69 protein-coding genes and 2 pseudogenes (1 of these 71 running past the window's edge) are annotated in these 90,471 nt (G+C 39.4%); 36 read left to right on the plus strand and 35 right to left on the minus strand.

All coding sequences use genetic code 11. The annotated features are described in order from the left end of the window. The 6 genes from hemW to MTCD1_RS04980 all read left to right on the plus strand — a co-directional run. Nucleotides 1-187, plus strand: partial view of a radical SAM family heme chaperone HemW gene (gene hemW / locus MTCD1_RS04955; protein ID WP_231733060.1) — the end only. 986 nt of this gene lie to the left of the window's left edge; the window shows 187 of its 1,173 coding nt (coding positions 987-1,173); its start codon lies beyond the left edge, outside the window; it ends in the stop codon at nt 185-187. Next, entirely contained in the window at nt 184-729 is a 546-nt protein-coding gene (tadA, locus tag MTCD1_RS04960) for a tRNA adenosine(34) deaminase TadA (RefSeq protein ID WP_057181642.1), read from the plus strand. Before hemW ends, tadA begins: the two co-directional genes overlap by 4 nt. Before the next feature lie 135 nt (nt 730-864). Then, nucleotides 865-6,138, plus strand: coding sequence for a response regulator (locus MTCD1_RS04965; protein ID WP_057181643.1), 5,274 nt, complete (start codon nt 865-867; stop codon nt 6,136-6,138). A gap of 169 nt (nt 6,139-6,307) precedes the next feature. Further along, on the plus strand, nt 6,308-8,563 hold the full coding sequence (locus MTCD1_RS04970; RefSeq protein WP_082606547.1) for a serine/threonine-protein kinase: 2,256 nt from the start codon (nt 6,308-6,310) through the stop codon (nt 8,561-8,563). A 74-nt stretch (nt 8,564-8,637) separates the two neighbouring features. Further along, entirely contained in the window at nt 8,638-9,387 is a 750-nt protein-coding gene (locus MTCD1_RS04975; RefSeq protein ID WP_057181645.1) for a PP2C family protein-serine/threonine phosphatase, read from the plus strand. 37 nt (nt 9,388-9,424) lie between these two features. Next, nucleotides 9,425-9,772 (plus strand): FHA domain-containing protein, encoded by a 348-nt coding sequence (locus MTCD1_RS04980; RefSeq protein WP_057181646.1) that lies wholly within the window; start codon nt 9,425-9,427, stop codon nt 9,770-9,772. Nucleotides 9,773-10,674: 902 nt separating this feature from the next. Here MTCD1_RS04980 and mltF read toward each other — a convergent pair. Continuing rightward, nucleotides 10,675-12,219, minus strand: a complete 1,545-nt coding sequence (mltF, locus tag MTCD1_RS04985) for a membrane-bound lytic murein transglycosylase MltF (RefSeq protein WP_231733061.1) — start codon at nt 12,217-12,219, stop codon at nt 10,675-10,677. Between the two features lie 208 nt (nt 12,220-12,427). Here mltF and purL point away from each other — a divergent pair, with 208 nt between their 5' ends. Beyond that, nucleotides 12,428-16,420: a phosphoribosylformylglycinamidine synthase gene (gene purL, locus MTCD1_RS04990; protein WP_057181723.1), complete on the plus strand. Its 3,993-nt coding sequence runs from the start codon at nt 12,428-12,430 to the stop codon at nt 16,418-16,420. Between the two features lie 446 nt (nt 16,421-16,866). Continuing rightward, nucleotides 16,867-17,451, plus strand: coding sequence for a hypothetical protein (locus MTCD1_RS04995; RefSeq protein ID WP_057181647.1), 585 nt, complete (start codon nt 16,867-16,869; stop codon nt 17,449-17,451). A 96-nt stretch (nt 17,452-17,547) separates the two neighbouring features. On the opposite strand, the gene MTCD1_RS05000 is transcribed toward MTCD1_RS04995, so the two are convergent. Further along, the gene (locus tag MTCD1_RS05000) at nt 17,548-17,763 is read right to left on the minus strand and encodes a hypothetical protein (RefSeq protein WP_057181648.1); all 216 of its coding nucleotides are present in this window, start codon (nt 17,761-17,763) and stop codon (nt 17,548-17,550) included. A gap of 485 nt (nt 17,764-18,248) precedes the next feature. On the opposite strand from MTCD1_RS05000, the gene MTCD1_RS05005 reads away from it, so the two are divergent. After that, entirely contained in the window at nt 18,249-19,229 is a 981-nt protein-coding gene (locus tag MTCD1_RS05005) for an RluA family pseudouridine synthase (RefSeq protein WP_057181649.1), read from the plus strand. Between the two features lie 95 nt (nt 19,230-19,324). On the opposite strand, the gene dapA is transcribed toward MTCD1_RS05005, so the two are convergent. Next, nucleotides 19,325-20,245: a 4-hydroxy-tetrahydrodipicolinate synthase gene (gene dapA, locus MTCD1_RS05010; RefSeq protein WP_057181650.1), complete on the minus strand. Its 921-nt coding sequence runs from the start codon at nt 20,243-20,245 to the stop codon at nt 19,325-19,327. 63 nt (nt 20,246-20,308) lie between these two features. Then, nucleotides 20,309-20,698: a hypothetical protein gene (locus MTCD1_RS05015; protein ID WP_057181651.1), complete on the minus strand. Its 390-nt coding sequence runs from the start codon at nt 20,696-20,698 to the stop codon at nt 20,309-20,311. A 679-nt stretch (nt 20,699-21,377) separates the two neighbouring features. Here MTCD1_RS05015 and MTCD1_RS05020 point away from each other — a divergent pair. The 4 genes from MTCD1_RS05020 (at nt 21,378) to MTCD1_RS05035 (ending at nt 25,782) form a co-directional block, all read left to right on the plus strand. Further along, complete coding sequence (locus MTCD1_RS05020) at nt 21,378-22,676, plus strand: CinA family nicotinamide mononucleotide deamidase-related protein (protein WP_057181652.1); 1,299 nt, start codon at nt 21,378-21,380, stop codon at nt 22,674-22,676. 157 nt (nt 22,677-22,833) lie between these two features. Further along, the gene (locus MTCD1_RS05025; protein WP_057181653.1) at nt 22,834-23,160 is read left to right on the plus strand and encodes a hypothetical protein; all 327 of its coding nucleotides are present in this window, start codon (nt 22,834-22,836) and stop codon (nt 23,158-23,160) included. Nucleotides 23,161-23,275: 115 nt separating this feature from the next. After that, complete coding sequence (locus MTCD1_RS05030) at nt 23,276-24,964, plus strand: flagellar assembly protein A (protein WP_057181654.1); 1,689 nt, start codon at nt 23,276-23,278, stop codon at nt 24,962-24,964. Between the two features lie 5 nt (nt 24,965-24,969). After that, nucleotides 24,970-25,782: a DUF2884 family protein gene (locus tag MTCD1_RS05035; protein WP_057181724.1), complete on the plus strand. Its 813-nt coding sequence runs from the start codon at nt 24,970-24,972 to the stop codon at nt 25,780-25,782. A 222-nt stretch (nt 25,783-26,004) separates the two neighbouring features. Here MTCD1_RS05035 and MTCD1_RS05040 read toward each other — a convergent pair whose 3' ends face one another. Next, entirely contained in the window at nt 26,005-27,666 is a 1,662-nt protein-coding gene (locus MTCD1_RS05040) for an electron transfer flavoprotein-ubiquinone oxidoreductase (protein ID WP_057181655.1), read from the minus strand. 245 nt (nt 27,667-27,911) lie between these two features. Here MTCD1_RS05040 and MTCD1_RS05045 point away from each other — a divergent pair, with 245 nt between their 5' ends. The 3 genes from MTCD1_RS05045 to MTCD1_RS05055 all read left to right on the plus strand — a co-directional run bounded on the left by MTCD1_RS05045 (nt 27,912) and on the right by MTCD1_RS05055 (nt 30,327). Further along, nucleotides 27,912-28,664 carry an electron transfer flavoprotein subunit beta/FixA family protein gene (locus tag MTCD1_RS05045; protein ID WP_057181656.1) on the plus strand — a complete coding sequence of 251 codons (753 nt, stop codon included), beginning with the start codon at nt 27,912-27,914 and terminating at the stop codon, nt 28,662-28,664. Further along, nucleotides 28,661-29,587, plus strand: a complete 927-nt coding sequence (locus MTCD1_RS05050) for an electron transfer flavoprotein subunit alpha/FixB family protein (RefSeq protein ID WP_057181657.1) — start codon at nt 28,661-28,663, stop codon at nt 29,585-29,587. The genes MTCD1_RS05045 and MTCD1_RS05050 overlap by 4 nt, the downstream gene beginning before the upstream one ends. 341 nt (nt 29,588-29,928) lie before the next feature. Beyond that, nucleotides 29,929-30,327 (plus strand): SUI1 family translation initiation factor, encoded by a 399-nt coding sequence (locus tag MTCD1_RS05055; protein ID WP_438819275.1) that lies wholly within the window; start codon nt 29,929-29,931, stop codon nt 30,325-30,327. A gap of 34 nt (nt 30,328-30,361) precedes the next feature. Here the strand turns inward: MTCD1_RS05055 and recR are convergent, their stop codons facing one another. Next, nucleotides 30,362-30,967, minus strand: coding sequence for a recombination mediator RecR (gene recR / locus MTCD1_RS05060; RefSeq protein WP_057181658.1), 606 nt, complete (start codon nt 30,965-30,967; stop codon nt 30,362-30,364). 163 nt (nt 30,968-31,130) lie between these two features. Further along, nucleotides 31,131-31,289 (minus strand): helix-turn-helix domain-containing protein, encoded by a 159-nt coding sequence (locus tag MTCD1_RS05065; protein ID WP_082606558.1) that lies wholly within the window; start codon nt 31,287-31,289, stop codon nt 31,131-31,133. Between the two features lie 219 nt (nt 31,290-31,508). Here MTCD1_RS05065 and MTCD1_RS20630 point away from each other — a divergent pair. The 8 genes and pseudogenes from MTCD1_RS20630 to MTCD1_RS05090 all read left to right on the plus strand — a co-directional run. Further along, nucleotides 31,509-31,625 (plus strand): annotated as a pseudogene (locus MTCD1_RS20630) (sugar phosphate isomerase/epimerase family protein); the annotation flags it as partial. 108 nt (nt 31,626-31,733) lie between these two features. Further along, nucleotides 31,734-32,891 carry a helix-turn-helix domain-containing protein gene (locus tag MTCD1_RS05070; RefSeq protein WP_057181659.1) on the plus strand — a complete coding sequence of 386 codons (1,158 nt, stop codon included), beginning with the start codon at nt 31,734-31,736 and terminating at the stop codon, nt 32,889-32,891. Further along, nucleotides 32,892-34,085: a helix-turn-helix domain-containing protein gene (locus MTCD1_RS05075; protein ID WP_057181660.1), complete on the plus strand. Its 1,194-nt coding sequence runs from the start codon at nt 32,892-32,894 to the stop codon at nt 34,083-34,085. A gap of 141 nt (nt 34,086-34,226) precedes the next feature. Then, the gene (locus MTCD1_RS22110; protein ID WP_257721027.1) at nt 34,227-34,349 is read left to right on the plus strand and encodes a hypothetical protein; all 123 of its coding nucleotides are present in this window, start codon (nt 34,227-34,229) and stop codon (nt 34,347-34,349) included. Beyond that, entirely contained in the window at nt 34,315-34,395 is an 81-nt protein-coding gene (locus MTCD1_RS22670; protein WP_143760090.1) for a cellulose-binding domain-containing protein, read from the plus strand. Before MTCD1_RS22110 ends, MTCD1_RS22670 begins: the two co-directional genes overlap by 35 nt. 570 nt (nt 34,396-34,965) lie before the next feature. Next, the gene (locus MTCD1_RS05080) at nt 34,966-36,576 is read left to right on the plus strand and encodes a cellulase family glycosylhydrolase (RefSeq protein WP_082606548.1); all 1,611 of its coding nucleotides are present in this window, start codon (nt 34,966-34,968) and stop codon (nt 36,574-36,576) included. 215 nt (nt 36,577-36,791) lie between these two features. After that, nucleotides 36,792-38,381, plus strand: coding sequence for an MGH1-like glycoside hydrolase domain-containing protein (locus MTCD1_RS05085; RefSeq protein ID WP_057181661.1), 1,590 nt, complete (start codon nt 36,792-36,794; stop codon nt 38,379-38,381). Between the two features lie 112 nt (nt 38,382-38,493). Further along, nucleotides 38,494-38,904, plus strand: a complete 411-nt coding sequence (locus MTCD1_RS05090) for a hypothetical protein (RefSeq protein WP_057181662.1) — start codon at nt 38,494-38,496, stop codon at nt 38,902-38,904. 123 nt (nt 38,905-39,027) lie between these two features. Here the strand turns inward: MTCD1_RS05090 and MTCD1_RS05095 are convergent, their stop codons facing one another. The 10 genes from MTCD1_RS05095 to MTCD1_RS05140 form a co-directional block, all read right to left on the minus strand. Beyond that, on the minus strand, nt 39,028-39,774 hold the full coding sequence (locus MTCD1_RS05095) for an endonuclease/exonuclease/phosphatase family protein (protein ID WP_159459899.1): 747 nt from the start codon (nt 39,772-39,774) through the stop codon (nt 39,028-39,030). A 28-nt stretch (nt 39,775-39,802) separates the two neighbouring features. Then, entirely contained in the window at nt 39,803-40,759 is a 957-nt protein-coding gene (locus MTCD1_RS05100) for a carboxylesterase family protein (protein ID WP_057181664.1), read from the minus strand. A gap of 68 nt (nt 40,760-40,827) precedes the next feature. Further along, nucleotides 40,828-42,210 (minus strand): ADP-ribosylglycohydrolase family protein, encoded by a 1,383-nt coding sequence (locus tag MTCD1_RS05105; RefSeq protein WP_057181665.1) that lies wholly within the window; start codon nt 42,208-42,210, stop codon nt 40,828-40,830. Between the two features lie 467 nt (nt 42,211-42,677). Continuing rightward, nucleotides 42,678-45,344, minus strand: a complete 2,667-nt coding sequence (locus tag MTCD1_RS05110) for a glycoside hydrolase family 3 C-terminal domain-containing protein (RefSeq protein WP_057181666.1) — start codon at nt 45,342-45,344, stop codon at nt 42,678-42,680. 143 nt (nt 45,345-45,487) lie between these two features. Next, the gene (locus tag MTCD1_RS05115) at nt 45,488-47,014 is read right to left on the minus strand and encodes a tryptophan halogenase family protein (protein WP_057181667.1); all 1,527 of its coding nucleotides are present in this window, start codon (nt 47,012-47,014) and stop codon (nt 45,488-45,490) included. 169 nt (nt 47,015-47,183) lie between these two features. Next, nucleotides 47,184-50,192 carry a TonB-dependent receptor gene (locus tag MTCD1_RS05120; protein ID WP_082606551.1) on the minus strand — a complete coding sequence of 1,003 codons (3,009 nt, stop codon included), beginning with the start codon at nt 50,190-50,192 and terminating at the stop codon, nt 47,184-47,186. Between the two features lie 291 nt (nt 50,193-50,483). Further along, nucleotides 50,484-51,263: a sugar-binding protein gene (locus MTCD1_RS05125; RefSeq protein ID WP_057181668.1), complete on the minus strand. Its 780-nt coding sequence runs from the start codon at nt 51,261-51,263 to the stop codon at nt 50,484-50,486. Next, nucleotides 51,256-51,807, minus strand: coding sequence for a gluconokinase (locus tag MTCD1_RS05130; protein WP_057181669.1), 552 nt, complete (start codon nt 51,805-51,807; stop codon nt 51,256-51,258). The genes MTCD1_RS05125 and MTCD1_RS05130 overlap by 8 nt, the downstream gene beginning before the upstream one ends. Next, nucleotides 51,800-54,280, minus strand: a complete 2,481-nt coding sequence (locus tag MTCD1_RS05135; protein ID WP_082606552.1) for a GH36-type glycosyl hydrolase domain-containing protein — start codon at nt 54,278-54,280, stop codon at nt 51,800-51,802. Before MTCD1_RS05135 ends, MTCD1_RS05130 begins: the two co-directional genes overlap by 8 nt. Then, on the minus strand, nt 54,273-55,706 hold the full coding sequence (locus MTCD1_RS05140) for an MFS transporter (protein WP_057181670.1): 1,434 nt from the start codon (nt 55,704-55,706) through the stop codon (nt 54,273-54,275). The genes MTCD1_RS05135 and MTCD1_RS05140 overlap by 8 nt, the downstream gene beginning before the upstream one ends. A gap of 436 nt (nt 55,707-56,142) precedes the next feature. On the opposite strand from MTCD1_RS05140, the gene MTCD1_RS05145 reads away from it, so the two are divergent. From MTCD1_RS05145 to MTCD1_RS05155, 3 genes are all read left to right on the plus strand, one after another. After that, nucleotides 56,143-59,172: a TonB-dependent receptor gene (locus MTCD1_RS05145; protein WP_057181671.1), complete on the plus strand. Its 3,030-nt coding sequence runs from the start codon at nt 56,143-56,145 to the stop codon at nt 59,170-59,172. Nucleotides 59,173-59,506: 334 nt separating this feature from the next. Continuing rightward, entirely contained in the window at nt 59,507-60,223 is a 717-nt protein-coding gene (locus MTCD1_RS05150; protein ID WP_057181672.1) for a SapC family protein, read from the plus strand. Nucleotides 60,224-60,261: 38 nt separating this feature from the next. After that, nucleotides 60,262-61,746, plus strand: coding sequence for a tryptophan halogenase family protein (locus MTCD1_RS05155; protein WP_057181673.1), 1,485 nt, complete (start codon nt 60,262-60,264; stop codon nt 61,744-61,746). Between the two features lie 122 nt (nt 61,747-61,868). Here the strand turns inward: MTCD1_RS05155 and MTCD1_RS05160 are convergent, their stop codons facing one another. After that, on the minus strand, nt 61,869-63,428 hold the full coding sequence (locus MTCD1_RS05160; protein WP_057181674.1) for a tryptophan halogenase family protein: 1,560 nt from the start codon (nt 63,426-63,428) through the stop codon (nt 61,869-61,871). Between the two features lie 599 nt (nt 63,429-64,027). On the opposite strand from MTCD1_RS05160, the gene MTCD1_RS05165 reads away from it, so the two are divergent. Beyond that, a complete protein-coding gene (locus MTCD1_RS05165) occupies nt 64,028-65,227 on the plus strand; it encodes a sensor histidine kinase (protein WP_057181675.1) in 1,200 nt (399 codons plus the stop codon). Between the two features lie 317 nt (nt 65,228-65,544). Here MTCD1_RS05165 and MTCD1_RS05170 read toward each other — a convergent pair whose 3' ends face one another. Both MTCD1_RS05170 and MTCD1_RS05175 read right to left on the minus strand, forming a co-directional pair. After that, nucleotides 65,545-68,190, minus strand: coding sequence for a glycoside hydrolase family 3 protein (locus MTCD1_RS05170; RefSeq protein ID WP_082606553.1), 2,646 nt, complete (start codon nt 68,188-68,190; stop codon nt 65,545-65,547). A gap of 51 nt (nt 68,191-68,241) precedes the next feature. Further along, nucleotides 68,242-69,507 (minus strand): sugar MFS transporter, encoded by a 1,266-nt coding sequence (locus MTCD1_RS05175; protein ID WP_088568906.1) that lies wholly within the window; start codon nt 69,505-69,507, stop codon nt 68,242-68,244. A gap of 290 nt (nt 69,508-69,797) precedes the next feature. On the opposite strand from MTCD1_RS05175, the gene MTCD1_RS05180 reads away from it, so the two are divergent. The 5 genes and pseudogenes from MTCD1_RS05180 to MTCD1_RS05200 all read left to right on the plus strand — a co-directional run bounded on the left by MTCD1_RS05180 (nt 69,798) and on the right by MTCD1_RS05200 (nt 75,500). After that, complete coding sequence (locus MTCD1_RS05180) at nt 69,798-71,129, plus strand: GH1 family beta-glucosidase (protein ID WP_057181677.1); 1,332 nt, start codon at nt 69,798-69,800, stop codon at nt 71,127-71,129. Nucleotides 71,130-71,189: 60 nt separating this feature from the next. Continuing rightward, entirely contained in the window at nt 71,190-72,725 is a 1,536-nt protein-coding gene (locus MTCD1_RS05185; protein ID WP_057181678.1) for an MFS transporter, read from the plus strand. Between the two features lie 76 nt (nt 72,726-72,801). Next, nucleotides 72,802-73,373, plus strand: a pseudogene (locus tag MTCD1_RS05190) (MFS transporter). Between the two features lie 77 nt (nt 73,374-73,450). After that, the gene (locus MTCD1_RS05195) at nt 73,451-74,452 is read left to right on the plus strand and encodes a LacI family DNA-binding transcriptional regulator (protein WP_057181680.1); all 1,002 of its coding nucleotides are present in this window, start codon (nt 73,451-73,453) and stop codon (nt 74,450-74,452) included. Nucleotides 74,453-74,510: 58 nt separating this feature from the next. After that, a complete protein-coding gene (locus MTCD1_RS05200; RefSeq protein ID WP_057181730.1) occupies nt 74,511-75,500 on the plus strand; it encodes a glucokinase in 990 nt (329 codons plus the stop codon). A gap of 113 nt (nt 75,501-75,613) precedes the next feature. On the opposite strand, the gene MTCD1_RS05205 is transcribed toward MTCD1_RS05200, so the two are convergent. The 14 genes from MTCD1_RS05205 to MTCD1_RS05270 all read right to left on the minus strand — a co-directional run bounded on the left by MTCD1_RS05205 (nt 75,614) and on the right by MTCD1_RS05270 (nt 87,782). Beyond that, nucleotides 75,614-75,943 (minus strand): YbaB/EbfC family nucleoid-associated protein, encoded by a 330-nt coding sequence (locus MTCD1_RS05205; protein ID WP_088568907.1) that lies wholly within the window; start codon nt 75,941-75,943, stop codon nt 75,614-75,616. A gap of 133 nt (nt 75,944-76,076) precedes the next feature. After that, nucleotides 76,077-78,479, minus strand: a complete 2,403-nt coding sequence (dnaX, locus tag MTCD1_RS05210; protein WP_088568908.1) for a DNA polymerase III subunit gamma/tau — start codon at nt 78,477-78,479, stop codon at nt 76,077-76,079. Nucleotides 78,480-78,508: 29 nt separating this feature from the next. Beyond that, complete coding sequence (gene apt / locus MTCD1_RS05215) at nt 78,509-79,054, minus strand: adenine phosphoribosyltransferase (RefSeq protein ID WP_057181683.1); 546 nt, start codon at nt 79,052-79,054, stop codon at nt 78,509-78,511. Nucleotides 79,055-79,168: 114 nt separating this feature from the next. Continuing rightward, nucleotides 79,169-79,564, minus strand: coding sequence for a response regulator (locus MTCD1_RS05220; protein WP_057181684.1), 396 nt, complete (start codon nt 79,562-79,564; stop codon nt 79,169-79,171). A 154-nt stretch (nt 79,565-79,718) separates the two neighbouring features. Then, nucleotides 79,719-80,378, minus strand: coding sequence for a YehS family protein (locus MTCD1_RS05225; protein WP_057181685.1), 660 nt, complete (start codon nt 80,376-80,378; stop codon nt 79,719-79,721). A gap of 66 nt (nt 80,379-80,444) precedes the next feature. Continuing rightward, the gene (locus tag MTCD1_RS05230; RefSeq protein WP_057181686.1) at nt 80,445-80,924 is read right to left on the minus strand and encodes an aminoacyl-tRNA deacylase; all 480 of its coding nucleotides are present in this window, start codon (nt 80,922-80,924) and stop codon (nt 80,445-80,447) included. Nucleotides 80,925-81,076: 152 nt separating this feature from the next. Continuing rightward, on the minus strand, nt 81,077-81,481 hold the full coding sequence (locus MTCD1_RS05235; protein ID WP_057181687.1) for an HvfA family oxazolone/thioamide-modified RiPP metallophore: 405 nt from the start codon (nt 81,479-81,481) through the stop codon (nt 81,077-81,079). A 213-nt stretch (nt 81,482-81,694) separates the two neighbouring features. After that, nucleotides 81,695-82,987: a tetratricopeptide repeat protein gene (locus MTCD1_RS05240; protein ID WP_057181688.1), complete on the minus strand. Its 1,293-nt coding sequence runs from the start codon at nt 82,985-82,987 to the stop codon at nt 81,695-81,697. Nucleotides 82,988-82,989: 2 nt separating this feature from the next. After that, entirely contained in the window at nt 82,990-83,604 is a 615-nt protein-coding gene (locus MTCD1_RS05245) for an energy transducer TonB (RefSeq protein ID WP_057181689.1), read from the minus strand. Nucleotides 83,605-83,608: 4 nt separating this feature from the next. Continuing rightward, the gene (locus tag MTCD1_RS05250) at nt 83,609-84,010 is read right to left on the minus strand and encodes an ExbD/TolR family protein (RefSeq protein ID WP_057181690.1); all 402 of its coding nucleotides are present in this window, start codon (nt 84,008-84,010) and stop codon (nt 83,609-83,611) included. Nucleotides 84,011-84,022: 12 nt separating this feature from the next. After that, entirely contained in the window at nt 84,023-84,547 is a 525-nt protein-coding gene (locus MTCD1_RS05255; RefSeq protein WP_057181691.1) for a MotA/TolQ/ExbB proton channel family protein, read from the minus strand. Next, the gene (locus tag MTCD1_RS05260) at nt 84,547-85,896 is read right to left on the minus strand and encodes a MotA/TolQ/ExbB proton channel family protein (RefSeq protein WP_057181692.1); all 1,350 of its coding nucleotides are present in this window, start codon (nt 85,894-85,896) and stop codon (nt 84,547-84,549) included. The genes MTCD1_RS05255 and MTCD1_RS05260 overlap by 1 nt, the downstream gene beginning before the upstream one ends. Beyond that, complete coding sequence (locus MTCD1_RS05265) at nt 85,896-86,675, minus strand: DUF3450 domain-containing protein (RefSeq protein WP_057181693.1); 780 nt, start codon at nt 86,673-86,675, stop codon at nt 85,896-85,898. The genes MTCD1_RS05260 and MTCD1_RS05265 overlap by 1 nt, the downstream gene beginning before the upstream one ends. Nucleotides 86,676-87,518: 843 nt before the next feature. Further along, nucleotides 87,519-87,782: a hypothetical protein gene (locus MTCD1_RS05270; protein ID WP_057181694.1), complete on the minus strand. Its 264-nt coding sequence runs from the start codon at nt 87,780-87,782 to the stop codon at nt 87,519-87,521. 56 nt (nt 87,783-87,838) lie between these two features. Here MTCD1_RS05270 and tnpA point away from each other — a divergent pair, with 56 nt between their 5' ends. The 3 genes from tnpA (at nt 87,839) to tnpC (ending at nt 90,082) form a co-directional block, all read left to right on the plus strand. Then, the gene (gene tnpA / locus MTCD1_RS21695; protein WP_231733062.1) at nt 87,839-88,024 is read left to right on the plus strand and encodes an IS66 family insertion sequence element accessory protein TnpA; all 186 of its coding nucleotides are present in this window, start codon (nt 87,839-87,841) and stop codon (nt 88,022-88,024) included. 110 nt (nt 88,025-88,134) lie between these two features. Beyond that, complete coding sequence (gene tnpB, locus MTCD1_RS05280; protein WP_057181695.1) at nt 88,135-88,482, plus strand: IS66 family insertion sequence element accessory protein TnpB; 348 nt, start codon at nt 88,135-88,137, stop codon at nt 88,480-88,482. 97 nt (nt 88,483-88,579) lie between these two features. Next, nucleotides 88,580-90,082, plus strand: coding sequence for an IS66 family transposase (gene tnpC / locus MTCD1_RS05285; protein ID WP_369007702.1), 1,503 nt, complete (start codon nt 88,580-88,582; stop codon nt 90,080-90,082). On the opposite strand, the gene MTCD1_RS05290 is transcribed toward tnpC, so the two are convergent. Then, on the minus strand, nt 90,010-90,471 hold a 462-nt coding region (locus MTCD1_RS05290; protein WP_143760088.1), incomplete at its 5' end, for a transposase. The genes tnpC and MTCD1_RS05290 overlap by 73 nt on opposite strands.

Consider the following 90,471-nt stretch of genomic DNA (forward strand, 5'->3'; position numbering starts at 1 on the left):
TCGTACTTTTAGTGTTGCGCATTTTCAAACAAGCACAGGCCTGGCCATCAGTTCAGTACTACCGCAACTAAAAGAAGCTCAACAAAAAAAACTTATGGCTTATGAAGTCATAGACAATGAAGAATATTGGCGAGTCACTAACCATGGACAAAGATATTTAAATGATTTGTTGGAGATTTTCTTATGACGCTAGCACCATCATCAAGCGCTCAGTTAAATCAAGCTGAGCAGCAACGCCAGCTTGATTTAAGCTTTATGCAAAGGGCCTTTGAGCTAGCGCAGCAAGCGGAGCAACACGATGAAATACCAGTCGGTGCCGTGGTAGTGTATCAAGGCAAGATTATAGCAGAAGGCTTTAATCAATCTATTATGCTTAACGATCCGTCTAGCCATGCAGAAATGAATGCCATTAGACAAGCGGGGACGTTTCTCAATAATTATCGACTGCTAGACTGTACTTTATATGTAACCCTTGAGCCCTGCCCTATGTGTGCCGGTTTATTAGTACATAGCCGAATAAAGCGCTTAGTCTATGGTTGCAGTGACCTTAAGACAGGAGCCGCAGGTAGTGCTTTTAACCTAGTCAATAACCCGCAACTAAATCACCAGTTGGAATTAAGCACAGAGATAATGCAAGAGCAGTGTAGCCAATTGCTATCTGCTTTTTTTAAACGACGCAGAAAAGAAAAAAAACAAGCCAAACAAGCTACTGATAAAGCCTCTCTTTAACGATAAATATAGTCGATAAGCTGTCAAATAGAATGAGCCGAAAATTGAGCACAAAAATTAATGGCGAATATTGAACCCTGTGCTAACTTATAAGTATTCCTCTTAACGCTGTACTTAGCTCATGGATAGGCTCCTATGTCGGCTTATTTTACTAATAATTCAAATGTCCCCCCTGGTCCACAATTAACGGATCCTAACGCTAGCCCGATATTTTTTGATCGTAATAAAAAAGCATTTTTAGTGCTAGTGCTGGTGTTGTGTTTGTTACCTAGCTTACTCAATGTACTTGGCATCGATTTCTCTTCAAATATCACGGCACTCAATTTCAAGCAAACTATCGAAGCTAATCATTTGTTTTATGCCCTTGCCGGAGCACTTCACCACACGTTATTAGAATGGTCCGCTGTAGTTTTAGCTTTACTTACTTTTATTTTGGCACTGGTGCATTATCGAATTCATCGGGATGTTGCCATCCCGATAATGGGTATGGCTATTTTTTGTGCTGGCTCAGTCGATGCTTTTCATACCTTGGCAGCCACCCGTATTATTTCAGCACAAGCAGAAAATACCGATTTTATTCCTTTTACTTGGGCTTTATCACGGATATTTAATGCTTGTATCATGATAACCGGCACCTTGATATCTTTTATGCTTTACGCCAGAGAGCACCAAGCTGACAAGGCTGACAAGGCTGACAAGGGTATCGAACATAGTAAGGAATATGAAAAAAATAAGCGTAAATCAGATTATCGGACCATACTCATTATTGGCCTTTGTTTTATTACACTGGCTTATGTCTTAGTTCATGTTGCCGCTAATAGTACCAGCTTACCGCAAACCATGTTTAAACAAGCTCTGATCACTCGCCCTTATGATGTCTTACCTTTAGGTCTATTTATCTTTGCCGGTAGCTTATTTATCAACCTATATCGGCAATTTCCCACCATAGCCAAATATGGTTTATTGCTCAGTGTCATCCCCGAAGTGACCACACAAATTCATATGGCCTTTGGTTCAACGGCATTGTTTGATAACCACTTTAATATTGCCCATGGTTTGAAAATACTGGCTTACGGTTGTGCATTTTTAGGCTTACTCTTTGATCTAAAAACCAGCTCAATAAGTCAATTGAGCACGGGCACAGGAGAAAAATTTTCGCCAATAAGTCCACTGACAAATAAAAATGATGATGTTCTCTTGCAAAGTCAACTATTAGACGTTGGCCACGCTCGGCATTCTATTAGCATGCAAATACCTATTGCCGCTTTTGTTTTGGTATTAAGTGTTGCTACTTTGGTGAGCTTTTTATTTTATTTTGAAACTGAACGCTTGTTAATTCAACAAACAAGCAATGAAGTGGCGATTGAAAGTAAACTTGTTGAACCTATGATCAAACAACTTTACCGCCAAGCCAATACTGACATCTTATTTTTGAGTCGTATGCCAGGTGTACTAGGGATGCTTAACTCTTTTAACGACATTGATGAGCACAACTATCGATTATGGAAAAGCCGAATGGAGCAAACATTCAGTGAGTTTCTTATTAATAAAGAATTTTATTATCAGATCCGCTATATAGGCATAGCCAATAACGGCCAAGAATTAGTTAACGTGCGCAATGATAGCCAGAGTATCGTTATACCCAGCTCTCGTCTACAACAAAAGGCTGCTCGTCCCTATTTTAAAGCCACTATAGATAAAGATCCCGGCCAAGTATATTTCTCAAAAATAGAACTTGCTAAAAATTACGGTGAAGTTGAAAAACCTCATAATCCGGTTTTACGAGTAGCGACACCAATATACCATCCAACCACAGGTGATATCTTTGGCCTTATCGTTATTAATATAAATTTCGGTAACTTTATCGCCCAACTTAAAAGCAGAGAATTGAGTCAATTATCTTTTTATTTAACCAATGAAGAGGGGGATTTTGTTTCCCACCCAGATAATAGTAAAACCTTTGGCTTCAATCTAGGACATCGATATTTAATACAAGATGAATTTCCTCAGTTAAAATCGGTTATTAGTGAACAATTAACAGAATATAAAATAGCGGCAGTCACTATTGATGAGCACAACTATCTTGGTCATTACCAACAAGTCAATTTAAATCGCTTTGATAACATTCATCAACTTAACTTATTGCTATTAAAAGACAGCACTGATATGGAGCAAACGCTAGCGGCCTTTAGAATGCGGAGCTTATTACTTGGTAGTGCCTTGGCCTTAGTCGCATTAGCCATAGCAACCATTGCGGCTAGGCGTATTGCCACGCCATTGCAACAAATAACAGACAGCATAGAAAATTATGATAAATATAATACCTTAAGCGCCCTACCCACCAAGAGTAATACCGAAATTGGCGTACTGGCTCGCAGCTTTAGCAACTTATTTACCCAAATGCAATTTGCCCTGCGAGAGCAAGAGCACTCGGCACTACTGGCAAAACAAAGCTCTGAACAAATACAAGCCATTTTCTCAAGTGCTGCGGAGGGTTTCATCACCATCAATGAGCAAGGCAGTATTATTGCTTTTAACCAAGCAGCGCAAGAAATGTTTGGCTATAGCGAAGCTGAGGCGCTTGAGCAAAATGTTCGTACTTTAATGCCAATGCAGCAAAGTACCAAACACGATGGCTACCTTAATCAATATAAAGCCACGGGCATAGCCCATATAATGGGTATAGGCAGAAAGTTACGTGCCCAGAAAAAGTCAGGGGAAATATTTCCCATTCACTTATCAATATCTAAAGTCACCAGTGAACAAGGCATAGTTTTTACCGGTATTATCAGAGACATTTCAAAAGAAGAACTACTCGAATTAGAACAAGAACAACATCAACACGCTTTAATGGCAGTAAACGAAAGGGTAAGCCTAGCAACAGACGCGGCCGGCATAGGCATTTGGCAATACGATATAGCAAATGACAAGCTTTCGTGGGATAAATGGATGCATAAAATATATGCAACAGTGCCACAAGAATTTTCAGGGAATTTAGCGCATTGGCAAAAGTCGGTTCATCCTGGAGATATTGCCTCAGCTAATCAAGCGGTATTAGAAGCCATTGCCCAGAAGACTAAATTAGATGATGAGTTTAGGATAATTACCCCAAGCGGTACGATAAAACACATTAAAGCAATGGCTTTAATCAAACTCGATAGTCAGGGCGAAGCGGTACAAATGATAGGTGTTAACTTTGATATTACCGAGCGTAAGGTTGTTGAGCAAGAACACATTGCCGCCAAAGAATTAGCAGAAGATACGGCTCGTCATAAAGCCGAATTTCTTGCCAGTATGAGCCATGAAATTCGTACCCCGATGAATGGCATTATCGGCATGCTTGGTTTACTACAGAGAAATGAATTAAGCGAAGAACAGAGGCATAGAGTAGATCTGGCTAATTCAAGTGCAGAATCGCTACTGACTTTGATTAACGATATTCTTGATTTTTCTAAAATAGAGGCAGGTAAGCTTGATTTAGAAGTGATAGATTTTGACTTAAGAAATCTTTTTGGTGAATTTAGTGAGTCACTGGCGTTAAAAAGCCAAGAAAAAAATATTGAGATCATTCTAGATAATAGAGGCATTCAACAAAGTCATGTGAAAGGTGATCCTGGCCGCCTTAGACAAATCCTTAACAACCTAACAGACAATGCTATTAAATTTACCAACCAAGGTGAAATAGTCATTACGGCAAAATTAACCGAAGCACAAGCAATGAATAGTGGCGAAGAAAATCAACTAACCTTGCATTGTAGTATTAGTGATACCGGCATAGGAATTCCATCCGATCAGATAGCTAAATTATTCCAATCCTTTACTCAAGTTGATGCCTCAACCACGAGAAAATACGGTGGTACTGGCTTAGGGCTCGCCATTTGTAAACAGCTATGTCAATTAATGCAAGGGGATATAAAGGTATCCAGCACGGTAGGACAGGGCTCTAACTTTTCATTTACGGTAAGTTTAGCTAAAAGTAAACAAGCTAGGATTGTGCTACCTGATGTTGATATAAATAATGTACCTATGTTAATCGTTGATGATAATGCAACGAACCGATTGGTACTAAAGGCTCAGTTAGAGCATTGGGGAGCAATAGTTTATGAAGCTGATGGTGGTTTATCCGCGTTGGCTTTACTTGAAAATAATGCCCTTAACCAAGAACAAAGCAATATAAAAATGGCTTTCTTGGATATGTATATGCCACAGATGGATGGGGCAACATTGGCTAAAAAGGTAAAAGAGCTGCCAAATTTAGCTGAGCTAAAGCTGGTGATGATGACATCGATGGCAAGCCGTGGTGATGCAAGCTATTTTAGAGGGCTTGGCTTTTCGGCTTACTTCCCAAAACCAGCCATTACTGAGGATTTATTTAAAACCTTAAGTTTGTGTTTATCACAGAGCACAACATCATCAGCACAATTACCTCTTATTACTCATCACTATTTAAATGAACTAGGCTCTGCTGAGGACGTTAATAACAATAATGACTTAAGCCAGTGTCGATTATTATTGGTCGAAGACAATCGCATAAACCAAGAAGTAGCACGTCATATTTTAGCTGAATTTGGCATAGTGCCGGACATTGCGGTTAATGGCTTAGAGGCATTAACGTTACTTAACGCAACCAAAGGTCAATCAACAAAGGGACAAGCAACTCCAGATGAAGCGCCATACGATATTATTTTAATGGACTGCCAAATGCCTGAAATGGATGGTTATCAAGCTACCGCAGCCATTCGTCAAGGAGAGGCAGGAGAAAAAAATAAGGCTATAACAATTATTGCTATGACCGCCAATGCCATGAAAGGAGATAGGGAAAAGTGCCTTGCCGCAGGTATGACTGATTATCTAAGCAAACCTATTGAGCCAGTAAAGCTGAAAGAAAAACTTAGACAGTACCTTAATTTAGTCATTAAAACTGAAACGATTAGCCCTGCAATCCCAAGTAAACTTGCGCAAGAGCTAGTAACTAAAACCGCCGATAAAACAGCGGCTACCAATAGTGATATTCATTTTGCTGAAGAACAAGACCAAGACCAAGAACAACTGATGGTATGGCACAGAGGTAACTTTAGTAAACGCTTAAATAACAATGAAGAATTTCAATACAAGCTCATAGCGCTGTTTATTGAAGAAACGCCAAAACAATTTAACGCCTTAGCACAAAGTATTCACCAGCAAGATAACAAACTACAACATGAAATTAGTCATAAAATTCAAGGAATGTCGGCAAATTTAAGTGCTGAATCTTTACTCAAACACACCAAGAATTTCAATCAATATGTAAAAACGTCTAGCCCGGATAATACGCAAATAGATGAACTATTCCAAGCGATGCAATTAGCTTATCAAGCACTTGAACAAGAACTAAAACGAGTATTAAATGAGAAACTCATTGAGAGCTGAGACTAAGAAGAAAAATAATGCCTTTAGCTAACTAACGCCGGTTAGTTTGTGTAATTTTAGCGTTATTAAATCTGCTTAAATTTGATATGCCAAGCACATTAAGGTATTAATAGGGGCGTAACGACAGCAAACAATAATACTAAAAAATAGCTAAAGGTTATCACTACACATGATTAAACGTATTCTGCCCATTTATCATACGGGTTGGTTTTATCTGCTTCTATTATTCTGGGGTTTTAGTTTTTGGTATGTATCCATTGGCGGTCTAAACCAGGTAAACCAATTAAATATCAATGCCCTCGCTCAGCTAACATCTACACCAACATTACCCAAAAATAAGCCAACGTCTGAGGCAACTGAAATTTTAACCTTGTATTCCTCCTTCGACGAACACGAGATAGACTCAATATCGACAATATTGTCATCGCACCCTCAAAGTCAAATCACCTTACTGGGGACACCTTCAAGAAAATTTATGACAAGGCTGGAAAGCTATTTAGCTACCAGTCCGAGAAAAAATAAAATTGTCATCGCTGCCAACAATAGTTGGTCAAAACAAAAACTAAATACACCATCATCAACACTCTATACCAGCACGTTGGCTTGGTTTCGTTACTCTGCCCATAACCTAAAACAAACCCGCTCAGAACACTTTATTTACAGTCCGTTTTTAATCAATAAACGACAAAGCTTCCCGATATTATGGCAACAGCAAGAGGAAGTCTACTTAAGTTTAGTGGGTGAAATTCTACGGCAATTAAGTGTAAATACCGAGCTTAGCCTGAATCAAAGTTGGCAGCTTAGTTTAACTAACACAGACAACGAGCAAGTGACTAAAAAATTGTCCTTAGGCTTTTTTGGGGAGATTTTTACCTCAGGGGCAGCTTACTCTATTCAGCAAACAGCTCAAGATAAACAAGGAAATAAGGGCATAGCCGCTCAGGAACTTACTAGCGTTAAGGCATTTGTTGCTCAGGGAATCAGTAAAGCGGTTAGTGCTGTGCCTACACCGCTATATAAAGTTATAATCATCACTGACCATAAGCAATTCCAGCACAAAATGGTGCTGGGGGTACTTAAAGAATTACTGCAACAGGATTATTTATCTCAAAAGTTAAGCACTATTTTATTGTGCTGGGCTTTGTTCGTAATCGCTTTAAGTTTAGCTTGGTTTATACGTTGTATGCCCATGAAGCAACAACTACTAAGTATAGTGAGCTACTGCTTAGTGTTATTTATCATACAATTTTTCATGTTCAAGCAACATCAGTGGCTTGAGGTGTTGCCCGTGGTGTTTTTTCTGGCGGGCTCATGGCTATTACTTTTCGCTTATCAAAAAGAGTGCCAGTTGTTTTTATCGGCCCTAAAGGGACAAACAGCGCAGTTAAATAGTACCGCACGTGCCACAGCAATAGTCGACAAAGGGCAATCATTGAGCAATCAACAAGTAAAAATAGCAACAACGGGAAACATGCAAGTGCCTTTGTCAGTGGACACTACCCCTATGCTCGAAGAAGAATTGCAACAAACCTTAGTGATACTTGATAAGCCAAGACAAACTAGCACTAAACATCACTTAACGGTTGCGAGTTTCGGCCGCTATCAAGTGGAAGGTATATTAGGCAAAGGTGCCATGGGCATTGTTTACCAAGGTGTTGACCCTAAAATAAACCGTCACGTGGCCATTAAAACCCTGCAATTAAGTGATGATATCGACTCAGCTGGGTTTATTGAAGCTAAGGAAAGATTTTTTAGGGAAGCACAAACGGCTGGTGGCCTAAGTCATGCAAATATAGTCACTATTTATGACGTTGGTGAAGAACAAAACCTCGGCTATATCGCCATGGATTTACTTACCGGCGCGCCATTATCACTTTTTACTCAGCCAGGGCAAACACTACCAACGCCATTGGTTTATCAGCTATTAATACAAATAGCCGATGCCTTAGACTATGCCCATAAGCAAAATGTGGTTCATAGAGATATCAAGCCAGCCAACATTATTTATGATGATGACTTGCTCAAAGTTACGGTAACAGACTTTGGCATAGCCTACGTCAGTGATAACAGTAAAACCCGTACGGGTATCATTATGGGCAGCCCTTATTACATGTCACCCGAGCAAATACTCGGCTTAAAAGTAGATGGACGTAGTGATATTTTTAGTTTAGGGGTAACATTTTACCAACTACTTTGTGGCTATTTACCTTTTGAGGGAGAGTCCATCGCTACCGTTGCCTATCAAATTACCAAAGCAAAAGCCATTGCTGTTAATCAACGAAATACTGCTCTACCGACAAGTGCTCTACGTATATGTAGTAAAGCCATGCATAAAGATATAACTAAGCGTTATCAAACAATGGCTGAATTTAAGTTAGCCTTGGCAAATGCGCTGAAAAGAGACTTTAAGATCAGCGCTAACTAATAAAGTAACCTATGAACTGCGCCACTAAATAGCCACTTTTCATCATAAGATAAAGGAAGTAACCGTTAACTCCTATGAATTATCACATTAAGTCCCTATGTCATCAGGGCGCGATACGAGACAATAATGAAGATGCGATAAGTTATGGCATCAATGAAGAGTTAGGCATTATTTGGATGCTAGTCGCAGACGGCATGGGTGGCCATAATGCTGGCGAAGTTGCTAGCGCTATGTTAGTTGACCATATCAAGAAAGCCTGGGATAAAATTTCCGTTAGTCCATACCCCCATTGGGATAGCTGGATTACCAAGCAGCTTAATGGCGCAAACATGGCTATTTTACAGCAAGCAAAAAACCAGCAAACACAACAAGGCATGGGCACTACTGGCGTATTGATGGTAATAGACCAGTATAACTGCCATATTGGCTGGGTTGGCGACTCGCGCGCTTACTCTTTTAAAAGTGAGCAATTACAACAAGAGACTGTCGACCACACCATGGTGCAAGAATTAGTCAATAAAGGCGTAATAAGCGCGGCAACAGCAAAAAAATCCAATACAAAAAATATGCTTTCACAAGCGATTGGTGTGCGAGAAAAAATAACCATTGATACAGTAACCATAGTAATAAGTAATGGCGATACCATAATGTTATCAACCGACGGCTTACATGATTATTTAACTGAACAAGAAATCAGTCACTATTTATCTCAATTTTCTGTTAATAAAAATGTCTGTCATGACATGATAAAGCAAGCAATAGCCAAAAACAGTCGAGATAACCTGACGGTAGGTTTAATCAATTTACCCCATAAACCAGCATAGTTATAACTAAAGAGTAATAACAAAATTAGGAGTTTATATGGCTTATTTAGCCTTAAGTGTTGAAGATGTAATTATTAATAAATGGCAGTTAGTCGAGGGGGTTTTACTCATAGGTCGAGCAAGTAGTAATGACATTCAAATTAATGACGCCGCTGTTAGTTCAACACATGCACGATTAATTACCGAGCCAGACCCCTATATTGATGGCCAACTGATTACTTATATTGAAGATCTTGCCAGTACTAATGGTACCGAATTAAATGGTAACAAGATCTCTCGTGAAAAATTAAATCATGATGACATGGTCACCATAGGTTTCAACCAGTTTCAGTTAATTGATAAACAATCAAATACCCTCGATGAAACCGCCATTATTATTAGCTAGTACAAAAATCAGACAGTTATCACATACGCTTAGGATTAAAACCACGCCAATTGATTGATAAGCAATAAAACTCATGTAATGAAACTCGATGAAACCGCCATTATTATTAGCTAGTACAAAAATCAGACAGTTATCACATACGCTTAGAATTTAAACCACGCCAATTGATTGATAAGCAATAAAACTCATGTAATGAAACTCGATGAAGCCGCCATTATTAGCTAGTACAAAGATCAGACAGTTATCACATACGCTTAGAATTTAAACCACGCCAATTGATTGATAAGCAATAAAACTCATGTAATGAAACTCGATGAAGCCGCCATTATTAGCTAGTACAAAGATCAGACAGTTATCACATACGCTTAGAATTTAAACCACGCCAATTGATTGATAAGCAATAAAACTCATGTAATGAAACTCGATAAAAACGCCATTATTATTGGCGAGTTAAGGGGGATCACTTGCTAAGCAAATTTTTGCCTTGCGATTCAATGAATTCATTCATTACTAGGTTAAAATAAGACTGTCGGCGCGAGGTCATATTATCATGCTGGCGACTTAGCTGTTTTCTACGTTGATTACTTTTAAATGGTCTTTTCATTTTATCATTCTCAATAAGAGCAGCGTTAGAATTGTGTCTACTATAGCCTACTAAAATGTCACTTTTATGACAGTATAATCACAAGGATGTCATGTCTTTAGCAAGCGAATTCTTGCCACTTTTACATAAATGATGGCGACAAGAAAAGCTCTTTTTTATTAAGGCATGCGGCAATAAGGCATTTGAAACCAGGTGAAGAGTAGAACTAAGAAGAAAGTGATTAATTCACCGCTCTCTGCTGTTGAAGATGATTATAGTGCAGGCTTTAGCTAAGGTAGCGAAGTTGCAGCAGTGACTTTTATTGTAGCGTCTCTTTTTCGGCTTCTTTAACCTTAGTGGCTAACGGTATTGGCAAAGCTTCACCGTCAGCAAGCGGGTTTTCTCCTGATAAGTATTCTTCTTGCTGTTGCTCTAAAGCTAAAGCTTGCTCCTTAGCTTTATTATCTAACCAGCTTAAGGTGTCATAATAGCGACGAATATTGTCAACGTAATGCACTGGCTCTTCACCACGCGCATAACCATGTTTAGTATTTTTGTAATATTTTTTCTGCTGTAATAATGGTAAACGAGTTTTCACCTCTACCCAGCGATCTGGATCGCCACCTTGGCGCTGGGTAATAATTCTAGCATCGTTTAAATGACCAAAACCAATATTATAAGAAGCAAGGGCAAACCAAATACGATCTGGACTCGGTATTCTATCAGGCATCATAGCTATCATACGCTTAAAGTATTTTGCCCCACCCCGAATACTTTGTTCGGTATCTAAACGACTTTTTATACCCATTTGTTTCGCGGTTGCTAACGTCAACATCATCATGCCGCGAACCCCAGTATATGAACGTGCGGTTGGATTCCAGTGTGATTCTTGGTAACTAATGGCCGCCAATAAACGCCAATCAAGCTCTTGCGCATACTTCTCAAATAGCCGTTGATATTTAGGTAACGTACTTGCTACCGCTTTAATAAAGGTTCGAGTTTCAACATAGTTAAACTGTTCAATATGGCCATAATACTTGTCATCTAGCGCCAGTAAAGTACCGTCGTGATGCACCTTACCAAAAAACTCAACCAAGCTTGCTAAAATATCATCATGACTATTCTCACTGACCATCCAAGCTAAAGGCTCTGGTTGTTTAATACTAAAGCCAATACTTATCTCAGGGTAATAACTGCGGTTAATGGCTAAATTATTACTGTCAATAACGGTATAATCTATTTCACCACTGAGTACTTTCGCCAGTAACTCTTCGCTATCAAAATCTATGGTCTCTTGCCAAGTGAGCTCACTGTGTGTTTTTTTTAACTTTTCCAAATTTTCCACATAGCTTGACCCAGTCGTAACCATCAACTTACCCGTTAAGTCGGCCACTTCTCTCGGTCTTACATTACCTTGCTTGAACACTAACTTCTGGCTGATGGTTTCATAACTTGGCGCAAATCGAAAACGTTGCCGGCGTTTTTCAGTTATCGATAGACTTGCAGCCAACAAATCAACTTCACCGGTATTTAACTTAATAAAAAGCTCATCCAAGCTATAACTTGGAATGATGCGCAATTCAACATTAAGCGATTGTGCATACTTTTTTGCTAATTCATATTCAAAACCGGCAAAACCATTGGCTGTGGTGTAATAGTTTGTCGGACCAAAAAAAGTGCCGACATTAATATAACCTCGGTGCAAAATACGCGATAAACTGGCACTGTCATTTTTTTTATCACAGGCACTTAAGAAGCTAGTGGCAAAAATAACCAAGAGTAAAGAGGCAAACTTAGTTACTAACTTACTCTCTAACCGAGTAATGAGCTTAGCTTTTATTGAAACAGTTAAATATTTAGTCATAAGCTCAATTGTGTCGTGTATTGTGCTATTAGCCAAGTACTTTTTACTTGACACTAGTGTTAAGTTTTTACTTGACTTTTTCCATTAACAAAAGCGTTAATTTCAACTATAATACGCGCGAAATTTTCGGTTTGCTTTCACTGTATAAATTTAACAAGTAAAAGCCGATCAAAGCCCTACATAAAACTTGGTGACTTACCTTATGACGATGCCTAAGACGACGTTAATTAAAAACCTTCGTGGCGCTCCAGCACTTTCTGAATTCAGAGTTAAAAAACTGTTAGCTCAATGTGAACAGTTACAACTGCCTGTAAATGATATTTATGCTGAATTTGCCCATTTCGCCCAACTTAATCAAGAATTAAGTGCCAGTGAAGAGAATGTTTTACAGCAATTACTTAACTACGGCCCAAAAATTGAGGAACATCAACCAACAGGCTTATTTTTATTAGTGACACCTCGTCCAGGCACTATTTCTCCTTGGTCATCAAAATCTACCGACATAGCTCACAACTGTGGCTTGAATAAAGTTGTTCGCTTAGAACGCGGCATTGCTTATTACGTCTCATTAAAAAATGATGTGCCATTAACTACAGAGCAAGAAGTGCAATTAAACGCTTTACTGCACGACCGCATGATGGAAAGTGTTTTTAATGATTTCGCCGAGGCAAGCACGTTATTTTCGAGCAGTGAACCGGGTGAATTAACCGTCATTGATATTGAAAACGGCGGTAAAAATGCATTAGTTCAAGCGAATATAGAGTTAGGCTTGGCCTTAGCCCCTGATGAAGTGAATTACTTATTTGAAAATTTCACTAAGTTAGGCCGTAACCCACACGACATTGAGCTTTATATGTTTGCTCAAGCAAACTCTGAGCATTGTCGTCATAAAATTTTTAACGCTGACTGGACCATAGACGGCGTTAAACAAGAAAAATCCTTATTTAAAATGATCCGTAATACCCATGAGATCAACCCTGATTATGTACTGAGTGCTTATAAAGATAATGCCGCGGTAATGGTCGGTAATAAAGGCGGTCGTTTCTTCCCTAACCCTGAAACAAATATTTATGCTTACCACCATGAAGATATTCAGATATTAATGAAAGTTGAAACGCATAACCACCCTACGGCAATTTCACCCTACCCTGGTGCTGCTACAGGCTCAGGCGGTGAAATTCGCGATGAGGGCGCAACGGGTATTGGCTCAAAGCCAAAAGCGGGTTTAGTGGGTTTCTCGGTATCTAACTTGCGTATTCCTGACTTTGTGCAACCGTGGGAAACTGATTTTGGCAAGCCAAGTCGCATTGTTACTGCTTTCGACATCATGATGGAAGGCCCATTAGGTGGCGCGGCATTTAATAATGAATTTGGTCGCCCAGCTATTTTAGGATATTTTCGTACTTATGAAGAAGAAGTTAACTCCTTTAATGGTTTAGAAGTACGTGGTTACCACAAGCCAATTATGCTTGCCGGTGGTTTAGGTAATATTCGTGATGAACATGTACAAAAACGTGAAATAATTGTTGGCGCTAACTTAATCGCTTTAGGTGGCCCAGCAATGAACATTGGTTTAGGCGGTGGTGCTGCTTCATCAATGGCTTCAGGTCAGTCAGCTGAGAGTTTAGACTTTGCTTCAGTACAAAGAGAAAATCCAGAAATGGAACGTCGCTGCCAAGAAGTTATCGATAAGTGTTGGCAATTAGGTGAAGAAAATCCTATCGCCTTTATTCATGATGTTGGTGCTGGTGGTTTATCAAATGCTTTCCCTGAGCTTGTCTCTGATGGCGGTCGTGGTGGTGTTTTTGAACTTCGTAACGTACCAAACGATGAACGTAGCATGGCACCGCACGAAATCTGGTGTAACGAATCTCAAGAACGTTATGTTATTGCCGTATCAGACAAGAACTTAGCGGTTTTTGAACAAATATGTCAACGTGAACGTGCGCCATATGCTGTGGTTGGTCGCGCCACTGAAGAATTGCAATTAACCGTTACTGATGCTCATTTTAGCGATAACGAAAAACTTAATACCCCGATTGATTTACCGCTTGAGCTATTATTAGGTAAAACACCTAAAATATTTAAAGACGTTAAAACGGCAACCGCTGCTGGTGATTCATTAGAGTTAAGCAATGTCACCTTAACTGATGCTGCTGACCGTATTTTAAGTTTACCAACGGTTGCTGAAAAAACCTTCCTTATTACCATAGGCGATCGAAGCGTAACAGGCATGGTTAACCGTGACCAAATGGTTGGCCCTTGGCAAGTACCAGTAGCCGATTGTGGTGTTACCGCTTCTGCCCTTGATTCATACCATGGTGAAGCCATGGCTCTTGGTGAGCGTACACCTGTTGCCTTATTAAACTTTGGCGCTTCTGCTCGTTTAGCCGTAGCTGAATCTCTAACGAATATCGCTGGTACTGATATTGGCGATTTAAACCGTATCAAGCTTTCAGCTAACTGGATGTCGCCTGCAGGTCACCCTGGTGAAGATGCTGGTCTTTATGAAGCGGTGAAAGCCATTGGTGAAGAACTTTGTCCAGCTCTTGGTTTAACCATTCCGGTCGGTAAAGACTCAATGTCGATGCGTACCCAGTGGACTGAAGAAAAAACAGATGAAAAGGGTCAAACTTCTCATGTAGAAAAATCTGTCACTTCACCTATGTCATTAATCATCACCGCTTTTGGTGTTGTTGAAGATATTCGTAAAACAGTAACGCCTGAACTTCGCAGCGACAAAGGTGAGACACGTTTAGTCGCTATCGACTTATCTAAAGGTAAAAAACGCCTTGGTGGTTCATGTTTAGCGCAAGTTTACAAACAGCTAGGTAATGAAACCCCTGATGTTGATAGCCCAGCAGTATTAAAAGGTTTCTTTAATGCCATGCAAGCCCTGGTACGTGCTGAACTGCTAGTTGCTTACCATGATATTTCCGATGGTGGTTTATTCACTACTGTTACTGAAATGGCGTTTGCTGGTCATACTGGTGTTGATATTGATATCAGTAAGTTATCAAACGGCGCAAGTGATGATTTAGCGACCTTGTTTAATGAAGAGCTTGGCGCAGTTATGCAAATACGGATAAGTGATGTTGAAGCTATTGACGTAATTTTAGCTGAACATGGCATTCTCGATTATTGTACTGACATTGGTCATTTGAACAACGAAGATACTATTCGCTTTAGCCGTGATGGGGAAGTTGTCCTAGAAAACTCTCGTACTTATTACCGCACTGTTTGGGCACAAACGACTTATAGAATGCAGTCACTGCGTGATAACCCTGAATGTGCACAACAAGAGCATGATGTTAAATTTGATACTGAAGATCCAGGTTTAAATACTGAGCTTACTTTTGATATCAACGAAGACATTGTTAGCGACTTAATTATCAAAGATGCACAAAGCAGTACTGATGGTATAGCCAATCCACGTATTGCTATTTTACGTGAGCAAGGTGTTAACTCTCATGTAGAAATGGCGGCGGCTTTTGATAGAGCTGGTTTTGTTGCCGTTGATGTACATATGTCGGATATCTTATCAGGTCGTACTGATTTAGCGGATTTTAACGGCTTAGTTGCTTGTGGTGGTTTCTCTTACGGTGATGTTTTAGGCGCTGGTGAAGGTTGGGCAAAATCAATCTTATTTAACGCTGATGCACGCACTATGTTTAAAACATTTTTTGAACGTAAAGATACTTTCACCTTAGGTGTGTGTAACGGCTGTCAAATGTTGTCAAACTTAAAAGACATCATCCCAGGCTCTGAGCACTGGCCTCACTTTGTACAAAACAAATCAGAGCGTTTTGAAGCACGCTTCTCATTAGTTGAAATTCAAGAGAGTCCGTCAGTATTATTTAAAGGCATGGCAGGTTCACGTATGCCAATCGCTGTGTCGCACGGTGAAGGTTATGCTGAATTTAGCTCTGATACTGCTATTGATGCTGCCAACAACTCAGGCACAGTATCAATGCGTTTCGTTAATAACTACGGTGACGTTACTGAAACATACCCTGCCAACCCGAACGGCTCAGTTGATGGTATCACTGCGTTAACGACGACCGATGGTCGTGTCACCATCATGATGCCACATCCTGAACGGGTATTTAGAACAGTAGCTAACTCATGGCATCCAGATAGCTGGGGTGAAGATTCACCTTGGGTACGCATGTTCCGTAACGCTCGTGCCTTTATTGGCTAACCTTTTTGCTATTAAAGCTAATTTAATTGTCAAAAGTACTCACTGACATGCGTCAGCTCCGTGCTTTTTCCGCTAACTTAGCTTAACTAGCTTCAAGGACTCTGATTAATTTTAAGCAGACTTAAATGCAAGAAACTAAAAACCGACAATTCCCCATAAAGGATTTGTCGGTTTTTTATTGCCTGTTATCCTAAGCGCCAAAGTTACTGACCTTTGTCAGCTCCGTGCTTTCTTCGTGAACTTGACTCAATCAGCTTCAAGGTACTCTAATTAAATTTGAACAACACTTAATTAGAGAAACTAAAAACCGACAATCCCCTAAAAGGAATAGTCAGTTTTTTATTGCATAATTCAATAACTTAAACGAGAATAGCACCAATTAAAGTAACCACTCAATAATAAACACTCGCTTTTTTGAGCGATTGTATCTGTGCGGAAATGGAATTATGCATTACTTAGTTAAATTATATTTGTTAACGGCTTTATTCGCTTTTTCTACTATATCTCAAGCAAGCCAAGATGAGCCTACTTTCTCTATTGGTGCGTTCAATGAACCTCAAGGAGATCGTGCTGGTGCCGAAATATCGGTATCTGCAAAAGGAGATATGTTTGGCGGCAGACTAAGTGGCACCTTGTATAATGGTGGTAATAACGTTAAAACAGCTGAAATAACGAGTTACTTTTCTGCTGATGGTCATTTTTACCCTGAAGGTAATACAACTACAACCGAGTTTGAAAGTAATGAGCTTTACCTTGGCTTTTCAGGATTTGCCTTTGTACATTTAGATCAATTAATAAATCCATATCTCGGTTTAGGTTTTTTTATTGGAAAAACACAACACTGTACCAGTCACGAAGAGGAATTTGAGAACTGTACAGATGATCCAGTACTTGCTGTTTATCCTGAATTTGGCATTGAACTTAACATTGAAAGTATCCAAATCACACCTTATATTCGACGCTATTACGATACCAGTGACTCACACAAGTCTGGCAATGTTTATGGCATTAACTTTGGCATAAGATTTTAAACTTTACTTAATGTGATCCCTCAAGCAGACAAATCAACATTTGCTGCACATACATTGATTGAAGTTAATTTTTATCAGGTAATTGCCATCAATAAACTAGGCAAAGTCTAATGAGATATCGGTGCAGCCTTTTACACAGCGTACGCCTGTTGGTCCAGCTTGCTCAGGGGTATGGAGTTTTAACGGTTGTTTACAGACTTTACATAATACGGTTTTACCTAACATCACCTGTTTAAGCAGTTTCTTTTGTTCAAAAAAGGATGATTGGCTTGCTTTTTGTAAGGCGGAAAATTGTTTTATATCTATGTTCATATACGTCCTAAACTCGCTTAATTTGTAGAGAATAATACCATTTTATAGCGAGTAATAGCCCAGTTAGTCAACATTACCACAAAATAAACGCTATCAAACTGTCCCTTTAACGGCGTGGCACTTGAGAAAAACAGCGGCTGATAGTGGCTGGTTTTTACTTTGCTGGGCAAGCTGTTAAAGAAAATTTTTGCTTGTTTGCTAGTAATAACCGACCGAAGTTAGGCACAACTCTTGACCAGAAAATAGTACTGAGCAGTCGATTTACCCTCACTTATTAGCTCATCCGGCTTTTATTGCATCTGCCAAACGTTATTGCCGCTTTGCTCTTCTGGACAACATGTTAGCTCACGGCTCATATTCATAGTCATAGTCATAGTCATTTTCTGCAATATTTGCCGATTATTATTATCAATGCGCTATTTTAGCTTTGCACCGACAATAAATCGAGTAAAATAACGGCAAAGCCCTAACAACTTCTTGCCAATATGCCTATAGATAATAGCTGTTCAGAAAATCAGGACGACGCCGCCACTAAAAACCAACAAATGTTTGAGTGGCATATCAAAGTCGATGGGCACGTTAACGGCACTGCCATTTCAATATTAGAAAGTTATCGTGATGGCCAAAGTAATTCACCACAAACGTCGTTATCAACAGCAGCGTTAAAGCAGGCCATTAGTAAAGGTGCCTTATGGTTAACGCCGGCAAAAAATAAAAAACAAACACAAAGATTACGCCGAGTAAAAAAACAATTACTCCCTGGTGATGAACTGCATTTTTATTACAATAGTACAGTGCTGTCAACACCGGTGCCACCAGCAATACTCATTGAAGATTTAGTTGATTACAGCGTCTGGTATAAACCCTACGGTATGTTATCGCAGGGCTCTAAATGGAGTGATCATTGCACCATTGCCCGCTTTGCTCAGCAAAACTTGCCTAACGAGCGCCCAGCTTTTATTGTCCATCGATTAGATAGAGCGGCGACTGGCTTGATATTAATAGCACACAGTAAAAAAGCGGCACGGGCGCTGTCAGCAATGTTTGAGCAACACCAGTTAGAGAAAAATTATCATATTATTGTTCATGGTGATCACAGTAAAAGACCACAACCAGAAGTTATTACCGCTGACATTGATGGCAAGAGTGCCCGCAGTACCTTTACTTGCTTGGCCTATGATAGCTATGCCGATCGCTCATTAATAAAAGTCAAAATAGACAGTGGTAGAAAGCATCAAATCAGACTACATGCGGCAAGTATTGGCCTGCCTGTGGTCGGTGATAGATTACATGGCATAGCCGATGAAAGTGAGCCATGTGATTTACAGCTATGTGCGGTTAGCTTACGCTTCTCTTGCCCGCTCACCCCTAAGATAACATCAGTAAGTGCTGGAACAGCCACTAAAAAAGAGCGATATTTTGAGTTGCCAGAAACATTAAAGCCTCAGTTATCACCGAGGCTTTAATGTTATATCGCTATCAATCAGCCGGATAAAGTAGCTAGGCTAATTGGTTATAGCGAAAATACTCTAGCTAAAATAATATTGCTAGCATAGTGCCGCTAAATACAATAGTTAAAGTCAGCATCTTCAAGTAGAGATAAGCTATTACCAACCAACTCTTTACTGGCAATCGCAGTTAAAATCTTTAAACCTTGCTGACGTTGTTCTAGTGTCAGTGCTTGATAAGGTAAACGAATGTTTTTAGGCACCGCATCTGTCATCATTAACGCAGTATTAATGGCAATAGGGTTAGGCTCACAAAATAGCCAGGCCATTAAATCGGCTACTTGTTCATTAAGTTGTGTGGTTTGTGTTAAATTTTCTTTATCCATTAACTGGCGCATAATGCCGGGGATAATATTTGAAGTAACTGAAATCACGCCATGTGAGCCATATTCATGACGGCCAGCATAACTTTCATCATCATTACCGGACCAACAAGCAATACCTTGTTTTTCATAATAGGCAATGCGTTCGTTACCGGCACATTCTTTCACACCAATAAAGTTTTTATGCGAGGCTAAAGGCTCAATGAATTCTGGGGTTAAGTCTTGTCCCGTTCTACCTGGAACGTTATAAATAAAAGCAGGACCTATATCGAGTACTATTTTTAAGTGCTCAATTACCCCTTTAAGCGAAGTACGACCATAGTATGGGTTTATCTGTAGTGCGGCATCCATACCTATAGCAAAACCATATTCGGTGGCTTTTATTGCTTCACGGGTATTATTACTACCGGTATTACCCACAATAATTAATTTATCGCCAAAGTTATGCACACAATGAGCAATTAGCATTAAGTGCTCTTCCCAGCTAAGTAAGTGCCCTTCCCCGGTAGTACCACCGACCACAATACCATCAACACCGGCCGCGATTTGCTGCTGTATTAAGAAATCGTAACTTTTTAAACAAACTTCCCCTTTTTCAGTGTAGGGCGTTTTTATTGCGGTAATTAAACTTGCTGCTTTTAATCGCTTCATTAACTATCTCTAATTTTTTATTTGATTCTAATTAAGGTAAATCAGTAAATTCTTACCATTAGTCTAACAATGACCGGTGTTATCAACAACCCGTGTCATGATATATTCTTCATTGGTTAATCTATGTTGATAATGAAATTTTTTATGATCCAAGGATAACACCTTATACACTTGATAATTATCATCATTATTTAAATCTGCGGCATAGATTTTATCATTAATCAGTTCGTTTTTTGTTACGGTAAAGTGAATATCAGCCACTAAGCCCCAATCACCAAGCTCGGTAACTTGCTCAATAATTACGCCATTAACATCCAGAGTAATAAAGGTAAATTCAAAACTGCCATCACTACTAAGCTCAGCATACTCAACGGTTTCATGGCCTTGCTCATCAATATCACTTCGATACCAGCGACCAAAGAGTAACGCTCTTGCATAGGTTTTTTTACTCACTAGGTATTGCCCTTAAATTTTGCTATGTGGAATTATAATTTTAAATTATTAGTTATACCAATCCGTATAAGAAAGTGATCGCTTAGCTATATTTTAAAGACGTTAGCAGCAAGCTATTGATGAATAGAATGGTTATTCAGCAGAATAGCTCCGGCATTCTCTAATAAGCTAGCTCCATGTAGCTTCCTTGTCAAAATCAATAACGCTGTTTACTAAGCGGTTAACACTGCCTTTCGGGATCGTATGCTCACCATGATAACGGTACAATTTTTTTTTAATATAGACAAACTATTATTTTTAGTTGTTAAAGCAAAAGCGCTGTCAATACTGCCAGGCAAAGTATCAGTGCTAATATTGGCCACTACTTTAATGATACGTCATTACCAACGGTTGATTGTCACTGTGCCATTAGGGTTATGTAAGCTAAATACTTTACCTTGTTACCGAGAAGGACGAGGGTAATTTCAGCCCTGATTTTTACTGACCATGACAACTAGGCTGACAAGACAAATTAAGCACGGTGAAAAGCACTAAGCTCTTTAGCCAGTTTTAAATTACATCACTCATTGCTTATGCCCTATATTTTATATTTTTTAACTTCATAAAAAAATTATGATGTAACTTTAGAGAAAAAGGTTTAAATTTATCGACAAATAAATACCTTAAGGATAGATGAACCATGTCAGCCCCGAATGTACAGTTATTATTAACCGGTAATGAGTTGATGACCGGAGATATTGTTGACAGTAACTCCGCCATGATGGCACAAATACTAAAAGAACTTGGACTTAAAGTTAACCGTAAGGTAACCGTTGCTGATGATTTGGCACTACTGGTCAGTGAAATCACCTACATGGCAAGCACTAGTGACCTATTAATAATTAATGGCGGTTTAGGGCCAACGGTGGATGATTTAACGGCGCAAGCTTTAGCGCTTGCTCTAGGGGTAGAGTTAAGTCAACACCCACAAGCGCTGAGTCATTTAACCCACTGGTGCCTGCAACGCGGGACAGAATTAAATGCCCCTAACCTCAAACAAGCCATATTACCTAAAGGCTGCCAAATAATAGCCAACAGCCGTGGCAGTGCCGTTGGTTTTTACGTGCGTTATAAAGATTGTGACATTTACTGTACCCCCGGAGTTCCCCATGAGCTAAAAGCCATGTTAATAGAGCAAATAGTGCCGCTTATCGCTAAAAAAATACCGAGTGATTTAATCACTGAGGTCACTCGTTTGCAGGTTTTTGGTCTAGGTGAGTCAAGTTTGCAAAAAGCAATTGATGAGCAACTGCCCAATTGGCCGACAGAAATAGAACTGGGCTTTCGTGCGGGTATGCCCTTACTTGAAATAAAGCTAACTACAAATACCAAGCAAGGTTTGGCATTAAAATCACTCTGGCAAAAGAAATTAGTCAAGGTGCTTGGCGACCATTTAATCGCTGAGGTGCAAGGTAAGCCAAAATCACTGGCGGAACACCTGCTGAATCAATTACAACAGCACAATATAAAAGTCACCACGGCCGAGTCATGTACTGGCGGTCTCATTGCCAGTAAATTAACCGAGATCAGTGGCTCATCGAGCAGCTTTGAGGCCGGCTTTGTCACGTATAGCAACGAAATGAAAACAGCTATGTTAGATGTTCCCGCAAGTGTTTTAGCGCAAGAAGGTGCGGTAAGTGAGGCTGTGGTGATCGCCATGGCGCAAGGTGCATTATTAAAATCTAAGGCGGATATTGCCATCGCGGTATCCGGAATTGCCGGACCCAATGGCGGCAGTAAAGATAAACCTGTGGGTACCGTTTGGTTTGCTTGGGGTCGCCTGGGAGATATCAAAACTCAATGTTTACAATTACCTTATAAAAGACGTCAATTTCAACAATTTGTCGCGGCAATAGGGCTAGACTTACTCCGTAGATACCAACAAAATTTAACGACTATACCAAACTATATTGCCGAAAGAGCTTTTCCTCCTCAGTAAAGGGCAATAATGATAGACAAAACCCTAACAAGATATAAACTAGAATCAATATAACCCTGCGGATAAGTCATCGCTTAATCATTGCTTAGTGTATTAAAAATTTATATATTAAGACAAAGTATAAAAAGAAATAACACATGAATATCAGGAGCCTATTGTGATAGAGAAAAATTTTATAACCAGTGGCCGAAATACCATTATTCACAAGATAAAGAAGTTCGACTTACTTATTATGAATGGTGAGAAGTTGGTTGTCATTGTTAGCCATCGTGGCATTGGTATTTATAAGGGTGAAGTACCTGCGAAACGATCTATTGCTAAAAAAGCGTATCAAGACATTATTAATATTGCATCTACCGAAATTTTTGGTGAAGAGAAAACACTCTTATTCATCCAAGCGCTTGATGGTGTAGAGTATAAAATTGACTATTCTAAAGAAGGTACCACTAGCTTTATTAAAATTCATCAAAGCCATTATATATAGGTTAAGTATATCTCAAGCCAGCTTGCGAGCAGAGAAAACATAATAATTATAAAATAACAACAGCATCTATCCGTTATTTGGCTCAGCAGTACTTAACGGTTAGAGGAGCCCAGTAATGACCAAAGCCAGTTTAATTTGCAATGATAAAAATAATATCGATTTAGTGTTAGAGCCGATTAAAGGGGGAGACACTATTTCCACCTTAACTATCAATGAGCTAATAGAGGCATCAGAGTATAAAAAGCTTCGCATCAACAATGGTAATGTCAAAAATGCTGTTGCTGAGTTACATGATGTGCTCAAACCATTGCAAGATAAAAATACTGGTAGAACCATACGCTATCAAGTGCTTGAGCGCGTTGACGCGAAAATCAATATAACCATAGAAGCGGATGAAATGGGTGCTAGTGCAGAAATCACCAGCGCTCAAGGCGGTAAACACCTAACGGCAAAAGCCATATTAACTGCGGCACAAGCCGCTGGGGTAAAAAAAGGTTTTAGTAAAGAGCATTTAATCCAACTGGCACAACTTGCCGCCAAAGAAGCGCCTAACAATCAAGTTGAGTTGCAAATTGCCACAGGAAAAATAGCAATTAATGGTAAAGATGCCATTATAAAACCCTTGGTTGAAAGTGCACAAACACGCATTCTCAAACCTAAAAAACGCGAAGATGGTAGCGTAGACATGCGAGACCTTGGCGATATTATCTGTGTAAATGTTGGTGATCCTCTGGCCAAAAAAGTCCCCTTAACCAAGGGTGTGCAAGGTTACACGGTAACGGACACGCCTTTAGCCGCAGAGCCAGGTAATGATATCGAACTCGTTGCTGGGCAAGGTACCAATATAAGTTCACAAAATACTAACATTTTAGTTTCAGAGAAAGTTGGTCTGCCTAAACTCATTAACAACGGCATGGAAGTTGATGAGGTATATAAGATTAAAAATGTCACCGTGTCTACCGGTAATATTAATTTTACTGGTAGTGTTATTATTGATGGCGATGTTACCGAAGGCATGAAAGTTACCGCTTCTGGCGATATTACCGTGGGTGGTTTTGTTGAGTCGGCAACCCTAGAAGCCGGTGGCGATATTACCATTACTGGTGGTATTATTGGCCGAAAACATGATACTGACAAAACCCAGATTAGCAATATGACTATGAGTGTAAATATTCATGCTAAAGGCAGTGTTTATGCCAAGTATGGTCAATATGCACAAATCACTTGTGCTCAAGACGTACGTATTGAAAACCAGTTACTACACAGTATTTTAGATATTAATGGTCGCTTATGGGTAGGTAAAGATGGTAAAGCTGATGGTAAACTCATCGGTGGCTATACCAAAGTAGGCTCTTCAGTTAATGCCGGCATGATTGGTGCTACTGCGGGTAGTAATACCGTAGTTAATTTTGAACATAAAATCCTAAAATTTAAAAATGATATTCGTCAAATAGATGAGTTACTCAAAATAGAGTCGGATAAAACCAATGAATTAAAAGCGGCGATAAATAAATTAAAGAAACTACCTAAAGATAAAGCAAAACCCGAGTTAATAGCCAAAATAGTGCCAACCTACCAATATCATGCCAATAAAACGGGTGAAATACTCAATGAAAAAAGCAGCCTTGAAGACAACCTACAAGAGTACATGGCGAGTGTTTATCTTGAAGCCACAGAAAAGCTTTATCATGGCGTTGAGCTAATTGTCGGTGATTTTAATGAGAAAACACGCCGAGAATATGGTCCAAGTAAAATGATTTATCATGAGAGAAAGATACTTATTGACCCTATAGTGAATACCTAACAGTGATGGTAAACACCTCAACGCTAAAATATTGTTCTCTGCTCTTTTTCACCTTACCCTTAAGCCAGCAAGCCTATGCTCAGCAATGCTCCATTCATCTTAATTATGGGGTTATTATTGCCCCTAAACATATCCGCATCGTCGATCAAGGTATAACCCAAGTACAAATTAACAATAGCGAGCAACTTTTTATTAAAGGTAGGGAAATTTCCTTATCTATAGAGCAGCAACAACTGTTAAGAAGCTTCAGTAGCGGGATCCGCCAACAAGTCCCAGAAATAATCGCTATGGCGATTGAAGGAGTAGATATTGCGTTAAAAGCAATCAATAAAATGATTGCTGGCTTAACGGGGGAAAACAGCGCTGCACAACAAAAAGTACAAGCCAAATTTGATGAGATAAAATGGCGGATACGTGCACGTTTTAATCAAAGTGCCAATAACTATTATATAGCGCCACAAGACTTAAATGATTTTGATGAAATGTTAACCGGTGAATTTGAACAAGAGATAGAAGCGATGATTTCAATCTCTATCGGTTCAATATTAGCCGCTGTTGGTCAGTCGGTATTAGTTGACCGTAATAGCAGCGAATACGGTAGCGAAACACGAATAACCACCTTTGATAAGCGATTAACAAGCCTTAGCGCAGGCTTGGATCTCGGTGTGACTATACGTGCTCAAGCACTTGATAAAAAAGTGGCTATTTTTTGTCAAAAACTGAGTCAATTAGATGAAATTGAAACTCAGCTTCACCAGGCCATACCCGCATTAAAAGCATATAACCTTATCGAAATATCTACTAAGCTAAACTCTTGATAGTGGGCGGCTTATATTTACGTAAAATCAACGAGTTATATTCAAGAGAAATCCAACAAGTAAGTAAAATTATTATATTGCCCGCCCCTCAAAAAAGAAGAAAAAAGCCCAAGACACTCCTTAGAGTATATTGGGCCTTGCAACACTAAAATAACCTAATAGCTGTATATAATAGCAATTTAACTCTGTTGCTGAGTCGCAACAAACTTAATAGCTATGGTATTACATATTCGGGTAGTTTGGCCCACCAGTGCCTTCCGGCGTTACCCAAGTAATATTCTGACTGGGGTCTTTAATATCACACGTTTTACAGTGAATACAATTTTGCGCATTAATAATAAACTTATCACCTTGCTCAGTTTTTTCAACTTCATAGACTCCGGCAGGACAATATAGCTGTGCGGGTTCATTATATTTCAATAAATTAACACTAATAGGAATGTCAGCATCTTTGAGTTTTAAATGACAAGGCTGTTCTTCTTCATGATTGGTATTAGATAAAAATACCGAAGACAGTTTATCAAAACTTAATTTATTATCTGGTTTTGCATACTTAATCACTGGAACATCAGCCGCAAGCTTCAGTTGGGCATGATCTAGGCTATCATCTTTAAAATTAAACGGTAATTTACCGGAGAAAAAATTCTGATCTAAAGTGTTATAAGCGCCACCTAATAAAGTACCAAACTTGTGCATCGCCGGACCAAAATTACGGGTACTGTATAGTTCTTCATATAACCAAGAGTCTTTATAGAGTTGGCTGAAGTGCGTTAAATCCTGCTTACCTTCTTCGGCAATACCTTCATCATTAATCAATACTTGGGCAATGGCTTCAGCCGCTAACATGCCTGATTTCATTGCGGTATGATTACCTTTAATTTTAGCAAAATTAATGGTACCGGCGTCACAGCCCACCAATAACCCACCCGGCATGGTCATTTTAGGTAATGAATTAAAACCACCTTTCGCCATAGCTCGGGCACCATAGGAAACTCGTTTACCACCTTCAAGGTATTGACTAATTTTAGGGTGATGTTTATAACGCTGAAACTCATCAAAAGGGCTTAGATGTGGGTTGCTGTAATTTAAATCAACAATTAAACCAACAAACACCTGATTATTTTCTGCATGATAAAGGTAACCACCACCGGTAGTTCCTTTATCTAACGGCCAACCAGCAGTGTGTACCACTAGACCTTCTTGATGTTTTTCTGGCGCTATGTCCCAAATTTCTTTAAAACCTAAACCGTAATGTTGCGGCGAGCTGTTTTCATCAAGATTAAATTTTTCAATTAACTCTTTACCTAAGTGACCGCGACAACCCTCAGCAAAAACCGTGTACTTAGCACGTAACTCCATACCTGGCATAAAGGAGTCTTTTTCTTTGCCCTCGGCATCTAACCCCATATCACCGGTGATAACACCACCAACACTACCATCATCATTATATATGATACTTTGCGCAGGGAAACCGGGGAAAATTTCAACACCTAATTGCTCTGCTTGCTCAGCTAACCAGCGACAAACATTACCCATGCTAACAATATAGTTGCCGTCATTATGCATAGTTTTGGGTACGGAAAAGTTAGGTAATTTGATACCTGATTTTTCACTCGTTAATAGGTAAATATCATCAGCAGTTACTTTGGTAGTTAATGGTGCATTTCTTTGTTGCCAATCAGGAAATAATTCATTTAAAGATCTGGGTTCAAAAACAGCGCCGGAAAGAATATGCGCGCCCACTTCTGAGCCTTTTTCAACTACACAAACCATTAACTCTTGCTGCTTATCTTGTGCTATTTGCATTAAGCGACAAGCAGTTGATAAACCGGCAGGGCCAGCACCAACAATGACTACGTCAAATTCCATCGATTCGCGTTCCATAAGATCTCCCAGTATTATTATATTTAGACTGTTAAGTTTTCAGTAAAATTCAAACATGTGTTTGATATTCAAACAGGTGTTTGATAGTATCTTATAACAGATGCCCAAGCAAGGCACTGTTACAAGCACTTATCTAGATTGTATCTTAGTTTAAAAGTTTTCACCAAGATTACGTTGACGTTGACGTAAACCAGGGGTATCTTTTAACTATTATTGTAAATTAACAAACCTTTTCAGAGGCTGCGATGAAAGTATTAGTTCCGATAAAACGTGTTATTGACTATAACGTCAAAGTTCGAGTAAAACCCGATCATTCCAATGTAGATCTTGCCAATACAAAAATGGCGATCAACCCTTTTTGTGAAATTGCCATTGAAGAAGCGGTACGTTTAAAAGAAGCGGGTATCGCAACAGAGGTAATTGCAATTTCTATCGGTGATAAGTCTTGCCAAGAACAATTGCGTACTGCATTAGCCTTAGGTGCCGATCGCGCTATTCAAATTGAAACGGATGAAAACCTAGATGCATTGAACATTGCTAAATTATTGCAAAAAGTGGTTGAAGAAGAGCAACCGCAACTTGTTATTTTAGGTAAACAGTCCATTGATAGTGACAATAATCAAACTGGCCAGATGCTAGCGGCACTTACAGGCATGCCACAAGGTACCTTCGCCTCAGAAGTGAAGTTTATTGACGATAAAGTCAATGTTACCCGTGAAGTTGATGGCGGTTTACAAACTGTTGCGCTTAGCTTGCCCGCTATTGTAACCACAGATTTACGCTTAAACGAACCTCGCTACGCTACATTACCTAATATTATGAAAGCTAAGCGTAAGCCATTAGTAGTGAGACCAGCGGCAGATTTTGGCATTGATTTAAGCCCACGTACTAAATTATTAAAAGTTACGCCGCCAGCAGAGCGCAAAGCTGGTGTTATGGTAAAAAGTATTGATGAATTAATTGATAAATTAAGAAATGAAGCCAAGGTGATCTCATGAGTATTTTAGTAATTGTTGAACACGACAACAGCTCGTTAAAAGCTGAGACCCTAAAAACAGTAGGCGCAGCGCAAAAAATTGGTGGTGATATAACACTACTGGTGGCAGGTTTTAATTGTCAAGATGTTGTTGATGCGGCAGTAAAAGTCAATGGCGTCAACAAAGTAATAGTCTGTGATAATGCCGTTTATGAGCATCACCTTGCTGAAAATCTTAGTTTATTAGTCACTGAATTAGCCAGCGATTATGAACACATTCTGGCAACAGCGCTTACTACCGGCAAAAACTTTATGCCTAGAGTTGCCGCGTTATTAGATGTTGCGCAAATTTCTGATATTATTGACGTTGAAAGTAGTGATACTTTTATTCGCCCTATTTATGCCGGCAACGCTATTGCCACAGTACAAAGTTTAGATAACAAAAAGGTTATCACTGTACGTACTACTGGCTTTGATGCGGTAGCAACCGATGGCAATGCTGAAGTGGTTAAATTAGATACGGTTACTGATGCCGGTATATCAAGCCATGTAAGTGACGAACTCACTGTCTCTGAGCGACCTGATCTAGGTGCGGCAAGAGTAGTGATTTCTGGTGGTCGCGGCATGCAAAATGGCGATAACTTTAAATTACTTGACGGTATTGCCGACAAACTTGGCGCAGCAATTGGCGCATCACGCGCAGCTGTTGATGCTGGCTTTGTGCCAAACGACATGCAAGTAGGTCAAACAGGTAAAATTGTTGCTCCTGACTTATACATTGCCGTCGGTATCAGTGGTGCTATCCAGCATTTAGCGGGTATGAAAGACTCAAAAGTCATTGTCGCTATCAATAAAGATCCCGAAGCGCCAATCTTCCAAGTTGCAGATTACGGTATTGTTGCTGACTTATTTGATGCTTTACCTGAGTTAGAAAGCAAGCTTTAAAATATTCAGGCAATAATATACCCGTTACCATTCAAGATGCATGTTTCAAAGTGCTTGAGCAATTTAAATTCAAGGCGCTGTGATGAAATAATGGTTGTTCAGGAGAATGTGCTCAGGATAATTGCTCCTGCATTATCCGTATAATGTACTTCCTGTACCGTCTGCATTCTTCTAATAGCACCATCCATGTAGCGTCATTATGAGTGACGGGTATCTATCACTAACAAGCGCTTTTCAGCTTGTTAGTGATATAATAAAACCACAGTGACTATGAACGTTGCTGTGGTTTTATTTTATCTAAAATTTGATTAACCAGTTTAGCTAAGAGTATTGAGTGATATATGAAAAATAGTTTGTCTAGTTTAAGTGATTTAGCCGCTGCTTTTGGTAAAGCCCCCATTGAGCCTAATAAATCGACACCAGCCAGTGATGACTCACTAGTCTATTCAACTGACACCGGCCGCATTAACAAAAAAAAAGAAAAAACTGTTACGCCAAGTGATGGTTTTGCACGTGTTAGACGCGAAACCAAAGGCCGAAAAGGCAAAGGGGTTGTGGTCATCAGCGGCCTAGGTCTAGACAACAAGGCACTAAAAGAATTAGCAAAAAAACTTAAAAAGACCTGCGGCAGTGGTGGCTCAGTCGTTGGAGAAACCATTGAGGTTCAAGGCGATAAGCGCGAGGTAATACAGCAGGTGCTAGAAAAGGCGGGTTTTAACGTTAAGTTTACCGGCGGTTAATGCTCTACGCTAGCTAGGCTTTATTATTACTAAGTTAAATTTCATAAGCTTTTCTGCCTGCTAAGGCATGAGCTAGAGTATTACCATCAACATATTCTAATTCCCCGCCCACAGGAACGCCGTGGGCAATTCTAGAAATATTAACTTGATATTGCTGGGCAAGCTCAGCAATATAGTGCGCGGTTGCCTCCCCTTCGACCGTAGGGTTAGTTGCTAAGATAACCTCACTAAACTGACCACTAGCAAATTGCTTAATTAATATATCAAAACCTAAGTCATCTGGCCCTATGCCATCAATAGGGGATAAATGCCCCATCAAGACAAAGTACTTGCCAAAAAACTCACCGGTTTGCTCTATAGCAATAACATCACCCGGTGTCTCAACAATACAAAGCTTAGTCGCTAACTGTCGTTTAGGGTTTTGACAAATTTCACAGAGTGGTTCTTCGGTAAAGTTACGACACTGTTGGCAATGGCCAATATCGGTCATCGCCTTTGCTAAGGTTTTGGCGAGTTTACTACCGCCACGTCGGTTACGTTCAAGTAACTGAAATGCCATGCGTTGTGCTGACTTAGCGCCAACCCCAGGTAAACATTTTAGTGAATCAATTAACTCTTGCACAAGTGGACTAAATTTCATAGGTAACTGCTTTTATTTTAAATTTTAATGACTGGCTGATAAACAAAATAGCATTATGAAAAAAAGTAATAGTCAATGTCGGCTCTTTTTCAAAACATAAGGCTAATTTTAATAAAACTAATGGCTAAATAGTAGTGGCTTACCGAAAATAATTGCACATAGTTTAATTACTGGCTGCAGAAGATAGTCGCTGCTGTCTTAGAGCAGAGGGTAATTCAGTAAACATCATTTTAAAGTGTCGACTAAAGTAACTGTGATCCGAAAACCCTGACTGATAGGCAACTTGGGCGATGGGTAGTTTCGTTTCCACCCATAACCACATAATAAAGAAATACTCATTGATAATAACAAATGACCAAAACAAGTAAACGCCGATTTTGTTGCATTATAATCCGATTTTATATTAACCGTTCCCTCTTGATATCGATATACTAAATTTAATCGACAACTCACCAACTAACGGTTTGAACTTCTAGTTAGTTAAAAACTCTTGAGTCACAAGATGAATAAAGTCCACCCAGGAAAAATCAGATTAGGTATAGTTGGCGGCACCAAGTGGATTGTTGTTGAGCAAGAGGAATATCCTAATGGTTTGAGTTCTCTTACTGCAGTAGCTTTATCTAAAAAAGGCTTAGAGCAGTATATTAAGCAACTTTAGTAAAAGAATAATTTCCTTTGATAAGTGGTTAGCGTTTGCTTTGTTAAGTGAGTTTGTATAGATTAATTATTGAAATATATAATAATAATGACAGAAGACGGACGTAGTATGAGTACTGTTCTTTTTAACACCCTTGATTTAGCATTGCTTTTTACCATCTATCAATGTGTTTTATTTGCCTTTTTTTTAGTACTGATCAAAAAAGGCAAAAAACAAAGTAACGTATTGTTAGCGTTATTTTTATTGTCCTATGCGGCAATACCACTAGATACCCTGATCAATTTTGGCGAAGGATTTCGTCAATTTGCCATTAGTTTTTCAGCGAATGTGTTTTATGTTTTTGGCTTAGCTTATTGGTTAGAAGCCGTATTGTTACTCTTCTATGTCCGCTCACTTATATACAAAAATTTCAGCTTTAAAAAAACCGACTTACTCTATCTATTGCCATTTTTTCTTTACCTTATTTATGAAAGCAATGCCTGGTATATGCTTGATAGCGATACAAAAATAGCCATTCTTAATGGCTACCATATTGAAGCAGAGCCTTTTTATACTCGCTTCATCAATTTATTTAGAGAATGTTTTCGAACTTTTTGTGGCATATTATGTTTGCTCGAATTACGTAATTATCAGAAAAAAATCAAGGATAACTTTGCTGATATCGAAGGTGTCGATCTTACTTGGCTTAAAGTGCTAACTATTGGTTTTCTCATCATTAAAGTACAAGCGGTATTTATTACCTTGGGCTACATGACCTCGATTGACCTGCACTTTAGCATTAACTACCCTGTACTTGGCCAGCTATCTAATTTTATGGTTATGTTTTTAATTAGCTTTTTAATATTTTTTAGTTTAGGGGTATCAAACCTTTTTCATGGTATGGACAACTCAACCTCCCTGCCTTTAGAAAAAGAATCGATAGACCCTGAGCAAATAAATGCCTTAACGCTTTACATGAATGAACATAAACCTTATTTGAATCACTTGTTAACGTTAGACAACCTTGCTACACAAACTTTTATGCCCTCAAGGCAGTTATCGCAGGTAATTAATAGGCATTTTAAAAAGAACTTCTTTGAGTTCATTAATGGCTACCGTATTGATGAAGCTCAAATGCTACTGACAAGAAAAGAAAATGAAAAAATCACCATGCTAGCCGTAATGGCTCAAGCCGGCTTTAACAGTAAAGCTACTTTTAACACCTTTTTTAAGAAGATTGTTGGTATGACACCAACGCAATATAGAAAAGAACAGCAAAAAACATAAATGAAAACACTACTCTTTAATAGTCACGATATCGTCTTATTAGTAGCTTGCTATATCTGTTTTTTATTTGCAGCGATGACCTTATTAGGTCGCAGTAAAGCAGATTCAACACCTCGTTTCTTAGGCTTTTTTTTATTATCACAAGCAGGGATTTCCGCCTATGTACTGGCCTTGTATGGCGAAGATTTTCATCTTTGGTCGGTAGCTCATATGCCTTGGGTATTTTCAACCTTAGAGTTGGCTCTTTGGTTAGAAGGGCCACTTTTATTATTGTATACACGTTCGACGCTATACCAACAGCTCAGTTTTAAAAAGGTTGACCTGGTTTTATTACTGCCCTTATTAATCTATCTAGTGACGCTAGTCCTTGTTAAAGTTCAATTTACCACAGCTCAGGGCGTCGATTTTCTACTTTTTCTGAGAGCTGAGCATATTCAGTATTATGAACACTTGCGCAATGTCGTTCGGGCTGGTTTTGGCGTTTGGGCTTTATTTACCATACGGCACTACCAAAATCAGCTCTCAACAGCTTATTCTAATACAGAGTCAGTCAATTATACTTGGCTTAAACTGTTAGTAGTCGGTTTTATTGTCTTAAGATTGTGGTCTGAAAGTTACCTGATCATTTATACCTTAGTTACGGCAATTTTTGACGCATCAACGGTTACTTTAATCAATTTCAATTTAATGGGAATTATAGAGAATTATGGACAGTTATTACTGGTATCTACTTTACTGTTCTTTGCTTTATCAGACCCTCGCAATATTCTCCGGGTAAGCAAAGAAACGCTAGATGGTATTACTAATAAAGATATTACTAAAACAGATAAGCCTAATACTTACTCACCGGAGCAAGTTACCCGTGTCGGTAATCATATGGAAAAACAGCGCCCTTACTTAAACAATCAGCTTAAAATTGACGATTTAGCACGGCAAGTATCACTGTCACCCAAATTACTCTCCAATTTAATCAATCGAGAATTTGAAGTTAATTTTTTTGAATACGTTAACCGTTATCGTTTAAAAGAAGTAAGTGCTTACCTCACCGACCCCAATATGGCTAATCAATCCATTATTGACCTTGCCTTTCTTGCTGGCTATAACAGCAAAAGCAGTTTTAATCGATTATTTAAATTAGATACCGGCAAAACCCCTTCACAGTTTCGCAAGGAAAAATTACCCGCACCCCCCTAGACAAGGGCTATTTTTGCTAAGAAAACCCCCTCAGATAGTCCATTCGAGCAAAGCGTCAAATTATTTATTACAGACCAGCAAATAAATATAACAATAACAATAACAATAACAAATAAGTATTAACAAGCGGTGGAGAACACCATGAATATAGATATTATGCAACAATATATTGCTAAAAAATCACAAACGACCACGATGAGAGAAACTTTACTTACCTTACTGGCCGGCAGTGTCGCTATTAGCATGCTGGTATACCAACAGTGAACCCGGCAGTGATGTTTCTTGGAGTTTAGTCAAAAGTTGTCAGTAATAAGTTGTCACTAATACTCAGGTAACAAGTATGTTTTTACCATGGGAGTTACCTAATAAGAGTAACTCCCATGGTTACAATTAGTAACTAAATCTATATTTTTCATAACATTAAAAAGTACATCATTCGTTAACATAAAGTTGAACGTACGTTTATTGTATTTTTCATAAGTTGAGACGACTTCTTAATAAAAATATTTTACCTTATTTGTGTTGATGAATCCTTTCGGTTTTTCTCTTATACCAGTTCCATAAATTAGGTGAACTATTTTATACGTAGAAAAAATCGCCAAATACAAGGCATTTACTTTAATAACTAGTTGTTCTAATTATTAAATAAATAACGAAGTAGTTGGTGGTTTTAGCAAGTAGAAATGATCACATAGTTAGTGGGATTGGTGTTATATCGTAATGTTCCCATCACCAACGCAGGTTTAAACAACAAGCAGGTTTTTTTGCTTTGCGCTAAGTTTTTTTGACACTCACGCCCCTGCTCTTAAGCATATTGTTATTGAATTAATACAACAAAAAATAATAATCAAATTTAAAACATTTACAGGTAAGTACAATCATGGCGAATATACTATCTAATTTTACTCTTTTTAAAGCCGGTGCGAAATCAATACATATTGCCACCTTACTTTGCAGCGCATTAATATTGACCTCATGTGGTGGTTCATCATCAACAGAGGCCGAAACAGAGCCCACTGACTCTAATCTCCCGCCGGCAGAGTTACCAATAGCGGAGCCGCTATTAATAGAAGCTGAAGATTATGTGCGTTTTTTAGATACGACTCAGGGTAACGAAGGTAATGCTTTTCGCAATGACAATGTCGATATTGAAGAGTTGAGCAGTGGTGAAGGTTTTATTGTTAGTTATACCGAGACAGGTGAATGGCTAGAATATGATTTCACCTTAACGGCTGGTAGTTATATATTGTCGATAAAAGTTGCTTCAGCGCTTGGTGGTGGGGCTTACTCTTTATTTCTTGATGATGAGCTAGTAGCGACCGATAGTGTCGCTGAAACTGGGGGTTGGCAAGTTTTTGAAAACCATGATGTTGCCCTACTTACTGTTACAGAAGGTGCTCATATTTTACGCCTTGAAATCATTTCAGGGCCTTTCAATATAGATAGTATTCACTTTAAAGTGGATGATGGTAGCTTTGTACCTCCCGTAGTTGTACCCGAAGAGGCGCCATTGCAGCTGCCTGATGTTAAGGTGGTGATAGACCCCAACCCAATCAGTCCACTAACGGCAGTGAGTGAAATGGGCATTGGCATTAATTTGGGCAATACTTTAGACGCACCAACAGAAGGCTCTTGGGCACCGGCAGCAGAAGAGCAATTCATTATTGATTTTAAAGAGGCGGGATTCAAACATGTGAGGATCCCAGTTACTTGGCATGAACGTACCGATAGCTCAGCGCCATATCAAGTAGATGCTGCTGAAATGGATAGAGTGGAAACCATAGTTGATTGGGCGCTACAGCAAGAGCTTTATGTTATTTTAAATGCCCATCATGATAACTGGCTCAAAGATAACTATGCTAGTCAGAGTAATCGCAATCGTTTTGACTCGATTTGGTTGCAAATCGTTGAGCGATTCAAATATAAATCAGCAAAATTACTGTTTGAAATTCTCAATGAACCTGTTGGCTTAACCATTGATAATGTCGATGAAATAAATGTACGAGTGCTCGATATTATTCGCCGAGCGAATCCGACCCGTTTAGTGGTGTTTTCTGGCAATGGTTTTACCCCAATTGATGCTTTGTTAGCCGCGGCAATACCCGATAAAAATGATGATTATTTAATTGCTAATTTCCATGCTTACGACCCCTGGCCGTTTGCTGGTCAGTGTCTTAGGGATTGGGGTACAGATGCAGATATCGCTGCATTAGGTGATATCTATCAAAAAGCCCATAACTGGTCAGTCGAACATGATATCCCAGTAACCGTCAATGAATTTGGTGTTGCCCACTTTGACTTTACTGCCCCTGAGAATATCTGTAATGAAGATGACCGTTTAAAATATATTGCAGCGCATGTGAATTTCGCCACAGCGCATGGTATAGCGGCAACTTTTTGGGATGATGCCGGTTCGTTTAGCACTTATGACCGTGCTGAGTATAGCTGGGGGCCAGAAAAAGATATTCTTGTCGCGCCGAACTTACCCTAAAATTTTAGACTAACTGCACAGTTAATAACCCAGTAACTCAGCATATTGATAAAGAAAAAATAAATTATCTCATTGCAGTTAGGCACTTTCTCAAAAAATGAAAGCTCAGCCATATTTAAACAAGTACTGAAATATATGCTACTTGCTCAGACAAAAATGTAACTAAAACGACCTTTATTTAAAAACAATCCTTAGAAATTGGGAATATGAATTTTATGAGTTTTAAACGTACTTTTACCACAGCTATCAGCCCGCTAATTTATCTAACGCTAGCTTGCACCCTGTTTAGTGCAGCGCTTAGTGCCCTACCGGCACCAACTGAACTAGGTCAGTTCTATGTGAAGAAGCAGTATTCAGGACAAGCAATACCAAGTTTTTCCCAAAACAAACATAGGCTACCTAAACCTATCTTCGACGCTAAACCTGAGTATATCGACTTTTACTATCGTGCTTGGCAAATAGGCTTTGAGCACTTTAAAAAACCGCAGGCAAGCAGCCCTTTTGTTTCAAACTTTATTGATGAAGCTTTTAACGACAATATATTTTTATGGGACATGAGTTTTTCAACCATGTGGGGCAATTACGCTCATCACATTTTCCCTAGCATTGACGGCTTAGACAATTTTTATCGTCTGCAAATGAGCGATGGTGAAATAGTACGAGAAGTCGGCGAAAAAGATGGTCATTTAGGTGTTATTGGCTGGTCTGAGCCTGGCACCGCCGGGAATTTAAACCACCCTATTCTACCTTGGGCTGAGCTAGAATCTTATAGAATCACCAACAACAAAAAACGCCTCGCCGATGTTTACCTGCCATTAGTAAAGTATCGTGAAAGTTTTAGCAAAATTTATCACCCAGCTTCTGGTTTATACCTTACCGATAAAGCGGCCATGGATGACTCGCCACGCAATAAGCAAATGTTAGCGGGTATCGATGTCGCCGCCGAAATGGTTATTTTTGATCGTTGGTTGGCGGAAATTGCCACTGAGCTAGGCAAGGATAGTGAAGCCAAACACTATCTTGCTCGCGCTGATGATTATGCAACGTTTATTAATGACAAACTTTGGCATGAAGAAAGCGGTTTCTATTATGATTGGGGCAAAAATAACAAATTGATGACTATGCGCACTATTGCCGCATTTTGGACCATGCTTGGCAAAATTCCTAATGATAAGCAATTGGCTCGGTTAATCGAACACCTTAATGATCCTAAGTCATTCAACACCAAGCATAGAGTGCCAACCCACCCCGCTGATGAAGTAGGCTTTAATGGCGACTATTGGGCCGGTGCTGTTTGGGTGCCAACAAATACCATGGTGATACAAGGGCTGGAAGTAAATAATGAGTTCGCATTAGCACGAGAAATAGCGATGAATCACCTTGATAGCACCACCCAGGTTTTTGTTGAAACGAATACTGCGTGGGAAAACTATACGCCACTTGAAATTAAGCAAGGCCGTAAAGCAAAAGCTGATTTTATCGGTTGGTCAGGTTTAGCCCCGATTAATTATTTGATTAAACATGCCATTGGACTGCGCATCAATGCACCAAAGAATGAAATTACTTGGCGTATTAATGAGCTTGGTCGCCATGGCATACAAGGTTTGCGCTTTAATGGGCAAGGAGAAGCCATGAATTCAGTTGATTTAATAGCAAAAAAACGAAAAGAGTTAAGCGATGATATTCATATCAACATCCAATGTCGACAAGCCTTTACCCTGAATATTATTAGCCCGTTTGCTCAGCAGAGTTATCAAATAAATTGCCAAAACAAAACAGAAATAGTCTTTATAAATAATAAGTAAATTTATTTTGTTATATTTTATAAGTAGTTAGTTGATGAATAATTTAATAGACAAATAAATGAAAGCGCTTACAATGAAAAGTGAACTAACAAATACATGTTGAGGTAGTATTATGCACAAACATAGAATAAGTTTCGCCGATATTAACATTATTAGCGCTAGCATTGCCGAAGTTATTGTCGATGAAGGCATTGAAGTATCTTTAGAAATGGTTGAAGAACATGATAACTTTATTGCCTCTATTTTTAAGGGAAGTTATGGTGTTTTACTCAATAAAATTAATACCTACTCTTATAGCCCAGAAGCACAATACATCATGGGGTCTGCCGAAAATATAGTGGCTATTGCGGCGGTAAATTATAATGAGCAAGGCCAGCAATCTAGCAAAGCGATTGCCGATAAACGCGTCATTGATCAATTAAATTTCAGGACATTTTCAGGTTTGGATTTAGGCTGGCAGCAGGCAATAACCTGGCTAGATCAAGAATTAAAGAGCAATATCACCCCAGCCTATTCGCCATAGTAGAATAAGAAGATTAAGTTATGCCGATAAGTAGCGGGGCAGATAATAGTTATTTATTGGCTGCCCTATATTCAAGGTAATCTTTTGAATAATGTTGTTTTTAAGTTCAAATTTTAGGGGGAGTTACTGAACTGAGTCATTTAGGTATCGCAAGCTAGCAATAATGCTTAGATGATCTGAAGGATAAGCAGCTATTTTTTTTGCCCTACCAGTGAGGCCTTTAACGAAAAGACAATCAATACCGGCACTTTTAACTAAGGTCAGCTTAGCTTTTGACTGCACTAATATTACTTCTCTACTATCGCATTGACTATTAAAGTCACCCAATAATATTTTCGGGTATTGAGCAATTTTATTTAGCTGGGCCGCTGTTTCTTTAGCATTGGCTATGCGAGTCGCAATACTTTCATGGTCCCAATGAACATTAACGATAAAATAACGCTTATCCACTTTTGCTATCACCGCATACTCACCTGTTCTGGTGGCATTAGGGCCATCGGTTAAATCAAAACGGCCAGACTCGATAAAGCGATTACCCTGACAAAGATTAATAAAAATTTGAAATTGACGCTGCCAACACTCTCCAAGTGATGTCTTCAAAGTCATAGCACGCTGATAGTTAGTCGGCAGTTTATTATTAATATCGTTTTCTTTAAGCTGCCAATCGTCGACACCTTCTTGGATAGCAAGAACATCAACCTGATTAGCCGTAATTAACTGCGCGTAATCATCACTATGCGCTGGCATGGTTTTCCAACCATAGATGTTTAATGACATCACAGTGATAGTCTCAGGTACTGTGGCGGCAGGCACTTCAGTGTTCAAACTAGATGCAGCGACAAGGCTAAGTAAGATTATTTTTACTTTCAAAGAAACTACCACCCTATTGAATGTCAGCTTAGTGCTTAAGCTCATAAGATAAGAACCACTGATAAAGATCGTCGCCGGAATAAACTCGAGTCCAAGCATCATGACCTTTATCTTCATGCACAGTAAAACGCACGTTGTTATGGCCAAGTTTTTCTAAGGTATCGAGTCCCGCATAAAAATACTGAATATTCACCGCACTATCTCTACCGCCGGAAAATTGCCAAACCGGTAACTTATGCTTTGCTATTGGCGCCATTAAACTCGGATGGCCCCAACCAACTACCGGGGCGATAGCAGCGAACCTTTCAGGGTATTTACTCGCCAGATACCAGGTGCCAAAGCCGCCATAACTAAGTCCTGATAAATAGGTTTTATCTACATTGACTCGGTACTTTGCTTGTACGCTATCAAGCATGGCAATTAAATCAGTCTCAAGTTTTTCCCAGCCTTGTGGCAATAACGGCGCAACCTCACCCATATCAGTTAGTGAAGGTGTTCTTTGCATAGCAGTTTGTGTTTGAAAAGCCGCGCTGCGCTTAGGTACACCATTAGCTAATCTTTTTGGAATGTTTTCTTTAGAGCGGTTATCAATATAGGTAATGCCTTTTTTATCAAAACCAAACATAGGCAGCTGCGGTGAAATTATAATAAAAGGCAAATCTTTTTTCTGTACCCAAGCCTCATATAAAGGCCCTTGCATCAAGACAAAACCGAGTTCATCTTGGCCATTGCCGCGCTCACCATTACCATGTAAAAACAGCATTACCGGCCATTTTTTCTCTGGTTTGGAGTGATAACCTCGGGGTAAATAAACAAAATATTCGCGCTGACTGTTATCAACACTAGATTGGTAGTCTTCTCGCAGTAACTCGGCTGTTGAAGGAAGTGTTGTTTCAGGCTGTGTTGTTAAGCTTTGACTAGTATCGCTCGAACAAGCCAGTAGCAAAAAACTAATAGCGGTTAAACAAAATATTATTTTTTTCATGATACTCAGTACTCCATAGCCCATAGTTCAAAGTGGTTTATGCCGATAATACGGGCGGTTAATTAAGCTTAACCTTTCGTTATAGGGATCAGCCAAACATTATTAACAACATCAACTTTACCCTGCATTTGTTCAACCACCACTCGATCAATCACCCTAATCGCTCTTTGGGCCATTAGGCTAAAGGTATCTTCGCCAACTTGGTTGGGGGTATGGTCTGGAAAGTTTCTTCGCGTACGGTGAATCCAATAACTTTCTGACAAGTTATCTTGACCAAACGCTTGCTCGACACCTTTTTTACCAAGCATAAAACCTAATAAACCGCCCCAAGTCGCGGTCGGGTTATCTGAATCCCAGCCAGCCAATGTGCCTATTTGAATGGTGCGCACGATATCACCTTGTCCGTAGAACAAACTCACTAAACTGGCGGCAAAGTTAATACCCGCTCCAAAGGGATCATTATAAAGATAACCATCGGCATTATTAATTTGATAACGCTGATACACTGCATCACGGCTTTTTTCCCAATCACTTTTATCTGCATTTTGTTGATATGAGTTTTTAATAAAATCATACATTTTGGCTGGATAAGAATCTTTAGGAAGAACGTTACTTGCTTGCTCAGCCAACCACCAAGTTTGCTCTTGCATAGTTAAACTTTTATCCACAGACGAAGCAAGAGAATGCATAGTGATATAAAATTTGGCGATCCACTGAGCATCATATTTTGCTGATACCCTAATGGGTAAATGTGATAATTTTAACGCAATATCGGCTCTTACTGGCGCTAATAAACCAAATATTTCCGTGGTCAGCTGAGCATCAATCATCATGTACTTAGCATTATTTTCCGGCTCACTGGTTGCTGGCGGCAACATGCCTTGCGCCATTAGTATTCGCGCTTGTTCATTAGCTTGCCACAAAAAATTTTCTTTAATTGCTATAGAGTGGGTAAATTTTTTAAACAGTGGTGCATCCTCTTCAGAGTAGGTGTGTACTAACCAACCAGTTCGGACTTGCTCAGCGGTTAACAAACTTGTTTGATGAAACTCATGTAAATACTGATACATGTATTCAATATCGGTATCATCATCTGCGCCCCAAGGTTGGCCCTTTTCAACAAAGAAAAAGTCAATGGTATCACTATGAGGTACCCCTTCCCCCCACACAGCGGGTAAATCCTTGCTACCCCAATCTTCATCGGTATAAAAAGGCATGGTGGCTGGTGTGCCTACTTTATCCATTTCCGTCACTAATCCGGTCCAATTAGCGATACTTTGCCCTAACCAAAAGCCATGTAACTTATCTTGATAAGCGGCTCGTGAAATAGCGATGTAGTCAATATCTTTAAGCAGAGCTGAATCATTGACACTATCTGTCGGGACGTTTTCTGTACACGCAGATAAACAAATCATCACTACGAAGTATAAAAATAGCTTTGCTAATTTCATCGACTATCTCCAGTTAACATAAATGGATATTTAAATTTTTTCGGGCTAAGCATCGAAGTAATTTAAAATATGGAACAATATTGAACAATATATATGAGGTGGTAAACCTAAAGATACTCAGCACTGTATTGCAAATAATGCCTTGTGCATGAGTATCTTTCAACATCGACGAAGCGCTAACAACTGTTAGCTAGATGTCATGTGATACCAATTCCCTTAAATTTATTCCCACCTCAGAGCTATGTCAGAGAAGTTATAATAAATAAAATTTGTGCAGGTATAGTCACTCTATATCTAACAAATTGGTGAAATTATTATTTTTCTGACCAGCTCCCAAGGGCGAGTTTAAAAGGCTTACATTCGTCGTTATTGATTTTGACAGGGGAATAACCATTATCTGCAATCAATGCCTTGCACCTAAGCCTTTTAACTCTCGCTGATTGAGAAATAACTTAATGGACTTGGTATTACTGTTGGTAATTAAAGCTTGCCTTAAGTTTGATTTGATCAAGGGAAGTGCCAAGTAAGACTTCAAAATCCCCCGCCTCAGCCAACCAATCATTAGTGTTTATATCCCAAAAAGATAAATCACGTTTATTCAGCGATATACTGATTTGTTTACTTTCACCTGGCGCTAAGAATACCTTGGTAAAACCTTTCAATTCTTTTGCTGGTCTATCAACACTGGATTCAACGTCATGTAGATATAATTGCACCACCTCGGCGCCAGCGACCTTGCCGGTATTTTTAAGCATTGCGGTCACGGTAATACCTTCATCCGCAGTAATACTTGCTGCCGATAAGGCAATATCCGTTAAGGTAAATTTGGTATATGAAAGGCCATGACCAAAAACGAAGGTAGGTTTTATTTTTTGTTGTTCAAACCAACGATAACCAATAAAAACGCCTTCGGTGTATAGACTTTCTTTGGCGTTATAATCGTTTAAGGCAATGGGCGCGGTATCTTCAAGGCGAGCCGGCAGGGTAATTGGCATTTTACCACTGGGATTAACAGCTCCGGTTAGAATATCGGCAAAAGCATGACCCGCTTCCATTCCGCCATACCAACCCCACACAATCGCGTTAGCTTGCGCTGCCCAAGGCATTGCCACTGCTGAGCCGGCAACAAGGAAGACCACGGTTTTTTCATTGGCGGCAATCAAGTTACTAATAATTTCATCTTGAGAGTTAGGTAGTTTCATATCAGGGCGATCAATTGACTCCCGGTCATCTCCATGGCTCAAACCGCCAAAATAGATAACGACATCGGCTTGTTTAGCGGCAGCAATATACTCAGCTTCACTAGCAAATAATTCGCCCGGCGCATTCCAACCTAAAGTGAAGTGTTCACTGCCATCATATTCAATTTCAAAGCTATAAGATTTACCCGCGATTAACTCAATAGCATGAGTTAAGGCAATAACCTTACTTTTATTCATTGCGTTAGCAGATTCCGCAGCATTAATTTGATGAGTTATAACAATGTCATCATTTATTTTTAATTGAAAATTACCCAAGGTTTCCACGTTCAATTGATGCAAACCTGTCATTAAAGGTTTAATTTTTGCAGCCATAGTGATGTACTGAGTATTGGCAATATTGCTAGCGTTAGCTGGCGCTATGGCTTTAAACTTTGAATCAACTATCCAAGATTGTTCGGTTAAGTTTAACCGTGCTTTTTCAACAAAATATGAAATATTCCATGCAGGTGTACCGGTCCAATGACGACTCTCAACATAATCACTGGCAATAGCCGCTAAGTCACTGCTGCGCGCTCTCATCACAGTAATATTTACCTGTTCGCCAAAGTGTGCTTTTAAGCCTGCTAACGGAGTGACTTCATATAAAGATTTTACTTCTGATGAGCCGCCACCCGTGCCATGTTTTTTATCGGCATTCGGGCCAAGTACCAGTATGTTTTTCAGTTTTTTTATATCTAAGGGTAATACCGCTTTAGCGCCAACAAGGTCATTTTTCAATAACACCACACCTTCGGTGGCAATTTTACGGGCGGCAGCTTGATGTGCTTTAGTATTTCTAGCACCCGGTAAGCGATTTTCATCGTACATACCTATGGTATGTTGCACTCTTAAAATGCGCCTAGCTTTTTCATCGGCGACTGATTCAGGGATTTTACCCGCTTGGATCATCTCTAGAAAAGGTTTTGCCAAAAAGTAATCTTGGTAATCGGCAACGTCGGTGCCCATTTCTAAATCTAAGCCATTAACAGCGGCATCATAGGTATTAATATCAACATGCCAATCGGTCAGTAAAACGCCTTGATAACCCCACTCACCTTTTAATATATCCATGATCAAGTGTTTGCTTTGATTAGCATTAGTACCATAGTATTGGTTGTATGAGCCCATCATGCCAAGCACTCCTGCTTCTTTAACCGCCGCTTCAAAGGCGGGTAAATATACTTCTCTTAACGTGCGTTCATCCGGTTTGGCATTAACACCGGTGCGGTTTAGCTCTTGGGTGTTTAAGGCATAATGTTTAACCGTTGCGGCAACATCATTGGCTTGAATAGCTTTAATTTGTGGAACCACTAACGTGGCCGCTAAAATAGGATCTTCACCCATGTATTCAAAGTTTCTGCCGTATAAAGGTAAGCGCGCTAAGTTAACCCCAGGGCCTAAAATAAAATCTTTTTTTCTATGGCGGGCTTCAGCACCTAACACTTGCCCATGTAGGCGAGCCATCTCAACATCCCAACTAGCCGCAACTGAGGTAAGGTGAGGTAAATAAGTGGCATAATCATCGCTCCAACCCGCCGATGCCCAAGTATGGCGTTCTATTTGATGACGGACACCGTGAGGACCATCAGATAACCACATTTCAGGAATGCCGACACGATCAATGGCATTGATATGAAATTTACCACTAGCATGGGCCAAAGAAACTTTTTCTGGCAAGGTCATTTTTGCCAGTAAAGTTTCAACATCTTGCTCTACTGTCGCTAGGCGATCTTCAGCTGGCGCCACATCTTGCTTGGCTGCTTTATTTGCGCCTACATTAGTGATATTGGCTTCATTGTCATTTACACAGCCACTAAGCGCTGTGCTTAGCGTAAGTAGCGCAGAAACAAGCATGGTGCTTTTTAGTCTACCTTTGATAAATAGTGCTTTCATTAACTAACCTTTTTCAACGTCTTTATTTAGGATGAACAATAAATGTAAGCGCTTACATTTATTGTTCTAACATAATATCTACCGATATATTTAGCAAGTAAATATTGCTCTTGATAATAATTTTTACTCAGCTAACTACTTAGCTATGCCTTGCAGTACTTAGCAATAAAGTCTTTTTGCATTGGCATTGTCGCTACTGATTTTTGAATGACTGAATGTATATGTTTTAACCTGCGTTCAATCTCATCTTCAGGTAGTGCATCAACTAACGGATGATAACCACTAGGCGTTAGCCCTTGGCCATGCATAACAGCTAACCAAGATGTCTCATTAAAGAGTTCATTGTCTTGACGATAAATACGACCATTAGCTTGGTATAAAGCCATCTTAGCTTGTAATCGTTCTGAAACTTGCAACTTCTGACAATCACGCCAAAACTCTGAATCATCACGGTCGGTGGCTTTATAATGTAAAACGATAAAATCACGGATATATTCAAGCTCAGTTTTCGACTGTGCATTAAAGGTATCAATATCTATTTGGTTAAAACCTTGATGAGGAAATAAAGCCATTAACTTGGCAATCGACGATTGAATAAGGTGTAAACCAGTAGATTCTAGTGGCTCAACAAAGCCCGCGGAAAGACCAATAGCAATACAGTTTTTATGCCAAGCTTTTTTACGTACCCCCGTTGTCCAGCGCAAGAAATTTGGCTCGCCGATGGGTTCACCTTCCATTTGCGCGATTAATATTTTAACGGCTGCTTCGTCACTAACAAACTTACTTGGATAGACATAACCGTTACCTACCCTGTGTTGCAGAGGAATTCGCCAAATCCAGCCAGCTTTTTGTGCCTTGGCTTGAGTAAATGGATGCAAGACCTCCGTTTCTTTAGCCAAACAGGGTATAGCCACGGCTCGATTACAGGGCAAGACATCACTCCAGTCATCAAAGCCGGTTTTCAGTGCGCCTTCAATTAACAAGGCTTTGAAACCACTACAATCAATAAATAAATCTGCTGTTACCCGCTCACCATCCTCCAACAGTAAGCTGTCAATAAAGCCATCACTGTCTCGAAGTGAAACATCGACGACCTTAGCTTCAGTGCGATTTACGCCACGCTCAATAGCATAATCACGCAAATAATCTGCATATAAGGTGGCATCAAAATGAAAAGCGTAATTAATTTTAGATAACGGAGAATTACCCATATTCTGCGGACGGATAAATTTTCCTTGTCGTGCCGCGACTGCCGCTAATGAATATTCTTCAAGGTCAGGGCTTTTACCTTGTTGATGCATTTTCAACCAATAATGATGGAACTGAATGGCATCCATATTAGTGCCATGCTCGCCAAAGGGATGCATATAAGCACCGCCATTTTTGGTCCAATCAATAAATTCGATACCTAACTTAAAAGTAGCGCTAGTTTTTTTAACAAAATCATTTTCGTCTATGCCGAGAATTTTATTAAACAGTGATATTTGCGGAATGGTGGCTTCACCCACGGAAACACTACCTATTTGATCAGATTCAATTAAGCGTATAGCACAGTAATTTTTACCTAATATTTTAGCTAAGGTTGCGGCGGTCATCCAACCAGCGGTGCCACCACCAACAATAACTATGTTGTTAATTTTATTTTGCTGCTTTGCTTGTTCTTGCTGCATAGCTGCCTCCCAGAAAAAATAGAGCGAGGAGCCGACCCTACTACTTCGTAGAAAAGTAGCGCCGGCGAAGGGGTGATAAGTGTCGATGTTAACAATCCCCCAAATAAGCGTGGCGATTCAATACGGTCATATACATTGAAGCGCCATTTTACACTTTCTAAGCAAGGTGCTAGAAAGTAGCTTTTACCACTAGGCTATAACGACGGTCATTGGTAAACCAAGAACGGGTCACCTTGTCACCTTGCTGATTTACTTGCATCTCAGTTTCAGTAATATTGTTGTTCAAATTAGTACCTTGCATACCAATTTTCCAATTATCACTTACATCCCAAAAGATTGAAGCATCTAGCTGGCCATTAGCTGTATTATAAATAGGCAGCTTGGTGATAACATCACGGGTAGTTAACAAGTAATCTGAACGCCAGTTGTAAGCAATACGTGCTGAGATACCAAACTTCTCATACAACAAGGCTGCATTAGCATTTTGCTCTGAAAGTCCTTGCAGTGGTAAATCAGTAAAGGCGATATCACCCGCCTCATCTGAATCACTACTTGAGTTATTCAAACCTGAATTAGGTGAACCATCCTCATTGATGTGGGTATAGTTTAATTGCACACCTAGACCTGAGAAGGCACCGGGTAGCGCATCAAAAAATTGTTGGTAAGACACTTCAAAACCCGCGATAGTACCTTTACCACCATTGGTTGCGCCGGCCACTTCTACTTCTTGAGTGACACCATTGTTAGTGTAATCATTATAGGTAAAGCCGTTAACAAAGTAGTTGCTTATATCTTTATAAAACAAGGTAGAGGTTAATGAACCAGCTTCTGCAAAATACCATTCCAATGACAAATCATAGTTGTAAGATTCCATTGGTTTTAATAAAGGGTTACCTGAGCTTGCGGTATAACGTTCATACTCTGCATAAATTGGCACAGGCTCATCTCCTTCCGGCACGTTAGGATCAAAGGTTACCCTCTGATCTGCTCCGCCAATGCTGACATAATTTCGAAGATTTCCTAATGAAGGCAAGGCGATGGCTTCAGAGAAAGCAAAACGCACCAATAACTCATCAGTAAGGTTTAATTTAAAGTTAACACTCGGCAGTACTTTAGTATATTGACCTATCGATTGGGTCACTATAGAAGCATTATTACCAAAAGCGGCCTGTTCAGCATTTAAGACGTTAGCTATATCTTTGTCATTCTTTGGCACATCATCGGGATAACTAATGAAACCGTCGGTGGTATTATCCAGTCTCACGTATCTTAAACCGATATTAGCACTGTAATCCATGCCTGAAAAATCGCCTTCAAAATTTAGCTTGGCATAAAAAGCAGTACTTTCTTCTTGGGTGACATTAATTTCGTTACCGACAAAGTGTCCCGTTGCATCGTCGCGGTCGGCTAAAGGATTCCAACCCCAAGCAACGGCTTTAGCACCAGCTAAGGCGTCATTTAATCCTGAGTAGTTTTGTACCATGGACAGCGAGGGGAATAAGAAAGTATTACCACCTTCGGTATTTAATACACCGCCACGAGCGAAGTTATCAAAACTTACTTCATCATAAGGCACATCAGTATCTGCATACCAAATATTGTGATCAGCCCACGCTTCAGACAATACCCCCCAGTTATACGTTGATTGTCTGGTAGTTTGTTGACGATTTGAGTAACGAGCACCTAGTTCAATCGACTTAACAATGCTGTTATCAAAGGTATATTCAATATCCAAACGAGTGGCAAATTCTTCGCCTTCATTATCCGAAATATGGTCCATAGCGCTACGCCAAAAGTTAGTGCTTGGATCAGTAAATGGTGTACCTGGCGTATGATCGGCTTGTCCATCGTAAGCAGGATGTAGCAGGCTAATCTTTGGTAAGCCGCTGCCACGCAAGTCCATGCCAACTACGGCACGAGTTGCGCCCATGACAGAAACATCTTCAATGGCCATGGTTGCGTAAATATATTGCACATCAAAGTTAATGGCCAGTGAATCGTTTGGCGTGAACTTAGCATTAAAGCTGTAATCATTTACAATTGATTCTTCATTACGTACCCGGGTTACCATAGTATGTTGCATACCGTAGCGTTGTGGTGAACCATCGCCACGCCAGCCAGCTTCAGAGGTAATGATACCGTTTTCAAAAGTACCATTATCATCAAAATCAAAGCTAGTACCATCAACAGGTTTCAGGTTTACTTTCGAATCACCATCGTCCATTTCTATCGCGTTTTCATTCCATGCTAGAGTAGCTTGCGAACGAATGAATTCACCGGTTAATACGATAGTTTTAGCGGTGTTTTCCCATTGCAATGACGTGGCAAAACCATCTCGTTCTTTATCATCTTGTTTCTTACTTAAGCGAGCTGATTGAGGAACGTACTTACTGTTATCCCACTCTTGCTGTTCATATTTACCTGCTTGTACGCCGTTTGACTCGACTTTTATTTCTGAATGAGAGAAGTTAGCCAAAAAGCCAAAACGACCTATATCTGTGGTCCATATATCACTATAAAGGACAGAAAAAGTTGGCGCGGTCTCTTCACGTAAATCGGTATAAGTGACATCAGCGGAGAAAGAAAATACCCGACCATCAGCATCAAACGCCTTACGGGTATTAAGGTTTACCGTACCCGCTATACCGCCTTCAATCATGTCAGCGGTTTGGTTTTTAAATACTTCCACCGAGCCCATTAATTCAGGTGATATATCTTGAAAACCTAAACCTCGACCCGAATCAGCAGAAAAAGCATCTCTGCCATTAAATTCACTGCGTACATGTGTTAAACCACGCACAACAACACCACCACCTTCAACACCAAAGTGATCGGGATCATCTGCGGCGGCAAAGCGTTCAATAGCAACCCCCGGCATACGAGAAATAGCTTCTAATACACTTCTGTCTGGCATAGAGCCCATATCAGCAGCAGAAATAGCATCCATTACCGTATCCGCATTCATTTTCATGTTTTGTGCTGAAATTAAATTACCGCGTTGGCCTTTAACCTCGATGACTTCAATGGCTTCTTCTTTGGCTTTTTTATTTGTTTCGTCTGCGGCATTAGCTGAAACCGAACTTAGTCCAATAATTGCCAAGGCGATTAAAGAATACTTAAAGGCATTATGCTTAGTTACATTTTCCTGTTGTTTTTGCTGATAGAGTGTTTTTTTCATTTAAATTTCCCCTGATATGGTTCATACCAAATGCTCAAATTGTTATTGTTTTCAAGTATGAATCTTATTATTAGTGATTGGCTTTTTAGCCAGTTGGCACAGTAGCAATCACAATCAGGGCATTCGTCTTATCTTAGAAAAAATCTCTACATTGAACGTTCAACTTTATGCATTCAGATATTTATACTTATAAATACATCTACCTCATTGTTATTTAACAACTTTATTTGTTGTTTGTTTTTTACCCAGCTCACTAAAACAAGCATATTTAACTGAATCGTACCGACTAGGCTAGTTAATCAAGGTCAATTTTTGAAAAACATCGGCGGTGATATAACCTAAATTCTTATTACCATTAACCGCTTTAATATCTATCGAGCCAATAAAATGTTCGCGCTCTTTACTGCCATCGTTATCACAATAAGCCAACATAAAGCCGAGCTCTTTCCCTAGGGATAATTTTACTGGCTGCGGCTTTTTCTTTTGCGTGTTTGTTTGCATCGGCATTTGCATTTGCATAGTAAAACTATCGTCATAAACTCGCACGGCTAGCTCCCAGATAACTTTATGTGGTGATTTTTCGCTGCGACGCCATTTACTGGTTATATGATCGTTTAACAAGACAAAATTATCCGAGCCGTCGGCATTTTTTTCGCCGATATCCACCACCTGATTATCAAGGGCAATATGATAAGCAAAAGCATTAAAATTAAACTGGTGATTACCACCTGAGCCATCTTCATCAATAAAGACTTCTAAACAATCATCATGCCAATATAAATGACGAGGATCGGCATGTTGATCAAATAAAATATCATCAGTAATTTCTACCAATAAATATAATTGCTCTTCATCCCACATTATTTTAAATCGACCACTAAAATCTGCAGCACTCGGTTGTGTACCCAAAATGAGTTTATCTATTGGCTGCCATTTAGCTAACTGCCAACTGACTTCATCGGCAATACCATCAATATTCATTTTTCCTACTGCTTTTACCGCTTCCAGCGCAGATACATGAATAGAGCAAAGCATTAATAAAGTGCTGATAAATTTAATATAATTACGCATTGTTAATTTTCCTGGTAATGAGCTGAGCAAGTTTATTTATTTCATCGGCCACTAATAAAAATGGTCGGTCACTATTGACTGAGCTAATATCTTGCTCTCTGAGCAAGGGTGACTCCATGGCGGCAAATTGGCTAGCAAGTAATGCCGGTGAAAAAAAGTGATTTTCTCGTTGAGAAATCCGCTTGGCAATGACAGCCTGATCGCCGATAAGATAGAAAAAATGACAATAAAAAGGCAGTGTTCTAAATAAGTCCCTGTGGGCCGATTTCAAGCCGGAATAGGCCAAAGCCACGGATTTACCCTGCTGATGAAGACAATTTAACTTTGCTATGATAGTCGTGAGCCAAGGTATCCTCATCTCATCGGTTAATGGTTTATTGTCTGCCATATGCTTTTTAGCTTGTTCGCTATGAAAGTCATCGGCATCGATAAAAGTGAGGGCAAGTTCCTCAGCCATTTTCTTAGCTAGGGTAGATTTTCCGGAGCCACTCACCCCCATCACAATAAATAACCGTAACCGTGATGGCTGCGTTAGCTTAATCATGTGACTGCCCCCCGTTGGCATGACTAGCTGCACGGGTGCCCTCAGCTGTCATTGCTACCTTAACTTGTAATTGATAATGCTGTCCCGCCTGCAAGTTTGTCAGGATATTACCGGTTATTTTTTGTTCATTGAGTAAAATTGTCACTGCGGTTACCTCACTGCTTTGCTCGATAGTGAAATTGAGTATTGCCCGCCTAAATAATCGCTGACCAGATAAATGTTTTAGCGTTGTCGGCAGTTTTGGCATTATCTGTAAACCTCGAGCGCAGCCTTTTAAGCCGCACAGCTCTTCGACTAAACAACGATATAACCACGAGGTTGTGCCGGTATTAAATAAATGACTCGAGCGGCCCGCTTGTTTGGGCAGCTGATGATAAGCACCACGATAATAGTTAGGTACATAGATAGGTAATTGCCCAGTTCTTTGGGCATTTTCAAGTGATGGCAACATTTTACTGAGCAAGTCAAAAGCTAAGTTATTTTGTCCTGCTTGATAAAGCGCATAAATATAAAATATTGCCGCGTGATTATAAACAGAGCCATTTTCCGACACCCCAGGATGTTTTTGCGTGATACGGCCAATATCTTCCACCATAGCGGTATAACTTGGCGCCAGCATCATCACCCCTTGTGGCGTGGTCAATTGTTTAGTGATGGCCGCTATCATCTCGGCTTGCTGATCTTGGTTTGCCGCACCACTGAGCATGGCCCAACTTTGCGGGTTAAGGAATATCTTGCCCTCTTTGTCCTCATTTGTACCAAAAACACGACCATCATCGGTAATACCGCGGGCAAACCATTGTCCATGCCATAAGTGTTTATTTACCGCACTATTGATGGCTTGGGCAGCAAATCGATATTCATCATACTTTTGCTTGCTAATGCTAATGTCGTATTCGACACAAAGATCACACCAGGTTGTTAGTGCATAGGCTGTAGCTAAAGATAGCCAGGCAGAAACGCCTTTACCTTGATAACCGACCATATTCATCGGATCGCACCAATCGCCTTGCTCAATAAAGCTCAAGCCGCGATGATCGGTGGCATTAATAAGGTAATCCAAGGCTAATTCTATATGGCTGGCAAAAGATTGCTCTGCTGTTGAATCAGCAAAAGCGATCATTTCACTGAGTAAACTGACATCAGCGCTTTCATTTAAATAGACCGATAAACAGATAGGCAACCACACACCATGATCTGCATGAGGTACTTGATTAATATATTTAAGCTGTGCGTCTTGATGCAGCAAAACCCCCTCTGGCATAGCTCCGCTAATGGCTTGTTGAGAAACAGCTAAAATATAAGCTTTACGTGTCTGCTGGGCATGAATAAAAGCCATGCCCATATTATCTTGAATATAGTTTCGAGTTTGTGGGTCTGTGCTCAAACGATTAACATCGCCGTGGTAAAACATTTGTCTTGGTAACCAATGATTGAAAAAATCATCAAAGCCGTTATTTCCGGTACCATTGCCATTGTCACAGTCACTGTTAATGGTTAAACACGCTTTGCTTTGTGCTATGTAGTCTCGATAGGACTTTTCCGTTTGACTTCGTTGCCTATGGCCCAAATATTTTTCTTTAATTATCGCGATTTCAGCTTCATCTTTGGCTGGACCAAACAGAAATTGATAGCTTTTACCTTCACTGGCTAATAACTGTTGCTTAAATTGCATGACCGCAACAGGGGTTTCGTAACGTGCTTCAACATTCTCTAACAACTCAGCCTGCAGGGCACTCGGTTGATGCAAACCGCCTTCGCCTTCAAAGACCTTTTGATTAGCATGCCAAGCCGTCGGGCGAGTATCACTAAGAAAGAAGGTTTTGTCTTTAAACTGCTTGTTTTTAAAATAATCGGTCACTTTTTGATAGGGCGTTACCGAATCAGCGACAATAGCATTTAAGGTCTCGTTATAGCTTGCTGACTGATTCATCCACGACATATAACCAATAGTGAAATACGGATAGATGCTAATATTTTTCGTCTTTTCCGTTAGGTTTAGTACCGAAAAAAACCAACACTCCACTAAGTCATCTTTAGTCAAATTAACCTTGATGCTGATGTGCAAACCAAAGTGTTCAATTGACCAAGTAATGTCACTATGGCCGAGCTCAAAAGAAAATTTATCGAGTTCCACCCGCATGGGTTCATAGGGCAGTGAAATGATTTCACCACTGTCTTCATCTTTGAGGTAGAAAAATCGTCCGGGATGATGAGTAAAATAGCTATGTTCCGGTTGAATAAAGCTTTTAGCTTCCATATTTGGCGCGTAAGAATACTTAGCTGGCTCGGGCTGCATAAACTGTGAATTAACATAACCACGACAATTGACTTGCATCACCATGGAACTGTTCCATAAAAAACCGGTCGCATTAGGTAATTTCGTCGGACTGGTTAGCTTTATTTTATTATCACCAGCAACCGCGTTATCTATAGAGATCAAAGGCAACTTAGGTCTAGGTAACTTAGGCATTAACGGCTCCTGTTGTTCCTGTTTTCTCCTCAGCAGTATTAGGATTTTCTTGCTGCGCTAACGCTTCCCGTGCTATTTTTTCCTGTATAAGTAATTCACCTTGCAACTTCTGCAGCTGCGGATCATCTAAGGGGTAAAAATAAATTACTGGCACAGCAATGGCGGCAAAAATAGCCGGCAGCAAGCTCATCAGTAAGACTATGCCTTCTTGTGACGAGCCGGTTTGCACCTGATTGGCAATATAACCTAATGAAGACAGCGTCCAACCAATCATAGCGCCCGCAAGGGCACCACCAAGTTTTTGTGCAAAGGCAGCAGCGGAAAATATCATCGCCGTGGCCCGACGCCCAGTGCGCCATTGCGAGAAATCCGCGGTATCGGCATACATGGAAAAAACTAACGGTGATTTTGGCCCCAGTGCTAAACCAATCATAATTTGTAAAATAAACATCAAGGTAATGTTATCACTCGGCACAAAATAGAAAATAACTGACAGTAGCGCGACAAGTGTCATCAGTATCATGAGCAAGCGACGTTTATCAATAAACTTGGTTAATAGTGGCGTCGACGCTGCGCCAATGGCTAAAGCAATCATGTAAGCCATAGCAAAGCTGCCAATTAAATCGGGACGTTCAACATAATATTTAAAATAGAAAGTGCCGCTACTGCCTCTTAATGAGATAGTCATCATGATGATAAGTGCTAAGACAAAAAGAATCTTCCAAGGGGAATTCTGCGTCAAATCTTTTAAATCTTGTAATACCGGTGTTTTTTGCTGTGCGGGTGGCGATATACGCTCCGTGGTTGATAAAAAAGTAATAACAAAAAGTACCCCAGCAACTAAACCATAAGTAAGCATAGTAAGCTGCCAACCAAGTGCTTCATCACCCTGCCCTAAGTAATTTACCAACTCAGGTGTCATATAAGCGACCAAACTACCACCTGAAAAAGCGCCAATAAAACGAAAGCTGGTTAAAGTGGTTCTTTGCTGACTATCACCGGTAACTACACCCAGTAAGGCGCCATAAGGTACATTTATAAAGGTGTATGCCAACATCATAAAGATGTAAGTGCCATAAGCCCAAATTAATTTATTACTATCACTGGTATCAGGCACGGTAAAAGTAAGTACCCCTGCGGCAATCATGGGGATAATACCCCAGAGTAAATAGGGCCTGAATTTACCAAAGCGGGTATTTGTTCTATCCGCAATGGCACCCATTAGCGGATCAGAGAATGCATCAATAAGCCGAGTCACTAACATCATAGTGCCGACAGCAGCGGCTGATAAGCCAAAAACATCGGTATAAAAAATAAACAGGAAGACATCAAAGACCCGCCAATAAAAGTTCGAAGCGACATCGCCACAGGCGTAACCCACCTTTTCACCTAAGTTAAGCTGATGCTGTTTTATATTTTTTATCATTATGAGGCTCGCTGTTATTACCAAAAGTTACCTTTGTGCATCAAAGCCACAAAACCCTAGTTACAATTTCCTGTCATCTCACACCACCAAATGTAAGCGCTTACAAATATACTGGCATTTGTATTATTTTCAAGCTGTAATTTATATAAGAAAAACAACAAATAATCTAATAACCTGTTTAATATAGTATTTACCTTAAAAATATAATTAAGCGCTGTATATAAACTGTGCTTTTAGTGTATAAACTTTAATTTAAATTGAAATACTTATTGACCTCTTTTTATTATTAACTTACCTTTATGTAAGCGCTTACATTGTTACTTTATTTTGCAACTTGTCAAAACAATCTGATGTGTTATATTTTTTTGTACAATCTTGTAAGCGCTTACACTAAAATGATAATTATAAAATGGTCCACTAAGACTGAGGATGTAACATGATTCAGAAAACATTCACCAGAACAAGAATTGCAACAAGCTTGTCATTGATACTTGGGGCAACTGCGTTGCCGGCAATATCAGCAGAAGAAGTATCAGCAAATGCTGCCGCACATAGCGACGTCGAAGTTATCGAAGTAACGGGCATGCGTTCAAGTATCAAAGAATCTACGCGTTTGAAGCGTGATGCTATCGGTGTGGTTGATGCCATCTCTGCTGAAGATATTGGTAAGTTCCCTGATACTAACTTAGCTGAATCGCTACAGCGTATTACCGGTGTTTCAATTGACCGTTCAAATGGTGAGGGTAGCAGAGTAACTGTTCGTGGCTTTGGTCCTCAGTACAACATGGTCACCTTAAATGGTCGCCTTATGGCTTCATCTACCTTACCTGACGGTGGTGGCGCTTCTGATAACAGAGCTTTTGATTTCCAAAATCTTGCGTCTGATGCGGTTAAGTCGGTAGAAATATACAAAACAGCCAATGCTGCTGCTGCAAGTGGTGGTATTGGTGCAACCATTAACATTACTACGGCTAAACCACTTGATAACCCAGGTTTTATTGCTAGCATAGGTGGTAAAGCCATGATGGACACCTCAGTAAGAGATGGTGTTCGTGATTACAGTGACCAAGTAACACCTGAACTTTCTGGTTTATTAAGCTGGACTGATGAAGATGAGATGTTTGGTGCTTCTTTCACAGGTAGCTTTTCTCAACGTGATAGTAGCTCAACGTCTGCTAACATTGATCAATGGCGTAACGGTGTATATGACGGTACTGTGCCTGATATGGTGCCAGGTACTGCAGTACCAAATACGCCAACGATGCTAAATAATCCTCCTGGTATGGGTGAAAACTTTGCATTACCTTCAAGTATTTCTTACCGTTTATGGGATAGACAACGTGAACGTACTAACGCACAACTAACCTTGCAATATCGCCCTATAGAAACTATTACCGCGACTTTTGATTATACCTACTCTAAATTAGAACAAGAGCAACAAGGTACTGAATTATCTATTTGGATGTCTGACTATAAAAGTGACATCACATTTACTGATGGTTTAAACCCTTCGCCATTACACTATGCTGAAGATAAAAGAGATCAAGCACCTCGTGATATTGCAACAAAACAAAAATATCGTAATTCAATCACCGAAGATGTAGCTATTGGTCTGAACTTAGTTTGGGAAGTTAATGATGATTTAACCTTAGCGTTTGATTATAACGACTCTTCTTCTGAGTCTTCACCGATGTCAAGCTATGGTAATGATGTCACTTTCGGTATTGGTTCTAACATTTTAGCACAACAAGGCGGTTACTTCGGTACCTCTGGTCTTCCAGACATCATGGTTGGCTTTGATGATTGTGATTCTCGCATTGGTTTAAACTGTAATAAGGCATTTGACGTCAGCGATGTGGGTAGCTCTATTTACCAAAAATCACATGCTTACAATACCAATGATATTACTCAAATTCGTATCGACGGTACCTGGGAATTTGAAGACGGTCAAATCGATTTTGGTGTTGAATCAAGAGAGATGGATAACCACTCGACTCAATCAAGTACTAACCAATCTATGGGTGATTGGGGGGTAAACAACCCTGGTGAAATTCCTGCCTCGATGTTAGATGCTATCGATTTTAATGATTCATTAGACGATTACAAAGTAGCTGGTTGGACACAGGCTTTCCGTGGCGACACTATTGCATTAGCCAATTGGGCAGCGCCTGTGTATGGCTTAGATTTAGCACGTGATACAGCCCTTGCAACTGACCGTCGTATTCAAGAAGATGTTACCGCGGCTTATGTAAAATTCTCTTACGCCGGTTACATCTCTGATCTGCCTTATAACATTTCTGTAGGTGTACGTTATGAAGATACTAAATCCACTTCAACGGCTAATATTGCTGCACCTACCGCGGTACGCTGGGTAAGTAATAATGACTTTACCGTAGATCAAGGTGCCTTTGTCGATGCTGAAATGCGTAGTGAGTCAAATTCTTATAGTCACTTTTTACCTAATATCGATTTTGATATTGACTTAACAGATAACCTCAAAGCCCGTGTTTCATTCGGTCAAACCATTGCTCGCCCTACCTATGGTCAATTAAGTAATGCGGTAAGTATTACTGGCGGCCCTGGTGCACCAACAGTGCTTAATGAGCTAAATGGCTCGGCAACTCAAGGTAGAGCATCACTGGTACCTTTAGAATCAACTAACATTGATATTTCAGTAGAATGGTATTTTGACGATACCAGTTATGTCTCTGCGGGTTACTTCAGAAAAGACGTTGATAAATTTATCGGTAATGCACCGATTATCGGTGATTATTATGGTTTAAGAGATCCAAGTGCCGGCCCAAGAGCTTTACAAGCGATTGAGGATTTAAATGCCGCTGGTATTGCCGTTAACGAAACAACCTTGTTCTCACAAGTTGCAGCGACTCAGTTAGGTGAAACAATTTATGCTGACGGTCATACCGATAACTACTATGAAAAAGAAGTCGATGTTTTTGCTAACAGCGACGATCCATTAATGAACTTTTTATCACAATCACCAACGAACAACAAAAGTGCCGTTATTGATGGTATGGAATTCGCGGTGCAGCATTTCTTTGGCGATAGTGGTTTTGGTTTTCAAGCAAACTATACCCTTGTTAATGGTGATATAGAGTTCGATTTAGCCTCTACAGCTACCCAGTTTGCTTTACTTGGTTTAAGTGACACGGCTAACTTAGTATTGTTATATGAAATGGATAATTTCTCAGCACGTATTGCTTATAACTGGCGTGACGAATTCTTAAACAATGCGGCAATTTATTCAAATGAGCCGGAGTTTACTGAAGAGTACTCACAACTTGATTTCAGTATTGGTTATCAAGTGACTGAGCAGTTCTCAATGTCATTTGCAGGTATTAACATTACTGGTGAAGACCCGCGTAAACATGGTCGAACAGCTAACCAGTTAACTTCTGCTGAAGAGTGGAGTGCACGTTATGAGTTAGGTCTTCGTTACACTTTCTAAGTCATACGAATATAAGCTCTTAGCTAATAACTAAGAGTCACCTAATAAGTAAGTATAAATAAACCGCTAAACCTTAAAATTTGGCGGTTTATTTTTATCTAAAGTACAAATACTCAACACTAAAAAACAAGTAATAGAGCAAAATATAGATAATATTTTATAAAGTGATCTTTCTCCCAGAACCTTTTATAAAGTATTAAAGTATTAAAGTATTAAAGTTAAATAGCAAAATTAGTACCTTAAATTATGAAAATATAGGAATATGTAGCTGTAAATAAAATAAAAAAATGTTAAACAAGTAAATTAAACAAGCATTCATCTATAGGACTTTTTCATGGCTAATCACGACATTCTCGATAATAAAAATCACCAAGACATTAAAGTTATCACCCATTTTGACGACAAATTTTCAGAAAAAATTAACAGTGCTTTGATATTCCCTAACGAAATTAAAGCAGCACAGCGTGACTACCCTATTCTATTTATTAAAAACCCTGAAACAGGTCAGTTTCAAAGTGTAGTATTACTGGGCTTAGTCGCTGGAGAGAACCTCTATATTAATAACGGTTGGCAAGCCAGCTATATCCCGGCGATGATTAATAAAGGCCCATTTATTATTGGTTTTGAAGAAAAAGAAGAAAATGGCGAAAAGGTTAAGCAGCCGATAGTTGCCATTGATATGGACAATCCAAGAGTGAACAAAGAAAGTGGCGAGGCACTATTTTTAGACGATGGTCAGGCTAGCCCTTATCTTGTGCAAGTAAACCAATCGTTAAAAACACTGCATGATGGTTCACAGCTAAGCCAACAAATGTTTGCAGCATTTTTAAAAAATGATTTAATTGAAGCTGTTGCTTTAAATATTGAGTTAAACAATGGTGAAAAAATTTCTCTGCAAGGCAATTATACCCTTAATGAAGAAAAGCTAGCTAAGCTCAGTGGTGACGCTTTGAATGAGCTGCATAGCTCGGGTTTATTAAGACTAGCCTATTTTATTACCGCTTCTTTGGGTAATATTCAACGATTAGTAGACTTAAAAAACAAGCAATAGTTTACCCGCTAACATCAGCAAAAAATTTTGAGGCTTAAATGAATAATCATAAAATTACTAAAATAGTTATTGCTGGTGGCGGAACTGCCGGTTGGATGGCAGCAGCTTCCTTGTCAAAGTTGTTAGGTAAATCCTTTGATATCACCTTAGTGGAGTCAGATGAAATTGGCACTGTCGGTGTTGGTGAAGCAGCAATTCCAACACTAACCGCATTTCATCGTTTACTGGGCATCAATGAACAAGCCTTTATGAAAGCAACCCATGCCACGTTCAAATTAGGTATAAGCTTTGAAAACTGGAAAAAGGGTGATGATGAATACATGCACGGTTTTGGCCGTGTCGGCAAAGAATGTTGGGCGGGCGAATTTCAGCACTTTTGGTTACACGGCAAGCAAAACAACATTGACTTCGGTTTTGAACATTATTCCCCAGAAATTCAAGCCGCTAAAGCTGAGAAATTCGCCCTTGCAAAAGGCGGTTTAAATTACTCCTATCATTTAGATGCCAGCCTTTATGCAAAATTTTTACGTACCTTTGCCGAGGCACATGGTGTTAAACGCATAGAAGGTAAAATTATCGACGTCGCCAAAGATAGCAAAACGGGTGACATTAAATCGCTGCAACTTGCCAACGGCAATGTTATTGAAGGTCAGTTATTTATTGATTGTACTGGCTTTGTTGGCTTACTTATCGAAAAAGCATTACATACAGGTTATGAAGATTGGTCACACTGGTTACCCTGTGACAGTGCTGTAGCCGTACAAACGAAATCAGTATCAGCCCCGTTACCTTATACCCGTTCTATCGCCCGTGAAAGTGGCTGGCAATGGCGTATTCCATTACAGCATAGAGTGGGTAATGGCTTAGTGTTTTGCAGTAAATATTTGGCTGATGATGATGCCAAAACCTTGTTGATGAATAACATTGAAGGTGAGCCGATTAAGCAACCAAGAGTGATTAAGTTTAAGACGGGTCGCCGCAGAAAAGGCTGGAATAAAAACTGTGTTGCCTTAGGTTTATCGAGTGGTTTCTTAGAGCCGTTGGAATCAACCAGTATTCATTTGATCATGTCAGGTATATTACGATTAATCCGACTATTTCCTTTCGAGGGTATAAGCCCGTCCGCTGTTAACGAATATAACCAACAACTGACCACTGAACTTGAGCATATCAGAGACTTTATTATTTTACATTACCATGCTACTGAGCGAGCTGACACACCGTTTTGGCAGTACTGTAAAAATATGGAAATACCTGACTCGCTTAAACAAAGACTAGCTTTATTCAAAGAAACTGGACGTATATTCACCTCTGAAGGCGAATTATTCCGTGTTGATTCATGGGCACAAGTCATGTTGGGACAAGGTGTCTATCCTGAGCAGTACCATCAAATTGCCGCTATTATGAAACCACATGAACTCGATAAATTCTTAAGCGATATAAGACAGACAATTGATAAAGCGGTCGCAAACCTTCCTTCCCATCAAAGCTTTTTAGAGCAGTATTGCCGTTCAAGCCGCTAATCTAATCGGCTCAATTAACGTGCTAGTAAGTAACGAATAAGTTTTAGTCTGACATTGCTCATCTGCACATAAAAACAATATCGTGCACGTACTTATCCCAGTAACTACGTGCATAAAAACAACTAAATCTTCTGCAGACCATACTGTTTAATTTTATCAATTAATTCTCTATTACTGGGTAACGCCGATAGGTACTTTTTAGTAAGCTGAACATTTTCACTAAAAAATTGATGCGCCATTTCTTCATTGACAAACTTGCGTGACACTTCATTTTCTTGGGTTTCAAAGCCCATACCATAGAGCACATATTGCCAACTTGACGAAGGAAAAACCTCTTCAACATGGTGAAAGTCTTGCGGTCCTGGCGGTTGATGTTTCCATAAGGTTAATAACTCTTGTAGACTTTCAGGGATGGTTTCAGCATTACAATTATCTCGCCAATAAGCAGAGTCGGTTCTTTTGGTTAAAATATAGTGCAGCTTCAAAAACTCTATAATACGCTGCCAACGATAGAGGAATTGTTTATTATAACGTTTGGCGACTATGTCCATGGTTTCGCGTGTGGCGGGCATTTCGCGACTTATTTTAGCCGCAGCTAGCTCAACTAAGACTAAAGCTGAAGCTTCAAGTGGCTCTAAAAATCCAGATGCCATACCGATAGCGACACAGTTTTTATGCCAAAATTTTTCTCTATGTCCGGGATTAAAGCTTATTTTTCTTACCTTAAGTTTATCTGTTTCAGCTTTACCAATGGAAGATTCAATATAAGCGCGTAACTCACTTTCAGCATCTTTATCATTAGTATGCTCGCTTGAGTAAACATAACCTACCCCTCGTCTTGAAGGTAAGCCTATATCCCAAATCCAGCCTGAGCTTTGCGCTGTTGATATAGTATGGGAAGCAATGGCACTATTTTCGTCAGGATAAGGCACTTGTACGGCCAAGGCAGTATCATTAAATAAGATGTGTTTTTTGCTAATAAACGGCACATCAAAATGCTTGCCTAATAATATTGAAGAAAAACCTGAGCAATCAATAAATAAATCGCCCGCGATATCACCGTGCTCTTTTGTTGCAACTGAGGCAATATCACCATTGTCAGCTGAGTTTATTGCAGTTACATGGTCGACAACATGCTTAACGCCTAGTTTTTCAATACAGTGTTTTTGCAAGAGCTGAGCTAATTTAACCGCATTAAGATGATAAGCATAATTAGCTATACCAGCATATTCAGGTGTTGAAATGAGTTTAGGGGCACGGCCTTGTTCACAGAGATATCCTTGATAACTGACGGCATCAGCAAATGAAATTTCGCCTCGATGTTTCTGCCAGGGAAATACCAGGTCTGTTTTGGTATAACCCTGCGGTAATACTAACGGGTGATAATAATAGTCGTCTTCAGCGCCGGTAACCCACTTGGAAAATTTAGCTCCTTGTTTAAATGAGGCTTCACATTCTCTAAATAGTTCAGTTTCAGATATGCCGATTTTATCTAAGGTTTCTCGCATGGTTGGCCAAGTTCCCTCTCCCACACCAACAGTATTCACCTCAGGCGACTCTATTAAAGTCACTTGCAAACCCGATGCAGACTTTGAATTATGCTCTGCGGCAATGACACCTGCGGTTAACCAACCGGCAGTGCCTCCACCTACGATAACAATATTTTTAATGACTTTACTCATAGCTCCCCCGATTAAAGATACTGGTCAGTTGTGGCTACTCTAGGTCGCCTGTTTTGCACTATCCGATATTATTTTCACAACTAAAAATGTAATGTGAACACACCTTACGTTTTAACCACGCAGGAGCAAATACCTTAGCCATTGCCGCCCCATTATTTAATGGTCGACAACGTAAATTATAACGCCAATGTAAGCGCTTTCATTTAAAACTAATTATTTTAATTAAGCAAGGCATTTATCGATTAAGGATTGCGTAGTTAGCAGAGAAAATTAGTAGCTTACTTTATTTACTTATATTGATAGCTTGTCTAAAACATGAGCCTGAAATGAGCCTCAGCAATTTTCATGGTTGTTTAACATTTTTGTCATTTGCCATTTTCGCTGAAGCTGACAAATATCAGTGGCCAAATAATGCCTTTGCTTCGTTGCCAAACACCTGATGCCGTATAGGGGAATTTCAAGTTAGAGCAGATAAATTTTGGCAGCCGGTGTTAATTTAAAAGTTTCTTAGATACTTTTATTTAGTTTATTGATAAACAAGATTTTTAGCTGCTTTCTACTAAAGTTAGGCTTACTAACTCCCCCCTTTAGGTTTAGCCATGGCTGCACCCTCATTTTTTGATAACAATGACTTTATGCCGCACGGTATGTGTTATTTATGGCAAGCCGATATTCTATGGACTTCGGTTATTTCGGATGTATTAACCGGTCTGGCTTACTTTTCCATTACCGCCGCGGTTATCATTTTTGTTAAGAAGCGACAAGACTTACCTTACCCCTGGTTCTTTTTATTAGCTGGCTCAGTTATTTTTCTTGCCTGTGGTACATCCCATCTGATCAGTGCCATGGTTATATGGGAGCCAATCTATGGTATTTCAGCAATCGTTAAGGCAATAACGGCAGTAACTTCGGTGGCTACCGGTATTGTTATATGGTTTATTTTACCTTTTTTTATTCGCTTGCCGAGCCCATCAATGTTAGAGAAAAAGAACCAAGCATTGCAAGACTCGCTGAACAAGTTAAACCTTGCGCAATTATCATTGATTGAATCTAAGAAAATGGCTTCATTGGGAGGGTTAGTTGCTGGCGTCGCCCATGAAATTAATACCCCTTTAGGTATATCAATAACCGCTGTATCACACTTAATAGACACCACAGATGAACTTGCCAATCACTTTATACTGAAACAGATATCCAGTAAAGAATTTAGCCGTTACATAGAACAAACAAAGCTTAGTACTAATTTAATTAAAATTAATTTACAGCGTTCAGCTGATTTGATTAATAATTTCAAGTTAGTTGCGGTTGATCAGTCCGACAAAAACCTTCGTTTATTTCAAGTAAAAAAATATACAAATAAAATTCTGAGTAATCTGCACCCAGTATTAGAAAAGAAACACTGCGCGTTGACCTTAAAATGTGCTGACGATATAACGCTTTGGGGAGACCCTGGAGTTTTAACCCAAATCATTACCAATTTAGTGATGAACTCGGTAATTCATGCCTTTGAAAATACCAACAAAAGGAATATTACTATCGAAATCACCACAACAGAGCCATTTCTGCTCTTGACTTATACTGACTCGGGCTGTGGCATAAATGAGCAAGTTCAACAGAAAATATTTGAACCATTTTTCACCACTAGGCGTGCTAAAGGCAGTAGTGGCTTAGGCATGCATATTGTTTTCAACCTGGTAACTCAGTCATTAAAAGGAACTATTGATTGTATTAGTCACTTAGGCCAAGGTACTCAGTTTATTTTGAAGTTTCCTTTTGATACCAGAGACAATTCGACCTGAGCAAGGTAAAGCCTTAGCAACAAGGAAATAAAATCGCGATACTGCCAACGAGCATAACAAGGGTAAACTAACCTCTATTATTGCTGACAGCACAGCTCAATGTGACTTTTAACCGCAGGAATATTGATGACGATTAAGTATTACTAAACAAGCCAGATAGGCGTAAGGTGGCTGTTAATTAATTTATTCGCTCATCAAGCTGTCTTAGCTGTCTATCAGTTTGATGAGCGAATATGAAAGCAATTTGACTAATAAAAAATCAGCCGAACAGCAAAAATGCATATTCAGCTGACTTACTTCCTACAACGACTTAATGATTACTGACAAGAAATATTAGCTTGCTCTAGGTTATTAGGTCTAATATAGACATCAGTAAAATCAATGCTAAATTGCGCTATTGTATGCAATGAAAATGGACTAAAAATATTACTCATATCAGCGCCATTTTTTTCAAAGCATTGTAAATCAATATTGAGGGTGTGCCATTGGTTAAGCTTTAACGATGACAATTCCTTGCTTATATTGACCTGGCCCTGGCATTGCTCACCACAACTCATAGATAAATAAACCTGCGGCATTACTAAATTTTTCTGCTCAGTCAAACGCACTGTTAACTCTAGGGTCGAATTAGCCTTACTATAGGGTGTTAGATCAGTGGCAGAGCTACTGGTAAAAGCAATCAAACCCTTTTCAGAGCCATTAAATAGCACTCTTCTGGCATCTTCTTGCACATCTCTATCAATAGTGCGCAAATATAGCGCTTTATTTTCAATAATGCTGCTGGTCATAGCATTAGTAGCATGACTATCAGAAATCATCATTTTCCATGGCGATTTCACCGAGCTTTCAAAAAGGGTAATACTTGGTAAGCTTGTCGTAGTTTTGTCAGTACTAACATCTAAGTCATCGGCTAATACATTCGGCTCACCATAACTCAAACCAAAACCATAAGGCAATAATGGCTGATAATTGTCATCAAAACGATTTACCCTAGTTTGATTAGCTGTTGCTGGCCAAGAATAAGACAGTTTACCGGTAAAATCATGGTTAATGTCACCGTTGGCTTTGCTGAACAGCACATCGGCTACAGCAACACCTTCGGAACCGGGTAACCATACCGCGACAAATGCATCAGAGGCATTAAGCTCAGCATTAATCCACAGAGGACGACCACTTATAAATAAAGACACAACTTTTATACCATCGGCTTTAAGACGTTTTAACAAAGCAAGGTCTTGTTTAACTCCTTGTTGATATTCTAAATTTTCTATATCACCTACGCCTTCGGCATAAGGTTCTTCACCAAAAACGACAATAGCGACATCAGGCTTAGTGTTATAGTGACCATCAATATTGAGTTCAACACTACCGCCTTGAGTATTAACCTGCTGCTTAATACCCTGATAAATAGAGCTGCCACCGGGGAAGTCATCATTAAAGTTATTAGTACCTTGCCAAGTAATAGACCAACCACCTGATTGCTTGCCAATATTATCAGCACCATCACCAGCAACAAGAATATGTTGATTGGCTAATAAAGGTAATAAGTTACCCTTATTTTTCAGTAAAACTAACGACTCTCTTACCGCTTGTCGGGCAACTTCTCTGTGTTCAATAGCGCCAATTAAATGTATTTTCCCGGATAAAGCTCTATTTACTGGGCTTGGTTTATCAAAGAGCCCTGCTCTAAATTTAACCCGTAAAATTCGACTGACCGCATCATCAATTCGAGTTTGTGCAATTTCACCACTTTTAACTTGCTTGATGGTATTTTCATAAAGTGGCCGCCAAGCATCCGTTGGCACCATAAAAATATCTAGGCCGGCATTTACCGCTTGTGGACAGCTTTCATTTGAACAACCTTTAACTTGTCCATGACCATTCCAGTCACCAACAACAAAACCATCAAAGCCCATTTTTCCTTTTAATACATCCGTTATTAGGTATTTATTGCCATGAATCTTGCTACCGTGCCAGCTATTGAAAGATGCCATAACTGATTGAGCGCCAGCAGTTAAACCGCCAACGTAACCTTGACCATGAATATCGAGTAACGCCTGCTCTGCTGAAAGGTTGTTGCCTTGATCGTCGCCGCCATCGGTACCACCGTCACCGATAAAGTGTTTTATGGTACTAATAACACGATTGTCACCAAGGAAGTCTTTGTCCGCAGCACCCTGCAAACCTTTTACTATGGCAGCAGAGTATGCTCTAACAATCTCTGGATCTTCAGAGTAACCTTCATAGGTTCTGCCCCAACGATCATCGCGCACGACGGCAACCGTAGGTGCAAAAACCCAATCAATACCCGTGACCCTCACTTCTATTGCGGTGATTGCAGCGATTTTTTCAATCAAATCAGGGTTATTAGCTGCCCCTAAGCCGATGTTATGAGGAAACAAGGTAGCACCAATAACATTATTATGTCCGTGCACCGCATCTGTGCCCCACATTGTTGGGATGCTATTACCGTCTAAACTATCATCGATTGATGCTTGGTACATGGCTTCAGCTAAATTGACCCAATCACTTGGTGTAGCATGTTTATCATTATTAGGAAAAGCACCACCACCATTTAAATATGAACCAAAGCCATATTTACGCATATCTTCAACCGTGATATCTCGTATTTCTGGTTGGATCATTTGCGCAATTTTTTGCTCAAGTGTCATTGTCGCGAGTAAGGATGCTACTTTTCTTTCAATATCAGCATTCGTTTTAACGGCTATATCAAGTTTTGGCCAAATACTAATATTGGCTGACGTTTTTGCTAGCAATGAAGACGCAGCGCTTTGCTCAGGCTTTATCTCCGCTACTGATTCTTGCTTATTGCCATTACAGCCAACAAGTAGTGAAGAAATAGCCAAGCATAGTATGCTGGTTTTAAGCTTATTACTATTTAACGCTTGGCTTCTTAACCTTTTACTTTTTAGCTTATTATCAATAAATTTTTCATTTGTCATAGTGTTACTTCTTATTCATATTAATAGCTAGAACGTGGTGATAAGCCACTCTTATTTGGCAATGTCTTTTACTTTACTGCCGGATAGACCGTAATAGGCGATAAAGAAATAGCAAAATATAGGTAAGAGAAACGCCGGTTGTACACCAACACTGTCAGCAAGTAGCCCTTGAGCAAGAGGAATAATGGCTCCGCCAACAATCGCTAAGCATAAAATACCTGAAGCTTGACTGGTATGTTTACCTAAGCCTTGGATGGCTAAACTGAAAATTGTTGGGAATATAATTGAATTACATAAACCAACCAGTAAAATTGCCACCATGGCAAGTGTACCCGATGAGAAAACAGCCACTAAAATCAGTATAACGGCCAGTGTTGCGTTAAAGCATAACGCTTTGCCTGCAGCTATTTTTTGCATAACGGCTGCACCGATAAAACGCCCCACCATGGCACCGCCCCAATAATAGGCGATATATTTTGCCGCTTGCGATTCTTCTAGACCAGCAATATTAGGGTCAGCAAAGAAGCTGACTAAAAAGCTACCAATGGATACTTCAGCACCAACATAAACGAAGATGCCAACAGCGCCGAGTACCAAATGACGATATTGCCACGCACTACCACTCTCTTCATCTTGGCTTTTTTCTTCTTCCTCAACGGGTGACACGTTAGGTAGCTTTATCCAAGCAAAAATTGCGGCCAGCAGTAACAACATAGCGGCAAGAAAAACATAAGGCATTTGTACTGCTTCTGCAGACCCTTGTGCAGATAGTGCATCCGCTGCTTCATTTAAAATCAACAAGGCGCCAAAAAATGGCGCTATGGTAGTACCTAAGGCATTAAAAGCTTGAGTCATGGTTAAACGAGATGAAGCCGTTTTAGCCTCACCCAGCATGCTTACATAAGGATTAGCTGATACTTGCAACAAGGTAATGCCACTGGCAAGTATAAATAGTGCCATTAAGAAAACAGGGTAGCTATGCATAGAGGCTGCGGGGTAAAAACATAAGCAACCAATGGCAGCAATAATTAATCCTAAAACAATGCCCTTTTGGTAACCAAGCTTTTTAACTATTGCGCCGGCGGGCAGTGAAACAAGAAAATAAGCACCAAAGAAACAAAACTGAACTAACATGGCCTGACTATAAGATAAATCAAAAACACCTTTTAAATGCGGAATTAAAATATCATTTAAACAGGTAATAAATCCCCACATAAAAAATAATGACGTTAATGACGTTAGTGCAAAAGAAAAGTTATTGTTTTGCGGCACATCACTCACCTGATTGAAAGTACCTGAATTTGAATGCATTGACATATTTCCCTCATTTTAATTTATTTTGTTTTATTACTTAATTTATTATCAAACAACTAGGCGCAAATAAAATCATAAACTTATTACTTTCAATGACATATCGGCGTTAAAATTGAAATATCATGAAAGTGGTTGACCTAAGTCTTATAAAGCTCTAATCTAAATGTAAGCGCTTACATGGACATTAAAGAACATCTAGTTACTTTTTTCAACCTTTTTTATAACCGCTGACATAAAAATAAATTTAGATAATCGCCAAACTAATTTGGCTTAAATAAATAGGTATATAGTTAATGACTGTCAAACTTACTTTACCCGCTCAATCTGAAATGCTTTCAAAAGATTTCATTTATGGTGTCGCCACGGCTTCGTTTCAAATAGAAGGCGGAGCAAATAATCGTCTACCCTGTATTTGGGACACATTTTGTGATACCCCCGGTAAAGTCGTTGATGGCTCAAATGGCGATATTGCCTGTGATCATTACAACCTTTGGCAACAAGATGTGGAATTAATTGCCTCTTTAGGCGTTGATGCCTATCGTTTATCTATTTCTTGGCCGCGGGTAATCAACGAATCTGGTGAACTAAACCCAGCCGGGGTCGATTATTACCTTAATATTTTAGATAGCTTAAAATCTAAAAATATTAAAGCCTTTGTCACACTTTATCATTGGGATCTACCTCAATACCTTGAAGATGAAGGTGGCTGGTTAAATAGAGCAACCGCTTATAAATTTAGAGATTATGCCGATAAAATTAGTCTAGCATTTGGCGATAGGGTTTATTCGTATGCTACGCTGAACGAACCTTTTTGTAGTGCCTTTTTAGGTTATGAAGCTGGCGTCCATGCACCCGGCATTGTTGGTAAAGAATTTGGTAAGAAAGCCGCTCATCATCTTTTACTTGCCCATGGTTTAGCTATGCAAGTACTGGTAAAAAACAGCCCAAACAGCCAAAATGGTATAGTGTTAAACTTTACCCCTGGTTACCCTGAATCGACATCGCTAGCCGATATAAAAGCAACAGCCTTTGCTGATGATTATTTTAACCAGTGGTATATCAAGCCAATATTTGACGGTGAGTATCCTGAAATTATGGCGCAACTACCCACGGCTCATCAACCTGAAATACATGAGGGTGATATGGCAATCATAGCCCACCCTACTGACTTTTTAGGGGTCAATTTCTATACTCGTGCTATATACCGTGCTGATGAAGATGAGCATTTTATACAGATAGATGCTCCAGAGCCTAGGACCGATATAGGTTGGGAGATTTATCCAAAAGCTTTTACTGAATTATTGGTTTCACTCAATGAAAAGTACACACTTCCTCCTATCTACATCACTGAAAATGGCGCTGCAATAGCTGATAAACTTGTCGATGGTGCTGTAAATGATGTAGATCGTATAGATTATTATCAAAGTCATCTTAATGCTGTGCATGACGCTATTGAACAAGGCGTGCAAATTGATGGCTATTTTGCCTGGAGTTTAATGGACAACTTTGAATGGGCTGAAGGTTATTTAAAACGCTTTGGCATTGTTTATGTCGATTACGACACACAAGTAAGAACCATTAAAGCCAGCGGACTTGCCTATAAAGCCCTAATAAGTAATAGATAACGAATAGATAAACCAACTTTTTTGCCCAAATGATTACAAGCTAAATGATAGGAAAAGCAAATGACTAAAATCCCCTTTTATGAAAAAGTAGGCTACGCCACGGGCGATGCTGCCGCTAATTTAGTTTGGCGCGGCGCTTTAGCTTACTTAGCCGTGTTTTATACTGACACTTTTGGTTTAACCGCAGCAGCCGCCGCCATGCTGTTTTTAGTGGTGCGTTTGTCTGATGGTGTTACCGATATAATTATGGGCATGATTGCCGATCGCACTAATACCCGCTGGGGTAAGTTTCGCCCGTGGATTTTATGGTCGACACCCTTTTTAGCCTTATTTATGGTGTTATGTTTCACCACCCCTGATTTATCTGATAGCAATAAACTCATCTACGCATATATTACCTATATAGGTTTAACGCTTGCCTACACGGTAAATAACGTGCCCTATTCCGCTTTAATGGGCGTAATGACGGCAAGTGACACCGAACGCACTAGTTTATCTGGCTTTCGTTTTGCTGGCGCTTTTGCTGGTGGTTTACTGGTGATGGGCTTTTTACCTGACTTGGTGGCCTACTTTGGCGACGGCAACGATGCCTTAGGTTATCAATATAGTATGTATATGTTTGCTGGTATTTTAATTGCCCTTATGGTGATAACGTTTGCCACCACCAAAGAACGGGTAACAACAGTCGTTGATCAATCAAGCAACTTAAAAGCCGAGCTATTTGATTTAAGTAAAAACTTACCTTTTATCATTTTACCGTTATTAGCTATGAGCTTATTTTTCTATTACCGCAATATATATAGCGGTATATTTTTTGTCATCGTTATGACATCCATCTGGCTACTAATCAAACGTTTGATCAACAATACTCCGAAAGATATGAGTGGCACGCAAAGAGATATGGTTGACCTACTGACCAATAAACCCTGGTTGATACTATTAGGCATGGGCTTTTTAACCATGATGTATAACGGCATTAAATACGGTACCATTGCCTATTATTTCAAATACCAAGTAGGCGATGACCTCATGGTTGGTAAGTACTTCATCGCACTATTACTGGTGTCGATATTAGGCGCCTTATGTACTAATTTTTTAGCTAAAATGTTAGGCAAACGCAAGTTGTTTATTGTCTCACTTATGATTAGTGGGGTCTTAACCGCCGCTTTCTATTGGGTACCTCAGGGGAATATCACTGCTATTTTCATCTTAGGTTGTAGTGCTGAATTTTTTGCCGCCATAATGCCAACCTTATTTTTTACCATGTTGGGTGATTCTGCAGATTATTCTGAATGGAAAAATGGTCGCCGAGCTACTGGCTTGATCTATTCTGCTGGCACCTTTGTCCAAAAAACCGGTGGCGGTTTTGCTGGCGCTCTGGTCTTGGTGGTGCTGGCTAGCTATGGCTATGATGGTATGGACAAAGCGACTATCGAAGCATCCTTGCCTGGCATGCAATTACTGATGAGTTGGATACCCGCTGCTTTTGCTTTTGCTGGTGCTGCTTTGATGGTTTTTTACCCCTTAACCTGTAAGCAAAATCAGCAAATTGGTGATGAACTAAGGCAACGTAGAGCCGATTTAGTCGCCACTTAGTAATTTTCAACAGCGCCACTAAAACATAAAGTTCGCTGTTTAAAACGACAACAAAAGAAAACAAAGTTTTGTAGCCATGATTAGTGTTAGAGAAAAATAGCTTATGGTTTAGGTGATACCGCCAGTAATATTATTTTCCAAACGGTAATGATGTTTTTATTACTGTTTTATACTGATGTCATGGGTTTATCACCTGCTGCAGTTGGCACCATGTTTTTATTGGTCCGACTTATCGATGCGGTAACTGACCCACTGATGGGTAATATTGCCGATAATACTAAAACTAGGTGGGGCAAGTTTTACGATTCACCCTTGCCGTTTATTACGTGAAGTATTTTCTTGGTCGTGAAGACTTAATTACTTCCTTTTTAACCTTAGGGGCTATTGCCAGTATGATAGGTTGCGCCGTTGCTCAACCTATCATACTGGCAAAACGAGTCTGTAAAATTAAAGCCTATATTGCCTTACAAATAATAGCAGCAACCAGATGTTGAACAAACCGAAGCAACTAAACAGGGTATACTATTATCCTTTACCGTTTTACCAGCGTTAGGCTCCTTTGCTGTTGCTTGGGTAATGCGAAAATACACCTTAACAGAGCAGCAAGTAGTTAAAATACAAGCACAATTAAAGACTGCTACTAGTTAACATATTGGCAAACATGTTAGAATTAAACCGTTAAAATTCAAAGTATTTACCACTAAATTTGCCAACTTAGGAATAACATGGCCACTATATACGAAGTTTCAAAACTTGCTGGCGTTTCTTTAGCAACGGTTTCTCGTGTGATAAATAAAAACCCACGAGTCAGCGATAAAACACGTCAGAAAGTTTTGGACGCAATGGCTGAACTCGGTTATCGCCCTAATTCTATTGCCCAGTCACTCGCATCAAATATAAGCAATAGTGTCGGCATCTTAGTTTCAGAGTTACATGGCCCCTTCTTTGGTCAAATGATGGCTGGCATAGAATCTGAATTAAGAGCCGCCGGCAAACACGTTATTATTACTACGGGACACAGTGAGGAAGATAAAGAAAAAGACGGTATTGAGTTTTTGATTAGCCGAAATTGTGATGCCATTATCTTACACGTTGAGGCGGTCAGTGATGCTTACCTTATTGATTTATGCAAAGGAAAAATGCCTGTTTATTTTATGAGTCGATTAGTTGAAGGTTTAAATGACCACTGTATTAGCTTAGATAATGAATTAGGTGGCTACCTTGCCACCCAGTCAGTAATAGCGCAAGGGCACTCAACTATTGCCTATATCGCTGGACCGCAATTTAAAGCCGATGCAAAAGACAGATTAGCGGGTCATAAACGAGCATTAGCAGAAAGTAATATCCCTTTTAGTGACACGCTATATTTTGAAGGCGACTTTAAAGAGACCGGTGGCAGTGACGGTTTAAACCATTTTCTTGAGAGTAAACAGGAGTTTAGCGCATTAATTTGTGCCAATGACGAGATGGCTTCAGGGGCAATTACTTATGCCAGAGAGCGAGGATTTTCCTTACCTAAAGATCTATCGATAATAGGCTTTGATAATATCATTTTTGCACGACATACCTACCCGAAACTGACTACCATAGATAATCCAGTAAACTTAATGGGCACCATGGCAGCAAAGTTAGTGTTAAAAAATATTTATAAACAAAAGAATATGTCAATTACCCACTCTTTTGAACCAACACTTATTACTAGAGATTCCCTTATTTGCAAAAGCTAGTGCAGTTACTAGCGACACTGAAAAAATAAACACCTTTGAACGAGAAGCAAGACAAAAGATGATGAATTCACAAGATAGGCAAGTAATAAATCTAGTTGCTGATATTGGCGGTACAAATATCAGGTTAGCAATTACTGATAAGAATAATAATCTCAACGAAATTGAAACATATCAGTGTCAGCAGTTTCCCCACTTAAGTACGGTAATTTATCAATACTTGACCGAAAAAAAACTACTTAACACACGTGTAAATGCTTGTTTAGCCATAGCCTGCCCTGTTGATAGCGATGCTATCGCCATGACCAACTTGCCCTGGCAGTTTTCACAAAAACAGCTGAAAGCAGAGCTTAAGTTAAATAGCTTAACACTAATAAATGATTACACCGCAATCGCTATGGCCATTCCTTTATTGAATGATAAGCAAAAGATAAAAATTGGCGGCGGAGAAGCAGTGAAGAACCAACCAATAGCTGTCTGTGGTCCGGGAACAGGGCTGGGGGTTGCTAATTTAGTGAACATTAATAATCATTGGCACTGTTTAGGTGGCGAAGGAGGTCATATCGACTTTGCCCCTGTCGATGAACTTGATGTTAAAATATTTGCACAATTAAAAACGACAAAAAATCGCATTTCTTATGAACAGCTACTCTCTGGTTACGGCTTAGAGCAAATATATCACGCATTAACGGTTATTATGGCTGATGACAAAACCCCTGCAGCGACTAAACTAACGGCTAAAGATATTAGTGCACAAGCATTAAATGGCAACTGCCCGATAAGCACACAGGCTTTATCACAGTTTTGTAAAATTTTAGGCAGCTTTGCCGGTAACCTAGCCTTAACCACAGGCTCGATTGGTGGCGTATATATTGCGGGTGGTATAGTGCCGAGGTTTGTCGATTATTTAAAAAATAGTGAGTTTAGAGCAAGGTTTGAAACTAAAGGTCGTATGTCGTATTTAAACAAACAAACGCCGACTTACATCATCACCGAAAGCCAACCAGGTTTACTCGGTGCTGCCGCTTATCTTAACCAGGTTTGCCCATAATTTACCGAAAATAGCAGGCAAAAAAAAGCTCAAGAATCTCTTGAGCTTTTATTATTCAAAATACACCCGCTTTAAAAAAGCCAGTTTGAAAACAATCTGGCTTCGAAAGCAGCCTAAAACGGCATTTTCATACCAGGTGGTAATTGCATCCCGCCAGTAAGTGCGCCCATCTTATCTTTGTTTTGCTCTTCAACACGACGTACCGCATCATTTACCGCTGCAGCAAGTAAGTCTTCAATCATGTCTTTATCATCGTCCATTAAACTGTCATCAAGCTCAACACGACGAACACTGTGACTACCGGTCATAGTTACTTTAACCATGCCAGCACCTGCTTCACCAACAACTTCCATTTTTGCCAGCTCTTCTTGCGCTTTAGCCATTTTGGCTTGCATTTGTTGGGCTTGTTTCATTAAGTTGCCCATTCCGCCTTTCATCATGATATTTTCTCCGATATTACTAGGTTGACTATTTTTACATTGATTGTCTTATTTTACCTGAAAGACAGCAAGTTTTGAATGTAAATGAAGTGATTAAATACTCTGGGGTAAAGTCTATTTCAGCGCAGAGTTTGAGTTAACGTGGCGCAATGCTCTCTTCATTCAAGCTAGCCTGAAAAGTATCTTGCAAGGCAATCACCACAGCATCTTCTTTTAATAGAGCTTTAACATAATCAAGTCGTTTGTCGTTAATTTGCACTTGAATTTGATAAGGGTCGGCCACCGTCTCTTCAACGATATTTAGTGTTACGGTAACTTGACGAGATAAAAACTGACAAATATAGCTTTGCAATTGTTGCTGAGCAACATCGGTTTTTAAATGCCTGGTTGCCTGATTTAATAGTAAGATCAAGTTATCATCAGTAGAGTCTTCACTGATGGTAGCATGTATCGCTAATTGCCGAATACGGGCGGTGAGCTGCATAGAGTCAATCATATGCGCCCATTTATCGACTTGGTTTGCTTTAGTTATGGTCGCAGGATTAATGTTATCTTGATGAAACGGAGCTTCCGGCTCTGGCACTATAACAGCACTTGCCGTTGCTGCCACTTGTGACTCAACAGGTGCTGCTATAGCGCTACCTTTACTACTATCTAGGTTACTAGATTGACGCAGAGCTGCGTCACTTGGCTTTTTTGCATGCTTCTCCAGCTCTTTCTTGCGACTGCGTAACATATTTCGTGTTGCCAGCACTGAGGCTACTGGGCTATCAATACTAAGCTGGCCGTCTTGTTGATTAACAAGAGGAGTTGGCTTTTGTTGCTCGTTACTCTTGACTATTGATGTTGTTGGCTCAGCAATAGCGGCTATTTCATCTGGAATAACAGCTGCTTCGCTTGGTAGACTAGCAGCTTGCTCTGGAATACCTACTGCTTCGCTTAGCATACTAGCAGCTTGCTCTGGAATACCTACTGCTTCGCTTGGCATACCAGCAGCTTGCTCTGGAATACCTACTGCTTCGCTTGGCATACCAGCAGCTTGCTCTGGAATACCTACTGCTTCGCTTGGCATACCAGCAGCTTGCTCTGGAATACCTACTGCTTCGCTTGGCATACCAGCAGCTTGGTGTGACATTGCCCTGTCGCTATTGCTAAAATCGTCAGCTTGTTGCTCAATGGCGAGCATTTGTTCATTCAATTCATCTTGTTGAATGTTATCCGGAGTAATAAAAGGCTCAATAACATCCGGGTTAACCATAGGCTCGGATTGAGTATCGGCCACTGCAGTTTCCGTGGTAGTGGCAACTACTGGCTTTTGGTCTAAAGCAGCAGTACTTGGCGGTATTTGAGCGGTTTTTGCTAGTGCAACATCATTAAAGTTAACCTCGTTGGGGCTAGCTTCATTGGCATAGACATTAGTAGCGACAATTGCTTCACTGCTAAGCGGTGGTTTTTGCATTGGTTTAAAAGCAATTAAACGCAATAAGGTCATATCAAAAGCAGCTTGCTCATCAAAAGCATAGGGTAAATCTTTGCGACCATTGAGGCTTATTTGGTAATACAGTTGCACATCTTCAGCAGACATAGCTTGACTAAACTTTTTCAATAAAGTTAATAAGTCAGCGGGTAAATCGAAATGCTGATCAACTATTTGCAGCAATGCTATTTGATGAAATAGTTGAATTAATTCGGCAAATAAACGGCTATAGCTTGGCGCATAAGAAGCAATTTCTTGTGATAACGCCATTAACGCTTGGCTGTCTTGTTTTAGTAAAGCGACGACCAGCTGGTAAACCCAGTTTTGATCGATACCACCGAGCATCTGTTGAATATTAGCTAAGCTAATATTTCCTTGCCCTTGAGCAATAGCTTGGTCCGTTAAGCTCAATGAATCGCGCATGCTGCCACGAGCGGCTTTAGCAAGTAAAGTTAGGCAGCCTTGCTCATAAGTGACTTGCTCTTTAGATAAGATCTCAGCCAGTTTTTCTTCAATTTGCTTAACGGTTAAGGCTTTTAAATGAAACTGCAAACAACGTGATAACACGGTAACAGGCAGTTTTTGTGGATCAGTGGTTGCTAAAATAAATTTAACATGCTCCGGCGGCTCTTCTAAAGTTTTTAATAAGGCATTAAAACTATGACGTGATAGCATATGGACTTCATCTATCAAGTAAACCTTAAAGCGTCCTCGGCTTGGAGCATATTGCACATTATCAAGAATTTCTCGAGTATCATCTACTTTAGTTTTAGACGCGGCATCAATTTCTAACAGGTCAACAAAGCGACCTTGATCTATATCGATACAGGCATCACATTCGCCACAAGGCTTAGCTGTAATGCCAATTTCACAATTAAGACTTTTAGCAAAAATTCGGGCAATGGTGGTTTTACCGACACCTCGAGTGCCGGTAAAAAGATAGGCATGATGCAAGCGCTGTTGAGATAAAGCATTGGCCAGCACATTGACCACATGCTCTTGCCCTATCAATTCTTGAAAGTTTTTAGGTCGCCATTTTCTCGCTAAAACTTGATAACTCATATTAAATTACTTTTTGATGCGGTGACAAATTATTCACCTTGATACTGAATAAGCGAATAAGGGGTAATGTTAAGCTCTGCAAGGCGTTTTTCGCCACCTAAATCGGGTAAAGAAATGACAAAGCCTGCGTCTTGTACTTGCGCACCTAGGCGTCGGATCAATTTAGTTGTTGCCTCTATGGTACCACCTGTGGCTAATAAATCATCAATGATCAGCACCTTGTCTGCAGAATTTAATGCATCTTGGTGAATCTCTAAGACATCTTCACCATACTCTAATTTATAAGCCTGTGCATAGGTATCACGAGGTAATTTTCCCGGTTTTCTTACGGGTATAAAGCCTATTTCTAAAGCTAAGGCTAAAGGTGCACCAAAGAGGAATCCTCGAGCTTCAGTACCAACCACCTTGGTAAAGCCTTTATTTTTATAGGCCTCAGCTAAGAGTGAAATTGTTAATGAAAAAGCTTGTGCATCTTCTAATATACTGGTGACATCGCGAAACATGATGCCTTTAACGGGGTAATCTGGCACAGTATGTATCGCATTAAGCAACTGCTGCTGTTGGGATTTATTCATGATAGCAAAGCAGAAAGCCTTAGATTGGCTCTCTGTAATAGTAATAAATAGATAAGCAAATCATAAAGCAATTCTGCTAATTTTTACAGTGATAAAACGCTAGCTTAAGCAATATTATGAATTAACTTGCAAGGGTTCGCATTCAAAGCTCGAATCAGTGAGTTCAGATAACACCGCAAGGAATTTATCCTTATTAATTGGCTTATCAATAGTTTTATCAAAGAGTGAGTATTCTGGCAAGTTTTTAAGACTATCAATACCCTGAGTAGTCATAAAAATAATTTTTGTCTCAGCAAACTCAGGGATTTTCTTTAGATTTTTTGTGAGCTGTAAACCATTCATCAACGGCATTAAATGGTCGATAACAAAAAGTTGGTAGTTACCTTGTTGCGCTTTCCCTAGTGCATCTAAGCCATTAACAGCTTTATCAACAATATGCCCCTGTGAAATGAGCAAGTCTATTAGCATATCTTGAACCGCTTTTTTATCATCAACAACTAATATATTCATATACAATTTTTAGACAGTAAGAGCTAATTTGGCGCGGATCTTACCCTATAATTATTGCAGTATATAGGGTTATCTTAGATAAATTATGATACAACATGTATTCAAATGTAACGTCAACTTAGCACTAATGTATAATTTCTTGCCAAGTTGTTATTTACTTGGCCAGTTTTAGACGCTGGCGTTTAGGGGTAGTTGTACTATTAGGGTTAACATAGACACTACTTGCATTTGGTCTAGCTCCTTCTACCCATGGCGATGAGGGTGGTGTTTTGTTTTGTTTTTTCTTAGCATAATTGCCTTTATCATTTCTTGCTTTGGTTTGACTATCAGTAGGGCTAGCAATTTTTTTACTTCTTTCAACATGATATTTTTTATCAATAGCCTGTAACAGGTTTCGTAAAACTTGATCTTTACATTCTCGATAATGTTTATGATCCACTTTACGGGAAAATGCACTTAACTCAGGCTTGCTAAGGCGAAAGTCTACTTCACTGAGTAGAGAAATTATTTGCTCGGCTTGTAAATTAAGTGCAATTTTAAGTTTTGTTAAAATAATATTATTAGATAGACGCTTTTCGGGTATGGCCTGAGCACCTGGCTTTTTACCACGTTTTTCATTGATAAAACCATTTAAAAACACCGCTAACTTGGTATCAAATAGAGCAACAAAGTCGCTATCATCGTCTTTTTTCAGCCATTGACTTACTTGTTCACGATTAACTTCCTCACCGGCAGAGGCAAAGATCGCTACCATTTGTTTATCATTAAAGTTAAAGGTATAACGCAAGCGGCGCAAAATATCATTATTGTTCACGGTAAAATCCAGTACATAAGCATAAGAAGGCTATTATACACACTAAGGCTAATAGCAAACTATATGTTAGTGAAATACTTCTCGGCTAAAGTGTAGTTGTTTACCAGACGTCATTAATGTTTTAAAGTCTTGCTGATTAACACAAAGTAGCGTTTCATGATCCCCAGCTTCTAGGTAAACTTTTGCTAGTTGAGTTAACTCTTGTTCACAAACCATACTCAGATGATAAGCGTCAGCTGCAGGCGGCACTGCACCCTGATTACAATCAGCGAAAACTTGATAGACTTCGTGCTCCTTCATTAATTGATAACTACCATGTAAATTTTCATTCAGTACTGACAGATTAATTTTATCAGCCGCGGGTAATATCGCCATTAATTTTTTGTCTTCGTGGTTTTTTAACAACACAGCCTTGGCTATTTGTTTTAATGATATGTTTGCCGTGATGGCAGTGCCTATAGAACTGTTACTGTGAAAGTGGTCAACTTCTTGGTAGGGAATACTTTTTTTATTCAAGTAACGGGTAAGTCTGGTTGAAATATTCATATAAACCTCGATACATTAAGTGCACTTATTACAGTATAGCCATATATGCACCAACTTACTTACTAAGAATATTATGGTCAACCGGCGGGCCTAACAACGACAAAAAACGGCTACTAACCCGTTTTATTGCTTAACTGAACATAAGTTAGTGTTTAACCACCACACTTTTTATTTTTGTCTTTCATTTTACCTTCACCACATTTACCTTCACCGCACTTGCCTTTTTTAGCCGCGTTCATTTTACCTTCGCCACATTTACCCTTGCTATGGTCTTTCATTTTACCTTCTCCGCATTTACCCTTACTGTGGTCTTTCATTTTACCTTCGCCACATTTACCCTTGCTGTGGTCTTTCATTTTACCTTCGCCACATTTACCCTTGCTATGGCCTTTCATCTTACCTTCACCACATTTACCCTCAGCGTGATCTGCAGCAATGGTTACTAATTCATTTGCGGCAAAAGGGTTTGTCTCTGCTTTTGCTACATTACTAGCAAAAAGGCTAAAGGTAAGTAAGCCAAGTACCGCTGCTAGTGATGATGTCTTAACTATATTCATAATTTATTTCCTTTAATTTAGACTTGTATTTGGGTGTTCTCATGTTATTGAGATTTATTTATATGACTTTTTACATAGACCTGTGCGGCTAATTAAATCTTTCAATTTTTGATGGTTATATACTCAAAATTAAATCATAAAAAAACCAGCAGTATCAATAAAAGATATGCTGGTTTTTAGTCGCACTGTTTAACTTAACGCTAAGCGTTCAAATTAAATGCTAACCTTTTTTCTTTTAGCTGTTTCAACAATAAAGTTTTTCCAACCCTTGGCAGATTTACGAGTACCTGGGTATTTCATTGCTTTTTGAATAGCCGCATATGCTTGCTTGTATTTCTCAAGATAAAAATACGATTCAGCAATGCTCATATGAATTCGACCTTGGTTAGATATATCAAGTTCAAGGGCTTTCTTCAAAGCAACAATAGCTTTAGAAAATTGTTCATCTTGTTTTAACAACATACCTTCTTTACGATAATGTTTAGCATTATTGGTCATTTTGGCTAATTCACCATAATAACTTGCTGCTTTATCGATATGTTGTGCAGAATGCCAAGTATTGGCTAAAGTAGCGATATTCTTATCGTCACGTTTAACCAGACCCGAAGCAATATGTTTTTCTAACAACAGAGCAGCCTTGTAAGGTGCTTCAGATTGTGAGTATAAACTTGCAAGTGTCTTTATCTGACCTTCTTTATTCAAGTGACCAAGTTTATAAGCTAAGTCTAGTGTTTGTACCGCTTTATCATAATCCTCAATGAGTAAATAAAACATTGGTAATTGAGTCCACCACTGTTTATTTTCCGGAAAAAGTTGTATTACTGTCTCTAAAACCTTAACAGCTTCATTATACTTTTTACGCTCATAATAAGACGTAATTTTTAAGATATACGGGTTTTGATTAGGCTTATCAGCAAAAACAGCAATGGCTTTATCAGCTGGTTCAATCACTTTATCTAATTGGTTTGATGAGTAATAAGCATTAGCAATTTTGATATAGGTTTGACCATCTTCTTTGCCAGTGAAGTCCATCCAAGCATAATAACTCTTCAACGCACCTTTATAGTCTTTGGTTTGCATTTGCATGTCACCCAATAACCTTAAAGACTCGCTATGATCTAATGCATTAAGCAGATCAGGTTCTATAGCTAATTTAAGATAGTCAATGGTTTTTTGCTCATTATCACCTAACGTAGCGTACATAAACGCAATCATACGGGCTACATAAGCTTTGTCATAAGATTTTGAAGTAGATATATCTAATAAAATAACTAGAGCATCTTTGACATTATCTTCACTATAAGCTTCAAAAGCTTTTTGTACTTTCTTACCAACACGTTGGCCAACAAGATGTGACTTACGCTTCTTTTTCTCTGTTTTTTCCGCACCAGCAGCTTCTGCATAATTTACAAAGGGAGCTTGCGCAACAAGTAGTGAAGCGACAATAACAAGAGAAGTTGATAATTGTTTAAGTTTTAATTTTTTAAACACTAATTTATTAAACATAATTAATCACCTCCCATTTTGAAGTCAAGTTGAACCGTTAAGCCTGGACGACGTTGAGGTTTACCATCAACAATCTTCGGCTTGTACTTCCATTTTCTCAGTGCACGTCTGGCTTCTTTATCAAAGACACGTTTAGGTTTAGATTCTAATATCTTCACATCTTCAACACCACCTATTGCGTTGATAGTAAAGGAAAGAATAACGTAACCTTCTTTGCCATCTCGAGCAGCTTGAATCGGGTACTTTGGTTCAATACGTACTATTGGTGTAGCATCACCATCACGCCCCATTCCGGCTCCAGGAGCAGACAAGCCCGTTGACGCACTTGACATCTGTACACTCGGCATATTGAAGTTTAAACCATCAGTATTATTGTTGGTTTCAGGCTCCGGTGTTTGCTGCTTCGGTGGCGTTTTAGGCGGCGGTGGCGGCGGTGGTGGTACACGGCGACGCTGTTGTGCTGCTGACTTTGGCGGCGTAGTATTTACTTCTACAATAATACTCTCTAGCTGGTCGTCCTTGGTTCTATCTCCTGTAGAAACAAGGAATGCCATAAAAGAAAATAAGGTAAAAGTAACCGCTGCACCTAGTAGTATCGATCCTAAAAAGCGAACCATATTACTACCCCTTCGTAGCCGCGATAGAAATTCGGTCTATGCCAGCGTCTTTAATTGCATCCATTACAGTAACAACAACACCATGTTTGGCATTTTTGTCAGCTTGAATGATAACAACATCGGTCGGTTGCTCAGCAAGTAATTTTTCAATTCTTGCGCCAACACGTTCAATGTCCACTCGACCTTTATCTAACCAAATTTCACCATTTTCTTTGATTGCAATAAAGATGTTGGCATTTTTTTGCTTGGTTTGATTCGCCGCTTTAGGTTTATTTACTTCAATACCAGCTTCTTTAACAAAAGATGTGGTTACAATAAAGAAGATCAGCATGATAAATACGATGTCTAACATCGGTGTCATATCAATCATTGCTTCTTCGTCCTCACGGATTTTTCTACGTGACATGATTAGTTCTCTCTAGTGATGAGGTAAACTGTCAACCAGTTTAGCCTTTGCTAGTTTAAGTTTAGCGTCTAGTCTTGTACTAAAAAACACACCTGATAACGCTGCTACCATACCCGCCATTGTCGGAATAGTTGCTTGCGATATACCAGCGGCCATTAGTCTCGGATTACCTGTACCTTGCTCTGCCATGACTTCAAATACGCCAATCATACCGGTTACTGTTCCCAGTAAGCCAATAAGAGGACACATAGCCACTAAGGTTTTAATGGTAATCATATTCTTTTCGAGTAATTCTGCTGCTTCGGAGATCCAAGTTTCTCTAATTCGATGTGCATACCAAGACGTAGTGTCTGTACGAGCTTCCCAATTAGAGATAATACTTTCTCTAAGTTTTGGGTACTCTGATGTTAAGAACCAAAAGCGCTCAATCATCAGTATCCACATTAATAAGAGTGCGAAGGCAACAGCGTAAAGTACGTTACCGCCAGTCGCAATAAAACCCCTGACAGATTCCCAAAGCTCTATCAGGAATAACATTATTTAGACCCCTTCTCAGCAATCGCTGCAATTAACCCGGCGCTTTGCTCGTCTAGTTTTTGTAATACTGACTTACTCTTACCGGCAACAACTGAGTGGATTAAGATAAGTGGTAATGCACAAATCAAACCTAATGCTGTAGTAACAAGCGCCAGAGAGATATCACCCGCCATAATTTTCGGATCACCAGTACCAAATAAGGTAATGGTTTGGAAAGTCATGATCATACCGATTACTGTACCTAATAGACCCATAAGCGGGGCAATAGCAGCAAACATTTTGATCAAGTTAACACCACGGTCAACTTTTGGCGTTTCCCGAAGGATGGCTTCATCAAGTTTTAATTCTAATGTTTCAGCATCTACATTTTGATTATCATAGAAAACTTTAAGCAAACGACCTAGAGGGTTGTTTTCATTAGGTTTATCAAGATTTTTCTCTTGTGTTTTAATGCGAGAAGTCATACCACCTAAAACGATTAAACGCTCAGCAGCAATAAGAAGACCGACAATAAATAATACTGTGATAGCGTAACCAACTTCTTTACCTTCATGGAAGAATTCTTGAACAGTTTTCTTACGTGTTTCTAAAGCTAAGATAGCACCTCGTGAAGGATCAACATATACAGGGGCATAACCAGAAGTAATAGTGAAGAAATCAGCTGCTGTTTCGGCAATGAAACTTGCTGGTTGCTTAGGTAAAGGTTGAACTTGACCAACTTCATCGTTATAAGTTAAAAAACCTGTTTCAGAAATTAAGTTAAAGGCACCAATACGGATGATTGTTTCCGTAGATTTAGTACCATCAAGTTTAGTTACTTCTACACTGAAACGAGAAACCTTACCAGATTCAGTCATTTCGGTTTGTAAAGCAAACCATAATTCTTCTAAATCGCTTAAACTTGGGATTTCTTTAGAGTTAGCGATACGGCTAAGTGCAGCACCACGATTAGGAAATTCAGCACTAACAATAGAAGTACTGATTTGACCATAAGCATTGGCAGCCGCAGCACGACTCACACCAAACATTTCACCTAAAGTGCCAGTTGCATTGTCTAATTCAACTTCTTTTTGCCCTAAGGTTATTTCATTTGCCGCATAGGCTTTCATTAAACGTTTGTTACGCGCTTCCTGAGTCGACAACTCATTTTTTGCTTTATTTAATAAGGCTTGCTTATCACTACGAGCAGATAAAAATTCAGCTTCACGTTTTTTATCAAGTTTTGCTTCAGATACACGATCAGCTTTTACTTGCTTTAACAAGTCATCTAACGAGTTAGCTTGTGTGGTTGTGATCATGCCTACCGTCATAATCGCTGCAAGGGATAAGAAATTTATAACTTTTTTCATTATTTTGCTCCTGCTGCAAATACTGGTAATTTAGTTAAATCCATTGGCAATTGTTTTTTCGCCATACGAATTGCATCAGTAATAGGTTTTAAATATTCATCACCTAACTCTTCCCATGCGCGACTTTTATTATTCCATAACCAAGATTGTTTAGCATCAAGAGACTGTGCAACAAGAGCAATACGACCCATATGGACAAAATCAGTAGTTAAAGTACGACTACCTAAATCAAGTTCGCCTTGATACGCAGCAAAAATAGTACCGTAACCGGATTCAATTTCATAAGCTTCAAGCACTAAACGAAACTGCTCAGAAACTGTTACATTTGAATCTTCCATTACGCTACGTAAATTAGCAACACGCTCTTTACGAAGTACAAGATTCATCGGTACATCTAATTCAATGAATTTTTCAAGCGAGTCAATCATTTTGTACATTAATGGTACAACACCTTGCTTGATTTTATCGATACTATCAATTTGTCTTTGCAAAGAAACAAGAGTGTTTTTTTGATCGTCAACCATACGTTGTACATGGTCGTTATAACCACCTAATACGTCAGCAGAATCAACAGTATTACGGTATTCCCCAAGAAGCTCTTGCGTTTGCTCGTAAATATTAGTGACTTTAGCTTGTGACTTTGCAGATTGCTTGAAGATTTTCGCTTCAGCTTTTTGAAGGTCTGTTAGTGCATCAGCAGCAGCGATGTTGCTACCAGCTAGTGCTAGTGCGCCAATCATCGCTGTGGCGATGAGGCTTTTCTTACTTACTTTGGACATAGTTCCCAACCATTGCTATTTTAATCTTAATAACAAAATATTTGTTATCACGAATATAAAAGTCTGTCTTTTTTAAAATGTAACTTTTTATGAATACAACTGAGCAATAGTCCCAAATGACAGCAAGGCTGTCAAGCTGAGACTTTAAAACTTGGAGTATTATATTTTAGTGTTAACCACTTGATTAACACTAAACTGTATCGTTTTGCTAACAAAATTACTCAGCTTAGCTTAATAAGCTGAGGGACAAAAATTTTGTAGAAGTATGTTTTACTAACATCTTCGTAGTAAGTCAAATTTATTTCAATAAATTGGTGTTTAAAGATACACTTTCTATGTGTATCATCGATTTTGACTAATTTAGAGAGGAAACTCATATTGAACGTCACTAAAAAAATAGACAAAATTGATGTTTTCTATCTTTTATCGATGACCAGATAAACTTGCACAGTGGAGGTTGCGTAAAACTTTATAGCAAGAGATACTTGATTGTAATATAAAGCACATTATCGCCATTTTCGTTGATAGTCAGAATCCCGATGATCTTTCTGAAAATAGATCCTGCCTCGAACAATGAGAAACATATTACAGATGGTATGTTATCAATATTAAAAAAAATAACGTTAAAGTTTAGTTTAGTTTAGTTTATATGAGCAAAACTTATCCTTTTCAATTTTGCTCTATTCAAATCAGTCATAGTACTGACTCTAGTATGCATTAAATATTTTTTAAGCTGTTTTTAACCAAATGATAGTAATGGCTGAGACTATCATCGAGTTAGTTACTAGAAATAACCTCAAATGCTGCCCCTGATTATTTATTATAAGAATATATGTGGTGAAGTTAGTCATCATCTAATGCATCAAACAAAGGCTGTAAATGCTCTTGGTACTTATGCCAAACACCTACAGAACTGGTATAGATTGGCTTACGTACTTGTACTGCGCTAGCCATAGTGATCGTCGATTTACTTTTATTAAATTTAAGACATTTGCTCAGCCAATCTAAATCACAAGTAGCAATTAACTTTCTAATTTCAAGCTCTGGATTACTAACCAATGACTCGTAATGTACATCATAAATAGGTGAGCGTCCGAGTAAATGCATCTAACAAATGATCCTTCGTTTACGTAAATTACTTCAAAACTATTTTGGAGAAATTTATGGGAATTATGCGCAGCCAAGTTCAATGGCAAAACATTTTCAAAGAACAAGAAAACAGTGGCTTAACCATCGTTGGTTATTGTCGTCAACATGAAATATCTACGGCGACTTTTTACGCTTGTCGTAAAAAGTTAGGCATGAACCAAAGCGCTTTTATTCAAGCAAAAATAACACAACAAGTTTAAGTATTTTCGCTCCCTGAGCCAATATGTTTAAACATTGGCAATGTATCTCTTACCTTGCCGAGTACTACTCCCGCACCTTATTTAGCGCAGTTATTACGTGAGTTTATTGGATGAACATATTCTCTGATGCCCCTGAGGTATTTATTCATACTCAGTTTGTTGATTTTCGAAAATCAATTAATGGCTTAGTGGGAATTGTTGAAGCTGAACTTGCTCGTGATGCTTATACTGGCACCTTATTTGTATTTTGTAACAAATCCAAAGACAAACTTAAAATTCTGTATTGGGATAAAACCGGGTTTGCTCTTTGGTACAAACGCTTAGAAAAACAGAAGTTCAAATGGCCAACTAAACACTCGAGTAAGGAGTTTGAATTAACCCATCAACAACTGAGCTGGTTATTATCTGGATATGACGTACTTGGTCATGAGCCACTACACTATCAATCATTGATCTAAAGAGTCATTTATTTCAGTCAACGATCGTGTACGTAAGTCCTTATCCTATTTGCATTTCAAAGATGATTGGTCTTGTTTTAATTGCTAAACTAGGTTGATGAAAATTGATGTCAATTCACTCACCAATGACCCAGAGCAACTCAAGAAAATGCTGTTTGAGTTGCAGGCTAAAACTGCCCAAGCATTGGCGGCCAAAGATAAAATAATCACCGAGCAAGCCATCCGAATCAATCAGTTTATTGAACGCTATGAAATAGCCAAACGTAAACAATTTGGTCAAAGCTCAGAGCAACTTCCCTGTGCGGGTGAAACCTTCAATGAAGCAGAAGAAATCATCGATGAGGTTGATAAAGCGTTATTAGCCGAGCCTGATACTAACAAAAACGTTTCCATTAAAAGTATACCAAAGCGCAAGCCACTACCGAAAACCTTACCTAGAAAAGTAGTAACTATTGATTTATCACTTGACGAGCAAGTGTGTGATTGTTGTCATAGTAAACTGCATAAAATGGGTGAAACCCGCAGTGAGAAACTCGAGTTTGTGCCTGCGCATATCAAAGTGATCGAAACAGTTCGCCCCAAATATACCTGTAAGCAGTGCGAGAAAACGGGGACAGGCAATCAAGTGAAAATTGCCCCCATGCCTGCAACACCTATTCCAAAAGGTATTGCAACGTCGAGCTTGCTGAGTCAAATCATCAGTGCGAAATATCAATACGGATTACCACTCTACCGACAAGAAAGTATGTTTAATGAGTATGGTATTGTGCTGAGTCGAAAAACCATGTCAGATTGGGTCATTCGGTGTAGTGGGTTACTTAGTCCATTGGTTGATGAATTAAAAACCACGCTGCTTAGTCAACCGGTAATACATGCCGATGAAACGCCTTTAAAAGTTATCAAAGCCGATAGAGCCAGTAGCTACATGTGGGTGTATTGTTGCGGTAGCGATACCGGACGAAACAAGGACATAAGAAATATTGTTTTGTATGATTATCACAACTCACGAGCTGCCGCTTGTGTGGTTGATTATCTTGATGGCTATGATGGTTACCTGCAAGTTGATGGTTATGCTGCGTATGGAAAAACAGAGGCAATATTAGCTGGCTGTATGGCGCATGCCCGTCGAAAGTTCATTGATGCTAAAACAGTGCAAGGAAAAAACAAAACCGGCAAAGCTGATGTTGCTTTAAATCTAATAGGTAAACTCTACGGTATTGAAGTAAGTTTGAAAGGTAAAACGGCTGAAGAAAAATATTTAGCGAGGCAAGAAAAATCTAAAGTCATCATTGATAAGCTTACAGGTTGGGTTATCGAAAATAAAGATAAAGTGCCACCGAAAACTAAACTTGGGGAAGCGATGACTTATTGGTGTAATCAAGAATATAAGCTCATCACCTACTTAAAAGATGGCCGTATAAACATTGATAATAATCGAGCAGAGCGAGCAGTAAAGCCGTTTGTCATTGGCAGAAAAAACTGGTTGTTCTCCAATACCCCCTCGGGGTCTGAGGGATCCCCATTTCTTTATCTGAATTGTGCATCCGCGCATGCCTTTAACCCTCCTAGTGCTAGAGCAATGTCAGCAACATTAAACTGATATTGTTCTCGTCTGATTAACTCCTTTCCCAATCGAAAATAAGATAGTACTCGTCTAGATTTAACCGTGTTAGCTTGGAAGTCTTTATAGTAGCCTTTTATGTAAGCCATTTTTCCTACCAATATCAATGAAAATTGGGTAAGCATTGCTATCATGAGTAAAATATTTACTCGTTCTAAACTTGAACTTCGGCAAAAATTTAGTGCTAGGCCGTAACGTTCATTTTTTGTATCTCTAAAGCCTTCTTCTATCTGCATTCGTTGATTGTATAAGTTGACAATCCGCTCTGCAGGCCACTCTAATTCAGGCATGTTGCTCACTAACAACCAAGGCTCTCTACCGCCTTTAGCATACTCTAAGCTTACGCTTCTTCTACTTTTTTTACCGTC

The sequence above is a fragment of the Colwellia marinimaniae genome, from assembly GCF_002207865.1.
Classification (GTDB): Bacteria; Pseudomonadota; Gammaproteobacteria; order Enterobacterales; family Alteromonadaceae; genus Colwellia; species Colwellia marinimaniae.

Bases quoted from the DNA above. Each gene is read 5' to 3' on its own strand.
- tadA (WP_057181642.1), top strand. From the start codon at position 184: ATGACGCTAGCACCATCATCAAGCGCTCAGTTAAATCAAGCTGAGCAG.
- MTCD1_RS04965 (WP_057181643.1), top strand. From the start codon at position 865: ATGTCGGCTTATTTTACTAATAATTCAAATGTCCCCCCTGGTCCACAA.
- MTCD1_RS04970 (WP_082606547.1), top strand. From the start codon at position 6,308: ATGATTAAACGTATTCTGCCCATTTATCATACGGGTTGGTTTTATCTG.
- MTCD1_RS04975 (WP_057181645.1), top strand. From the start codon at position 8,638: ATGAATTATCACATTAAGTCCCTATGTCATCAGGGCGCGATACGAGAC.
- MTCD1_RS04980 (WP_057181646.1), top strand. From the start codon at position 9,425: ATGGCTTATTTAGCCTTAAGTGTTGAAGATGTAATTATTAATAAATGG.
- mltF (WP_231733061.1), bottom strand. From the start codon at position 12,219: ATGACTAAATATTTAACTGTTTCAATAAAAGCTAAGCTCATTACTCGG.
- purL (WP_057181723.1), top strand. From the start codon at position 12,428: ATGCCTAAGACGACGTTAATTAAAAACCTTCGTGGCGCTCCAGCACTT.
- MTCD1_RS04995 (WP_057181647.1), top strand. From the start codon at position 16,867: ATGCATTACTTAGTTAAATTATATTTGTTAACGGCTTTATTCGCTTTT.
- MTCD1_RS05000 (WP_057181648.1), bottom strand. From the start codon at position 17,763: ATGAACATAGATATAAAACAATTTTCCGCCTTACAAAAAGCAAGCCAA.
- MTCD1_RS05005 (WP_057181649.1), top strand. From the start codon at position 18,249: ATGCCTATAGATAATAGCTGTTCAGAAAATCAGGACGACGCCGCCACT.
- dapA (WP_057181650.1), bottom strand. From the start codon at position 20,245: ATGAAGCGATTAAAAGCAGCAAGTTTAATTACCGCAATAAAAACGCCC.
- MTCD1_RS05020 (WP_057181652.1), top strand. From the start codon at position 21,378: ATGTCAGCCCCGAATGTACAGTTATTATTAACCGGTAATGAGTTGATG.
- MTCD1_RS05030 (WP_057181654.1), top strand. From the start codon at position 23,276: ATGACCAAAGCCAGTTTAATTTGCAATGATAAAAATAATATCGATTTA.
- MTCD1_RS05035 (WP_057181724.1), top strand. From the start codon at position 24,970: ATGGTAAACACCTCAACGCTAAAATATTGTTCTCTGCTCTTTTTCACC.
- MTCD1_RS05040 (WP_057181655.1), bottom strand. From the start codon at position 27,666: ATGGAACGCGAATCGATGGAATTTGACGTAGTCATTGTTGGTGCTGGC.
- MTCD1_RS05045 (WP_057181656.1), top strand. From the start codon at position 27,912: ATGAAAGTATTAGTTCCGATAAAACGTGTTATTGACTATAACGTCAAA.
- MTCD1_RS05050 (WP_057181657.1), top strand. From the start codon at position 28,661: ATGAGTATTTTAGTAATTGTTGAACACGACAACAGCTCGTTAAAAGCT.
- MTCD1_RS05055 (WP_438819275.1), top strand. From the start codon at position 29,929: ATGAAAAATAGTTTGTCTAGTTTAAGTGATTTAGCCGCTGCTTTTGGT.
- recR (WP_057181658.1), bottom strand. From the start codon at position 30,967: ATGAAATTTAGTCCACTTGTGCAAGAGTTAATTGATTCACTAAAATGT.
- MTCD1_RS05065 (WP_082606558.1), bottom strand. From the start codon at position 31,289: ATGTGGTTATGGGTGGAAACGAAACTACCCATCGCCCAAGTTGCCTAT.
- MTCD1_RS05070 (WP_057181659.1), top strand. From the start codon at position 31,734: ATGAGTACTGTTCTTTTTAACACCCTTGATTTAGCATTGCTTTTTACC.
- MTCD1_RS05075 (WP_057181660.1), top strand. From the start codon at position 32,892: ATGAAAACACTACTCTTTAATAGTCACGATATCGTCTTATTAGTAGCT.
- MTCD1_RS22110 (WP_257721027.1), top strand. From the start codon at position 34,227: ATGAATATAGATATTATGCAACAATATATTGCTAAAAAATCACAAACG.
- MTCD1_RS05080 (WP_082606548.1), top strand. From the start codon at position 34,966: ATGGCGAATATACTATCTAATTTTACTCTTTTTAAAGCCGGTGCGAAA.
- MTCD1_RS05085 (WP_057181661.1), top strand. From the start codon at position 36,792: ATGAGTTTTAAACGTACTTTTACCACAGCTATCAGCCCGCTAATTTAT.
- MTCD1_RS05090 (WP_057181662.1), top strand. From the start codon at position 38,494: ATGCACAAACATAGAATAAGTTTCGCCGATATTAACATTATTAGCGCT.
- MTCD1_RS05100 (WP_057181664.1), bottom strand. From the start codon at position 40,759: ATGAAAAAAATAATATTTTGTTTAACCGCTATTAGTTTTTTGCTACTG.
- MTCD1_RS05105 (WP_057181665.1), bottom strand. From the start codon at position 42,210: ATGAAATTAGCAAAGCTATTTTTATACTTCGTAGTGATGATTTGTTTA.
- MTCD1_RS05110 (WP_057181666.1), bottom strand. From the start codon at position 45,344: ATGAAAGCACTATTTATCAAAGGTAGACTAAAAAGCACCATGCTTGTT.
- MTCD1_RS05115 (WP_057181667.1), bottom strand. From the start codon at position 47,014: ATGCAGCAAGAACAAGCAAAGCAGCAAAATAAAATTAACAACATAGTT.
- MTCD1_RS05120 (WP_082606551.1), bottom strand. From the start codon at position 50,192: ATGAAAAAAACACTCTATCAGCAAAAACAACAGGAAAATGTAACTAAG.
- MTCD1_RS05125 (WP_057181668.1), bottom strand. From the start codon at position 51,263: ATGCGTAATTATATTAAATTTATCAGCACTTTATTAATGCTTTGCTCT.
- MTCD1_RS05130 (WP_057181669.1), bottom strand. From the start codon at position 51,807: ATGATTAAGCTAACGCAGCCATCACGGTTACGGTTATTTATTGTGATG.
- MTCD1_RS05135 (WP_082606552.1), bottom strand. From the start codon at position 54,280: ATGCCTAAGTTACCTAGACCTAAGTTGCCTTTGATCTCTATAGATAAC.
- MTCD1_RS05140 (WP_057181670.1), bottom strand. From the start codon at position 55,706: ATGATAAAAAATATAAAACAGCATCAGCTTAACTTAGGTGAAAAGGTG.
- MTCD1_RS05145 (WP_057181671.1), top strand. From the start codon at position 56,143: ATGATTCAGAAAACATTCACCAGAACAAGAATTGCAACAAGCTTGTCA.
- MTCD1_RS05150 (WP_057181672.1), top strand. From the start codon at position 59,507: ATGGCTAATCACGACATTCTCGATAATAAAAATCACCAAGACATTAAA.
- MTCD1_RS05155 (WP_057181673.1), top strand. From the start codon at position 60,262: ATGAATAATCATAAAATTACTAAAATAGTTATTGCTGGTGGCGGAACT.
- MTCD1_RS05160 (WP_057181674.1), bottom strand. From the start codon at position 63,428: ATGAGTAAAGTCATTAAAAATATTGTTATCGTAGGTGGAGGCACTGCC.
- MTCD1_RS05165 (WP_057181675.1), top strand. From the start codon at position 64,028: ATGGCTGCACCCTCATTTTTTGATAACAATGACTTTATGCCGCACGGT.
- MTCD1_RS05170 (WP_082606553.1), bottom strand. From the start codon at position 68,190: ATGACAAATGAAAAATTTATTGATAATAAGCTAAAAAGTAAAAGGTTA.
- MTCD1_RS05175 (WP_088568906.1), bottom strand. From the start codon at position 69,507: ATGTCAATGCATTCAAATTCAGGTACTTTCAATCAGGTGAGTGATGTG.
- MTCD1_RS05180 (WP_057181677.1), top strand. From the start codon at position 69,798: ATGACTGTCAAACTTACTTTACCCGCTCAATCTGAAATGCTTTCAAAA.
- MTCD1_RS05185 (WP_057181678.1), top strand. From the start codon at position 71,190: ATGACTAAAATCCCCTTTTATGAAAAAGTAGGCTACGCCACGGGCGAT.
- MTCD1_RS05195 (WP_057181680.1), top strand. From the start codon at position 73,451: ATGGCCACTATATACGAAGTTTCAAAACTTGCTGGCGTTTCTTTAGCA.
- MTCD1_RS05200 (WP_057181730.1), top strand. From the start codon at position 74,511: ATGATGAATTCACAAGATAGGCAAGTAATAAATCTAGTTGCTGATATT.
- dnaX (WP_088568908.1), bottom strand. From the start codon at position 78,479: ATGAGTTATCAAGTTTTAGCGAGAAAATGGCGACCTAAAAACTTTCAA.
- apt (WP_057181683.1), bottom strand. From the start codon at position 79,054: ATGAATAAATCCCAACAGCAGCAGTTGCTTAATGCGATACATACTGTG.
- MTCD1_RS05220 (WP_057181684.1), bottom strand. From the start codon at position 79,564: ATGAATATATTAGTTGTTGATGATAAAAAAGCGGTTCAAGATATGCTA.
- MTCD1_RS05230 (WP_057181686.1), bottom strand. From the start codon at position 80,924: ATGAATATTTCAACCAGACTTACCCGTTACTTGAATAAAAAAAGTATT.
- MTCD1_RS05235 (WP_057181687.1), bottom strand. From the start codon at position 81,481: ATGAATATAGTTAAGACATCATCACTAGCAGCGGTACTTGGCTTACTT.
- MTCD1_RS05240 (WP_057181688.1), bottom strand. From the start codon at position 82,987: ATGTTTAATAAATTAGTGTTTAAAAAATTAAAACTTAAACAATTATCA.
- MTCD1_RS05245 (WP_057181689.1), bottom strand. From the start codon at position 83,604: ATGGTTCGCTTTTTAGGATCGATACTACTAGGTGCAGCGGTTACTTTT.
- MTCD1_RS05250 (WP_057181690.1), bottom strand. From the start codon at position 84,010: ATGTCACGTAGAAAAATCCGTGAGGACGAAGAAGCAATGATTGATATG.
- MTCD1_RS05255 (WP_057181691.1), bottom strand. From the start codon at position 84,547: ATGTTATTCCTGATAGAGCTTTGGGAATCTGTCAGGGGTTTTATTGCG.
- MTCD1_RS05260 (WP_057181692.1), bottom strand. From the start codon at position 85,896: ATGAAAAAAGTTATAAATTTCTTATCCCTTGCAGCGATTATGACGGTA.
- MTCD1_RS05265 (WP_057181693.1), bottom strand. From the start codon at position 86,675: ATGTCCAAAGTAAGTAAGAAAAGCCTCATCGCCACAGCGATGATTGGC.
- MTCD1_RS05270 (WP_057181694.1), bottom strand. From the start codon at position 87,782: ATGCATTTACTCGGACGCTCACCTATTTATGATGTACATTACGAGTCA.
- tnpA (WP_231733062.1), top strand. From the start codon at position 87,839: ATGGGAATTATGCGCAGCCAAGTTCAATGGCAAAACATTTTCAAAGAA.
- tnpB (WP_057181695.1), top strand. From the start codon at position 88,135: ATGAACATATTCTCTGATGCCCCTGAGGTATTTATTCATACTCAGTTT.
- tnpC (WP_369007702.1), top strand. From the start codon at position 88,580: ATGAAAATTGATGTCAATTCACTCACCAATGACCCAGAGCAACTCAAG.